Genomic DNA, 113,713 nt, shown 5'->3' on the forward strand with positions numbered 1-113,713 from the left:
GTGGATCGGCACCGCGGGCGGATTGAACCGCATGCGCATCGACGCGCGCGGCAAGGTCAGCTTCCAGCGTTACACCGTTCGCGACGGCATGTCGGACGACGCGGTCGCCGCCATCCTCGAAGACGGCGCAGGCTTCCTGTGGATCAGCACCAATACGGGCATCTCGCGCCTGGAACCGCTGACCGGCAAGTGGCGCAACTACAGCGCCGTCGACGGCACCATCGAGGGCGCCTACTTCGACGGCTCGGCCATGCGCGCCCCTGACGGCACGCTGTACTTCGGCGGCTTCAACGGCGTCACTGCCTTCAATCCGGGCGCGATCAGCGACAACCGCATTCCGCCGCGCGCCGTCGTGACCGGGTTCCAGATATTCAACCAGCCGGTGGAGCTGGCGCGCCCGGGGTTGTTCGCGGGGCCGGTCGAGCGCGCCCGCGCGATCACACTGGCCGCCTCCGATTCGGTATTCTCGCTTGAATTCTCGGGTCTCCACTACGCGGCGCCGCAGCGCAACCGCTTCGCCTACCAGCTCGAAGGCTTCGACCACGACTGGGTCGACACCAGCGCCGGGCGCCGCTTCGCGACCTACACCAACCTCGATCCCGGCACCTACACGTTCCGCGTCAAGGCCGCCAACAAGGACGGCGTCTGGGGCGTACCCGGCGATCCGTTGATCATCACGGTGCTGCCGCCGGTGTGGAAAACCTGGTGGTTCCGCACCATGGCCACCTTGATTCTGCTGGGTTGCGGCTGGCTTGCTTACCGCGCACGCCTGTCCGGCCTGCGCCGCCAGAAGGCGCTGCTCGAGCGCCAGGTCAGCGCGCGCACCGAGGAGATCGAACAGCAGAACCGCCTGCTGGAACAGCAGAAGCGCGAGCTGGAAGCCGAGCGCTTCGAGGCCGAATGCCAGCGCGCCGAGGCCGAGCGCCGCCGCGCCGACGCCGAACGGCAGAAGGAGGAAGTCCAGCGCCAGAAGGAGAACGTGGAGCAGGCGCACCGCGACATCTCGGTGCTGTCCGAGCGCCTCAGCCTGGCCAAGCGCAGGGCCGAGGACGCGACGCGCCAGAAGTCGGAATTCCTGGCCAACATGAGCCATGAGATGCGCACCCCGCTGGCCGGCGTCATCGGCATGCTCGGCTTCGCGCTGCGCGACGCCAGCCTGCTGGCCGCCACCCGCGAACAGGTGGTGCGCGGCCAGGCCAACGCCCGCTCCCTGCTGGCCATCATCAACGACCTGCTCGATTTTTCGAAGATCGAGGCGGGCAAGCTGGCGCTCGAGCACATCGACTTCAGCCTCGAAGACAAGATCGAAAATGTGGCCAGCCTGTTCGAGGAGCAGGCGGATTCGCACAGCGTCAACTTCGCCATCGAGCTGGGCGACGGCCTGCCGCGTTTCGTGGTGGGCGACCCGACCCGCCTGCGCCAGGTGCTGGTGAACCTGGTCGGCAACGCCTTCAAGTTCACCAGGCAGGGCACGGTGACCTTGCGGGTGGAGCGCGCCGCGCCGGACGATGCGACCGACGGTGTCAACATGATCCGCTTCTCGGTGCAGGACACCGGCATCGGCATCGCGCCGGATGCGCTCGCGCGGCTGTTCCAGAAATTCGAACAGGCGGACAGTACGACCACGCGCCGCTACGGCGGCACCGGGCTGGGACTGGCGATCTGCCGCCAGCTGGTGCTGCTGATGGGCGGCACAGTGTCGGCCGAAAGCACCGAAGGCGTCGGCAGCACCTTCAGCTTCGTGCTGCCGCTGGCCGACGGCAACAGGCCGGCACCGGCCCCGCAGGTCCCGCGCGAACCCCATTCGCACCGCCTCACCGTGCTGTGCGCCGAGGACTTCCCGACCAACCAGATCATTATCCGCACGATGCTCGAGGACCTCGGGCATTACGCCGACGTGGTGCCGAACGGCGTGGGCGCCGTGGCGGCCTGCGCGCGCACCGACTACGACCTGGTCCTGATGGATGGCCGCATGCCGGAAATGGACGGGGCCAGCGCCACGCGCCTGATCCGGGCCGGCGGCCCGCCTGCGGCTCCGGTGCGCGATCCCGGCGTGATGATCGTCGCGCTGACCGCCAACGCCAGCGAGGAAGACCGGGTCCGCTACCTGGCCGCCGGCATGGACGATTTCCTGACCAAGCCGATCGACGAGTCGGCGCTGTACGCGCAGCTTGGCAACGCAGTGGTGCGCCAGCTGGCGCGCGGGGTGGCGCTGGCGCCGATGCCGCCGCAGGGGCCGAGCACCAGCGACCTCGATGCGATGTTCGGGGTGGCGACCGGTGCGCCGCAGCTGGCGCCCGCAGGCGACGATGCACCGGACGCGGTCCTGCTGCGCCGCATCCGTGCGGCCTTCGCGGCCGACGTGCCGGCCCGCCGCGCGGAGCTGGAAGCGGCGATCGGGACGCGCGACCACGAGGCGGCGGCGCGCCTGCTGCACGGTATGAAGGGCAGCGCAGGGCACCTGCGCGCTGCCGGGCTGCATGCGCTGTGCGGCAAAATGGAGACGGCGGCCGATGCGCGCGACTGGAACGCGATCGGGCTTGCGCTGCCGCGCCTTTACGCGCTGCTGGGCGATTACGACATGGCGGGCGCCTGAATGGACACCTTGCGAGAGCGGATGAAAGTACTGGTAGTGGACGACGACGTGGTCTCGCGCATGGTGCTGATGCACCTGGTCGACAACTGCGGCAGTTATGACATCGTCGAAGCGGCCGACGGCCTGGATGCATGGGACCAGCTGGAAGCAGGGCTGCGGCCGCAAGTGCTGTTCTGCGACCTGCGCATGCCGCGCCTGTCCGGCATGGACCTGCTGGCGCGCGTGCGCGGCGACGGCGCCTTCGACGCCATGCCGTTCATCCTCGTCACCTCGAGCACCGACACCGCCACGCTCGACCAGGCCGCCGGCCTCGGCGCATCGGGCTTCATCGTCAAGCCCTTCCAGGCCGGGCAGATCAGGGTGCACCTGGCCGCGTTTTCCGATCCGCCGGCCGCCTGGGTGCACCGCGCCGAGCCGCCCGCCGCCACCATGGCGCGGCTGCGCATCGACGCACGCCGCCTGCTGGCCTACCTGGGCGGCTTCCAGGTGCAGCTGACCGCCGCCAGCGGCGACATCGATGCGATGGTCGCGCGCGGCGAAACGGCGGCGGCGCGCGAGCGCGTCGAGCGCCTGCATGCGGGCTGCACCACGCTGGGCCTGGCCGGCGCCGCCGACGCCTTCGACGCGCTCGGCCCGGATAGCCATGAGGGCGACCGCGTGCACCTGGTGCTGGCCGACGCGGTGCGCGCCGTTCTGGCCCAGGCCGGCCTCACACGGGCCATCCCACCTGGGCATTGAGGGAGATCAAATAGGGCTTGCTGACGGTATATTTTAGGTTTAAAGTTCCTGCCACATATCCGACTCAACCTTCACATCGGGGCGACCATGGCAAGCTTGACCGCAGCAGAACTGAGTCCGTCCGGCTATGCCGACAATTTCGCCCGTGAGCACCTGCCGCCCGCCGACCAATGGCCTGAGTTCCTGTTCGACCTGCCCGAACTGTGCTATCCCGAACGCCTGAACTGCGTCGCCGAACTGCTCGACGCCGCCGTCGCGCGCGGCGATGGCGGGCGTACCGCCGTCATCGGCGAACACGAAACCCTGACCTATGCCGAACTGCTGGCGCGCGTCGACAGCTTCGCCCACGTGCTGCGCGAGGACATGGGCCTGGTCACCGGCAACCGCGTGATGCTGCGCGGGGCGAACAACCCGGCGATGGCGGCCGCCGTGCTGGCGGTGCTCAAGGCCGGCTGCATCGCCGTGCCGACCATGCCGCTGCTGCGCGGGCGCGAGCTGGCCACGATCATCGACAAGTCGAGAGCCGACGCGTTACTGTGCGCGGCCTCGCTGCGCACCGAGATCGACGCCGCCCTGGACATCGCCGACGGGGCCAACGTCGGGCGCGGCACGCTATTTTTCAACGACCCTGGCAACGCACGTTCGCTGGAAGCGCTGGCCGCGCGCCATACCACGCCGTTCGCGCCGGCCGACAGCGCCGCCGACGACGTCTGCCTGATCAGCTTCACTTCGGGCACCACCGGCATCCCGAAGGGCACGATGCATTTCCACCGCGACGTGCTGGCGATCTGCGACTGCTTCCCGCGCCACACGCTGGGCTCAAAGCCGGACGACATTTTCATCGGCACGCCGCCGCTGGCCTTTACCTTCGGGCTGGGCGGGCTGCTGCTGTTCCCGATGCGGGTCGGCGCGGCCGGGGTGCTGCTTGAAAAGCTGACGCCGGAGACCCTGTTGGCCAGCATCGAGAAGTACCGGGCGACGATCTGCTTTACCGCGCCTACCTTCTACCGCCAGATGGCGGCGCTGGCCGGCAAATACGACTTGTCCAGCCTGCGCGAAACCGTATCGGCCGGCGAAGCGCTTCCGCTGCCGACGCGCGATGCGTGGAAGGCGGCGACCGGCCTGGCGATGATCGACGGTATCGGCGCGACCGAGATCCTGCATATCTTTATCTCCGCCGCCGGCGAGGATATCCGTCCCGGCGCCACCGGGAAGCCCATACCCGGCTACCAGGCCTGCGTGCTCGATGCGCAGGGCAAGCCGGCAGGGCCCGGGGTGGTGGGGCGGCTGGCGGTCAAGGGCCCGACCGGCTGCCGCTACCTGGCCGACGAACGCCAGTTGAACTATGTGGTCGACGGCTGGAACCTGACCGGCGACGCCTACGAGATGGATGAAGAGGGCTATTTCCATTACCGCTCGCGCACCGACGACATGATCATTTCGGCCGGTTATAACATCGCCGGGGCCGAGGTCGAGGATGTGCTGCTGCGCCATCCGGCGGTGGCCGAATGCGGCGTGGTCGGCCGTCCCGACGAGGAGCGCGGGCAGGTGGTGGAGGCGCATGTGGTGCTCAAGCCGGGCTTCGAAGCTTCGCCCGGGATGGCGCTGGAACTGCAGAATTTCGTCAAGGCGGATATCGCGCCATACAAGTATCCGCGCTCGGTGAAGTTCGCCGACAAGCTGCCGCGCACCGAGACCGGCAAGCTGCAGCGCTTCAAGCTGCGCAACCCTTGAACCGCCACGCCAGGCGAGGACGCGATGCGCGATAAAGAAGAGCAGGACGACGACGGCCATCCCGATCTCGCGAGCCGGCTGACCGACGACCATCACCAGTCGCTCAAGCTGTGGCTGCGCATGCTGTCGTGTACCGTGCGGATCGAGAACGAGATCCGTAGCCGCCTGCGCGCCAGCTTCAACATCACGCTGCCGCGCTTCGACCTGATGGCGCAGCTCGAGCGCCATCCCGACGGCCTGCGCATGGGCGAGCTGTCCAGGCGCATGATGGTCACCGGTGGCAATGTCACCGGCATCACCGACCAGCTCGAGCGCGAGCAACTGGTGGTGCGGGTGCCGCACCGGACCGACCGGCGCGGCTACAGCGTCAAGCTGACCGACGAGGGCCGCCGCGCCTTCGCCGAAATGGCGGTGGTGCATGAGGGCTGGATTGCGTCGATGCTGAAGGATATGCCGACAGCGGAGAAGACGCAGATGATCGGGCTGCTGGCGGAGATGAAGCGGCGGCTTGATGGGCTTGGTAGGGACGCGACTTAAGCGTTTCCAAGTTTGATTTGGCGCAAAGTGCAGGTGGACACCGAAGCGCGGCCCGGGTACTTCCGTAAACTAGATGGTGCCGCAGTGTGCAGCATCGTCAACGGAGCCAATAAAATGAATGCCTCAATGCCCGGGGAACCTCGCAAGCCCGAAGATACTGATGACGTTGCAGCGCCCCCTGTCGCGGAGTACCATGCAAGCATGGACAAACGGCTCTCCATCCTGGAAATGCGTTTCGATACTGTTCTGCCTACCTTGGCAACCAAGGCCGATCTCGCTGAGTTACGCACGGAAATACTGACCGCGCAGGAGCGTTTGCGCAGCGATTTCAACGTGGCGCAGGAGAAACTGCGAAGCGAGATTCTCAATGCCATGCGGGAGATGCAAAGCAGTCTGCTCATGTGGATCGTCAGCACAATGGTGGCCATGTTCCTGGGCATGGTTGGTCTGTTCCTTAGCATCTCTTCAACCATGATGGAAACCACCGAACGCATGGTGCAGACCCATATTCGCGGCATCCAGGATGCACGGGAGGCGCAGCCTGCACCGCCCAGTCCGTCGCCGTCCCCCTGACCAGCCTCAACGTGCGGCGCGTCGCGCGCCCTCCGACCTTCAGCTCGTTGCAAAATACCTGACGCATGCCGTGTTCGCGCACCTCGCCGAAGCCGCCGGTCGCGGCGTCAGCGAAGGCGCTTGAGGAGTTCGGGCAGCCGGTAAGGCTTGGACACGAACGCGAATTCGTCGATATCTCCCTGCTGCTGGCGCAGCGCCGGCATCGGATAGCCCGACGCGAGCAAGATGCGGGCGTCTGGATACTCGCGCCGCACGATGCGCGCCAGCTCGATGCCGGACATCTGCGGCATCATCACGTCGCTGAACACCACATCGACGTCCACGTTGCGCTCCAGGATGGCCAGCGCATCCTTGGCGTTGTTCGCGACCAGCACGTCGTAGCCGAGGCTCTCGAACAGCGTCGCCGCCAGCTGCGCGAGGTCTTCCTCGTCCTCGACCACCAGCACCTTTTCGCGCGCGCTGCTGTCCGCCGCACGCTCGCCTTCCTGCTCGCCGCTGACCGGCAGCAGGATGCGCAGGGTGGTGCCTTTGCCGGGCGTGCTCTCGACGGCGATGTCGCCCCCGGACTGGACGATGAAGCCATGCACCTGGGCCAGGCCGAGGCCGGTACCCTTGCCAACCGGCTTGGTGGTAAAGAAGGGCTCGAAGACGCGCGCGGTGACGTCCGGCGACATGCCCATGCCGGTATCGGCGACGCTCACCTCGATGTATTTGCCCGGCGCCAACGTGCCATGTCCGTCCAGCATGACGGTGCGGGTTTCGAGCAGCAGGCGGCCACCGTCCGGCATCGCGTCGCGTGCATTGACGACCAGGTTCAGGATCGCCGTTTCGAAGCGCGCTTCATCGATGCAGGCATTCGGCAGGCCGCCCGCGAGCGCGACGTGAAAGTCGATCGACGAATCCACTGCGCGGCGCAGCACGCTTTCGAATCCTTCCACCAGCTTGTTGATGTTGTGGATGGCCGGGGCCAGCGGCTGCTGGCGCGCGAATGCCAGCAATTGCTGGGTCAGCGAGGCGCCGCGCTCGATCGCGCGGTTCATGCTGTCGAGAACCCTGCTGTCGATGCCGGCCGACCGCGTCTTGATGATTTCGAGCCCGCTCGCCACCACCGACAGCAGGTTGTTGAAGTCGTGCGCGATGCCGCCGGTCAGCTGGCCGATGGCTTCCATCTTCTGCGACTGGAACAGCGCGGCCCGGGTCTGATCGAGCGACTGGGCGGCCAGGCGCTGTTCGGTCACGTCGCGCGTGATCTTGGCGAAGCCGAGCAGGGTGCCGCTGTCGTCGCGGATCGCATCGACCACCACGTGGGCCCAGAAGCGCGAGCCGTCCTTGCGCACGCGCCAGCCTTCGGACTCGTACTTGCCGACGCGCTCGGCGGTGGCGAGCGCCAGCGCCGGCAGGCCGGACTTACGGTCGGGCTCGGTATAGAAACGGGAGAAGTGCGAACCGACCACTTCGGCGGCCTGGTAGCCCTTGATGCGCTCGGCGCCCGCGTTCCAGTTCGACACCTCGCCGCCCGGCGACAGCATGTAGATCGCGTAGTCGACCACGCCTTGCACCAGCAGGCGGAAGTGCTGTTCGCTGGCGTGCAGCGCATCGCGCGCGGCCTTTTGTTCGGTGATGTCGCGGGTGATCTTGGCAAACCCGATCAGCTCGGCGCCGTCGAACACCGGGTCGATGACGACGCTGGCCCAGAACCGCGAGCCATCCTTGCGCACGCGCCAGCCTTCGCACTCGAACTTGCCTTCGGTGCGGGCGGTCAGCAAGGCGCGGGCCGGCACGCCGCTGGCCTGGTCTTCGGGCGTGTGGAAGCGCGAGAAATGCCGCCCGACGATCTCGTCAGCCTGATAGCCCTTGAAGCGTTCGGCGCCGGCATTCCAGGAACTGACCTTGCCGTCCGGGTCCAGCAGGTAAATCGCGTAGTCCCGGATGCTCGAGATCAGCAATTGCTGGCGCTGCTCATAGCTCAGGTTGTGGATCTGGTTCGTCATTAATTGCTCATGTTCTCGTCATGCGGGGCTGCGCGCGGTAGCAGCGAACCGCTCGGGTTCTGGCTTGAATATGCGCGGCGGCGATCGGACGGCGTTGGCCGATGTGTACAACCGTTTCCGCCAGTAACTATTGGGCAATTATATAAGGAAATGATCAGGAGGCGCGCGGCCCGTCCAGGCCGGCAACGCCACCAGCTGCCGGCTGGCGTGGGCAAGCCCTCTGGTGGCGCAAATTCTACGACCCGCGGCAATGAGGTGATAGCATGACTCACATTATCGACGTGCGTATGCATGGTGAAGCAGACAGTTCACCACTGCAGATGATCAGCTCGACCCGGTTTGCGTACTTGGAGCGGATGGAGGCTTTGGCTAAGCAGCTCGTTGCCACCCGGATTGCGGCCGCGCGGTGCCGACGACCCAACGATGCCCACTGCTACCAGCGCATACCAAATGCTCGTTCCCCACGCTGTCGGAAGTTGTGTGCCAAGGTGTTGATTTAGAAGACCATCCAAAATACGATTAGCCCGATCTCGGTATGTACACCTGCAGCATTCGCAGATCCCTGTGGCTAACCATACGCGCCAGGTCGAGTACCCCGAGCTGCTTGGCCAGCCGTGTGACAACCGCGTGCCGGGTGTCGTGGAACGTCCCGCCTTCGATGCACGTTCGGTCGCGGGCTTTGCGGAAGAGCGCGTCAAGCGATTGAGGTGAAACGCAAACATATGGGTTGGTCCCTCCGACTGGAATCGAACCAGTATCCCACGCTTAGGAGGCATGTGCACTATCCATTGTGCTACGGAGAGGACTCTGTGGTTCGGCGATCGGGCATGCCGGTGTCGTGAACCGAGCGCAATTATAGCCGAGGACGGGCGACAAATAGAATGGCGGCGCCGATCTATCGGTACAATGCGTGTTTCTTTCATTTCCGGCCCTGCTTCCCAGCACGGCCTCGCACCGGTAAATAAGTCATGGCTGTCATCTCCCTCTCGTCGGCGCAACTCGCGTTCGGCCACGTCGCGCTGCTCGATCACGCGGAATTTTCCCTTGAAACCACGGAGCGCGTCGGACTGATCGGGCGCAACGGCACCGGCAAGTCTTCGCTGCTGAAAGTCATTTCGGGCAAGTTCAAGCTCGACGACGGCTTGCTCGTTATGCAACAGGGCATCAAGATCGCCTACGTCGAGCAGGAACCGACCTTCGATCCGGGAATGTCGGTGTTCGACGCGGTCGCCGCCGGCATGGGCGACCAGGCCGCCATGCTGGCAGAGTACGAAACGCTGACCGGCCAGTTCGGCCAGGGCGACGACGACGCCCTGATGGACCGCATGCACGACCTGCAGGTCAAGCTCGATGCGACCGACGGCTGGAGCATGCAGAACAAGGTCGATACCACGCTCGACCGCCTCAACCTGGCCGGCGCGTCGCTGATGGGCACCCTGTCCGGCGGTATGCAGAAGCGCGTGGCGCTGGCCGTCGCGCTGGTGTCCGCACCCGACGTGCTGCTGCTCGACGAGCCGACCAACCACCTCGACTTCAAGTCCATCATGTGGCTCGAAGGCCTGTTGCGCGACTTCAAGGGTTCGGTGCTGTTCATCACCCACGACCGTAGCTTCCTCGACAACGTCGCCACCCGCATCATCGAACTCGACCGCGGCAAGCTGCTGTCGTACCCGGGCAATTTCTCGGCCTACCAGACCCGCAAGGCCGAGCAGCTGGAAATCGAAGAGGTCGAAGCGGCCAAGTTCGACAAGTTCCTGGCGCAGGAAGAAGTGTGGATCCGCAAGGGCGTCAAGGCACGCCGCGTGCGCGACGAAGGCCGCGTGCGCCGCCTGGAAGCGCTGCGCCTGCAGCGCGCCGCGCGCCGCGAACAGCAGGGCCAGGTCACCCTGGCGGTCACCGCCGGCGATCGCTCCGGCAAGATCGTGGCGGAGCTGGAAAACGTCAACAAGAGCTATGGCGACAAGGTCATCGTCAGCGATTTCAGCGGCACCATCCTGCGCGGCGACAAGGTCGGCCTGATCGGCGCCAACGGCGCCGGCAAGACCACCTTGCTGAAGATGATCCTGGGCGAGGAGATGGCAGACAGCGGCAAGGTCAAGCTCGGCACCAAGCTGCAGGTCGCGTACTTCGACCAGATGCGCGCCCAGCTCAACGAAGAAGCCAACCTGATGGAAACCATCGCCCCGGGCAGCGACTGGGTCGAGATCAACGGCGCCAAAAAGCACGTGATGAGCTACCTGAACGACTTCCTGTTCGCGCCCGAGCGTGCGCGCTCGCCGGTCAAGTCGCTGTCGGGCGGCGAACGCAACCGCCTGCTGCTGGCGCGCCTGTTCGCCAAGCCGGCCAACTGCCTGGTGCTGGACGAGCCGACCAACGACCTCGACATCGACACCCTCGAGCTGCTGGAAGAACTGCTGGAAGACTACACCGGCACCGTGTTCCTGGTCAGCCACGACCGTACCTTCCTCGACAACGTGGTCACCCAGGTGATCGTCGCCGAAGGCGAGGGACGCTGGCGCGAATTCGTCGGCGGCTATACCGACTGGGAGCGGGTGAAGGCGCAGGCGCCGGCGCCAACGCCGGCAAAACTGGCGGCCAGGCCGGCTGCGACGGCCACGGCCGCTGAAGCTCCTGTTGCAAAAAAGATAAAGCTGAGCTACAAGGAACAGCGCGAGCTTGAAGAGCTGCCGCTGCTGATCGCCAGCCTCGAGGACGAGCAGAGCCAGATCACCTTGCAGCTGAATGCCCCGGACTTCTACAAGACCAATCCGGCCGACGCGCGCCGCATCAATGCGCGCTTCACCGAAATCGAAGAGAAGCTGCTGGTGGCGCTCGAACGCTGGGAGGAGATCGAGGCGCGCACGAATGGGTAAGTAACCTCAGCGAGAGCCATGCCAGAGCCACACCAGAGACCGTCCGCCGCCAGCAGCGCGGCCGGCGGCACCGCCGCCGAAGACGGACCGATGTTCAGTCGCGCCGCCCTGGCGCGGATCCTGCCTTTTATCACCTACATCTTTTTCATCCCGGTGGCCGAATTGCTCGGCCGCCTGGGATGGAATGCCCACGACTTGAGATGGCTCTACGCCGTCAAAATCAGCGCCGTCATGCTGATGCTGGTCATCTTCCGCCGCCACTACACCGAATTGCGCGGCCCACGCCTGGGAATCGGCGCGGCCATTGTGGCGCTGGTGACGGGCGCGGTGGTGCTGGTGCTATGGGTCAGCCTGAATGCGGACTGGATGATGATCGGTTCGCCCGACGGTTTCAACCCGACCACCGATGGCCGCATCGACTGGCTGATGGTGGCGGTACGCATCTTTGGCGCCGCGCTGGTGGTGCCGGTGATGGAAGAATTGTTCTGGCGCTCTTTCCTGATGCGGTGGATCGACGCGGCGGATTTTGAAAAAGTTGAGCCGGCGAAAGCCAGCCTGAAGGCATTTGTTGTCACTGTTCTGTTGTTCGGCTTTGAGCACAACCTGTGGCTGGCGGGGATCGTCGCCGGCGCCGCGTATGGCGCCTTGTACGTCCGGCACCGGACCTTGTGGTCGCCGATCCTGGCTCATGCTTTAACCAATGGACTGCTGGGCGTATGGATTGTTTATACCGGTAACTGGACTTACTGGTAGCAGGCAAGCCGGGGGTTTCAGCAGCACTATCGATAAAAAGATGGCTGATATGTTGAAACCTTTCCAGACTACCCCGTGCGCCTGCCGTGTCGTGTTGCTGGCCAGCGCCATGTGCGGCATGTCCGCATCGATGGCGGCCCCGGGCGACGAGGGATTCGACCCGCTGGCCGGGCTGGGCTACTTCCACGACGATAACCTGTTCCGCCTGCCTGGCGGGCACCCCGGCTTCGACGGCCAGCGCAGCGATTCGGCGCGCCAGGCCCATGCGGGGCTGCTGTTCAACAAGACCTGGGGCCGCCAGAAAGTTTTCGCCCAGGCCAAAATCACCAGGGTCGCGTTCGATCATTTCGACCAGCTCGACTACGACGGCAAGGATCTGCAGGCGCGCTGGAACTGGCAGCTCGGCAAGCGCTTCGAAGGCCAGCTCGGCACTAACTACGAACAGACCCTGGCGCCTTACACCGATTTTCGCAGCGACCGGCGCAACCTGCGCGAGCACCGCCGCCAGTACGTCGACGGCGCCTGGCGCTTCCACCCGGGCTGGCGCGCGCGCAGCGCCGCCTCGCGCGACAAGTACACCTACGAACTGCCGGCCCAGCGCTGCAACGACCGCACCGAGGACGCGGTCGACATCGGCGCCGACTACCTGCCGCGCAGCGGCAGCACTGTCGGTTTGGTGGCGCGCAGGATCAAGGGCAAGTACCTGAACCGGCGCCTATTTCCTGCCGGACGTGTATGTGTTCGACCTGATGCAGGCGCGCTTCGACAACGTCGGCGGGATGCCGGTGGTGGCGATCTGCGAAAGCCCGTTCATGGGCATCAACAGCATGGTCAAGCGCACCAGCGACATCGTGCTGGGCGCCCTGATCCTGCTGACGGTGCTGCCGCTGATGGCGCTGGTTGCCGTGGCCGTCAGGCTGACTTCGCCGGGACCCGTCATTTTCAGCCAGCGCCGTTATGGCCTGTACGGCGAAGAAATCATCGTCTACAAATTCGGTTCGATGACCGTGACCGACGCCGGCACTGCCATCGAGCAGGCCCGCAAGGACGACCCGCGCATGACGCCGATCGGCGCCTTCCTGCGCCGCAGTTCGCTCGATGAGTTGCCCCAGTTCATCAACGTGCTGCAGGGGCGCATGAGCATCGTCGGACCGCGCCCGCACGCGGTCGCGCACAACGAGCAGTACCGCAAACTGATCAAGGGCTACATGCTGCGCTACAAGGTCAAGCCGGCATTACCGGCTGGGCCCAGGTCAACGGCATGCGCGGCGAAACGGAAGTGCTGGAAAAGACGGAGGCGCGCGTCCAGTACGACCTCGACTACCTGCGCAACTGGTCGCTGTGGCTTGACCTGTGGATCATCCTGAAGACAGTCAAGGTCGTGATCTCGCGTCAGAACGCGTACTAAAAAGTTCCCGCTAACGGATGTTTGTTCAACCCTGCGTAAGCAGTCTAAGCACAATTGGAGGTGCGCTTGAATTTGGAGTTTTCGACGCGTTAGAATGGTCGGACGATTGCAATGTGTTCAACAGGGCCGTATCGCTGTAGCATGTTGAACCACTGTACATACGAGGGTGAGAAAAATAATGAAAACAGCACTGATTACCGGGGTGACCGGACAGGACGGGTCCTACCTGGCCGAGCTGCTGCTCGCCAAGGGCTACGAGGTGCACGGCATCAAGCGCCGCTCGTCGCTGTTCAATACCGGCCGCATCGACCATATCTACCAGGATCCCCATGCGCCCAACCCGAATTTCGTCCTGCATTACGGCGACCTGTCCGACACCTCGAACCTGACCCGCATCCTGCACCAGGTCCAGCCCGACGAGGTGTACAACCTGGGCGCGATGAGCCACGTGGCGGTGTCGTTCGAGTCGCCTGAATACACCGCCGACGTCGATGGCATCGGCACCTTGCGCCTGCTCGAGGCGATCCGCTTCCTGAAAATGGAAAAAACCACGCGCTTCTACCAGGCCTCGACCTCCGAGCTGTACGGGCTGGTGCAGGAAACGCCGCAGCGCGAGAGCACGCCGTTCTACCCGCGCAGCCCGTACGCGGTGGCCAAGCTGTACGCGTACTGGATCACGGTCAATTACCGCGAGGCGTATGGCATGTATGCCTGCAACGGTATCCTGTTCAACCACGAATCGCCGCGCCGCGGTGAAACTTTCGTCACGCGCAAGATCACGCGCGCGCTGGCCAATATCGCGCTGGGGCTGGAGGACAAGCTCTTCCTCGGCAACATGGAGGCGCTGCGCGACTGGGGCCATGCGCGCGATTACGTCGAGATGCAGTGGCTGATGCTGCAGCAGGACAGCCCGGAAGACTTCGTCATCGCCACCGGCCGCCAGTATTCGGTGCGCCACTTCGTCGAGGTGGCCGCGCGCGAGCTGGGCATCGACATTGAATGGAGCGGCCACGGTACTGGCGAGACGGGAACGATTGCCGCCATCCGCGGCGAACGCGCCACAGGGGCGCGCGTCGGGCAATCCATCGTCGCCGTCGACCCGCAATACTTCCGTCCGGCGGAAGTCGAAAGCCTGCTGGGCGACCCGAGCCGGGCCCGCGAAAAGCTGGGCTGGGTGCCGCGCACCACCTTCGAAGACATGGTGCAGGAAATGGTGGCGCACGACCTCGACAAGGCGCGCCGGCATGCACTGCTGACGTCGCATGGATATAACGTAGCAATTTCTCTGGAGTGAGTTTTGAATAACGAGCAACCACGCATTTTCGTCGCCGGCCATAACGGGCTGGTCGGTTCCGCCATCGTCCGCGTCCTCAAAGGGCAGGGGCTGGAGAACATCGTCACGCGCAGCCACGCCGAACTGGAGCTGACCGACCAGGCCCAGGTACGCGAGTTCTTCCGCACCGAAAGGATCGACCAGGTTTATCTGGCGGCGGCCAAGGTCGGCGGCATCCATGCCAACAATACCTATCCCGCCGAATTCATCTACGACAACATGATGGTGCAGGCCAATGTCGTGCACGAAGCGTGGAAGAGCGGGGTGCAGAAACTGCTGTTCCTTGGTTCATCCTGCATCTATCCGCGCCTGGCCGAACAGCCGATCCGCGAGGAATACCTGATGAGCGGGGCGCTGGAGCCGACCAACGAACCGTATGCGATGGCCAAGATCGCCGGCATCAAGCTGTGCGAGAGCTACAACCGCCAGTACGGCACCGATTTCCGCAGCGTCATGCCGACCAACCTGTACGGTCCGGGCGACAACTACCACCCTGAAAACAGCCATGTGATCCCGGCCCTGATCCGGCGCTTCCACGAAGCGAAGGCCGGCGCCGCGCCGGAAGTGGTGATCTGGGGCAGCGGGCGGCCGATGCGCGAGTTCCTGTACGTCGACGATATGGCCGCGGCCAGCGTGTATGTGATGCAGCTCGACCGCGCCACGTATGGCGAACACACCGACCCGATGCATTCGCATATCAACGTCGGCACCGGCCAGGACGTCACGATCGCCGAGCTCGCCAGGCTGGTCGGCAAGGTGGTGGGCTACCACGGCGATATCGTGTTCGACGTTTCCAAGCCGGACGGTACGCCGCGCAAGCTGCTCGACGTATCGAAGCTGCGCACCCTCGGCTGGAGCGCGCGCACCACCCTGGCCGATGGCCTTGGAAGCGCCTATCAGGCGTTCCTGGTTAGCCAGGCGGCGCGCTGATCTTTTGGCGCGGATTTTTGATCAGGCAATCAAACGAGGCCTATCGTGGACAACACGGACATGCCAATCCCGATGAAACACAAGACCACGCGGCGCGCGATGGGCGTTGCCGCGCTGATCCTCGCCATCCTCGCCGCGGCCCTTGCCGCCTGCGGCGACAGGCAGGCCGCCGCCAAAAAGCCGGGCCAGGCGATCGCCAGCGTGAATGGCGAGGAAATCACCACGATGCAGCTGAACGAGGAGCTGCAGCGCGCCAACGTCGCGTCGGCGAGCCAGCAGGCCGCCAGCAGGCAGCTGGTGCGCGTGCTGATCGACCGCCAGCTGCTGCAGCACGAAGCGGAAAAGGAAAAGCTCGACCGCGACCCGAAAGTGATGCAGGCGATCGAACGGGCCAGGGCGCTTATCATCGCCCAGGCCTACATGCAGAAGCACATCGGCACCCAGGCCCGGCCGACCCGCGCCGAAGTCGAGGCCTACTTCAACCAGCATCCCGAATTCTTCAGCAAGCGCAGGGCGTTCGACATGCAACAGCTGGTCATCGCGACGCGCGACTTGACGCCGGAAGTCAAAAAGGCCGCCGAGACCTCAACATCGCTGGAAGGGATGGTGCTCTGGTTCGACGCCAACAAGATCAAGTACGCGCGCAACCGGGTGGCCCGCAGCACGGCCGAGATGCCGGCGGAGCTGTCGGCCAGGCTGCTGTCGATGCGCACCGGCCAGATTTTCGCTGTGCGCGAAGGCGAGCGCAGCCTGCTGGTGGCGATCGCCGAAGTGCGCGAGGCGCCGGTGACGGTCGACGTCGCCGCCCAGCAGATCGAGCAATTCCTGGTGAACAAGAAGAACAAGGATGCCGCCGATGCCTAACTGGCGCGCCTGCGCGCCGCCGCCAGGATCGAGTACCTGAACAAGGACCTGGTGCCGGACGCGCCCGCCCCATCGGCTGCGACGGCGATGCCTGTGGCCGCCAATGCCGCCGCCACCGGCGACGCGCGACCCGTCCAGCGGCGTGCCCGGCCCGCCGGTAGTCGCCGGCGACATCAAACATGTGTGGGAACTGAACCGCCACCTGCACCTGGTTCGGCTGGCCCAGGCGTGGCGGGTCAGCGGCGACGCCGCATGGCTGGAGGTGCTGCGCGCGCAGGTGTCCGGCTGGCTGGAGCAGTGCCCGCCGATGACAGGGCCGAACTGGACCAGCTCACTCGAAATGGGTATCCGCCTGATCAACTGGTCGCTGGTATGGCAGCTGGCAGGCGGCGCCGACGGCCCCTTGTTCGCCGGCGAAGGAGGGCGGGACCTGCGCCGCGCCTGGCTTGACAGCATCTACGCGCACTGCCAGTCGATCGCGCGCCACCTGTCGCGCCATTCGTCCGCCAACAACCACCTGATCGGCGAGCTGGCCGGCCTGTACGTGGCCACGATCGCATGGCCATGCCGGGACCCGTCGGTGCGCTGGCGCGACCAGGCCGCGCGCGAACTCGAACGTGAAGCGCAGGCGCAGTTTTCAAGCGACGGCGTCAACCGCGAACAGGCGTTTGCGTACCACGTGTTCTCCAGCGAATTCCTGATCGTGGCCGCCCTCGCGGGCCAGGCCAGCGGGCGGCCGTTCTCGAGCCGGTACTGGGAAGCGCTGGAACGTGCGCTGCACTTCCTGCGCTCGGTGACGGACGCGGGCGGCCGCGTGCCGATGGTCGGCGACGCCGACGACGGCATGGTGTACCGGCTCGACCCCGAAAACCACGAGCGCGCCGCGCTGCTGCTGTCGCTTGGCGGCGCGCTGGCTGGCGACCGCGCGCCGCAAGGCGTCACCGCGCGCTGGCTGCTGCATGCCTTCCCCGGCCAGCGTCCGCGCGCCATCGAGCCCGCACAAGCGGCTGGCTGGGCCTTCCCGGATGGCGGCTACCTGCTGTTCGGCCGCGATTTTGGCGCCGCCCGCGAGATCAGGGGGCTGCTCGATTGCGGCCCGCTCGGCTACCTCGGCATCGCGGCCCATGGGCACGCCGATGCGCTGTCGCTGACCTTGTCGGTGGCCGGCGAAGAATGCCTGGTCGATCCCGGCACCTATTCGTACTGGCAGGAGAAGGAGTGGCGCGACTACTTCCGCGGCACCTCGGCCCACAACACGGTGCGCGTCGACGGCGTCGACCAGTCGGTCAGCGGCGGGCGCTTCATGTGGCTGCGCAAGGCGCGCAGCCACGTCGAGCGCATGCCGCAGTCGCCTGGCCAGTTCGATTTCCGCGGCGCCCACGATGGCTACATGCGGCTGCCCGACCCGGCGCGCCACATCCGCGAGGTGAAGTTCGACGCTGCTTCGGCTACGCTGGCCGTCACCGACAAGGTCGCGGCAAGGGGCGCGCACAAGGTGGAACAATTCGGGCACTTTGCACCCGGTCTTGCGGTCACACGCAATGACGGTGGCGTCCACGTACGCGGCAAAGCTTTCGAGATGCAGGTGGAAGTGGCCGGGGCGGGGGCCATCATCGAACTGCTGCGAGGGCAGCAAGATCCGCCGCTTGGATGGTATTCGCGCAGCTACGAATCGAAGCAGCCGTGCGACGTAGTAAAAATTACAACAAAATCGAACGGCGCGCCGTTAGAATGCCAGTTTACAATATCATTTTCCTAATGTTTGCCTGAAGGTTAGCTATGCCAACAATTTACCTGGTCGCGGGCGCCCGTCCGAACTTCATGAAGATTGCCCCGATCGTCCGCGCATTCCAGGCGCAGCAGGCGCTGTCCTTCAAGATCATCCATACCGGACAGCACTACGACCGCGACATGAACGACGTGTTCTTCGAAGAGCTGGGCATCCCGCAGCCGGACGTGTTCATGGCGGCCGGCGGCGGCAGCCACGCGCAGCAGACCGCCAAGATCATGGTTGGTTTCGAGGAGCTGTGCATGGCCGAGCGCCCCGACGCCGTGCTGGTGGTCGGCGACGTCAATTCGACGCTGGCCTGCTCGATCGTCGCCAAGAAGCTCAACATCCCGGTGGCGCACGTCGAAGCGGGCCTGCGCAGCGGCGACATGTCGATGCCCGAGGAGATCAACCGCCTCGTTACCGACAGCATCTCGGACTGGTTCTTCGTCACCGAGCCGGCCGCGCTGGAACACCTGAAGCGCGAAGGCAAGCCTGATTCGGCGGTCCACTACGTCGGCCACGTGATGGTCGATAACGTCCTGTTCCAGGCCGATAAGCTGACCCGCGCCGACACCAGCGGTTTCGAGACCGCCGCCTTCAAGGCCGCGCGCATCGAAGCGAAGCAGCGCTACGGCGTGGTCACCTTGCACCGCCCGAGCAATGTCGACGACGCCGAGAACTTTGCCCGCATCGGCGGCGCACTGCGCGAGATTTCGAACGAGCTGCCGCTGATCTTCCCGGTCCACCCGCGCACCCGCGCCAACCTGGACAAGTTCGGCATCGACCTCGGCCCGAATATCACGCTGGCCGGCCCGCAGGCCTACATGGCCTTCCTCAACCTGTGGAAGGACGCGGCGGTCGTGCTGACCGACAGCGGCGGCCTGCAGGAAGAAACCACCGCGCTGGGCGTGCCGTGCGTGACGATCCGCGAAAACACCGAGCGTCCGGTCACGGTCGACGAAGGCTCGAACGTCCTGGCCGGCACCGACCCGGACAAGATCATGGCCGAAGCGCGCAAGGTCCTGCGCGGCGAGGGCAAGACCGGGCGCCGCCCGCACCTGTGGGACGGCAAGGCGGCCGAGCGCATCGTCGAGATTTTGGGAAGATATATTTCATGAACGCGCGCATGACGTTGATGGGGTGCCAGGTCGATAACCTGACGATGGAAGAGACGCTTGGCAAGGTCGAAGGTTTCATCCAGTCAGGACGGCCGCACCAGACTTTTGCCGACGTAACTCACAAGGACACAGCATGAAAATTCTCGTTACAGGCGGCATGGGCTACATCGGTTCCCATACCTTCGTCGAACTGCTCAAGGCCGGCCATGAAGTGGTCGTGTACGACAACCTCTCCAACAGCACCACCGCCGTCGGCGACCGGGTCGCCCGGATCACCGGCAAGAAGATGGCCTTCATCGAAGGCGACATCCGCGACCGCGCGGCGATGGAGGCGGCGTTCGCAGCCAGTCCGATCGACGCGGTGATCCACTTCGCCGGCCTGAAGGCGGTCGGCGAATCGGTGGCGCAGCCGCTGCGCTACTACGACAACAATGTCTACGGCAGCCTGGTGCTGTTCGAGTCGATGGCCAAATTCGGCGTGAAGATGGTGGTGTTCTCGTCGTCGGCCACCGTGTATGGCGACCCTGCCAGCGTGCCGATCGTCGAAGACTTTCCGCTGCACGCCACCAATCCTTACGGCCGCAGCAAGCTGATGATCGAAGAGATGCTGCGCGACCTGGCGCTGTCCGACCCGAGCTGGCGCATCGCGCTGCTGCGCTATTTCAACCCGGTCGGCGCGCATGAAAGCGGGCTGATCGGTGAAGAGCCGAACGGCATCCCGAACAACCTGCTGCCTTACATCGCCCAGGTCGCCGACGGCCGCCGCGAATTCCTGTCGGTCTACGGCGGCGATTATCCGACCCCTGACGGCACCGGCATGCGCGACTACATCCACGTTGTCGATCTGGCCATTGGCCATGTAAAAACGCTCAACAAGCTGGCGACAGGTCCTGGCGTTGTTACGTACAATTTGGGGACTGGACGCGGCAACACCGTGCTGGAAATGGTACGCGCCTTCGAACAGGCTTGCGGCAAGCCGATTCCGTACAAAATCGTTGACCGACGCCCTGGCGACATCGCCAAATGCTATGCCGATCCGGTTCGCGCGCAAACCGAGCTCGGGTGGAAGGCCGAACGCGATGTCGCACAAATGTGCGCCGATGCATGGCGATATCAGTCAACGCCGAAGTAACAACGAGGATGCACCGATGAAAGCGATGATTCTGGCTGCGGGCAAGGGAACACGCGTACGTCCGCTTACTTACGATCTGCCGAAACCTATGATTCCGCTGCTGGGCAAGCCGGTCATGGCTTACCTGGTCGAACACCTCGCCAAGCACGGCGTCACTGAAATCATGGTCAACGTCAGCTACCTGCACGACAAGATCGAGGAATACTTCGGCGAAGGGCACCAGTTCGGCGTCCAAATCGGCTACTCGTTCGAAGGCTATACCAACGATAAAGGCGAAGTCGTGCCGCAGCCGATCGGATCGGCCGGCGGCATGAAGAAGATCCAGGAGTTCGGCGGCTTCTTCGATGAAACCACGATCGTCCTGTGCGGCGACGCGCTGATCGACCTCGACCTCAAGTCGGCGCTGTTCGAACACCGCCGCCAGGGTGCGCTGGCGTCCGTCATCACGCGCGAAGTCCCGCGCGACAAGGTTTCCAGCTACGGCGTGGTGGTCACCGACAAGGAAGGGCGCATCACCCAGTTCCAGGAAAAGCCGTCCAGGGAGCAGGCGCTGTCGAACTTCATCAGCACCGGCATCTACATCTTCGAACCCGAAGTCATCGACCTGATTCCGTCGGGCCGGCCGGTCGACATCGGCTCAGAGCTGTTCCCGCTGATGGCCGAACGCGGCCTGCCGTTCTACGCGCAGAAGCGTCCGTTCAACTGGCTCGACATCGGCAGCGTGACCGATTACTGGGAAGTGCTGCAGGACGTGCTGAAGGGCGAAGTGGCCCACATGGTCGTGCCCGGCATCCAGGTCAAGGATGGCGTCTGGGTAGGGCTGAACACCAGCATCGACTGGAACGGCACCGTGATCAAGGGGCCGGTCTACATCGGCTCGGGCTGCCTGATCGAATCGGGCGTGACCATCATCGGCCCTTCCTGGATCGGGCATGGCAGCCACATCTGCGAAGGCGCGGAAATCGTGCGCAGCGTCTTGTTTGAATATACAAGGGTGTTGCACGATGTAACTCTGCATGAAATGATAGTATTTAAGGATTATAGTGTCGACCGCCAAGGCGAGATGAAGCACAGTACCGAATACTCGTCCGAAGAGTGGGTGAATGCGCGCGACCGGCGCCAGCATCGCCGCACCGAGGGCGACATGATTTACGCAAAATAAGATAAGGAAGCCCATGAAAATTTATCCAGTCATCCTCTCCGGCGGCGCCGGCACCCGTTTGTGGCCGTTGTCGCGCGCAGTGCTGCCAAAGCAGCTGCTGCCACTGGTAACGGACCGCACGATGCTGCAAGAGACAGCACTGCGGGTCGGGGACTGGCCTGAACTGATGGCGCCGCTGGTTGTCTGCGGCAACGACCATCGCTTCATGGTGGCAGAACAGATGCGCGAAATCGGCGTCACGCCGCTTGGGATCCTGCTGGAACCGGCGGGCCGCAACACCGCGCCGGCAGTCGCTGCCGCCGCCAATTACCTGATGGCAATCGATCCCGACGCGGTCATGCTGGTGCTGCCGGCCGACCACGTCATCAAGGACAAGAAAGCCTTCGCCAGCGCGGTTGCCCGCGCCGCCAGCACGGTGCGCGATGGCGCGCTGGCCACCTTCGGCATCGTGCCGACGGCGCCGGAAACCGGCTACGGCTACATTTGCCGCGGCAGCGCCACCGGCGTTGAGGACTGCTACAAGGTCGACCGCTTTGTCGAAAAGCCGGACAGCGCCACCGCCGAAGGCTTCGTCGCCGATGGCGGCTACTACTGGAACAGCGGCATGTTCCTGTTCCGCGCCCAGACCTACCTGCGCGAACTGGAACAGTTCAAGCCGGACATCGCCGCCGCCGCCGAAGCGGCGGTGCGCCTCGGCTACCGCGACCTCGATTTCTGCCGCCTGGACGAAGCCGCGTTTTCCGGCAGCCCGTCCGATTCGATCGACTATGCGGTGATGGAACGCACCTCGCATGCGGTCGTGGTGCCGGCCGATATCGGCTGGAGCGACGTCGGCTCATGGTCCGCGCTGTGGGAAGTCCAGGAAGGCGACGCCGACGGCAACGTGCAGCGCGGCGACGTCTACCTCGACGGCGTGTCCAACTCGCTGGTGCGCGCCGAAAGCCGCATTGTCGCCGTGGTCGGCGTGTCCGACCTGGTCGTGGTCGAGACGCCGGATGCGGTACTGGTCGCGCACAAGAGCCAGGTCCAGCGCGTCAAGCAGATCGTCGAGCACCTGAAGTCGAAGGAACGCACCGAACACCTGCACCACACCAAGGTCTACCGTCCGTGGGGCTATTACGAAGGCATCGACGCGGGCGACCGCTTCCAGGTCAAGCGCATTTGCGTCAAGCCGGGCGAAAAACTGTCGCTGCAGATGCACCACCACCGTGCCGAGCACTGGGTGGTCGTCAGCGGCACCGCGCGCGTTACCTGTGGCGAAAAGGTCAGCCTGCTGGCCGAGAACGAGTCGACCTACATCCCGATCGGCATGAACCACCGCCTGGAAAACCCAGGCAAGGTGCCGCTCCACATCATCGAGGTCCAGTCGGGCAGCTATCTCGGCGAGGACGATATCGTGCGCTTCGAGGACATTTACAAACGCGCATAAGCGGCAACATGGAGGCTCCGGCCTCCTTTTTTTTGCCTGGGAATTTGAGCTGCGCGCAGCGGGTGCGTGAGCGCACAAACCTTCCAGGCCACTGTGTTAGGTTTCAATGATCACGCATCTTTTTAAAAGGATGATGACATGAAGAACCTGAAAATCGCGGCAGCCGCCTTGCTGCCGGCCTGGATCGTGCCCGCGCAGGCCGGCGCGATCCGCGGCGGCAGCGCGCTGCTCGACACCGGCGGCCACGCCCAGCTCGAACGCTGGCTGGGGCAGGGGACCTTCGACCTGTCCAAGGTGTACACGCGCAAGGACGGCGACAGCTCGGTTAATTTTCACGCCGCCGCCGACGGACGCGGTCCGACCTTCACCCTGGCACAGGTGACCAACGACACCGGCCGGAGCTTTCTTGTCGGCGGTTTCAATCCGCAGCACTGGTCGTCCACCGACGGCTGGCACAACACCCCGTTCGATTCGCGCCGCACCGGCTTCATCTTCAACATGACCGAGCCGGCGCTGTACCGGCAGCTGCCGTCAGGCTATGTGCTGCCCAGCCAGGGTGAACACCAGACCTTCAATGGCGCCGGCTTCGGTCCGACTTTCGGCACCGGCCACGACCTGTTCGTGAACACCTCGCTGGGGGTGGCGTTCTCGTGGCAGGTCACCTACGGCAAGCCGCTCGATTCCGGCCTGTCGATCATCGACCGCTCGCTCGGCGGCCAGTTCGTGCAGGTGGATGCCCTGGAAGTGTTCACGCTGTCGCCGATTCCCGAGCCTGCCACCTGGGCAATGCTGCTGGGCGGGCTCGCGCTGCTGGGTGGCGCGGCGCGCCGCGGCAGGTTCATACATTAAGTATGAACAGCACGACCCTGCTGGCACGCCACCTCATGCGGCGCAACCTGCTGTCGCGCCGGCGCGCGGCGGGGTTGCTGGCGCGCGAACGCCTGTCGCCCGACGGCCTTCGCGACCGCCAGCAAGCGCTGCTGCGCGCGACGCTGGACGCCGCGCGGCGCAAGCTTCCGTACTACGCAAGCGCGCCTGAAGCGCCTGCCGGCGTCGACATGCATGCATGGCTGGGCGAACATTTCCGCGTGGTGTCCAAGCCTGACCTGCTGGCGCGCCGCACCGAGCTGTATCCCGCAGGTGGCAGGCGCCGCCCGTGGTGGCCACTTGGCAAAACCAGCGGCACCACTGGCGCCCCGCTTGAAGTGTTCCGCAGCATCGCGTCGGTGGCGTGGGAGGAAGCCTTCAACATGCAGGCGTGGTCCTGGGCGGGTTTCCGCGGCGGCCAGGTGCAGGCCGTGTTGCGCGGCGATGACGTAGCCGCTGTCGCGCAATCGCGGCCGCCGTTCTGGTACTGGGACCGCTTCGGGCGCCAGCTGTTCATGTCGACGCGCCACCTGTTGGCCGCCAACGCCGCGCCGATGCTCGACGCCCTCAAGGCCGCGCGCCCGGCCATGCTGCGCGCCTATCCATCCTCCTGCGCCGAGCTGGCCCGCCTCGCGGACAGCATTGGATACGAGCTCAGGCTGGCGGCGGTAGTGACCGGCTCCGAACCGCTGTATCCGGTGCAACGCGAGCTGGTCGAACGTGTGTTCGGCTGCAAGGTGTTCGATTTCTACGGCATGGCGGAGCGGGTCGCCTACGCGGTCCAGTGCGAGCACGGGCACTACCACATTAATCCGGAATATTCGGTGGTCGAGATTCTCGACGACCGCAGCAAGCCGACCGATGATTTCGGCTGCATCGTGGGCACCACGCTGCACAACCATGCGATGCCGCTGGTGCGCTACCGCATCGCTGACCGCGCGCGCTGGATTCCCGGTCCATGCGCATGCGGGCGCGGCTATCCGCGCATCGAACTGTCGTCGGGGAAGGTAGAAGACCAGCTGTTCGACCGCGAAGGCGCGCCTGTCAGCGCGAGCATCATTACTTTCGCATTCAAGGGACTATCCAACATCCGCAAATCGCAGGTGGCCCAGATCGGGCCGGGCCAGTGGGAAGTGCGGCTGGTACCGGAAGCCGGCTACAGCGAAGCGGACGGCGGAGCGCTGCTGGCCAACTTCAGCAAGTACATCAGCAACAAGCTCGATGTGCGCCTGCGCATCGTCGACGACATCCCGCTGCTGCCAAGCGGGAAATACAAATGGGTGGCGCAGGAATGGCAAGAAGCCTGTTGGAAGAGTGACGCGTGGCCTACCCAGGGCCGCTTCATCGGCGCGCCCCTTTAACCACAACAGGTCGGCGGAAGAATAATGCTGCGACGCCTGTCCCGCGGCTTCACGCTGATCGAACTGCTGGTAAGCCTGGCGATCCTCGGGTTGCTGGCGTCGATGGTCATCCCGGTGACGCAGGTGAGCGTGCAGCGCAAGCAGGAACAGGAGCTGCGGCGCGCGCTGCGCGACATCCGGCAGGGGCTTGACGCCTACAAGAAGGCGTACGACGAGGGCCGCATCGCCAAGACCCTTAACGCGACCGGCTACCCGCGCACGCTGGAGATCCTGGTCGACGGCGTGCCCGACCTGCGCAGCCCGAAGCGCTCGAAAATATTCTTCCTGCGCCGGATTCCGCGCGACCCGTTCAATCCCGGCCCCGACCTGCCCGATGCCGCGACCTGGGGCAAGCGCAGCTACGCCAGCGAAGCCCTTGACCCGCGCGAAGGCGATGACGTGTACGACGTCTATTCCACCTCCGAGCGCGTCGGCCTGAACGACGTCCCTTACCGAAAATGGTAGTCCTTATGATGCGCCGCCTGCGTGCCGGCTTTACCCTGATCGAGCTGCTGGTGGTGCTCGCCATCGTCGCCTTGCTGCTGACGCTGGCGGTGCCGCGCTACCTGCCGCGCATCGACGGCGCCAGGGAGACCATCCTGGCCGATAACCTGCGCAATACGCGCGAGGTGATCGAGCAGTTCTACTCCGACACCGGACGCTATCCGGATTCGCTCGACCAATTGGTCGACAAGAAGTACCTGCGCAATGTGCCGGTCGATCCGATCACCGACAGCAGCGCAACCTGGATCGTGGTGGCGCCGGAAGACGGCGCGAAGGGCGCGGTGTACAGCATCAAGAGCGGGGCGCCGGGCAACGACCGCAGCGGCAAGCCTTACCTCGACTGGTAGCGATGGTCCGGGGCGCGCGCTGCGGCGGCTTTACCTATATCGGCCTGATCGTGCTGCTGGCGATACTCGGGCTGGTCGGCGCGGCCGGCATGAAAACCGGCTCGCTGATGCAGCGCGCGGCGGCCGAGGAAGAGCTGCTGGAAATCGGCGCCGCGTTCAGCGACGCGCTGCGCAGCTACGCGGCGGCGACGCCGCAGGGACAGCCGCAGCAGCCGCCCAATCTCGAAGCGCTTCTGAAGGATCCGCGCTTCCCCGGTGTGCGGCGCCACCTTCGCCGGATCTTCGTCGACCCGCTCACCGGCAAAGCCGAGTGGGGCGTCGTGACCGCGGGCGACAAGGCCTTCGTCACCGGGATGTACAGCCTGTCGCCAGCGAAGCCGCTCAAGGTCGGCAATTTCGACGCGCGCTTCCTCAATTTCGACAACAAGGAACGGATCTCGGACTGGAAGTTTACCGCCGCCGGGCAGGGAGTCGTGATACTCAATGCGACCGGCAGTGCGCCGCCGGTCCCCGCCGGGCCTGGAGCGCCGCCTGCAAGCGGCGCCGAGCCGCCGGAAGCGCCGCCAGCGCCCGAGGTAGCGCCGGCGGCCGACCCAGCGGCGTCGGCTGCCGAGGAAACACCCGCTGTGCGCGAACTGCCGGCTGCCGCGGAACCGGAGCCGGAAGAGGTGGTTACGCCGCCCGAGCCGCCGGCGGTCGAAAAGACCGACGAGGATGTAGAAGACCCGGCAATGCCGAAGCCGGTTGCGAAATAGCCACAGCTCTTTCCTTAAGTTAACGAAAACGCTGCGTGCAGGGTTGGAATGCCGAGTCGCCGTGCTACGATATTGACATGCATTAAACTGCAACAATACAACAATAAAAACAGCCTGAGTAGTTTGGTTGTTTTGCTAAACCCGCCTTATCGGCGGGTTTTTTTTCGCCTGTGCCGGCATATTCCTGCGCGGGCACGGCTGCACGATGTGCCAGGACTTCCTGTTCGGCAAACCGATGCGCCTCGAGGAGTTCGAGGCGCAATTCAAGATGCTTGCTTGTCGCGGCGCTTGAAATCGCCCAGCCGGAAGCCGAGCGCGAACAGCACGGCAAAATAGGCTGCCGCGCTGGCGCCGACGATGCACAGCAGGGCCAGCGCACGCAGCCAAGGCGTGGCCTGCATCGCGGCCCAGTCGAACTGTGCGGCACTGTACCAGCTCAGCGCGCCCATCACCGACACCGCGATCGCCAGCTTGAGGAAGAAGACGACCCAGCCTGCCTGCGGGACATAGATGCCGCGGCTGCGCAGGCCGGCGTACAGGAAACCGGCGTTGACGCAGGCGCCGAGGCCGATCGACAGCGCCAGGCCGGCCACCGCAAAGATCGGCACGAACACCAGGTTCATCAACTGCGTGAAGACCAGCACGCCGACGGCGATGCGCACCGGCGTGCGCACGTCCTGGCGCGCGTAGAACGCCGGCGCCAGCGTCTTGACCAGGATAATCCCGAGCAGCCCGACGCTGTAGGCCACCAGCGGCATCGCCGCATTGGTGATCGATTGCGTGGTGAACTTACCGTAGTGGAACAGGGTGGCGATCATCGGCTCGGCCAGGGTGGCCAGGCCGACTGCCGCGGGCAGGGCCAGCAGGAAAGTCAGGCGCAGGCCCCAGTTCAACAGCGACGAATACTCGGCCGTATCGCCGGTCGAGTTCGCTTTCGACAGGCTAGGCAGCAGCACCGTGCCGAGCGCGACGCCCAGCATCGCGGTCGGGAACTCCATCAGGCGGTCGGCGTAGGTGAGGGCGGACACGCTGCCGGCCGCCAGGCGCGAGGCGATACCGGTATTGATCAGCAGGCTGATCTGCGCGGCCGAGACGGCGAACACGGCCGGGCCCATCTTGCGCAGCATGCGCGATACGCCAGGGTTGCGCAGGGCGGCGATGGGGTTGAAGGAGATGCGCGGCAGCATGCCGATCTTCATCAGGGCCGGTATCTGGATGCCGACCTGCAGCAGGCCGCCCACGCAGACCGCCGCCGCCATCGCGTAGATCGGCTGCGCGAGGTAATCGACCAGCACCAGCGAAGCCAGGATGAAGGAAATATTCAGCAGCACCGGGGTGAAGGCGGGGATCTTGAACTGGCTCCAGGTGTTGAGGATGCCGCCCGCCAGCGCCACGAATGCCATGCAGGCTATATATGGGAACATCCAGCGCGTCATGACGACGGCGGCGTCGAACGCCTGCGGGTCGCCGGCCGACTGGCCCATCACCAGCATGATCAGCCAGGGCGCGGCGATGATGCCGACCAGGCTGGTAATCATGGTGGCCCAGACCAGGCAGGTGGCGACGCTGTCGGCCAGGGTCTTGGTCGCAGCCTCGCCGTGCTGGTTCTTGTACTCGGACAAAATCGGCACGAAGGCCTGAGAGAACGCGCCCTCGGCGAACAGGCGGCGCAGCAGGTTCGGCAGGCGGAAAGCGACAATAAAGGCGTCGGTATAGGCGGAGGCGCCAAAGGCGCGCGCGAACAGGCTTTCGCGCAGTAATCCGGTGACACGGGACAACATCGTCATGCTGGAGACGGCGGCCAGGGTTTTGAGCAAGTTCATGGGGCGAGATTATATCCCGGCAACACTCTGCTCCCACCCTGCACGTACACCGCAGGGAAACTTATTGTTGAATTTGGAATTGCTCTTGAACGATTATGGCGCTATAATCGAAGGCTGTACAAAATTCTGTTTCGCAGACACTAATGTTTGGCAGGCACTGGTTTGACTCACATGGTTCTTCGGCAGTTATGAAACCAGTTTGACAGACGCATATGTCCGCAAACGCAACTTTGACCCCGATTTAGGAAATTCCATGGCAAATACCGCACAGGCACGCAAGCGCGCTCGTCAAGCAGTCAAACAAAACGCTCACAATTCCGCTCAGCGTTCGACCCTGCGTACTGCAATCAAAGCAGTTCGCAAGGCTATCCAGGCTGGCGACAAAGCAGCAGCTACCACGATTTTCCAGACCTCCGTGTCGAAGATCGACAGCATCGCTGACAAGAAAATCATCCACAAGAACAAGGCAGCTCGCCACAAGAGCCGCCTGGCAGCAGCCCTGAAAGCACTGGCAGCTTAATAGCGCTAGTCGGTGGAAGGCCCGCTCGGGCCATTCCGCCAGGCTGTACCAGTTCGCTGGACAAGAGAACCCGCCTGACTTCCGTCACGCGGGTTTTTCGCTTTACCTCACTTCGGCAGGCCGCTGATGGCGCTGCCGGGCTTGACGTTTTTCTGCTTGAACCAGCCCAGGTTCATTTCCAGCGCATATTTCACCGGCCGGGTCGAGCAATGGCTGTCGAGCGTCTGCGGCTGCATGTCTTCGATGTTGACGATCTTGCCATCGGCATCGATGAAGGCGACCGACAGCGGCAGCAGGGTGTTTTTCATCCACATGCATTGCGGGGACGCCTGGTCGAACACGAACACCATGCCGTGGTTGTTCGCCATCTTCTCGCGCTGCATCAACCCCTGCTGGCGCTGCGGATCGGTCTGGGCGACTTCGGCCTGGATCAGGTGCATGCCGGCCGCCAGCTGGACGGTCGGGAAAGGGGCGGCTTGGGCGCCGGCGCCGCAGGCAACCAGCGCAAGCAGGGCGGCCACGGCCACGGGAGCGAAGTTCTTTTTCATATTTCTCGAGTTGGCTAAGGGTGCTTGATTAAGCCACGCCGGTGGTTCGCGCGTCAAGCGCGGACATGGTCAGTTACAGGTGATCCGTCGTTACCGCTTTCGCGGAACGACGCCGGTCAAGTTGATCGGACCGCGCTGGCCGGCACTTCCATCGACTCGCCCGGCATCAGAGGGTGGGTCGACAGCGAAAATGGCCCGATGCTGCTGCGGACCAGGCGCAGCGTCGGCAGCCCGACCGCGGCCGTCATCCTCCTCACCTGGCGGTTCTTGCCTTCCTGTAGCGTGATCGCGATCCAGCTGGTCGGCTTGTCCTGGCGCGCGCGGATCGGCGGATCGCGCGGCCACAGCCAGTCCGGCTCGGCGATGCGCACCGCGTGGCAGGGCTTGGTGATAAAGTCGCCCAGGTCGATCGGCGCCTGCAGCTTCTCCAGCGCGGCCGCGTCGGCCACGCCGTCCACCTGGACCAAATAGATCTTCGCTTCCTTGTGGTCCGGATGGGCGATCTGGTGCTGCAGGCGGCCGTCGTCGGTCAGCAGCATCAGGCCTTCGCTGTCGGCGTCGAGCCGCCCGGCCGGGTAGATGTTGGGCTGCTTCAGGTAGTCGGCCAGCGATTCGCGCCCGGGCTGGGGCGAAAACTGGCACAGCACCTGGAACGGTTTGTTGAATAGGATTAGGGCCATCAGGGGATATAGTTGAAATGTCAGTCCGGTTTCATCGCAGGCCGTGCCTAAAACCGTAGCGCCTAGTAAAATACCGGTGCATAATGTGAAACGCCTCTTAGGTCTTATAGAAGACCTTCGGGCCTGTACCCATAATTGTAACCAGTTTCAGTATCCAGACCTATCCATCGCGGCACCGTTCGCGAATACCGAGGAAATGCGCATGAGCAGTGATCAGACCATCATTTACACCCTGACCGACGAGGCGCCGCTGCTGGCAACCCACGCCTTCCTGCCAGTCGTCAGCACGTTCGCCAAAGCCGCCGGCATCACCGTCGAGAAGAGCGACATCTCGGTCGCGGCCCGCATCCTGGCCGCCTTCCCCGAGCGCCTCAAGCCAGAGCAGCGCGTGCAGGACTCCCTGGCCGAACTCGGCCAGTTGACCCTCACGCCGGAAGCCAACATCATCAAGCTGCCTAACATCAGCGCCTCCGTGTCGCAGCTGGAAACGGCCATCGCGGAACTGCAGGCCAAGGGCTACGACATCCCCGACTATCCGGCCGCCCCGAAGACCGACGAAGAAAAGGACATCAAGGCCAGGTACGGCAAATGCATCGGTTCGGCAGTCAACCCGGTTCTGCGTGAAGGGAACTCCGACCGCCGCGCCCCCCGCGCCGTCAAGGAATACGCCCGCAAGAACCCGCACTCGATGGCCGAATGGTCGGCAGCCTCGCGCACCCACGTCTCGCACATGACCGAAGGCGACTTCTACCACGGCGAAAAGTCGATGACGCTCAAGGGTGCGCGCGACGTCAAGATGGAACTGATCACCAACAGCGGCAAGACCATCGTGCTCAAGCAAAAGGTGGCCCTGCAGGACGGCGAGATCATCGATTCGATGTTCATGAGCCGCAAGGCCCTGCTGGCGTTCTACGCCAAGCAGATCGAAGACGCGAAGAACGCAGGCGTGATGTTCTCGCTGCACGTCAAGGCGACCATGATGAAGGTGTCGCACCCGATCGTGTTCGGCCACTGCGTGCGCATGTTCTACAAGGAAGCGTTTGAGAAGCACGGCGCCCTGTTCGACAGCCTGGGCATCAACGTCAACAACGGCATGGCCGACCTGTACAACAAGATCGCCGACCTGCCGGTGTCGCAGCGCGATGAAATTGTGCGCGACCTCCACGCCTGTCAGGAAAACCGTCCGGCGCTGGCGATGGTCGATTCGGCCAAGGGCATCACCAACTTCCATTCGCCGAACGACGTCATCGTCGACGCCTCGATGCCGGCGATGATTCGCGCCGGGGGCAAGATGTACGGTGCCGACGGCCGCCTGAAGGAAGTCAAGGCCGTGATTCCGGAGAGCACCTTCGCCCGCATTTACCAGGAGATCATCAACTTCTGCAAATGGCACGGCGCGTTCGATCCGAAAACCATGGGCACCGTGCCGAACGTGGGCCTGATGGCCCAGCAGGCCGAAGAGTATGGTTCGCACGACAAGACCTTCGAGATCGAGGAAGACGGCGTGGCCAACATCACCGACCTGGCAACGGGCGAAGTGCTGCTGTCGCAAAACGTCGAACAGGGCGACATCTGGCGCATGTGCCAGGTCAAGGACGCGCCGATCCGCGACTGGGTCAAGCTGGCCGTCGCGCGCGCGCGCAACTCCGGCATGCCGGCGGTGTTCTGGCTCGACCCTTACCGTCCGCATGAAAACGAGCTGATCACGAAAGTCAGGACCTACCTGAAGGACCACGACACGAGCGGCCTGGACATCCAGATCATGTCGCAAGTACGCGCGATGCGTTACACGCTCGAGCGCCTGAAGCGCGGCCTGGACACCATTTCGGTCACCGGCAACATCCTGCGCGATTACCTGACCGACCTGTTCCCGATCCTGGAACTGGGCACCAGCGCCAAGATGCTGTCGATCGTTCCGCTGATGGCCGGTGGCGGCATGTACGAAACCGGTGCGGGCGGTTCGGCGCCGAAGCACGTGCAGCAGCTGGTGGAAGAAAACCACCTGCGCTGGGATTCGCTGGGCGAGTTCCTGGCGCTTGCCGTGTCCTTCGAAGACCTCGGCCTCAAGACCGGCAACGCCAAGGCCAAGCTGTTAGCCAGCACGCTCGACGCCGCCACCGGCAAGTTGCTGGACAACCGCAAGTCGCCGTCGCCGAAAACCGGCGAACTCGACAACCGCGGCAGCCAGTTCTACCTGTCGCTGTACTGGGCGCAGGAACTGGCCGCGCAAACCGACGACACCGAACTGGCCGCGCATTTCGCGCCGTTGGCCAAGTCGTTGGCGGAGAACGAAGCGAAGATCGTGGCCGAGTTGCTGGCCGTGCAGGGCAAGCCGGTCGATGTGGGCGGCTACTACAAGCTGGACGAGGCGAAAGTGTCCGCAGCCATGCGTCCTAGCGCCACCTTCAACGGCGCGCTCGCAACAGTGGCGTAATTTCCGCCCTGGCGCCTTGACGGCCGAACAGAACCCGCCCGGCCAGGATGGCCGCGGCGGGTTTTTTTACGCGCGCTTCAGGTTTTTACTTTTGAGTGATGAGTGGTGCATAATGCAAGACGCAAATCATATGTCTTCTGGAAGAGTGGCCGCGCCACGTCGCAGTCGCGCACGTCGCAGTGGCGCATCAGTCCAATTGGGAGAGCACAATGTACCAACATATCACCGTCCCGGCCGATGGCCAGAAAATCAGCGTCAACGCCGATCTGTCGCTCGCGGTCCCGGATAATCCGATCATTCCCTTCATCGAAGGCGACGGCACCGGCATCGACATCACCCCGGTCATGATCAAGGTGGTCGATGCCGCGGTGGCCAAGGCCTACGGCGGCAAGCGCAAGATCAGCTGGATGGAAGTGTTTGCCGGCGAAAAGTCGACCAGCGTGTACGGCCCGGACGTGTGGCTGCCGGAAGAGACGCTGGACGCGGTCAAGGACTACGTCGTCTCGATCAAGGGCCCGCTGACCACGCCAGTCGGCGGCGGCATCCGTTCGCTCAACGTCGCCCTGCGCCAGCAGCTCGACCTGTACGTCTGCCTGCGTCCGGTGCGCTACTTCGCCGGCGTGCCTTCGCCGCTGAAACAGCCTGAGAAGACCAACATGGTCATCTTCCGCGAGAACTCGGAAGACATCTACGCCGGTATCGAATACCAGCAGGGTTCCGAAGCCGCCAAGAAGCTGATGGACTTCCTGGTCAAGGAAATGGGCGTCACCAAGATCCGCTTCCCTGAGACGTCGGGCCTGGGCATCAAGCCAGTGTCGATCGAAGGCACCGAGCGCCTGGTGCGCAAGGCGATCCAGTACGCGATCGACAACGACAAGCCTTCCGTGACGATCGTCCACAAGGGCAACATCATGAAGTACACCGAAGGCGGCTTCCGTGACTGGGCATACGCGCTGGCACAGAAGGAATTCGGCGCTGAGCTGATCGACGGCGGCCCATGGTGCAAGTTCAAGAATCCAAAGACCGGTCGCGAGATCATCGTCAAGGATTCGATCGCTGACGCGTTCCTGCAGCAGATCCTGCTGCGTCCGGCAGAGTACAGCGTGATCGCGACCTTGAACCTGAACGGCGACTACATCTCGGACGCGCTGGCGGCCCAGGTTGGCGGCATCGGCATCGCGCCAGGCGCAAACATGTCGGATTCGGTTGCCATGTTCGAAGCGACCCACGGCACCGCGCCCAAGTACGCAGGCAAGGACTACGTGAACCCGGGTTCGCTGATCCTGTCGGCTGAAATGATGCTGCGTCACATGGGCTGGCTGGAAGCGGCTGACCTGATCATCGAATCGATGCAGAAATCGATCGCGTCGAAGAAAGTCACCTACGACTTCGCACGCCTGATGGAAGGCGCTACCCAGGTTTCGTGCTCGGGCTTCGGCGACGTGATGATCGAAAACATATAATTGCTCCAGCTACCTGCCGCGGTGCGGCAGGGTGGCCGGCAAAGCCCCGTACCTCGCTTGAGGGCGGGGCTTTCTCGTGGGCGCTTGATTATTGTGCATGCAATAATCGGGCTTCGCGGCGTGGAGGGCTTATGGACGAGAATTCGAAGTTCGGGCAGGTCGGGCGGTTCATATATGAGTTCCAGCGGGTCAGGGCGACGCTGGCGGGGCTGTACCTGATGCTGGGGGATGGCGCGCCGGAAGTCGAGCATCCAGAGATGGCGTTGACGGAACTGGCCAGCCGCACCGCAACCTTGTTTGCGCAGCGGCGGGCAGCGGATGTTGTCGCTGTTTCAGGCTTTAACGCGGTGATCGAAATCGTCCAGAAGTATGGGGCGCGACTTGATGAATTGCTGGGTCGTGTCGACCTGGACAATGTTCCGGACGAGGCGGAAATCCAGGGCCTGCTCAGCTGTCAGCATGAACTGGAGCGTTATCAGCGTTTGCTGGCTTCTACGCCGGATGAACGTACTGGCCCTATGATTTAATGAAGGAGCCAACAGGAACCGGATCGTATCGAGCAGTTGATGAAGGCCGCCTAATCCATTGCATCAGCGGCTCGCCGTCATCGTCGATGACGGTTCCACCGGCCTCAAATCCGAGCGATTGCACCACACGCGCCGAGCCTGCGTTGTCGGGATTTATCTGTGCCAACACCGTAACCACGTCGAGCGAGGCGAACGCAATCCGCACCAGCTCGCTTACCGCCGCGGTCGCAATTCCCCGCTTGCGGCATGACGCAGCAACGCCATAGCCAATCTCAACGCAGCCGTCGGCCGGTTGATCCTTGAAGCCGCAGGCCCCGACAATGCTTGAATCCGCATCGCGCACGATCAGGAAGGTGCCGCACCAGTCCGCGCTCTTTCCCGTATCCAATTGACGCAGCGACCGAGCCGCCACGAACGCAGGCGGCAGCGCGCCATCGGCAAGCTTGCCAGGTAGCGCGGCGGGAATGGCGCCGGCGGCAAGAGCGCGCAGGTCGGCAGGGGAGAGGGAATAGAGGGAAATAGTCATCGCGCGAAAAAAACCCCGCCGGAAAAGCGGGGTTTTTCACACCAAGTTCGCTTTGATTAAGCGGACTGGATGTTGGAAGCTTGCTTGCCTTTAGGGCCTTGCGTGACTTCGAACTGTACTTTTTGACCTTCTTTGAGGGTCTTGAAACCGTTCATGTTGATTGCGGAAAAGTGTGCGAACAGATCCTCGCCGCCGTCATCTGGAGTGATGAAGCCAAAGCCTTTGGAATCATTGAACCACTTAACTGTACCTGTTGCCATAAAAGAACTTTCAAATATAAACAAATCACACGAGCCATAAAAGCAAGAAGCTTCTTGCCCCCTCCTCAGCTGCTCCCATCTTATCAACAAGTACATAAGTACGAGTCAATATCCGCATTGTTCGCGGAATCATTTTTGAAGTCAAGGGCTTTTGTAAGAAATTGTCATTTCTGCCACGTCAGTTCAAAAAGCAACTCTTGATTTCCTGAATCGGGTCGCCATCTGCGCTTAGTCTTAAAACCGCGTAAGATGGGAAAACAAATGAAATTGGCCTGATGTTTACACAGTGCATCATCGTTGAAAACCTTAGAATAAGCGTATGGCAACCAAGCAAGATACCGAACAAGTGCTGGAACGGCAGGTGGTCAAGCCGCCGCCGCTATACCAGGTAGCACTGCTGAATGATGACTATACCCCGATGGAATTCGTCGTCGCCATCATCCAGGAGTACTTCAACAAGGATCGCGAGACGGCGACGCAGATCATGCTTTCCGTTCACCGCCACGGTAAAGGAGTGTGCGGCGTGTTTTCCAAAGATATAGCGTGTACCAAAGTGGAGTTTGTATTAACGCATGCGCGCAAGGCGGGGCATCCCCTGCAGTGCGTGATGGAGGAAGTATGATTGCGCAGGAACTTGAAGTCTCTTTACACATGGCCTTTGTCGAAGCCCGGCAGGCACGGCACGAATTTATTACTGTAGAGCACCTGCTGCTGGCGCTGCTGGACAATCCGTCCGCGGCCGAAGTCCTGCGTGCCTGCGCGGTCAACATTGAAGACCTGCGCAAAACCCTGACCAATTTTATCGGCGATAACACGCCGACCGTTCCAGGTACCGGCGAAGTCGATACCCAGCCTACGCTCGGATTCCAGCGCGTGATCCAGCGCGCGATCATGCACGTCCAGTCGGCCTCGAACGGCAAGAAAGAAGTTACCGGCGCCAATGTGCTGGTCGCCATCTTCGGCGAAAAAGATTCGCACGCGGTCTACTACCTGCACCAGCAGGGAGTCACGCGCCTTGACGTGGTGAACTTCATTTCCCACGGCGTCCGCAAGGACCAGCAGGTCGACAGCCAGAAGGCATCCGAAGGCGTCGAAGAAGCCCAGGTCGAAGGCCAGACCAAGGAAAGCCCGCTCGACCAGTTCACCCAGAACCTGAACAAAGCCGCGTCCGAAGGCAAGATCGATCCGCTGATCGGCCGCGAAGACGAAGTCGACCGCGTCATCCAGATCCTGTGCCGCCGCCGCAAGAACAACCCGCTGCTGGTCGGTGAAGCCGGCGTCGGCAAAACCGCGATCGCCGAAGGCCTGGCCTGGCGCATCACCCAGGGCGAGGTGCCTGATATCCTCGGCAACGCCATCGTCTACTCGCTCGACATGGGCGCGCTGCTGGCCGGCACCAAGTACCGCGGCGACTTCGAGCAGCGCCTGAAGGCCGTGCTCAAGCAGCTCAAGGACGCGCCGAACGGCATCCTGTTCATCGACGAGATCCACACCATCATCGGCGCCGGTTCGGCGTCGGGCGGCACGCTGGACGCGTCCAACCTGCTCAAGCCTGCGCTGTCCAACGGCCAGCTCAAGTGCATCGGTGCGACCACCTATACCGAGTTCCGCGGCGTGTTCGAAAAAGACCACGCGCTGTCGCGCCGCTTCCAGAAGGTCGACGTCAACGAGCCGACCGTCGAGCAGACCGTGCAGATCCTGCGTGGCCTGAAGTCGCGCTTCGAAGAGCACCACGGCGTCAAGTATTCGTCGTCGGCGCTGTCGACCGCGGCTGAACTGGCGGCCCGCTTCATCAACGACCGCCACCTGCCGGACAAGGCCATCGACGTCATCGACGAAGCCGGTGCGGCGCAACGCATCCTGCCGAAGTCGAAGCAGAAGAAAACCATCGGCAAAACCGAGATCGAGGACATCATTGCCAAGATCGCGCGTATTCCGCCGCAGACCGTCAACCAGGACGACCGCAGCAAGCTGCAGACCATCGACCGCGACCTGCGCAACGTCGTGTTCGGCCAGGACCCTGCGATCGATGCGCTGTCGTCGGCGATCAAGATGGCGCGCGCCGGCCTCGGCAAGACCGACAAGCCGATCGGCTCCTTCCTGTTCTCCGGTCCTACCGGCGTCGGCAAGACCGAAGTGGCCAAGCAGCTGGCGTTCATCCTCGGCATCGAGCTGATCCGCTTCGACATGTCCGAGTACATGGAACGGCACGCGGTCAGCCGCCTGATCGGCGCGCCTCCGGGCTACGTCGGCTTCGACCAGGGCGGCCTGCTGACCGAAGCCATCACCAAGAAGCCGCATGCGGTGCTGCTGCTTGACGAGATTGAAAAAGCCCACCCGGACATTTTCAACATCCTGCTGCAGGTGATGGACCATGGCACGCTGACCGACAACAACGGACGCAAGGCCGACTTCCGCAACGTGATCATCATCATGACCACGAATGCCGGCGCGGAAAGCCTGACCAAGCGCTCGATGGGCTTCACCGATTCGAAGGCGGCGGGCGACGAGATGGCCGACATCAAGCGCATGTTCACGCCTGAGTTCCGCAACCGTATCGACGCGATCATCAGCTTCCGTGCTCTGGACGAAGAAATCATCCTGCGCGTGGTCGACAAGTTCCTGATGCAGCTGGAAGAGCAGCTGCACGAGAAGAAAGTCGAAGCCGTGTTCACCGAGAAGCTGCGCAAGTTCCTGGCGAACAAGGGCTTCGATCCGCAGATGGGCGCACGTCCGATGGCGCGCCTGATCCAGGACCTGATCCGCAAGGCGCTGGCCGACGAGCTGCTGTTTGGCCGCCTGGTCAACGGCGGGCGCATCACGGTCGACATGGACGAGAACGACAACGTCGTGCTCGAGTTCCCGGAAGGCGACGCGATGCCGCCGCCAGCAACGGCCGAGACGGTCGAAATCGAGTAAGCGCGCAAGCGCAAACGGAAAGCCCGCTACGACAGCGGGCTTTTTTTCGATTGAAGAGTCGTCCGGGTTCGGCGTCGTTCCCGCGAACGCGTGAATGACGGGCAAACTTAAACTCTAAGCATGCCTTCAACGCACGTCACTGAATACCCACCAACCTCAATTGCGTCCCCGATCGCCAGTCCGATCTGCCCATCCCGTCCCACCGCAGCCCCCTGCGAGGCCTGGAACGCCCCACCAAAGCGTCCCACTTGACCGGTATGCCGGATAAACGCCCCCACGCTCCCCGAGCCGCTGCCGCAAACGGGATCTTCATTAATCCCATGCGCCGGCGCGAACGCCCGGATCTCGATACGCGCCGCGCGCCCATCCACGTGCGGCCCAAAAATCACCACTCCCGTGTGCCGTCCCTCTTTGTCCTGCTCCTTCATGCGCACAAAGTCCGGCCGCGCATCCAGCACCGCTTGCGCGCTGTCGAGCTGCGCGATCACCCAGCGTGCGCCCACATCGACCAGGCACGCAGTGCGATTGCGATCCACGCGCACACCAAGCAGCGCCTCCAGCTCATCAACCTGCGCCGCGTCCAGCGGCGTGATGCCCGGCTCCGGCAGACTGAAGGAAATCGACTGCGCCCCATCCGCTCCGGCTTCCACCTTCAGGCGTATCAGCCCCACGCGGCACTGCTGCACCAGCACGCCATCCTTTGCCTTCACCAGGCCCGCTTCCAGCAGCGCGTGCGCGGTGCCGATGGTCGGATGTCCGGCGAAAGGCAACTCAGCGTGCGGTGTAAAAATGCGCACGTGGTCCTGCCATGCACCCAATGAAAAAACTCGCCGCGGCCCTGTTGGCCACTGGCCTCTTCAGCGCCGTCCACGCCGCCGACAAAATCGCCGTCGACCTCGCGCTCACACAAGCCACCATCATCGACGTCGCCGCCGGCACCCGCGCCAAGGGCCAGTCGGTGCTCCTGAAAGGGGACACCATCGTCGCCGTGATCAAGGACGCCGAACTGAAAAACTACGCGCCGAAGAAGATTATCAAACTGCCCGGAAAATACCTGATGCCCGGCCTGTGGGACACCCACGTCCATTTCGGCGGCGGCGAGGCGCTGATCGAAGAGAACAAGCAGCTGCTGCCGCTCTACCTCGCGCACGGCATCACCGCGGTGCGCGACTGCGCAGGCGACCTGTCCGACACGGTGCTCTCTTGGCGCCAGCAGATCGCGGCAGGGAAAATGGCCGGCCCGACCATCTTCGCCTCCGGCCAGAAGCTCGAAGGCATCAAACCGCTGTGGAAGGGCACGATTGAGGTCGGCACGCCGGCGGACGTGAGCCGCGCGCTCGACCAGCTGCAGTCGCAGAAGGTGGACTTCGTGAAGATCACCGAAAACACCATGACGCCCGAGATTTATCTCGAAGCGCTGCGGCAGGCGAAGGCGCGCGGCATGCGCACCTCGGGCCACCTGCCGGGGCAGATGCCGCTCGCGCGCGCCTTCGACGCGGGCCTCGGCACGGTGGAGCACCTGAGCTACCTGCTGCGCGCCACCACGCCGCGCGAAGCCGAACTGGCGCAGCAGGTCGCCGCCGGCAAGCTCAGCGGCCGCGAAGTCAACCGCCTGAGCATCGAGAGCTACGACGAAGCCACTGCCCGTGCGGCCTTCCGCCACATGGCCGCGCGCGGCACGGCGGTGGTGCCGACGCTGTCGGTATCGCGCATCACGGCCTACCTCGACCAGGAAGACCATAGCCACGACAGCTACCCGCAATACATCGGCAAAGGCCTGCGCGAGACCTATGAATGGCGCGTCAAGCGCGCCGCCCAGGACAGCCCGGACGCGATCGCGCTGCGCCACGCGGTCTATGAAAAATCCGCCGCGCTGCTGCCGATGCTGGCGCAGGAAGGCGTCAGCATCATCGCCGGCACCGATGCGGGATTCCTCAATTCGTTCGACTATCCGGGGCAGGCGCTGCACGACGAGATCGCGCTGTATGTCAAACATGGCCTGACTGCGCAGCAGGCGCTGCAAAGCGCGGTGGTCAACGGACCGCGATTCCTCGGCAAGCTGGATCGCTACGGCAGCGTCGCACCCGGCAAGGCCGCCGACCTGCTGGTGCTCGATGCCGACCCGCTGACCGATATCGGCGTCACGCGGAAGATCCGGATGGTCGTCAGCCGGGGCGAAGTCCACGACCGCCAACGGCTGGACACCATGCTGGCTGACGTAAAACGCTGGGTCGCCAGCCAGCGCTAAGCGCGGGCGTGCCGGATTCGCAACACTTCGGGAAGGTGGTGCAATTTTGTATTTACCTGGTGCTAACGCGGCGCTAGGATAATTGGCTTCCATCCGTCGTTTGTGTTGTCCCTTCGCCCGAGGTGAACACCATGCGCAATTCGTCGAGCTATCTGGCCGCGTCAGCCATCCTGATGTCGTGTGTCGTCAACATCGCAGCAGCGGCGCCGCCGTCCGCCGCGACGCTGGAACGGGGCAGGTACCTGATGAACGGCGTAGTCGCCTGCGCCAACTGCCACATGGCCCGTGGGCCCAAGGGGGAGTACCTGATGGACAAGGGCCTGTCCGGCGGCATGCCGTTCGACGACAGGATGTTCAAAGCCTATGCGCCCAATATCACCCAGGACGGCGAAACCGGCATCGGCAGACTGACCGATGCCCAACTGGCCAAGGCCATCCGCGAAGGCATCCGCCCGGACGGAAGCGTCATCGGCCCCCCGATGCCCATCGAGTTCTACCGGCACATTTCCGACGACGACCTGGCCGCCATCATCGCGGTGTTGAAGGTGGAACCGGCTGTGCGCAGCGCGGTCCCGAAAAGCCGGTTCAACTTCGCGCTGCCTCCGGCCTACGGCCCGCCCGTCATGAGCGTCAAGGCGCCATCGCGTGCCGACAAGGTCAAATATGGTGAGTATCTGGTGGCCATTGGCCACTGCATGGAGTGCCATACGCAGCGCGACCAGAAGGGGATGCTTTTGATGTCCAGCCTTGGCTCGGGCGGGCGCGTATTCCCCGGCCCGTGGGGCGAGAGCGTGTCGCGCAACCTGACGACGCATGAGAGCGGCCTGAAAGGCTGGAGCGATGCGCAGATTTCCAAGGCGGTGCGCGCCGGCGTCAACCGCGATGGCGCGCCGTACAAGCCGCCGATGGCCTTCCAGCATTACCAGAATATCGACGACGCCGACATGGCGGCCATCACCGCCTACCTGCGTACGCTGCCGCCCCGGCCGTTCGGCAAGTAGGCGAGGGCGGCAGGTGCGGCCTAGATCGCGGCGAGCGCGGCGCGCAGGTCGTCGCGCTGGTCCTCCAGGTCCTCGATGCCGACCGACAGGCGGATAAGTCCGTCGCCGATCCCCAGTGCGGCGCGCTGTGCCGGCGGTATGGTCGCATGCGTCATCAGGGCCGGATGCTCGATCAGGCTTTCGACGCCACCCAGGCTTTCGGCCAGTGTGAACACCTCGCAGCGTTCGAGGAAGCGGCGCGCCCCGGCCAGGTCGGTGTCGAGGTCGATCGAGATGATGCCGCCGAAACCGTTCATCTGGCGCCGCGCCAGCGCATGCTGCGGATGCGACTCCAGTCCCGGGTAAAACGCCTTGCGCACCTTAGGCTCGCGTTCCAGCCACTGCGCCAGCGCCAGCGCATTGCTGCAATGCCGCTCGATCCGCAGCGCCAGCGTCTTGATCCCGCGTAGCACCATGAAGCTGTCGAACGGCCCCTGGATCGCCCCCACGGAATTCTGCAGGAAACCCAGTTGCTCCGCCAATTCGCGCTGATGCAGCTCGCTGCCCACCACGGCAACGCCACCGATGATGTCCGAGTGCCCGTTCATGAATTTGGTCGTCGAGTGCAGCACGATGTCGAAACCGAATTCCAGCGGACGCTGCACGATCGGGCTGGCGAAGGTGTTGTCGCACACCGAGATGATGCCGTGCTCGCGGCAGATGTTCGCGATCGCCTCGAGATCGGCCAGCTTGAGCATCGGGTTGGTCGGCGTCTCGACCCACACCATCCGCGTTCCGGGCTTGATCGCCGCCAGCAGGGCGTCGGTCGAGGTCAGGTCGACATAGCTGAAGTCATGCCCTGCGCTGCGCCGCCGCACGCGCTCGAACAGGCGGTAGGTGCCGCCATACATATCGTCGCCCGCGATGATGTGCGATCCGCTGTCGGCCAGTTCCAGCACGGTCGAAATCGCGGCCATGCCCGATGCAAACGCAAACGCCTGCGAGCCGCTTTCAATATCGGCCACGCAGCGCTCCAGCGCCCAGCGGGTCGGGTTGTGCGAGCGGCCGTAGTCGAGCCCCTTGTGGACGCCGGGACTTTGCTGCACGAAGGTCGACGTAGCGTAAATCGGCGGCATCACCGCACCGGTGCTCGGGTCGGGCGACTGGCCGCCGTGGATGACGCGGGTGGCAATGTGCTTCTTGTTCGATTCGTTCACGATAGCGTCCTGCGAAGGTGGTTGAGTAGGTCGAAGCGGGTGATCAGCCCGAAAAAGTGGCCGTCGTCGGTAATCACGGCGGTCAGGCCCAGGTCGATTATCTCCCGAAGCTGCTGCATGCTGGCGCCCGCACGGAGCGTGCGCAATTGCGCCGTCATGGTGCTGCTCACCAGGTCGGAGAATTTGCCGCCTGCCGTGGTCACATGCAGCAGCAGGTCGGATTCGTCGATCAGGCCAACCAGCTTGCCGTTGTCGATCACCGGAAGCTGCGCCAGGTCGGCGCTGCGCATGCGGTTGAACGCGGTGAGCAGGTTGTCCGACGGCGCCACCGTCACCACTTCGCCTTCATCGTAGCGGCGGCCGATCAGGTCGCGCAGGTCGCCGAGGAGAGGGCGCTTGAGCAGGCCCTGGTCGACCATCCAGCCGTCGCTGTACACCTTGGTCAGGTAGCGGGTGCCGGTGTCGCACACGAAACTGGCCACGCGCTTGGGCGTGGTCTGCGCGCGGCAGTAGCGCAGCGCCGCGGCCAGCAGGGTGCCGGTCGACGATCCGCCCAGGATGCCTTCTTCGCGCAGCAGCAGGCGCGCGCTGTGGAAGCTTTCCTCATCGCTGATCGTGTAGGCGCGGCGCACGCGCGACAGGTCGGCGATGCCGGGGATGAAGTCCTCGCCGATGCCCTCGACCGCCCACGATCCCGACACGTCCGACAGCTTGCCGGTTTCGACGTACTCCGCCAGGATCGAGCCCTTCGGGTCGGCCAGCACGAACTCCAGCTCCGGCTGCACCGCGCTGAAGTAGCGCGACAGGCCGGTGAGGGTGCCGCCGGAGCCGACGCCGACGACAATCGCGTCGAGCCGTTCACCGCTCTGCCGCCACAGTTCCGGCCCGGTGGTGGATTCGTGGGCATAGGGGTTGGCCTGGTTGTTGAACTGGTCGGCGAACCACGCGCCGGGAATCTCGCGCGCCAGCCGCGCGGCGTAGTCCTGGTAGTACTCGGGATGGCCCTTGCCGACGTCCGAGCGGGTCAGGTGGATCTCGGCGCCGAGTGCCTTCAGGTGCAGCACCTTTTCGATGGCCATCTTGTCGGGGACGACCAGCACCACGCGGTAGCCCTTGATGCGCGCGACCAGCGCGAGGCCGATGCCGGTGTTGCCGGCCGTGGCTTCGACCACGACCCCGCCGGGCCGCAGGCTGCCGTTCGCCTCGGCCGCTTCGATCATGGCGCGGCCGATGCGGTCCTTGATCGAGCCACCGGGGTTTTGCGATTCAAGCTTCAGGAACAACTGGCACGGACCGGTGTCGATGCGCGTGACTTCCATCAGCGGCGTGTTACCTATTAGTGAGAACAGCGCGGGTTGCGGCGATTGCGGCATTGATTTCTCCATGGCCGCGGCTCGCCTCGTGAGCGGCGCGGCGGTAAAAGGAGCCATTTCCTGGCGTCCTTAATTGTGTAATGGAATGTCTCCTGCAGGTGATCAGGAGGATTTTGCGCCGATTTTGGCGAGTGTGCATTGACGCGCGCGGAAGCGCGCGCGCCCTCCCGGGTGCGGGATTTATGCGGGACAACAGGACGGAACGACGGCGGGGTACGAGTAGTTCAATTTTATTCCTGGTTGGGTGGCGATGACACGGACGTGAGTCTAGTGACTGCCGGAAGCAAATCCAACCAAGAAATTCTGCAATGCTTATCTGCGCTTACGCGGTCTTGCGCAGCTTGCGCCACAAGGTGGTGCGGCTAATGCCGAGGTACTGCGCGGCATCGTCGCGCCGGCCGCCGAAACGGGCCAGCACGTCTTCCACCGTTTCGCCATCCGGCGCCGCGATAACCGGTGCGGCTGGTGCGGGATCGAGCGCCTGCCGCGCGAGTTCGGGCGCGACGGACAGCATGAACGCCGGCGTCAGCGCCTGCAGCGGCTCGTTGGCGAGGAACAGGGCCAGCCGCTCCGCGAGGTTGCGCAGCTCGCGCACATTGCCTGGCCAGTCGTAGCGTTCGAGCAGCGGCGCGCAGGCGGCGATTTCCGCATGCAGGTTCGGATGCGGCCGCGCGCCCAATGCCGCCAGTGCGTTCTTCAGCGACCACTCGGCCAGCACACGGATGTCGGCAGGGCGTTCGCGCAGCGGCGGCAGCGCCATGCGCAGCACGGCAAGGCGGTAGAACAGGTCGGCGCGGAAGCGTCCCTCGCGCACGCGCGCTTCGAGATTGCAGTGGGTCGCGCTGATCACGCGCACATTCACCGCGACAGGCCGCGTGCCGCCCACGCGCACCACTTCGCGTTCCTCCAGCACGCGCAGCAGGCGCGTTTGCAGGGCCAAAGGCATTTCGCCGATCTCGTCGAGGAAGAGGGTGCCTCGGTGCGCGGCTTCGAACAAGCCGGCGTGGCCGCCGCGGCGGGCGCCGGTGAATGCGCCTTCTTCGTGGCCGAATAATTCGGATTCCAGCAGCGACTCCGCAATCGCGCCGCAATTCACGGCGACGAAAGGCCGGTTGGCGCCGAGGCTGCGCGGCCCTTCGCGATGGATCGCCTGCGCCACCAGCTCCTTGCCGGTGCCGGTCTCTCCCTGGATCAGCACGGTCGCCGGCGACCGCGCGTACAGCACAACCGACTGGCGCAGCTTCTCCATCGCAGCCGACTCGCCACGCAGGTCGTTGAGGCCGTGCTTGGCGCGCAGCGTGTCGGCAACCACGGCGCGCGGGCCACGGTTCGATTCGAGGTGGGTCAGGCGCGCCATCTCGAGCGCGTCGTCGAAGGCCTGGCGGATCGACGCGGCCGAGTAGACGAACACGCCGGTCAGGCCGGCTTCCTCGGCCAGGTCGGTAATCAGGCCTGCGCCGACGATGACCTTGATGCCCGCGGCCTTCAGGTCGTTGATCTGGGCGCGCGCATCTTCTTCAGTGACGTAGGTGCGCTGAGCGATCGGTACGCCGAAGGTCGCGCCGAATTCGGCCAGCTCCGGCAGCTGTTCCTGGTAGGTGATCACGCCGATACGGTCCGACACGCGCCGCGCCCGCGCCAGCGCCTGCATCACGTCGAAGCCGCTGGCCTTGGCGATCACCACCGGAACCGATACGCGCCCCTTCAGGTAGGCCGCGTTGGAACCGGCCGCGATCACGACGTCGCAGCGGTCAAGCGCCATGCGCTCGCGGATATGGCGCGCGGCGTCGTCGAAGCCGAGGTTGATCGGCTCGATCGAGGCGAGGTGATCGTATTCCAGCGTGATGTCGCGGAACAGGTCGGACAGGCGCGACACCGATACCGTCCAGATGACCGGCTTGTCGTTTGCTTCGGCGGGAATGCGGGGTTGATAGCTCATGTTTCAATTCTACCTCATTCGTTTCGCCATGTTTCATATGAAACGCTAGTTGAAACATTTGGGTGGTATTGCCATGCGAATAATATTTGCATGATTTTCTTGCAAGGCATTGAATATTCGACGTTTTCCTCAAGAATTCAAACAGGTGACGGTGCCGGTTGCCGGTGGCACGCACCTTGCAATAGAAGGGTATCACCGTTACCGATGCAACATCACAGGGGAGTACACAATGAAGGAATCACCAGGCGCGCTGTTCCGCCGCGCAGTACAGGAAGAATCGCCGCTGCAGGTCGTCGGCGCCATCAACGCAAACCACGCATTGCTGGCCAAGCGCGCCGGCTTCCGCGCGATCTACCTGTCCGGCGGCGGTGTCGCGGCCGGTTCGCTCGGCCTGCCTGACCTGGGCATCTCGAACCTCGACGACGTGCTGACCGACGTGCGCCGCATCACCGACGTGTGCGACCTGCCGCTGCTGGTCGACGTCGACACCGGCTTCGGCGCATCGGCCTTCAACGTCGCGCGCACCGTCAAATCGATGATCAAGTTCGGCGCGGCCGCGATGCACATCGAAGACCAGGTCGGCGCCAAACGCTGCGGCCACCGTCCGGGCAAGGAGATCGTCACCAAGCAGGAGATGGTCGACCGCATCAAGGCCGCGGTTGACGCGCGCACCGACGACAGCTTCGTCATCATGGCGCGCACCGACGCGCTGGCGGTAGAAGGCCTGGAGGCCGCAATCGAGCGCACCATCGCCTGCGTCGAAGCGGGCGCCGACATGGTCTTCCCTGAAGCGATCACCGACCTGGCCATGTATTCGCAGTTCGCGAAAGCGGTCAAGGTGCCGGTCCTCGCCAACATCACCGAGTTCGGCGAGACCCCGCTGTTCACCACCGAAGAACTGAAGGGCGCCGATGTCGGCCTGGTGCTGTATCCGCTGTCCGCCTTCCGCGCCATGAACAAGGCTGCCGAAAACGTGTACGGCGCGATCCGCCGCGACGGCACCCAGAAGAACGTGGTCGACACCATGCAGACCCGCATGGAGCTGTACGAGCGCATCAACTACCACGACTTCGAGCAGAAGCTCGACGCGCTGTTCGCAGCGCAGAAAAAATAATTCGTCCATGACTACTGGAGATTCAAACATGAGTGAGCAAACCGCAGCGCCAGGCTTCAAGCCAAAGAAATCGGTAGCACTGTCCGGCGTCGCCGCCGGAAATACGGCCCTGTGCTCGGTCGGCAAAACCGGCAATGACCTGCACTACCGCGGCTACGACATCCTCGACATCGCCGACAATTCGGAATTCGAAGAAATCGCCTACCTGCTGGTGCATGGCAAGCTGCCGAATTCGGCCGAACTGGCAGGCTACAAGGCCAAGCTGAAATCGCTGCGCGGCCTGCCGCAGGCGGTCAAGGCCGCGCTGGAAGCGCTGCCGGCGTCGAGCCATCCGATGGACGTGATGCGCACCGGCGTATCGACCTTGGGCTGCGTGCTGCCTGAGAAGGACGACCACAACCCGCCAGGCGCGCGCGACATCGCCGACCGCCTGATGGCGTCGTTCGGCTCGATGCTGCTGTACTGGTACCACTTCAGCCACAACGGCAAGCGCATCGACGTCGAGACCGACGACGACTCGATCGGCGGCCACTTCCTGCACATGCTGCACGGCGTGAAGCCGCCGAAGAGCTGGGAAAAGGCGATGCACACTTCGCTGATCCTGTACGCGGAACACGAGTTCAACGCCTCGACCTTCACCTCGCGCGTCATCGCCGGCACCGGTTCGGACATCCACTCGGCCATCACCGGCGCGATCGGCGCGCTGCGCGGACCGAAGCACGGCGGCGCCAACGAAGCCGCGCTCGACATCCAGAAGCGCTACGAGAACCCGGACGAAGCGGAAGCGGACATCCGCAACCGCGTCGCCAACAAGGAAGTCGTGACCGGCTTCGGCCACCCGGTGTACACCGTCTCCGACCCGCGCAACAAGGTCATCAAGGAAGTCGCGCGTTCGCTGTCGCGCGATGCCGGTTCGTTGAAGATGTTCGACATCGCCGAACGCCTTGAGACCGTGATGTGGGAAGTGAAGAAGATGTTCCCGAACCTGGACTGGTTCTCGGCCGTGTCGTACCACATGATGGGCGTGCCGACCGCGATGTTCACGCCGTTGTTCGTCATCTCGCGCACGTCCGGCTGGGCCGCGCACGTCATCGAGCAGCGCATCGACAACAAGATCATCCGTCCGAGCGCAAACTACGTCGGCCCGGAAGACCTGCAATTCGTGCCGATTTCGGCCCGTAAGTAATGTTTCGCCGCCGTTTCCGTACGCGGGAACGGCAGCAGAGGGATTAATCTATGAACACTGGCAACCGCAAACCCCTGCCGGGCACCAAGCTCGATTATTTCGACACGCGCGCCGCGGTCGAAGCCATCCAGCCTGGCGCCTACGACAAGCTGCCGTACACGTCGCGCGTACTCGCCGAGAACCTCGTGCGCCGCTGCGACCCTTTGATGCTCACCGCATCGCTCAAGCAGATTATCGAACGCAAGCGCGACCTCGATTTCCCATGGTTCCCGGCACGCGTGGTCTGCCATGACATCCTCGGCCAGACCGCGCTGGTCGACCTCGCGGGCCTGCGCGACGCCATCGCCCTCGAAGGCGGCGACCCGGCCATGGTCAACCCGGTCGTACCGACCCAGCTGGTGGTCGACCACTCGCTGGCAGTCGAGTGCGGAGGCTTCGATCCTGACGCGTTCGAAAAGAACCGCGCCATCGAAGACCGCCGCAATGAAGACCGCTTCGACTTCATCAACTGGACCAAGAAGGCGTTCAAGAACGTCGACGTGATCCCGCCGGGTAACGGCATCCTCCACCAGATCAACCTCGAGCGCATGTCGCCCGTGATCCAGGTGAAGGATAGCGTCGCCTTCCCGGATACGCTGGTCGGCACCGACTCGCACACCCCGATGGTCGACGCGCTCGGCGTGCTCGCCATCGGCGTCGGCGGCCTCGAAGCCGAAAGCGTGATGCTGGGCCGCGCGTCGTACATGCGCCTGCCCGACATTATTGGCGTTGACCTGACCGGCAAGCCGCAGCCAGGCATCACCGCCACCGACATCGTGCTGGCGCTGACCGAGTTCCTGCGCAATTCGAAGGTCGTCTCGTCCTACCTCGAGTTCTACGGCGAAGGCGCATCGCACCTGACCCTGGGCGACCGCGCCACCATCTCGAACATGGCGCCGGAATTCGGCTCGACCGCGGCGATGTTCTACATCGACGAACAGACCATCAAGTACCTGAAGCTGACCGGCCGCGAGGACGAGCTGGTGAAGCTGGTCGAGACCTACGCGAAGGAAACCGGCCTGTGGGCGGACAGCCTGAAGAACGCCGAGTACGAGCGCGTACTGAGCTTCGACCTGTCGTCCGTGGTGCGCAACATCGCCGGCCCGTCGAACCCGCACAAGCGCGTGCCGACGTCCGAACTGGCGGCGCGCGGCATCAGTGGCGTTGTTGAAAACGAGCCGGGCCTGATGCCTGACGGCGCGGTCATCATCGCCGCCATCACCAGCTGCACCAACACCAACAACCCACGCAACATGATCGCCGCCGGCCTCATCGCGCGTAACGCCAACAAGCTTGGCCTGACGCGCAAGCCGTGGGTAAAGAGCTCGCTGGCGCCAGGCTCCAAGACCGTCGCGCTGTACCTGGAAGAAGCAGGGTTGATGCCGGAGCTGGAAAGCCTGGGCTTCGGCGTCGTGGCGTTTGCCTGCACCACCTGCAACGGCATGAGCGGCGCGCTCGATCCGGTCATCCAGCAAGAGATCATCGACCGCGATTTGTACGCCACCGCTGTCCTTTCGGGTAACCGTAACTTCGACGGCCGCATTCACCCGTACGCCAAGCAGGCCTTCCTGGCTTCGCCGCCGTTGGTCGTGGCCTATGCGATCGCGGGCACGATCCGCTTCGACATCGAGAAGGACATCCTCGGCACCGACGCAAGCGGCAAGCCGATCCGCCTGGCCGATATCTGGCCATCGGACGAAGAGATCGACGCCATCGTCGCATCGAGCGTCAAGCCGGAGCAGTTCCGCAAGGTGTACACGCCGATGTTCGCGATCCAGGCAGACAATGGCGAGAAGGTCAGCCCGCTGTACGACTGGCGCGAGCAGAGCACCTACATCCGCCGTCCGCCGTACTGGGAAGGCGCGCTGGCCGGCGAGCGTTCGCTGACCGCCATGCGTCCGCTCGCCGTCCTTGGCGATAACATCACCACCGACCACCTGTCGCCGTCCAACGCGATCATGCTGAACAGCGCAGCGGGCGAGTACCTTGCCAAGATGGGCCTGCCGGAGGAAGACTTCAATTCGTACGCGACCCACCGTGGCGACCACCTGACGGCGCAGCGTGCGACGTTCGCCAATCCGACCCTGATCAACGAGATGGCGGTTGTGGACGGCAAGGTGAAGGCTGGTTCGCTGGCGCGTGTTGAGCCGGAAGGCACTGTGACGCGCATGTGGGAAGCGATTGAGACCTACATGGAGCGCAAGCAGCCGCTGATCATCATCGCTGGCGCGGATTACGGCCAGGGTTCGTCGCGTGACTGGGCTGCCAAGGGAGTGCGTCTGGCCGGTGTGGAGGCGATTGCCGCTGAAGGGTTCGAGCGTATTCACCGTACCAATCTGGTCGGGATGGGTGTGCTGCCGCTGGAGTTCAAGGCGGGCGTGAACCGTTTGACGCTGGCGCTGGATGGCACCGAGACGTATGACGTGATCGGCGAGCGCACGCCGCGTGCGACGTTGACGCTGGTTGTCAACCGCAAGAATGGCGAGCGGCTTGAGGTGCCGGTGACATGCAGGCTCGATACCGCGGAAGAGGTGTCGATCTACGAAGCGGGTGGGGTGCTGCAGCGATTTGCGCAGGACTTCCTTGCGTCTTCAGTCAAGGCGGCGTAACGCGGCCAAATCGGCGGATAAGGGCGAGGCCCGCATCCGCCGAATACAGGAATTAAGATGACCCACGCACCACAAATCAAAGTCCCTGCCACCTACATGCGTGGCGGCACCAGCAAAGGCGTGTTCTTCCGCCTGCAAGACCTGCCGCAAACCGCGCAGCTGCCCGGCGCAGCGCGCGACGCGCTGCTGCTGCGCGTGATCGGCAGCCCCGACCCTTACGGCAAACAGATCGACGGCATGGGCGGCGCTACCTCAAGCACCAGCAAGGCCGTCATCCTCGCGCGCAGCAGCAAGGAAGGCCACGACGTCGATTACCTGTTCGGCCAGGTCGCCATCGACAAAGCCTTCGTCGACTGGAGCGGCAACTGCGGCAACCTGTCCGCCGCAGTCGGCTCGTTTGCCATCAGCGGCGGCATGGTCGACCCGGAACGCATCCCGGAGAACGGCATCGCCACCGTGCGCATCTGGCAAGCCAACATTGGCAAGACCATCATCGCCCACGTCCCGATCACCAGCGGCGAAGTACAGGAGACCGGCGAATTCGCGCTCGATGGCGTCACCTTCCCCGCCGCTGAAGTCCAGCTTGAATTCATGGACCCGGCGGCGGCGGAGGATGACGGCGAGGGCGGTTCGATGTTCCCGACCGGGCACCTGATCGACGACCTCGACGTACCAGGCATCGGCACCTTCAAGGCGACGATGATCAACGCCGGCATCCCGACCATCTTCCTGAACGCTGCGGACATCGGCTACACCGGCACCGAGCTTCAGGACGCGATCAACAGAGATGCCGCCGCACTGGCCAGGTTTGAAACCATCCGCGCCCACGGCGCCGTGCGCATGGGCCTCATCAAGCATGTGACGGAGGCGGCCAGGCTGCAGCACACGCCGAAAGTGGCGTTCGTCGCGCCGCCTGCGGCCTACGTGTCTTCGAGCGGCAAGGAGGTCTCGTCCACCGACGTCGACCTGCTGGTGCGCGCCATGTCGATGGGTAAGCTGCACCACGCGATGATGGGCACTGCCGCTGTCGCCATCGGCACCGCTGCCGCTATCCCGGGCACGCTGGTGAACCTCGCCGCAGGCGGCGGTTCGCCAAGCGCCGTGCGTTTCGGCCATCCATCGGGCACCTTGCGCGTCGGCGCGCAGGCCACGTTCAGCAACGGCGAATGGAGCGTTTGCAAAGCGATCATGAGCCGCAGCGCGCGCGTGCTGATGGAAGGCTGGGTACGCGTTCCCGGCGACTCCTTCTAAGCAACTGCCAAGGGCCCCAGCCTTGTTGTTTTTCCCGGGCTGCGGGTCTGCCACCCTACGTAATTCTTACAATTTCCTGATTTTGCCGCCGATTGTGGTTTATGATCCAGACTGAAGCTGCCCGCCATAGAGGCAGTACTTATTACAGTGTGGGACATGGATCGAGTACCGGCTAATCCTGATTTTGTCGCGGAATCCCTTCAGTTATTTGGACTGCCCGCGTGCGCATGCAACGCGGCCGGCCAGGTGTTTGCGGTTAACCCCGAGCTGGAGCGCCTGATCGGGCGCGATGCGTCCGGGCTTGAACTTCCCGAGCTGTTCACCGCGCGCACCGCGCCCGCGGCAGCGGGGCGCCTGCAAAGCGCCACCGAGATCGAGCAGGACTGGGCCAGCGCCCTGGTCGCATCGAACGGCAGCGAGATCGCTGTCCAGGTCCACTCCAAGCCGCTCTCCGCCGAGGAGACAGCGCCGGGCGCGATCTTCGTGTTCACCGACCTGCGTCCGTTCGAGCGCGATCAGTCGGCCCTGCGCCAGTCGCTGCTTGAGCAAAAAGCCATCCTCGATAACGCTTCCGTCGGCATCCTGTTCAGCAAGGCCGGCGTGATGTCATCCTGTAATCCACGCTTTGCCGAGATGTTCGGCTACCCGCAGGACGAGATGACAGGCCGGCGCGCGATCGAAGTCTTTCCATCGCCCGAGACGTACGTCAGGTTCGGCAAGGATGCCGGGCCGCTGCTAAGCCAGGGCCTGCCGTTCGAGGCGCCGGAAGCGCAGTTCAAACGGCGCGACGGCAGCTTGTTCTGGTGCCGCGTGCGCGCCAAGGCGGTCGACATCGACCGCAACGAAGAGGGCACGATCTGGATCCTGGAAGACGTCACCGACGCGCGCCTGTCGATGACCGAAGGCCAGGCGATCATGACCAATGCCTCCTTCACCATCCTGTTCACGCGCAACCGCGTCGTGACGCGCTACAACCGCAGCTTCGGCGAGATGTTCGGCTACGACGGCAATGAAGCGCTCGGCATCCCTGGCCGCGCGCTGTATCCGAGCGACGCGGTCTACGACCAGCTTGGCAGGGAAGCCGCCCCGCTGCTGTCCGCCGGCCGGCCATTCCAGACTGAGGTCGCGATGGTGCGCAAGGACGGTACCGAGATGTGGGTGCAGGTGATCGCCTTCGTCGTCAATCCCGAGGACCCGTCGCGCGGCACGATCTGGATCATTGAGGACAGGACCAAACAAAAGCGCGCCGAGGAATCGCTGCGCAACGCGCTGTTGGAAAACCAGGCGATCCTCGACAGCGCGGTGCTGGGCATCGCCGTCGTCGAAGAGGGCTACAACCTGCGCTGCAATACCAAGATGGAAGAGCTGTTCGGCTACGGACCGGGCGAAATCAACGGGCTGTCGGTGCAGTCGCTATATCCGGACAAGGCGAGCTGGGACGAAGCGCGCATCGAGACCTCGCGCAATTTCCATTCGGGCCGCATCAGCATGGGCGAGTACCAGCTGGTGCGCAAGGATGGCAGCATGTTCTGGGCGCGCCTGTCGGGCCGTCCGTTCGACCTGTCGAAAGCGACCGGGCGCTCGGTGTGGGTGGTCGACGACGTCACCGCACGGCGCGAGGCGGCCGACGCCATCCGGCGCGCGCGCGACGAGCTTGAAGTGCGCGTGCTCGAACGCACCGCCGAACTGGCCGGCGCCAATACGCTGCTGCAGGCGGAGATCGTCGAACGCCGCCAGGCCGAGGCGCGCGTGCACCACATGGCTTATCACGACAGCCTCACCGGCTTGCCGAACCGGGCACTGCTGGCGGACCGGCTCGACCGCGCGATGCTGGCCGCACAGCGCTCCGATCGGAAGCTGGCGGTCATGTTCCTCGACCTCGACCGCTTCAAGACCATCAACGACTCGCTCGGCCACCTGACGGGCGACCACTTGCTCAAGGAAGTCGCGAACCGGCTGTGCCGCGCCGTGCGCGCGAGCGACACCGTGGCGCGCCTAGGCGGCGACGAATTCGTGGTGCTGGTGCCGGGCATACGCGAGGCGTCGGAATGCAACCACGTGGCCGAGAAGATCATCGATGCGCTGGCCTCGCCGATTCCGTTCGAGGGCCGCATGCTGCACATCACGCCGTCGATCGGCATCTGCATGTTCCCGAACGACGGCGGCGACGTCGAAACCCTGATGCGCCACGCCGATGCTGCCATGTACCACGCCAAGGCGAGCGGGCGTAACAACTACCAGTTCTTCACCCAGACGATGAACCAGGCCGCGTCGCAGCATTTCGAGCTCGAAAGCAGCTTGCGCGGAGCGATGGCGCGCAAGGAGTTCGAGCTGTTCTACCAGCCGATCATCGACACCGGCACGCGCCGCATCCACACCCTGGAAGTGCTGCTGCGCTGGCGCCGTGGCGGCACTGAACTGGTGCAGCCGGACCAGTTCATTCCGATCATGGAAGAAAACGGGCTGATCGTGCCGGTCGGCGAATGGGTGATGCGGCGCGCCTGCGAGCAGAGCGTCGAATGGCTGCGCCAGGGATTCGATCCGGTGCCGCTGGCGGTCAACCTGTCGCCGCGCCAGTTCATGAACCGCGGGCTGATTCAATCGATCCGCAGCATTCTCGATGAAACCGGGATCGACCCGGCACTGATCGAGTTCGAAATCACCGAGACCGCGCTGATGCAGCACGGCGAGCAGACGCTCGAGATCCTCGGGCAGATCAACCGCATGGGCATCCGCTTGTCGATCGACGATTTCGGAACGGGCTATTCAAGCCTGGCTTACCTGAAGCGCTTCCCGGTCAAGAAGGTAAAGATCGACCGTGCGTTCGTCAAGGACCTGGAAGGCAGTGCGGAAGACCGCGCGATCGTGGCGGCGATTATCGCGCTGTCGAACAGCCTTCAGTTGTCGGTGGTGGCCGAAGGTGTCGAGAGCGAAGGGCAGTACAAGCTGCTGCGGGAGAACGGATGCCAGTACGCGCAGGGGTTCCTGTTTTCGCAGCCGGTCGCAGCGCACGAGGTGATGGCGCTGGTGCGGTAAGCGGCGACAGGCCCGGTTATCCCAGTGTCGCAATTACCGGCGCGTGATCCGACGGCTGCGTCCATTTGCGCGGAACCCGATCGATGGCGCATGCGACGCAGCGCTTCGCAAGCGACTCCGACAGCAAAATGTGATCGATGCGCAGGCCCTTGTTCTTCTGGTACCCCAGCTGGCGATAGTCCCACCAGCTGAACGACTTCTCCGGCTGCTCGAACATGCGGAACGAATCCGTCAGGCCAAGCCCGATCAGGTGCGACAGCGCCTCGCGCTCCTTCGGCGAGCACAGTACCTCGTCGCCCCATCCCACCGGGTCGTACACGTCACGGTCTTCCGGCGCGATGTTGTAGTCGCCCAGGATAGCCAGGCCCTGCTCGCCGTGCGTGCGCATTTCCTCCGCCAGCCACTCGCGCAAGGACGCCAGCCACGCCAGCTTGTACACGTACTTGTCCGAATCGACCGCCTGCCCGTTCGGTACATACGCGCTGATGAAGCGCATCCCCTCGATCGTCGCGGCGAGGATGCGCTGCTGCGGATCTTCGAAGCGGGGATTGTTGCGCACCACGTCGGTAATCGGATGCTTCGACAGGATCGCGACGCCGTTGTAGGTTTTCTGGCCGCTGAACGCCACCTGGTAGCCGGCCGCATTAATGTCAGCGAGCGGGAACTTGGCATCCTCAAGTTTGGTTTCTTGAAGGCACAGTACGTCAACCGGGTTTGCTTCCAGCCACTGGAGCAGGTGCGGCAGGCGGACTTTGAGGGAGTTGACGTTCCAGGTTGCTATTTTCATTTGTCGGTGCAAAGGGTAGGGCGGCGAAGACCGAAGTATCAACGCTCCTCGCTTGAAGTGCAAGGTTGAACAGGTGCAAATTTTGCCGAAATTGGTATTGTTCCCGGACTAAATATTGCCTACAAATGTAGCAAAATGTAACAATACATACACATGAGCCCGGGAATGTCCTATTGTTACTCAAGAGGAATTAAAAATTGCATTTTTATAACTGCTGGCGTAGTATCTGTCAGTGGCTTGCGAGAATGTGCAGCTACGCCACATTTCGGGTCGTGGCACGCCAAAAAAGTGAATTTTTCGCAGTGCCGTCCCAATAGGTGGTACTATTTTGAAAAGTTGCATTTTCAACATTTGTCGAAATGCGGTAACAGCATTTGTAAAGGAAGATAATGCGTAGTGCATTTGAAGCGTGGGCGCAACGGGACGGTCACATCGTCCGCCGCCGTGAAGACAAACCAGACGAGTATCTGGTATTCGAAACGCAACGCCGCTGGGTAATCTGGCAAGCGGCCCTTGCACATGGGAAGACCGCTGCCGCGACCGCCAAGTTCGCCGCGCAGAAGGTTCCGGCGCGAGAGCAGGCAGCCGAGCCGGCCGACAAGGCCGCAACGATGGCGCCGGACGAAGCGTCGGTACGCAACAAGGTGCTTAACGAAGTCCTCGACGCCTTCAGCGACCTGGATGAATCGGACGGCATCGAAGGCGTGCTGAAGGTAATCCAGGGCCTGAAGAAAAAGCAGAAAGTACTCGCGGAAGACAAAGCGGGTTGATGCAGAAATTCAGGCATTACAAGGGCGGACTGTACGAGCTGGTATGCATCGCCACGCTCGAATCGGACCTGTCCGAGATGATTGTCTACCGGGCCGCCAATGGCTCGATCTGGACGAGACCCAAGGATGTTTTCTTCGAGCTGGTCGACGTCGACGGCCAGAAGGTGCCGCGCTTCGCGCCGGTCGAGTAGCACAGCCCCTGCGGCACCCGGTAGTGCCGGTTCCGGCCAATTTACCGATCCCCCTCAAATAAGTCTTCAGGAATCCCCGCGGCCTGCCGTAAACAGGTCATGACAACCGCGGTGGATAACATGGCAATCTTCAAACGACTAGTCGCAGTCCTCGCGCTCGCCGCGCTTGGCGGCTGTGCGACGCTCAGCGAACCTGACCAGCAGGTGGTGCTGGTGCAGACGATCCAGGACAACCGCGAAGTGGCCGGAATCGGCTGCGTGCTGACCAATGACGCAGGGCGCTGGTTCGTGACCACGCCGGGACGCGTATCGGTGCGCAAGAGCGCGGGCAAGCTGTGGGTCGACTGCAAGCGCAGCGGCGCAGGGGTAGGGCAGGATGTGGTTGATTCGCGGGCCAATGCCGGCGCGTTGATGGGGAACGTGGTGCTGACCGCGGGGCTGGGTTATCTGGTCGATAAGCGCACCGGGGCGGGGTTTGAATATCCGGATACGCTGACGGTGCTGATGCGGCGTCCCGGCGGGTATGTTGAGGATCCGGTCGATGAGGTGGCGTCTAACGCGTTGTATTAAAAAGCCACGAACGTAGGGCGGAGGCGCTTACGCTTGTCCGCCCTACGGTTTGTGGCAGTGCAGATTAAATTCGCGCCGCTTACGTGCGGTTGATCAGGAACGTCGCCAGCAGCGGCACCGGACGGCCGGTCGCGCCTTTTGCCGCGCCAGTCTTCCATGCCGTACCAGCGATATCCAAGTGCGCCCAGGTGTACTTGCGCGTGAAGTTCTCGAGGAAGCACGCAGCCGTCACACTTGCACCGCCCGGCGTGCCAATGTTCGCCAGGTCCGCGAAGTTCGACTTCAGCTGCTCGTTATAGATCTCTTCAATCGGCAGGCGCCATGCGGTGTCGCTGGACTGCTTGCCGGCTGCCAGCAGTTCCGCCGCCAGCGCTTCGTGCTTGTCGTCGCTACGCGTGAACAGGCCCGAATTGTGGTGGCCCAGAGCCACGATGCACGCGCCAGTCAGCGTGGCGATATCCACTACCACCGCAGGATTGAAACGCTCGGCATAGGTCAGCGCGTCGCACAGGATCAGGCGGCCTTCGGCGTCGGTGTTCAGGACTTCGATGGTCAAACCGTTCATCGAGGTGACGATGTCGCCCGGCTTGGTCGCGCGGCCAGATGGCATGTTTTCGCATGCGGCCACGATGCCGATCACGTTCAGCTTCAGGCCCATCTCGCCAATCGCGCGGAAGGTGCCGAGCACGGAGCCGGCGCCGCACATGTCGTACTTCATCTCGTCCATGCCAGGACCGGCCTTGATCGAGATGCCGCCGGTGTCGAAGGTGATGCCTTTGCCGACCAGCACCACTGGCGCGTCCTTGGCCTTGCCGCCCATGTGCTTGAGGACGATGAACTTTGGCGGCTGCTCGCTGCCGTTGGTCACGGACAGGAAGCTGCCCATCTTCAGCGCTTCGAGCTGCTTGCGCTCGAGGACTTCGACGCCGAACTTGAATTCAGCGGCCAGTTTCCTGGCCGTGTTGGCCAGGTAGGTCGGGGTGCAGACGTTCGGCGACAGGTTGCCCAGTTCCTTGGTCAGGTTCATGCCGTTGGCGATCGCGATCGATTGCGCCAGCGTGGCCTTGACCTGCGCGTTCGCGTCGGTCGCCAGCGTGATCTTGCGAACGCCGGTCGGAGCCGGGTCTTTCTTGCTCTTTTGCGCGTCGGTGCGGAACTCGCCCTCGTTGGCGGCGATGACGACGCAGCGCACCGCCCAGCTCACGTCGCGGTCTTTCACATCGGTCATCGGTAATGCGATAATGGCGTCCGTGGCGCCAATCGAGGCGAACGTCTTGAGGGTTGCGGTGACGGCGGACGTGAAGCTCTTTTCGCTGACGGTCTGATCGTTACCCATACCTACGAGCAGGACGCGCGCGGCAGCCGCGCCCGATACGCCGCGCAGCATCAGCGTCGAACCAGGCTTGCCGGTGATGTCGCCGGACTTGAGCGCAGCAGTGATTTCACCACCCTGATCGAGGGCCTTGGCCGCCTGCGACATTTTTTTGTTTTCGAATACCGCAACTGCGACACAGCCTGTTTTTGCCGACGTGATGGTGTTCTTTGTATCGAATGCTTTTATGCTAAAGTCCATTTGGATCTCCATATCATGTTTGTGACGCGCACTGCTTAACCTGCGATTATAACTTTCCAATGATCTTTCAACGCGCCCTGCGACGTGAACTGGCGAGTGCTGCCGGCGCCACCTTTACGATTCTTTTCTCAGTCCTGGCCACCTGGACCCTGATCTCCATCCTCGGCAAGGCTGCGGGCGGCAAGGTCGACTCGGGCGACGTCGTCGCGTTGATCGGTTTTGCAATCCTGAATTATCTGCCAACTATCCTGATTCTCACCAGTTTTATTTCAGTTTTGGTGGCCATCACGCGCAGCTACCGCGACTCCGAGATGGTGGTGTGGTTCGCTTCGGGCATGTCGCTGCTGCGCTGGATCCCGCCGGTACTGACGTTCGGCCTGCCGCTGGTCGTATTGACCGGCGCCTTGAGCATGGTGGCGACGCCGTGGGCCAAGCTGAAAAGCGAGGAGTTCGTCCAGCGCTTCGAAAAACGCGAGGACCTGAAGAAGGTCTCGCCGGGCCAGTTCAAGGAGTCCACGTCGAGCAATCGCGTGTTCTTCGTCGAAGGCGTGTCGGGCGAATCGACGGTGGTGCAGAACGTGTTCGTCAATACGGTGGAAAAAGACGGGAACACCGTGGTGGTCGCAAAGGAAGGCGTCATCGAGCGCCAGCCGGACGGCAGCAACTTCCTGGTGCTGAAGAACGGTCGCCGCTATCAAGGCGTGCCTGGGCAGGCCGATTTCCAGTCGATGGAGTTCGACCGTTACAGCATGCGCGTTTCGACCAAGGTGCCGGCGCTCGGCGCCGACCTGCCGGTCGATACCTTGTCGACGCCGGCGCTGCTGGCGGCGCCCAACCGCTACACGATGTCCGAACTGTTGAAGCGCGTGGCAGCCCCGGTCAGTTGCCTGATCCTGATGCTGCTGGCGATCCCGCTCGGTTTCGTCAATCCGCGCGCCGGCAGCGCGGCCAACCTGATCCTCGCCTTGCTGATCTTCTTCACCTATAAAAACCTGGAGAAGATGGCGGAAGCCGCGATCAGGCAGGGCAAGATGGACTTTTCCGCCGCTTCATGGCCGCTGCACGTCGTCGCCGCCCTGTGCGTGGTGCTGCTGTTCGCATGGCGCGTCAACCCGAATCACCGCTACCACCCGCTGGTACTGTGGGGCGCTTTCAAGCGATCCCGCACCGCGCGCAAAGGAGCGCCTGCCTGATGAAAGTCCTTCAACGCTATTTCGCGGTCTCGATCCTGCAGGCCGTCGCGTTCGTGCTGGTCGCCTTCCTGGCGCTGATCTCCTTCATGGACCTGACCAGCGAGCTGCCGGACGTCGGCAAGGACGGCTACGAGATCCAGCACGCCTTCCTGTACGTGCTGATGCTGGTGCCGGGCCACGTGTATGAAGTGATGCCGGTCGCCGCGCTGATCGGCACCATCTACACGATGGCGCAGTTTGCCAGTTCGTCCGAATTCACCATCATGCGCGCCTCGAGCATGTCGACCCAGATGGCCGCCGCGATGCTCTTCAGGATCGGCGCCGTGCTGGTGCTGGTGACCTTCGTGTTCGGTGAACTGATCACCCCGCGCACCGCGCCGTGGGCGGAGAAGCTCAAGCTCAGCGCGCAGGGCGCGTCGGTGTCGCAGCAGTTCAAGTCGGGCATGTGGACCAAGGACGTGGTGCGCAACGACGGCGTGAAGGGCGAGATCACCGGCTCGCGCTTCTTCAACGTCAGCGAGTTCCGTCCGGATGGCCGCCTGGCCGGCATCAAGCTGTACGAGTTCGATAACGACTTCCGCATGCGCTCCCTGATTACCGCGAAGTCCGGCGTCTTCGAAGGGAACAACAAGTGGCGCCTGGAAGACGTGACGGAAACCGTGTTCTCCAATTCGGCGGCAGTGGCCGCGCAGAAGCAGGGTACGTTCGGCCAGGAGACCAGCGCGGTCACAACCCGCAAGCTGGAGAGCATGACGCTGGCGTCCGAAGTCACGCCGAAGATCCTGTCGGTGTCGTCGGCCGACCCTGAGCGCATGTCGGCCAATGAGCTGGCCGTCTACACGCGCCACCTGGCCGAGAACCGCCAGGAGACCGACCGCTTCAAGATCGCGTTCTGGAAGAAGCTGATCGATCCGTTCGCGATCTTCGTCCTGATGGCGCTGGCGCTGCCGTTCGCCTACCTGCACACGCGCAGCGGCGGCGTGAGCCTGAAGATCTTCATCGGCATCATGATCGGGGTGAGCTTCATCCTGATGAACACGCTGTTCTCGCACCTTGGCCTGCTCAGCACCTGGCCGGCGTTCATCACGGCGGTGGCGCCCAGTTTGCTGTTCCTGCTGCTGGCGCTGGGCGCCTTGTGGTGGGTGGAGCGGCACTGATGGCCGGCCGCGCGCTGATCCTGTTCGCGCACGGCGCCCGCGCCGAATCGTGGAAGGCGCCGTTCGAGCGCCTGCGCGGCATGACGCAGGCGCGCATGCCGGACGTGCCGGTATCGCTGGCCTTCCTCGAGCTGATGGAGCCGCGCCTGCCGGCGCAGGTGGCTGCGCTTGCGGCCGAAGGCGTCTCCGGCATCACCGTCGTCCCGGTTTTCCTGGGGCAGGGCGGCCATGTGCTGCGCGACCTGCCGCTGATGATCGACGCACTGCGCGTCGCGCACCCCGGTGTGGCGATCACGGTCGTGGGTGCGGTCGGCGAAGATCCCGATGTGCTGAAGGCCATGACCGACTTTTGTGTCGCGGCGGCAAGACCCTAAGCAATCGCATCCTTTTTACTGTTGTTGAATCCGGTTGCGCACTTTCTGCGTACACAGATAGCCAGGAGCGGCATCCGCTCCGCCAAGGCGATCCCATCAACAGCTGATAATAAGGAGTGTCATCGTGAAACCAAGTTTTCGTTCGGCATTAATCATCGTGGCTGCTGTCAGCGCCGTCTCCGTATCGCACGCAGCAGACAGCAAATCCCGGCGCGGCGGCAACGCCTGCGCCAGCGGCATGGAGGCGCAGAAGGGTGACCGCCACCAGCCGCTGATGGCAGTCGGCCTCACTGCCGACCAGCGCCTGATCTGTTTCAGCGAGAACCGTCCGGGCGACGCGCGCGCGCTCGGCATGGTAAGCGGCCTGATGTCAGGTGACATGCTCGTCGGCATCGACTTCCGCGTGCAGGACGGCATGCTGTACGGCGTCAGCAAGGCCGGCGGCATTTACCAGATCGATACCGCCACCGCCGTTGCGACAAAAGTCAGCCAGCTGACCGTTGCCCTTGAGGGAACCCAGTTTGGCGTCGATTTCAACCCGGCGGCGGACCGCCTGCGCGTCGTCAGCGATACCGGACAAAACCTGCGTCACAACATCGGCAGCGGGGGTGTCACGATCGTCGACGGCGTCCTCAACTATACGGCGGGAACGGCCGCGACCGGCGTCACCGGCTCGGCATATACGAACAACGACCTGAACGCCGCGACCGCCACCACGCTGTTCGCGCTCGACAGCATGCTCGACCAGGTTGCGCTGCAGTCGCCGCCTAACGCCGGCACCCTCGCGGCAACCGGAAAGCTGGGCATGGATGTTGCGGCCGTGGCAGGTTTCGACATCTATAACCGCGTGCGCGACGGCGCCAGTGTCGGCGCGGAAGCGCTCGCCGTGCTCGGCATGGCCGGCGCGGACGGGGCGCTGTACTCGGTCGACCTGTTGACCGGAAAAGCCAGCGCACGGGGAAGTTTCGCGCGCGGCGCCCAGGTCAGCGATATCGCGATACCGCTGAACCAGGACTAGGCGCTTAGCGGGCGACGCCGAACACGCGGTCCAGCAAGGTCACATTTTGCCTTGCCGGGATCGCCTGTTCGACCATGCCCGCCCATTGCTCCGACAACTGCTGGCAGGTGGCGCGCAATACCGGCGCCAGGTCGCCATGCCCGGCAAGCGCCTTCAGGTGCCGTTCGATGACGGACGCCAGCTTGAGGCAGGTGCCCGCGTCGTCGCCGCGGGTGCTGTAGTGCGACATCAGGTGCCGCGCGGCCGACACCAGCAGCTCGGGCTGGGAGGACAGGGTGCCAGGCTCTTCAATTGCCCTGGTCGATTGTTCGATAGCCATGCAACGCTCCTTGGATAGATGAAGTGATTGGCTGGCTACCGCGGCGGCGGCTGCGGATGGCTGGCTGGGTGAATTCAGGCGGTCAGGATCAGCTTGCCCAGGCGGGTGACGCGAAGCTCGTACACCTTGCCTTCGTGTTCGATGTGCACGGATTTACCGTGGCCGAACAGGTGCCGGCTGTCGAAGCGCGGGACTTGCTGGCTGTTGCACTCAAGCTGCGTTGGTTTAGGCAGGTCGGATTCCGGAGAAATTTTCGTCGTCGGCATGCTCATTAAATGAGAACTATTCTCATTTGGATTATGTCCGATCTGTGCAGCGATTGCAAGCCGTGTAAACACCTTTGGCGATGGAAACCTCAGTTCGTCGCAGCTTGAGCTGCGTCAGTTGCAACCGGGCCCGCACGTTTGACGCGATTTTTAAAGCGGCACACACTCGACTGAACACCCTGGCGTTGTCCGGGGCCCGGAATGAGCTTGCGATGCTGACACTTGCCTGGAAAATCCTCGTTTGCGAAGTGCTGGCTGCCTTGACCCGCGCAAGGGGGCACGGGCATGCTTTGATGACCATGATGCCGCCTGTCGTCAGGCGCATGCGCTGCGCACGCCGGATGGAGTCGCTGGCGGTGCGGCTCGCGTCGATGCGCCGCAAGATCAATGCGTTTGAAGCGAGCCTTGCCGCCGGGGCGTTCCGGGAAGCGGTCGATGCGGACTTTACGATCCGCGAAATGCTGAAGGGGCTGAAGGAAGATATCCGCCACATCCGCTGTGAGATGGCGGCGGTGCCGTTGGTCTCGCACTCCGGCTTTGGCGGGCAGCGCTTGGGCGCGGCGATTGCGCATCTGCATGCGGTGGCTGAGGAAACCTATGTGGCGGCGGACCGGTTGCTGTGGGAGATCGGCGAGCACGACCTCAAGTATATTTCTTAGGCGCTTAGTCGCCGCTCGCACTCCGTAGCGTCGGAATCAGGCGCCTGGTGCGCGCGCTGGTGCATCGCATCGCCCAGCATTACAAGAACGGGTCCGTGCGCGGCGCCGAGGCCGCGCGCCAGCGTCTCGATCGTCAGGCGGAAGATACGCTGGTCCGGACGGCTGCAGTTCTCGATGACGACCACTGGCGTTTCAGCGCGTCGTCCCTGATCCAGCAGGCGCTGCGCGGTGGCGATCGCCTCGCGGCCGCCCATGTACTGCACCAGCGTGTCGGTGTCCGGAATCGCAGTGTGTCCATCGTGATCGGGCGCGGTGCTGGACGTGAAGAAGGCCACGCTGCGCGCGACGCCACGTTTGGTCAGCGGCTGTTTAGTAGCCGATGCCGCAGCCAGCGCAGTCGTGATACCCGGGACGACTTCAACCGCAATGCCGGCTTCTTCAAGCGCGCGCAGTTCTTCGTCGGCGCGGCCGAACAGCATCGGGTCGCCGCCTTTCAGCCGCACCACCAGCGGGAACTTGTGCGCGTTGTCGACCAGCTGCTTGTTGATGAAAGCCTGCGCCGTCGACAGCTGGCCGCAGCGTTTGCCGACCGGGATCTTGAGCGCTTGCGGGCATAGTTCGAGCATCTCGGGTGTCACCAGCGCGTCGTGCAGCACGACGTCGGCTTGCGCCAGCAGGCGCGCACCGCGCAGGGTGATCAGGTCCTGGGCGCCGGGGCCAGCGCCGATCAGGAAAACTTTTCCGAGTGCTGCCATGCTGCTCTCCTGTTAGGCCGTGAGGCGGATCATGCCCGCAGCGACGGTCTGGTGGGTGACTTCATCGATCAGGATAAACGCACCGGTGGCGCGGATATCATCATAGGCGTCGGCGGCCAAAGGCTGCTGCACGGTCAGCGCGATGCGCGCGATGTCGTTCAGTTTAAGGCCTTCCGCGCTGTGGCGCTGCTGGGTGTTGATGTCCAACAGCGAGTCGATCGCCGTCACCTTGGCCGCGGTCTGCTTGGTGCCATGCTTGATCCAGTATTTGCGGCGCAGGTCGAGCGGTTCATCGGACATCCAGCATACGTCCGCTGCCAGGTTCTTGAGCAGCGTGGCTGGCTGCGCGCTCCCTGCCAGCAGGTCGCCGCGCGAGATGTCGAGGTATTCGTTCAGCAGCAGCGTGACCGACTGGCCGACGGCCGCGCTCTGGTGCGAACCTTCGAAGGTGAGGATGTCCTTGACGGTCGCGGCCTGGCCCGATGGCTGCACCACCAGCTTGTCGCCGACACTGACCTTGCCCGCCTCGATGCGGCCCATGTAGCCGCGGAAGTCGTTGGCTTCGTGGCCGTTGTGGCGCGCCACCAGCTGTACCGGGAAGCGGAAGGGCGCATCGTGCGATTCGTCGTACACCGACAGCGACTCAAGCAGTTCGATCAGCGGCGGGCCGTCGTACCAGGCCATCTTGCCGCTGCGCTCGACGACGTTGTCGCCGGTGAGGGCGGACAGCGGAATAGGCGTGATGTCCTTCAGGCCGAGCGTCGCGGCGAATTCGCCGTACGCCTTGACGATACGGTCGTACACCGACTGGTCGTAGTTCACCAGGTCCATCTTGTTGACCGCGACGATCACGTGCTCGATCTGCAGCAGGTGGGCGATGGTCGAATGGCGCTTGGTCTGGATCAGCAGGTCGACGCCGCCGTCTTCGCGCAGCTTGACCTTCGATACGTCGACCAGGATGATCACAGCATCGGCGGTCGATGCGCCCGTCACCATGTTGCGGGTGTACTGCTCATGGCCCGGCGTGTCGGCGATGATGAACTTGCGGCGCGGCGTGGCGAAGTAGCGGTAGGCTACGTCGATGGTGATGCCCTGTTCGCGCTCGGCTTCCAGGCCGTCGGTCAGCAGCGACAGGTCGACCGCGTCGCCCACGGTGCGCTTGTGCTTGGAGCGCGACATCGCGTCGAGCTGGTCGGCGAAGATGCCTTTGCTGTCGAACAGCAGGCGGCCGATCAGCGTGCTCTTGCCGTCGTCGACGGAGCCCGCGGTAATGAAGCGAAGCAGTCCCCGCTCGCCAGATCGCTGGCCGGTCAAGTTTTCGTTCATGGCGTTCATCAGAAGTATCCTGCTTTCTTGCGTTTTTCCATTGAGGCTTCGGAGGTCTGGTCGTCCATCCGGGTGGCGCCGCGCTCGGTGATCTGGGTGATGGCGGTTTCGGCGATGATCGCTTCGACCGTCGATGCGTCCGAGCTCACAGGGCAAGTGCACGAGATGTCGCCCACGGTGCGGAAGCGCACCACCTGCGTTTCGACCGTTTCGCCTTCGCGCGCTGGCGTCAGTGGCGTCAGAGGCACAAGAAGGCCGTTGCGCGGAATAACCTGGCGCTCGTGCGCGAAGTAGATCGGCGGCAGTTCCAGCTTTTCGCGCTGGATGTACAGCCAGACGTCGAGCTCAGTCCAGTTCGAGATCGGGAACACGCGCATGTTCTCGCCCGGGTGCACGCGGGTGTTGTACAGGTCCCAGAGTTCCGGGCGCTGCGCCTTCGGGTCCCACTGGCCGAATTCGTCGCGGAAGGAGAAGATGCGTTCCTTGGCGCGGGCTTTCTCTTCGTCGCGGCGGGCGCCGCCGATGCAGGCGTCGAAGCCGTGTTCGGCGATCGTTTCGAGCAGCGTGACGGCTTGCGCGGCGTTGCGCGAATCGGTCGCCGGATTACGCAGGCGTACCGTGCCGCGCTTGATCGAGTCTTCTACGCTGCCCACGATCAGGCGTTCGCCCAGTTCGGCCACGCGCTTGTCGCGGAAGGTGATCACTTCATCGAAGTTATGGCCGGTGTCGATGTGCACCAGCGGGAACGGGAATTTACCCGGGCGGAAGGCCTTCTCGGCCAGGCGCAGCAGCACCACCGAGTCTTTACCGCCCGAGAACAGCAGGGCAGGGTTGGCGCATTCGGCCGCTACCTCGCGCATGATGTGGATCGCTTCCGATTCCAGCGCGTCGAGGTGGCGCGCGTTGACGTCGGCGAGCAAGTGCGTCTTGTCGGTGATTGTGTTCATGGTGGCTGTACCTGTTGTCTGGTGGCGGCGCTTACGCGGCCACTGGTTTAATGCGAATCAGTTTGCCGTCGACGATGTGCAGTCCGCACTCCTTCGACTCGGGGTTCTCCCACCACCAGCGGCCGGCGCGGACGTCTTCGCCCGGTTGCACGGCGCGCGTGCAGGGTGCGCAGCCGATCGACGGGAAGCCCTGGTCGTGCAGCGCGTTGTAGGGCACATCGTTGGCGCGGATGTAGTTCCAGACGTCGTCCTCCGACCAGTCGGCCAGCGGATTGAACTTGACCATGCCGTGCGCTGGATCGTCTTCCTGGATCGACAGGTCCGAGCGCGTCGCCGACTGTGCGCGGCGCTGGCCGGTCACCCATGCCTTGTTGCCGGCGAGGGCGCGGCCGAGCGGTTCGACTTTGCGGATGCGGCAGCACTCGCGGCGCATCTCGATGCTGTTGTAGAAGGCGTCGCGGCCGTTCTGGGCGACGTAGGCGTCCACCGCCTCCGGCTGCGGGCGGTACAGCTGCACGTCGTAGCCGTACTTCGCCTTGACCGCATCCAGCACGGCCAGCGTCTCGGGATGCAGGCGGCCGGTTTCGAGCGAGAAGATCGCGATCGGCAGCTGCGCCTTCAAAATCAGGTCCGTCAGCACCATGTCCTCGGCCGCCAGGCTCGATGCGAAAACGGCGGGCGAGAACTCGCCGGCGATGCGTTCAAGCGTCGCGCGGGTGGATGCTATGAGGTCGTTGTCTGCCATGGCGGTCGCCTCAGATGCCGAAGCCGATATCGTTGCCGTCCACGCGAACTTCGCGGTGGTGGCGGCGGAACAGCGGGACGTTCACGTCCACCGAAGCCTGGTACACCTCGGAGAAAACGGTCAGTCCCTTGACTGCGTCATGGATGCTGCGGTCCTGGCGGGTAGCGTAGGCGTCGAAGCCGACACGGTGCATCGCAAACAGCTGATCGCGCAGCACGTCGCCGATGGCGCGCAGTTCGCCCATGTAGCCAAGGCGCATGCGCAGGTTGTAGGCGATCGAATAGCCGCGGCCATCGGTGAACTTAGGGAAGTCGATTGCAACGACCGCAAATTTATCGAGGTCGCCCTTGAGCAGCTCCGGCTGTTCGGCCGGGGCGATCCAGACGCCGACCTGCGGTCGTGCCGACAGCGACTCGCGCTGCGCCAGCCACACCGTCAGCGGCACGATGACCTTGCCTTCGCGGACCGCCACCGTTTCAGCGGCTTCGCCTTCGTCGAGGCGCAGCACGGCCCAGTCGTCGTCGGCCACTTGGTGCCCTTTGATGATCTGTGGATGGATAACTTCAAGCATAGTCGTCTTCCCCTACCAGTAATCCGGCCGCAATCGGCGTGGCATATACATGTTCCTTGAATGGCGCGACGCCCAGGCGCAGCACGGTGTCGAGGAAGCGTTCCTCTGCGGTGCGCTCGCGGACGTACACCTGCAGCAGGCGGTCGATCACTTCGGGCATCTGGTGCGCCGAGAACGATGGCCCGATGATCTTGCCGATGGCCGAGTTGTTACCCTGCGCGCCGCCGATCGAAACCTGGTACCACTCGCTGCCGTCCTTGTCGACGCCGAGGATGCCGATGGTGCCGACGTGGTGATGGCCGCAGGCGTTGATGCAGCCCGACATATTCAGTTCGATCTCGCCGATGTCATGCTGGAAGTCGATGTTCTCGAAGCGGTGCGCGATGGCGGCCGCAATCGGGATCGACTTGGCATTGGCCAGCGAGCAGAAGTCGCCGCCAGGGCAGCAGATCATGTCGGTCAGCAGGCCGATGTTCGGCGTCGCCAGTCCCTGCGCCTTCACTTGCTGCCACACGGTGAACAGGTCCGACTGCCTGACGTCGGCCAGCACCAGGTTCTGCTCGTGCGTCACGCGCAGTTCGCCGAAGCTGTAGCGGTCGGCCATGTCGGCCACGAAGTCGATCTGCGATGCGGTCGCGTCGCCCGGCGGCACGCCTGGCTTTTTCAGCGACAGCACGACGGAGCTGTAACCCGGCACCTTGTGCGGCTTGACGTTACGCAGCAGCCAGTTGGCGAAAGCCTTGTTGTCTTCATGGCCGGTGCGCGGATCGACGGCCGCCAGCGTTTCGTAGGCCGGCAGCGGGAAGTAGGCCGAGATGCGGTTCATTTCCTCGTCGGTCAGCGTCGACGGGCTGTCTTTCAGGTCCGTCCATTCTTCTTCAACCTGGCGGGTGAATTCTTCAAGCCCGACTGCCTTGACCAGAATCTTGATGCGCGCCTTGTACTTGTTGTCGCGGCGGCCGTGCAGGTTATACACGCGCATGATCGCTTCGATGTAGGTCAGCATGTGCTGCCACGGCAGGAATTCGCGGACGACGCTGCCCAGGATCGGGGTGCGCCCCATGCCGCCGCCGACCATCACCTTGAAGCCGATTTCGCCCGCTTCGTTGCGCAGCACTGTCAGGCCGATGTCATGCACGGCGATCGCGGCCCGGTCTTCCACCGAGCCGTTGATCGCGACCTTGAACTTGCGCGGCAGGGCGGCGAACTCGGGGTGGAAGGTGCTCCACTGGCGCAGCACTTCGCAGAACGGGCGCGGATCGATATGTTCGTCGGCGGCGACGCCGGCGAATTCGTCGGTGGTGATGTTGCGGATGCAGTTGCCGGAGGTCTGGATCGCGTGCATTTCAACCGACGCCAGGTCGGTCAGGATGTCGGGGGTCTGCTCAAGCTCGATCCAGTTGAACTGGATGTTCTGGCGCGTGGTGAAGTGGCCGTAGCCGCGGTCATACTTGCGCGCGATATGGCCGAACATGCGCATCTGCGCCGACGACAGCAGGCCGTAAGGGACCGCGATGCGCAACATGTAGGCGTGGCGCTGCATGTACAGGCCGTTTTGCAGGCGCAGCGGCAGGAACTCTTCTTCCGTCAGCTCGTCGTCGAGGCGGCGCTGCACCTGGTCGCGGTACTGGGCGATGCGCTCACGCACGATCAGATGGTCATATTGGTCATAGCGATACATGTTCAGGATCCCGTTGTGGCTCTGTTTTCTGGGCGGAAGGTCTAAGACTTCCCCCAAACTAGCCTCAATACTAAGGAATTCGGCTTTTATTCCAAACGACTGAGAATTTATTTGCTTATATGCGTATGGGGCATATAGCAATTCTTATAAAATACAAATATCGCGAGTTTTACTGAGAAAAAGGGCAATGAACCTCCATCAATTACGCTTCGTCCGCGAAGCAGTGCGACAGAATTACAACCTGACCGACGCCGCCAAGGCCCTGTTCACTTCGCAGCCCGGGGTGTCGAAGGCGATCATCGAGCTCGAGGAAGAGCTGGGCGTCGACATCTTCACCCGCCACGGCAAGCGCATCCGCGGCCTGACCGAGCCCGGGCGGCTGGTGCTGCAGTCGGTCGAAGTTGTCATGCAGGAAATTGATAGCCTGAAACGGATCGGCAAGGAATTCGCCGCCCAGGACAGCGGCAGCTTCACGATTGCCTGCACGCACACCCAGGCGCGCTACACCTTGCCGAAAGTGGTGCAGGCATTCATGCTGAAGTATCCGAAGGTGCGCCTTTCGCTGCTGCAGGGGAACCCTCGCCAGATCGCGGACATGGTCCAGCGCGACCAGGCCGACCTGGCCATCGCCACCGAGTCGATCGCCAGCGTCGACGGCCTGATCAGTTTGCCGTGCTACCAGTGGGAGCATGTGGTCGTGGTGCCGCCCGACCATCCGCTGCTGAAGTCGAAGGCGGTGTCGCTGGAGGAAATTGCCAACTATCCACTGATTACCTACGACAGCGCATTTGCCGGGCGTAGCAAGATCGACCACGCGTTCTCGCTGCGTGGGCTGAAACCGGATGTGCTGCTGGAAGCCATCGATGCCGACGTCATCAAGACTTATGTGGAACTCGGCATGGGCATCGGCATCATCGCGGGCATGGCCTTCGACGCCGAGCGCGACAAGAACCTGCGCGCGATTTCCGTCGGCCAGTTGTTTGGCATGAACACCTCGCGGGTCGCGATCAAGCAGGGCTCCTACCTGCGCAGCTACGTGTACACCTTCATCGAACTGCTGGCCCCAACCCTGAACCGCAAACTGGTCGAATCGGCCATGAGCGGCACCAAAGACACTTACGAGCTTTAAAGAAGAACATGATTACCGAACGATCCGCAGAATTTTACGCAAAGAGCGCCTCCAGCCACGACCGCGTGTACGACAAACCTGAACGCCAGGAAGACCTTGCCGCCATGCGCGAACTGGTGGCCGACACCCTGCGCGGGCATGTGGTGCTGGAACTGGCATGCGGTACCGGCTACTGGACCCGGCTCATCGCCGAAACGGCGGACTCGGTGCTGGCCACCGACGTCAACCCGGAAATGCTCGAGATGGCGAAGCTGCGCGCGCTGCCAGCCGACAAGGTGCAGCTGCGCGTCGCCGACGCCTATGACCTGCCGGCCGACCTCGGCAGCTTCACGGCGATCTTCATCGGCTTCTGGTGGTCGCACGTGCAACGCGCGGAGCAGGAACGCTTCCTCGCCAAGTTGAGCAAGAAGATCGGCAAGGATGTGATGCTGGTGCTGCTCGACGATTGCTACGTTGAAGGCAGCAGCGACACGGTCGCGCGCACCGACCTGGAAGGCAACACGTTCCAGATCCGCACGGCGGTCGACGGCGAACGTTACGAGATCCCGAAGAACTACCCGTCCGACAGCGGCCTACGCAAGAAGCTGGGCTCGTCGGTACGCGAGATCAGGATCACACGGCTGGAATACTACTGGCTGCTGACCTGCCGCCTCAAATAGTAAAAAAGCCCGGACATGTCCGGGCTTTCTGCTTCCTGCCGGGTGTTGCTTAGAACGAGTGGCGCATGCCGATCGCGATTGCGGTCGGGTCAGCACCTGGTGCGGTCGCTGGCGGGGTGACGTTCACGCCCGAAGCGTTGATGCCGAACACGCCGGTCGAGTTGTTGCGCATCGATGCCAGCGTGGTGTACACGTTGGTGCGCTTCGACAGCGAGTGGCTGTAGGCGAGGGCGATCAGGTTGCCTTTTGCCGAAGCCTGCTCGTTGCGCTGCACGTTGACGTAGACCTTGCCTGCGGCGCCGACGGCCACTGCCGCGCCGATGTTGGCCTGCTCGAACTTGTTGTTCACACCTGCACGGTCGGCAACCAAGTAGTTACCCTTGACTTCGACGATGCCGAATTTGTAGCCGGCGCCGAAGGTGTATTCCTTGTCATCTTCGGTGGCCAGGCGCTCGACCCGGTGGTAGCCGGCGCCGAGGAACAGCGGGCCGTTTGCGTATTCCAGCGCGACGCCTGCGGTGTCGAGCGAAGGACCGGTGGCGGTCTCGCCCAGGCCGTAAGCAGCCAGCAGCTTGAAGCCGCTCAGCGAGCTGCTCTTGTAGTTGACCGAGTTGCTCAGGCGGCGGGTCAGGCGGTTGGTGTTGAATGCCGACAGGTTGGTGCCGTAGAAGCCCTGGCCCAGGATGTCCGACTGCGCGGCAACCGATGCGATTGGGGTGTATTCGCGACCGATGGTGACCAGGCCGAACGAACCTTCCAGGCCGACCACTGCGCGGCGGCCGAACAGGACGGAATCGGCAGCGCCGGTGTCGAGTGCAACGCCTGCTTCCAGGTTGAACATCGCTTTCAGGCCGTTGCCCAGGTCTTCGGTACCGCGGAAGCCGATACGGCTGCTCGACTGGTTGCCGGAGTTGACGACGGTCCGGCTGCCATCGACCGTGTCGGTATCTTCACGTGCGATGGACGCATCGGCGATACCGTAGATGGTGACGCTCGACTGTGCTGCAGCGACGAGGGGAAGGGACGCGAACAAGGCAGCTGCCAAGAGTTTTCGTTGCATGAAGATCTCCATTAAGTTTCAACAAGATTGTTACAGTGACTGCCAGGAATCGAATGACATGCTATCTGGCCGATATTTCAACTTCGTGACATCGGCAGCTGAGTTGCAGATTCACAACACATGCTTTCATTCGGGAAGGGGTAAGACAATTTCGATGCGGGTGCCGGGCGGTTCCTCGGCGCTGACGGTAATTTCGCCGTTCATCGCCCAAACGCGCTCGCGCATGCCGATAAGTCCCAGCGACTCGGCTTTTTCCATGTCGTCCGGCGTGATGCCGCGGCCGTTGTCGCGGATTGTGACCAGCAGCTGGTGATCGGTGCGAAACAGGTTCAGGGTGACGTGGCTGGCGTCGGCATGGCGGGCGATGTTGGTCAGCGCTTCCTGCACGATGCGGAACACGGCGGTACTGGCGGTATCGTCCAGGCGCAGCTCGTTCTCGTCGGCGTACAGGTCGCAGGGAATGCCGTAGCGGTCGACCCAGTCATCGCGCAGGCCCTGCAGCGCAAAGAACAGGCCGCCTTCATCGAGCGCGCGCGGGCGCAGGTTGGTGGCGATGCGGCGCAGCGAGGTGATCGCCGTCAGCAGGTTGTCCTCCATGCCCTTCATCAGGCGCAGCGCGTCGGCGCTGGCGCCCGGCTGCTGTTGCAGCAGGGTCAGGTCCATGCGCAGCGAGGCCAGCAGCTGGCCGAGGTCGTCATGCAGTTCGCGTGCGATGTGGGTGCGCTCCTCCTCGCGGATGGTTTGCAGCGCGGCCGACAGCTGGCGCAGCTGGGCGTGCGAGCGCGACAGCTTATCCTGCACCTGCTGGCGCTCGGTGACGTCGCGCAGGATGATGGTGTAGAGCGACTCGCCGCTTTCGGTGCTGCTCGATACCGATCCTTCGAGCGGGAAGCTTTCGCCGCTGGCGCGCACGCCGGTGACGGCGTAATCGGTGGCGCGGCGGCCGCTGCGGCCGGCGCTGAACCATGTCGACACGTTCGGGGCGGCGCCGCCGGCCAGCAGGATCGGGTCGGGACTGATGAAGCGGGCCAGCAGGCTGCCCTGCATGTCGGCGACCGTGGTCGAAAACATCGCCGCGGCCGATGGGTTGGCCAGCACGATATGCTGCGTTTCATCGGTGGAAATGATCGCGTCGCTGGCGTTTTCAATGATGCCGGGGCTGCGGTTACGCAGCAGGCGCGGAGCGCGGCCGGTCCGGGCCAGGCGCGCGATCACCGCGCCGCCGGCAAGGCCGATCAGGAATACAGCTGCTTGCAATCCTTTGCCGGATAGTCGCATCAGGGACATAAGCTTGCCTGCCGGTGATGGGCGCGCGAAGGCGAGCCCTCCGCGTACGATAAGTTGCGGAAGAGTTTTTACCTTGAGGTAAGGCAAGCTTTGCGTTGGAGAAATAATTGGCATGCGGCCAGTCTACTGTCAGGGCTTGTCAATCCGAACAAATAAAAATTGCCATGCTTATCGATGGGTTCGCTATTGCGAACACGCCTGCGACGCCATTCCTCCGCGGGGAAGAACGGCGGGACGCCTACATCTGTTTGAACAGATGCAGGAAGCTGCGGCTGACTTCGAGCTTGTCGGGGCGGCCTTTGATCAGCACCAGGTGGCGTCCACGGATGTCGCGCGTCACGCCTTCGATCGCGTTCACGTTCACCAGCGTTGCGCGGTGGATCTGCCAGAACAGCGAAGGATCGAGCTCCTCGGCCAGGTCGCGCACCGGCTTGCGGATCAGCGCCTCGAACTTTTCGGTCTGCACGCAGGTGTATTTTTCATCGGAGCGGAAGAACAGGATTTCCTCCACCGGGATCATGCGAAGGTCCTGGCCGATGCTGGCCTGGATCCATTGCAGGTAGCTCGGCTTCGGCTTCGACATTTTCTCGGCCAGCTCGGACAGCATCGCCGTCACGTTTTCCGCCACCGCCTCCTTCGGCTTGGACAGGCGCGCCTTGAGCCGGTCGACGGTGATCTGCAGCCGCTCCTGCTCAGGCGGCTTGAGCACGTAGTCGACCGCGCCGCGCTCGAACGCTTCGACCGCATACTGGTCGTACGCCGTCACAAACACCACGTTGCTCTGGGCGCCGATGTCGCGCGCCGCTTCCATGCCGGTCTTGCCCGGCATGCGGATGTCGAGGAAGGTCAGGTCGGGCTTGAGTTCCCGGACCAGGTCGACTGCCTCTTCGCCATTCTTGGCCTCGCCGACGATCTCCAGTTCGGGCCAGACCTGGCCCAGTCGCAAGCGCAGCTGGTCGCGCATCAGTCTTTCGTCGTCGGCAATGATTGCGGTAGGCATGAGTCGATCTGCTTTAAAGTGAGAGTGACAATTATTCAACGAAACCGGGCGTAAATCAATCGCTTACTTCGACACCTGATAGGGAACTTCAATGGTGGCGATGACGCCGCTCGGCGTGTTGGCGGCGATGGTCAGCTTGCCCTGGTCGCCATGCAGCAGCTTGAGGCGTTCGCGGATCGTCGGCAAGCCAAGGCCGGTGCCGTCGCTCGGGTGCACGCCGAAGCCGACGCCGTCATCCGAGACGATCACGCGCAGCTTGGCGCCCGCCACTTCGGCGACGACCTTCAGGGTGCCGCCTTCGGGCTTGCATTCGAGGCCGTGCTTGATCGCGTTCTCGACCATCGACTGCAGCATCATCGGCGGGAAGGCCGCGCTGCGCAGTTCGTCGGGAATCTGCATGTCCACCGTCAGGCGTTCCTCCATGCGCATCTTGAGCAGGTTCAGGTAAGCCTTGACCATGTCCGCTTCACGGCCGAGGTTGGTAACGACGGCGTTGTCGCGCATCTGCGGCAGCACGGCGCGCAGGTACTGGATCAGGCTGCGCTGCATCTTTGAGGCGCGCGGCGGGTTGGTTTCGATCAGGTATTCCACCGAGGCCAGCGTATTGAACAGGAAGTGCGGCTCGACTTGCGCCTGCATCATCTGCATGCGCGCCTCGGACAGCTGGCGCTGCATCGATTCGCGTTCGGCCGCGGCGTTGGCGCTTTGGGTTTCCGCTTCGGCGCGCTTCTTGCCGCCCATCAGGGCCTTGGTGGCGAACAAGGCCAGCAGCAGCAGCGAGATGAAGCTCTTGAACCAGGTCGAGGCCTGGTTGTGATAGCGCGTCACTTTCTGCTCGGCCATGTCGTCGACCGCTTCCTCGATCGCGTTCGACAATTCTTCGCCGATCTGCGGCGGCAGTTCGATGTGGACCGAGCCGTCGCTGGCGTCGGTCGACGCCGTGGCCGGCGGCGCCGGCGGCACCGGCAGTTCACCGGCCTCGGGCGGCGCCGGCGGTTCGGGCGGCACCGGCAGCTTGCCCTTGCGCGGATTGAAATGGATGCCGGTGTCGTCGATCACGATGTGCGGGTCGGCGGCGTCGCGCTTGCCGGGCTTGTTGTCGGTACGCGCCACCATCGGCGCGCCGCTGCCGGAGAACAGTTCCTCTTGCACGATCGAGGCGGCGATCAGGGACAGCGCGGCGAACAGGAAAAATTTCCACCACGAGAGCTGGGTGACCCAGGTCGCGGTCGCGTCAAAACCCTTGTGCACCCAGGCGAGGCTGTTGGCGAAAGATTGCTGGAGAGGAGGGCGAGCTTGCATGTGATTCGGTTTCCGTGGGCGTGATGGGCTTTTTTGTCACGCAGTGTAAGCCTGCGCAGCCGGAAACGCCATTTTGCCGCGTTAAATACTGTTGGGATGGTGCAACTGTAGGCCGCGCGCGGCCGCGCGGCCATTCGTTTGCGACAGGCTGCACAATCGGGGTAATGGAATGCGCGCGCGAATCCAATCTCGCCGGCCACGCCGGCCTGGCGTGTCGAGGCGGCGCATCAGGTCCGAAAGCTGATCCTCAGATGGCCGCGCTGGCGGTCAGCATTCCCTGCAGCGCGGATTCGGACAAGGGTTCGGAAAACAGGCGGCCCTGCATCTCGTCACAGGCGTTCGCGCGCAGGAAATCCATCTGCGTGCGCGTCTCGACCCCCTTCGCAATCACTTTCACGCCAAGGTCGTGTCCGATGTCGATCAGGGCCTTGACCACCGCGCCGCTGCGCGCGTCTTCGGTAATGCGGTTGATGGCCGAGCGCGCCACCTTGATATGCGTGAGCGGCAGTTTCTGCACGTAATTCAAGTCGGACATGCCTTCGCCGAAGGCATCGAGCGAACGCCGCACGCCGAGGTCGCGCAGCTGCGACATGATGTCCAGCCCGAGCTGGTGGTTGTTGTTGAGCCCGTCCTCGCGCAGTTCCACTTCCAGCATCTCGGGACGCAGCCCGTGGCGCTCGATGACGGCGGCGATGTTGTCGACATAGCCCGGTTGGCTGAATTCGCGCGACGAGGAATTGAGCGCGACCGGCAGCGGCGGCATGCCAGCGCGTTGGCGCCGCGCCAGGAAATCGCAGGCTTGCTCAAGCACCTCGCGCCCGATCGGGACGATCATGCCGTTCTGTTCGGCATCGGACAGGAACGCCGCCGGCAGCAGCACGCCATGCTCCGGATGGCGCCAGCGCACCAGCGCTTCGAGCGCGTTGATATGCCCCGCATGCAAGTCGATGCGGGGCTGGAACATCAGGAACAGCTCGCGCCGGTCGATCGCGTTGCGCATCGAATCCTCGCGCTTTTGCCGCGCCTCGCCGGTCGATTTCATGTCCGATGAAAAGAAGCAGGCCTCATCCTTTTGCGAGGCCTTGGCGTGGTACATCGCGACATCGGCGGCGCGCACCAGTTCGACCGTGCCGGTGCCGTCGTGCGGATAGACGCTGACGCCAATGCTGGCGCCAGTGCCGATTTCGGTACGTTCGAACACGGCCGGGCGCGAGAGCGCGTCGCGCAGGCGCTCGACCATGCGCAGCGTATAGCGCAGCGAGGGCTGGTTGACCAGCACCAGTACGAATTCATCGCCCGACAGGCGCGCCACCGTATCGCTGTCGCGCACCGCCGCCTGCAGGCGCTTGGCCACGACCTTCAACACCTCGTCGCCGGCTTCGTGGCCAAAGCTGTCGTTGATCTGCTTGAAGCCGTTCAGGTCGATCAGCACCACCGCGACCAGCGATTTATTCCGTTGCGCCATGTGGATAGCCTGTTCCAGCCGGTCCCAGAGCAGCGTCCGGTTGGCCAGTCCGGTCAGCGGATCGTGGTTGACTTCGTGTTCGAGCAGGGCGGTGCGGTGCTTCAGGGCCGTGACATCATTAATGACGCCGATGAAGTGGGTCACTTTGCCGGTGCCATCGGCCACCGGGGTGATCGTGAGATCGTTCCAGAACACCTCGCCGTTCTTGCGCAGGTTGCGCAACACCACATTCACCTGCCGGCGTGCGCTGACCGCCTTGCGCAGGCGGTCGCGTTCGTCGTCGTCGAGGCCGGGCGAGGCCATGAAGCGGGAATCCCGTCCGATGACTTCGCTTGCCGAGTAACCTGAGATGCGCTCGAATGCCGGGTTGACATATTCGATCGGGTTGTCGCCGTCGGCGCAGCGCGCAATGACCAGGCCGTTGCTGGTGGCATGCAGGGCGCGCTCGCGGATGCGCAGCACTTCTTCCTGGGCGCGGCGGTCGGAGATGTCGATGCCCATGCCGCACAGGTAGCGGCGGCTGCGGCATTCGATGCGCGCGCCGCACAGCAGGTAGGGCGTGGCGTTGCCGTATTTGTCGAGGTAGTTGGCCTCGACGAAGACCTGGGCGTCGTGTTCGAACACCTCCTTGATCCTGGCGGCGATGATGCGCTTGTCGGTGATGTCGTACATGTCGAGCGCATGGGCGACTTTCAGTTCCTCCGGCGTCATGGCGGTGACGCGCTCGAGGGTCTTGTTCCAGAGCGCGAAGGTGCCGTCCTCGCGGATGACGTAGAAAGTGCCGGGCAGCACGTCGATCACGCTGCTCAGCGGCATGCGACCGACCAGCGACAGTTCCTTTCCGCTGGGGTCGGCGACGAAGAAGGCGACGAAGCCGGTCAGCGCGCCATCGACGTCGTATTGGGACAGCAGGGTCAGTTCGACGCTGCGGCAGCTGCCGTCGGGCAGTGGAATGCCCAGTTCCAGCGCGTCGCACTGCTTGTGGATGCCGGACCACCGTTCGAGCAGCATCTCGCGCCCGGGCATGTCCAGCAGGCTGGCCAGGGTGTTGCCCAGCGCCACTGGCGCAGGAATGCCGAACAGGGTCTCGCACCGGTCGCTCCAGCTGACGACTTTGCCAGCCGCATCGGTAAGCAGTGCAGCAATGTCGGTGTCTTCGCTGACAAGCATGTGGTCCCCTTGAGCACGACAGGTTGGACACATCCGCCACCAGGAGGTTCCATTTTGGTGCGATGTTTGCAGGACAGTTTAGCACCTGGGAAATGGCGCACGGAATAAAAAAGCCCGCGGCGAACGCGGGCTTAGTCGGCGGGGCAAACCGCTCAGGCGACGGCGCTGTCCTGCTTTTCAGGCAGCGCAAGCTGGTTGCCGACGCTGAACTGGTAATCCCTGAACACGTGCTCGGCCGACAGGATCTGGTAAGTGCCGTCGGCCAGCTGGTGGGTGGTGTCCTTCAGGCGGTAGGTATAGTGCCCGCAGGTCCAGCAGTTGAAGTTGCGCATGTGCGTGCACAGGCAGGTCTTGTCCATCACCACGACTTGCCTGGCGTCCGGATTGGCCATCACTTCGCGGTTGTACGAATTGATGTAGGAGCAGTTGCCGGTGGCGTCGAGCAGGTAGCCGTAGGACTCGCAGCCCGGACGGATGCCCGAGCCGATCGCCGGGGTGTTCTTCAGCATGCGCATCGGATAGCCGGTCGGCGACACGCCGTTGACGATGATGTCCTGTTCCGAGGCCTTGTAGTACTCCTGCTTGACGTTGTCGGGCAGGCCGCACTCGTGGGTCACGGTGAAACGGGTCGCCACCTGCACGCCGCCGGCGCCTTTTTCGAGGAAGCTGACGGCGTCGCTGCCGGTGAAGATGCCGCCGGCCGCGATCAGCGGGATGTCGAGGTTTTCCGCCCGCATGAAGGCGTGGATCTCGTCCATGATCGTGTGCAGGTCGTAGTCGGCCCAGTCGAGCCCGAAACCGAGGTGGCCGCCGGCCAGCGGGCCTTCGACGATGATGTAGTCAGGCAAGCGGTTCAGCTTGGACACCTTGCGCAGGAACAGTTGCAGCGCGCGTACCGACGACACGATGATGCCCAGGTAGGCTTCGCGGAAGCGCGGATGGTCTTCGATCAGCGCGAACGAGCCCAGGTGCAGGCCGGCCGACATGGTGATGCCGTCGATGCCGGCGTCGAGCGCGGCCGACAGGCGGGTGCGCAGGGTTTCCTTCGGCGAATTCATGGTCAGCTTCTCCATGCAGTTCACGAAGATCAGGCCGTCGCCTTTTTTGGCCGCCATGGTGGAACCGACGTGCAGGCGGGTCGCCTCGGCCAGGCGCTCGAGGTCGAACTGCACGACCGCCTTGTCCATGTTGTTGATGTTGAACTTGTAAGTCTTGGTCTTGTCTTTGACGAAGGTGGTATCGAACTTGCGGTCCGACACATCTTGCACCATCGCATCGGAAATATGGCCGATGCCGCCCAGGCGCGCAGCCTCCAGCGCCAGCTCGGAGGTCGAAATATCGACACCCATTCCGCCAATCATGATGGGAACATATTCCTTGTTGCCCAGACGCAGGCGGAAATCATCAACACGTTTCATTGCTATCCTTAGACTACCGAGTTTCCAGGGTGCATAGCGCGGCATTTGGCGCGCTCCGCACCCTCCATTCTACTCCATGGGCAAGAATGCCCAAAAGCCCGGCTTGCGGGCTGCTTGCGGGGCGCTGCTTAATCGCGGAAATTGTTAAATTCCAGCGGCATGTCCGGCACATCCTTGCGCAGCATCTGCATGGCGGCCTGCAGGTCGTCGCGCTTGGCGCCGGTGACGCGCACCGATTCGCCCTGGATGCTGGCCTGGACCTTCATCTTGCTGTCCTTGATGACCTTGACGATCTTCTTGGCGTCCTCGGTCTCGATACCGTTCTTGACCTTGATGACCTGCTTGACCTTGTCGCCGCCGATCTTCTCGATCTTGCCTTCGTCGAGGAAGCGCACGTCGACCTTACGCTTGGACATCTTGTTGATCAGCACATCGCGTACCTGCGACAGCTGGAAGTCCGAATCGGCGTAGGCGGTCAGTTCCGCTTCCTTCTGTTCGACCTTGGCCGAACTGCCCTTGAAGTCGAAACGGGTGGTGATTTCCTTGTTGGATTGCTCGACCGCGTTTTTCACTTCGATCATGTCTGCTTCTGAGACGACGTCAAACGATGGCATAGTAGGGTTCCTCTCTTGTTTTACTTGCTAATTGTAGAATGCCGATATTTTAACGGACAACCGGCCGCCGTCCCGCTCCCGATGCCGGAAAATATGGCTGGTATCCTATAATCGAGCAAAAAATACGGTATCCCATGCACGCACACCTCGCCATCGAACACGATTTCCCGCTCAAATCGCTGAACACCTTCGGCATCGACGCCAGGGCGCGCCGCTACCTGCGCGTGCGCGGCCCGGAAGACCTGGCCGCCGTGATCGGCGACCCGGCGCTGGCCGCGCTGCCGCGCCTGCTGCTGGGCGGTGGCAGCAACGTGCTGCTCACGCGCGACTTCGACGGCCTGGTGCTGCACATGACGGGCGCCGGCAAGGCCCTCGCCGGCGAAACCGATAGCCACGTGCTGGTGCGCGGCGCGGCCGGCGAGAACTGGCACGGCTTCGTCCAGTACACGCTGGCGCAGGGCCTGGGCGGGCTGGAGAACATGTCGCTCATTCCCGGCACCCTGGGCGCGGCGCCGATCCAGAACATCGGCGCGTACGGGGCCGAGATCAAGGATGTATTCCATTCGCTGACCGTGTTCGACATGGCCAGCGGCGAGCTGCGCACGATGGATGCCGCGGCGTGCCGCTTCGGCTACCGCGACAGCGTGTTCAAGCGCGCCGAAGGGCAGGGGCTGGCGATCGTCGACGTCACCTTCGCGCTGCCGCGCGACTGGCAGCCCAACCTGCGCTACGCCGAACTGGCGCAGGCGCTCAGCGAGGCCGGCGTCAAACAGCCAACGCCGCAGCAGGTCAGCGACACGGTGGTGGCGCTCCGCCGCCGCAAGCTGCCCGACCCGGCCGTCATCGGCAACGCCGGCAGCTTCTTCAAGAACCCGCTGGTCACGGGCGCCGCATGCGCGCGCCTGCTGGCGCAGTTTCCGGCGCTGGTGCACCATGCGCAGCCGGATGGCAGCGAGAAGCTGGCGGCCGGCTGGCTGATCGACCAGTGCGGATGGAAGGGCAGGAAGCTCGGCGCCGCGGGCGTCTACCCGAAACAGGCGCTGGTGCTGGTGAATAATGGCGGCGCCAGCGGCGCCGATGTGCTGGCGCTGGCGCGCGCGATCCAGGCCGACGTCTCGGCGCGCTACGGCGTGCTGCTCGAACCGGAGCCGGTGTTGGTTTGAACGCTTAGTCCGGCGCGAGGAAAATCTTGTTACGTCCGCCCGACTTGGCCGCGTACAGCGCGCGGTCGGCGCGCGCGACCAGCTCTTCCATCGAGTTCTCCGCGCTCGGCAGCACGGTCGCCACACCCACCGACATCGTCACCACGTCGCCCGACGCCGAACCGCTGTTATCGATGGCCAGCGCTTCCAGATGGCTGCGGCAGGCTTCGGCGATGTGCATCGCCCCTTTCGCACCGGTATCGGGAAGCACCAGCGCGAACTCTTCCCCGCCGTAGCGCGCCGCGAGGTCGGCTGGCCGCTTCAGGTGCCCGGTCAGGATCGCCGCGGTCTTTTTCAGGCACATGTCGCCGGCCTGGTGGCCGAAGGTATCGTTGTGGTGCTTGAAGCAGTCGATATCGCACATCACCAGCGACAGCGGCGTTTTCTCGCGCCGGCCGCGCTGCCATTCCAGGTCCAGCACTTCGTTGAAGCGGCGGCGGTTGGCGATGCCGGTCAGGCCGTCGAGGGCGGCCAGCTTCTGCAGTTCGATGTTCGCATCGGCCAGCCGCTGCTGGCTCTCGCGCAGGAACTGGAAGGCCTCGTCGCGCTGCAGCCGGCTGATATGGCCGGACGAGTGGTAGCGCACGCGCGCCAGCAGCTCGATCCGGTCCGGCAGCTTGACCACGTAATCATTGGCGCCGACCGCGAAGCTGTGCGCCTTGAGCTTGGGGTCTTCCCTGGCCGACAGGACAATCACCGGCACCGACGCCAGCGCTTCCTGCTCGCGGTAGGCCTGGATCAGCGCGAAGCCGTCGACATCGGGCATGACCAGGTCCTGCAAGATCACGGTCGGCTTCATCATGACCGCCGTCTCCAGCGCGGCGGCGCCATTGCTCACGTAATGGAATTCGATATCGGGCTGGCCGTCCAGCATGCGACGGACCGCTTCGACAATGATGAGCTGGTCGTCTACCAGCAGGACACGAACTTTGAGATGCGTGACGGGCGACTCCCGGGCGGTACTGACCTGGCTGATTTCTGACATGCTTCCCTTTGCGACAGCGCCGCGGATGCGGGCCCGTCTTTATAATTTGACGCCAATTCTACTGCGTAAGGCGCGTGCGATGCCATCGAGGGGCAGAATATTCTGGGCCGCCCCAAGGTCGGCCGCCGCGCGCGGCATGCCATACACGGCGCTCGATGCCTCGTCCTGGCTGATGGTGGCATTGCCCGCTTCGCGCATGGCGAGCAGTCCGGCGGCGCCGTCGCGGCCCATCCCGGTCAGCAGCACGCCGGTGGCCGCGCCGTTCCAGTGCTGCGCAACGCAGCGAAAAAACACGTCCACCGACGGCCGGTAAGCGTATTCGCGCGGGTTGGGATCGTAACGCAGGCGTCCGCCCGCGCCAAGCAGCAGGTGGTCGTTGGTCATCGCCACCTGCACCGTGCCGGGCGCCAGCAGGTCGCCGTCGGCGATCACCTGGACCGGCATCGCCAGCTGCTCGCCCAGCCACCTGGCGAACTGCGGTGCGAAGTGGGCGTCGATGTGCTGGACGATGACGACCGCCGTTCCGGCCGGCGGCTGCCAGTTGGCCAGGATGGCGGCGATGGCCACCGGGCCGCCGGTCGAGGCGCCGATTGCCAGCAGGTGGGTGACGGCGCTGCTGTCGCCCGCGGCCGGCGGCGTGCGCGCCGGCTGGTCGGCGCGGCTCACCCGCAGCAGCTTGCCGATCGTCTTGATCTTGGCCAGCAGCTCGGCGTCGCCGGCGCTGCCACGCAGGACCGGCGTCGCCGTCACGTCGAGCGCGCCGGCGCCCATCGCGCGGAACACCTGGCCCACGCTCTCCTGCGGCTGGCCGGTGACGATCAGGATCGCGCACGGCGACTTCTGCATGATCTGGCGGGTCGCTTCGACGCCGTCCAGCTCCGGCATGTTCAGGTCCATCAGCACCAGGTCGGGACGGTTATCGGCGCACATGCGCACCGCTTCGGCGCCGGTGCGGGCGATCCACAGCAGCTGGTGTTCGCTGGTGCTGGCGACGACCCGCCGCAGCGCCTCGGCGGCCATCGCGACGTCGTTGGCGATTCCGATTTTCAAATGAGCGGGTCTCCGATCAGGTCGAACACAGCGTCGAGCAGCGTCTCGTCGTGGAAGCTGCCTTTGGTCAGGTAGTAGTCGGCGCCCGCCGCCATGCCGCGCGCCCGGTCTTCCGGCCGGTCCTTGTACGAGACGATCATCACTGGCAGCTTGTGCAGGTCGATGTCCTTGCGGATCAGCGCGACCAGGTCGATGCCGTCCATGCGCGGCATGTCGACGTCGGTCACGACCAGGTCGTAGTCGCCGCTGCGCACCGCGTTCCAGCCGTCGATGCCGTCGATCGCGACATCGACCTGGTAGCCGCGCCCGAGCAGCAGCTTGCGCTCCATCTCGCGTACCGTGAGCGAATCGTCCACCACCAGCACGCGCCGGCTGCGGCGGCGCTCGGTCGCGTTGGCGCCAGCCAGCTTGTGCAGGCCGCCTTCATGCAGCAGCTTGTCGATCGACAGCAGCAGGTCGGCGACGTCGAGGATCAGCACCGGTGCGCCGTCGTCGAGCAGCGCGGCCGAACTGATGTCGCGCATCTTGCCGAAGATAGGATCGAGCGCCTGCACCGCAAGGCTATGCTCGCCGCGGATCGCGTCCACCACCAGCGCGTAGCGGCGCTGGCCGCTGCCGATCACCAGCACCGCCAGTTCGTCGCCGGCCGCTTCGATCTGGCCAAGCTCCAGCACCTGCGCCGCCGGCACCAGCCCGAGATGCTCGCCGCCGAAATCGAAGAACTGCTTGTTTTCGAGGGTGCTGATGCCTGACTGGGGAATCTTCAACACGCGTTCGACCTTGACGATCGGGATCGCGTACGCTTCGCCCTGCACATCGAACACCAGCGCGCGCACGATCGACTGTGTCAGCGGCAGCGTGATTGAAGTGCGGAAGCCGAGGCCCGGCTGCGACTCGATGCGTACCGTGCCGTTCTGTTCGCGGATCACCTGCTGCACGATGTCGAGGCCGACACCGCGCCCGGAGATCACGCTGGTGGTCTCCTTCAGGCTGAACGCCGGCAGGAACAGGAATTCGAGCAGCTCGGCGGATGACATTGCCGCCGCCATCGCATCGCTGGCCATCCCGCGCGCGAGGACGTTGGCGCGGATGCGTTCGAGGTCGACGCCGCGTCCGTCGTCGCCGATTTCGATATTCAGCATGCCGGCGCGGTGGCGCGCCTCCAGCCGGATGGTGCCGGCTGGAGGCTTGCCGGCGGCGGCGCGCTCGGCGGGCGTTTCCATGCCATGGTCGACCGCGTTGCGCAGCATGTGATTAAGCGGGCTTTCGATCCTGGCCAGGATGTCGCGGTCGACCAGCGTGTCCTCGCCCTCGATCAGCAGCTGCGCTTCCTTGCCCAGGCTGCGCGCCAGGTCGCGCACCATGCGCGGGAAGGCGTGCACGCCGTCGCCGAAAGGACGCATGCGCAGTGCCAGCACTTCGTCGACCAGCGCCGCCGACACGCCCAGCACCTTGCGCTCGTAGTTTTCGATCTCCGCGATGTGGCCGATGACGAATTGCTTGAGCGGCGCCGCCTTGTGCAGCAGCTGCGACGCGCGTTCGGCCAGCGCCGCATCGCCGCTGCGCAGCACGGCCTCGTGCAACTGCTCGATCGCCTGCAGGACGGTGGCCTGGTTGCGCTTGTGGCGCTGCAGCGATTCCACCAGGGGGCGCATCTGGTGCGCGTTGATGCGCGATTCGCTGGCCAGCGCCAGCAGCTTGTCGTAGTTCTGGCTGACGCGCGGCGGCAGCGGGGCCGGCGCCGTTTCGGCCGGCACAGGGGAGGGCGCCGCTTGCGGAAGCGCGGGCGCCGACTGCAGCGAAGCGATTGCTCCGATCGCCGCGATTGCCGCCGTGATGGCAGCGGCATTCTGCGCCATCCACGCATCGACGCTGTCTTCGGTCAGCGCCGCGAACTGGACGATCAGGTCGACCCCGGACAGCAGCACGTCGATGCGCGCCGGGGTCAGGTCCAGCCGCCCGTTCTGCGCCGCGACGAACGCATCTTCCATCGCATGCGCCACCTGCACCGCGACATCGAGGTTGACGATGGCGGCCGCACCCTTGATCGAATGCGCGGCCCGCATCAGCACGTCGATCGCATCGGCGCTGGCGCCGCCGCGCTCCATCGCCAGCAGGCCGTCGGTCAGCGTGCGCGCCTGCCCCTCCGCCTCCATGCGGAACAGGTCGAGCATCGAAAACTGGCTCAGGTCGCCGAACTGGTCCTGGCTCATCGCACTAGCCTCATCATCTGGTGTCCGATCAGTGAAGCGTCCAGCACGCCGATATGCATGTCATCGATGGCGGCCACGCCGAGCAGGTAACGCTGCATGCCGCGGTTGATGGTGGCGGCCGGCGGCGTCAGGCCCTTCGAAGCGTAACGCACGATGCCGCACAGGTCCGCGACCGGCAGCGCGAACGGCTGGCCTTCCCAGTTCACCACCAGCAGGCGCGCGAAGGTATGGCGGCCGCTGCGGACCGGCGCGTCGCGTTCGTCGATGCCGAGCAGCGCGGCGAGCGAGATGGCGGGCGCCAGCTTGCCGCCGACATTGACGATGCCGGCCAGCCCGTTGCCGCCGCGATGCGGCAGCCGGTGCGCGGGCGCTTGCGGCGCCACCTGCGACACCATCGCCGTCGGCAGCGCCAGCCACTCGCGCCCGATCCGGAACGCCAGCGCCGAGGTGTCGCTGCTGTCGCTTGCTGCGACGGGCTGACGCAATTGCGCTGCCCATTCGCTGCGGTAGGTGTCGCTGACGGGGCGCTGCAGGCTGCGCTGGGCGGCGCCCGCGTAGACGTCGCAATTACGGCAATGAACCAGCGGGGCCAGTTTGGCGCAGCTCTTGTCGCCGGCCACGCCGATCAGGTTCCAGCAGCCGCTTTCGCTCATGACCTTCCTTTCGGTGCGCCGTCATTGGCGCGCTGGTAGACGCGCGCGGCGCGCTGGCGCAAAGCGTCCGACTGGGCCGCGTCGCCGCGCTCGCCGGCCAGCAGCGCCAGGTGGCACAAGGCTTCGTAATGGTCGGGTTTCAGGTATACGCAGCGGCGCCAGTATCCTTCGGCGGCCGCCAGGTTGCGCCCGCACTCGCTGGTCAGGCCGAGGATGAAATAGGCGTCGGCGTTGTCGGGCGCCGTGTCCAGCACCCGTTTGCACGCCGCGGCGGCAGCGGCATGGTCGCCCTGGTCGGCCTGCTTGCGCGCCTGCGCAAGCACTGCGCCCACATCCGGCGGGCCAGGGGCGGGCGCTGGCTGGCGCGGCGGCTTCGGCTTTAACTGCGGGGCTGCAGGGCGCGGCGTCACGCGCGCTGCGCGGGGTGGAGCAACCGGCGCGCGGACGGCGGGCGTCGCCGGCGCGGCCGCCGTGGCCTTTTGCAATGCAAATGCATTGGCCGCGCGCACGGTGGCAAAACCGTTGCGGCAGTAGGTCGGCACCTCGGCATAGCCGGCGAACAGCAGGCCGTCGTCGGCCAGCAGCGCATGCAGCCTGGCGATCGCCGCAGCCGCGCTCGGCTCGTCAAAATAGATCAGCAGGTTGCGGCAAAAGACCACGTCATAACGGCCGCCGGACGCCAGGTCGGTGGCCAGCAGGTTGCCCTGGCTGAAGCGCACCTGCGCGCGCAGCTCGTCGTGGATCTGGTACTCGTTACCGGTGCGGGTGAAATAGCGCGCGCGGAATTCCAGGTCGCCGCCTCTGAATGCGTTAAGGGTGTAGCGGCCGCGCCGCGCCCGTTGCAGCGCCACTTCCGACAGGTCGATCGCGTCGATACTGCAGGCAGCCGGGGCCACGCCGGCGTCGCGCAGCGCCATCGCCATCGAATACGGTTCCTCGCCGCCCGCGCAGGGCACCGACAGGATGCGTACCACCCGGTTCGGCGCCGCGGCAAGGCGGCGCTGGACAAACGCCGCGGCGGCGGCAAAGGCTTCGGCGTCGCGGAACATCCAGGACTCGGGCACCACCAGCAGTTCGACCAGCGCGCGCAGCTCGCCGGGCGCGATGTCGGCGGCGTAGGCGGCAGCATCGGCGACGCCCGATTCGGCAATGCGCCGGCCGACGGCGCGGTCGATCACAGCCTCGCTCAGGTCGAGGCCCGTTTGCTCGCGCACCAGGTCGCGGATGTTCATGTCGGCACCGCCTGCGGCTGGAACAGCAGGGCGCGCACCTCTGGCGTCAGCAGTCCTTCGGGTTCGACCAGCTGCAGCATCCCGGTTTCGCCGCCGGCGACCTGTCCCAGGAAGGGTGCGCCGGTGACGCCGCTGTCGGCGAAGGTGTTCTGCTCCACCGTCTCGATGCCGGCCACCTGCTCGGCCAGCAGCCCAAGCGCGCGGGTGCCGCCGGCGGCCGGATAATCGACCAGGATGATGCGGGTGTCGAACCACAACTGCCGCGCCGGGGCGCCGGCCAGCTGCGACAGGTCGATCACGGGAACCGGCTCGCCGTGCAGGTCGAGCAGGCCGGCCACGTATGCGGGCGCCAGCGGCAGCAGCTTCAGGCTTGCCGCCGGCAGCACGCGCGCGACGGCGCCGAGCCGCAGCCCGTAGCGGTCCAGACCGATGTGGAAGACCAGGACCTTCATCGCTGCTTAATGATTGACCGCGAACGTGGACACCGACGATTGCAGGTCGCTGGCCGCGTACTGGAGCTGGTGCACGGCTTCGCTGGTGGCTTTCAGCGACTCCACCGTCTGCTGGGTCGCGTCGCTCAGCTGCATCATGGTTTCCGAGATCTGGCTGGCGCCGACGGCCTGCGACTGCATCCCCTGCAGCACCAGGTCGAACTGCGGCGCGAGCTTCTGCACCTGGTCCATCACGGACGACAGCTGCAAGCCCACCTGGCTTACTTCGCCCACGCTGCGGCGGATCTCTTCCGAAAATTTATCCATGCCCATGACGCTTGCCGACACCGCCGACTGCATCTCCTTGAGCATCTGCTCGATGTCCCAGGTCGACACCGAGGTCTGGTCGGCGAGGCGGCGGATCTCGGTCGCCACCACCGAGAAGCCCCGTCCGGCCTCGCCGGCCTTTTCGGCTTCGATCGCCGCGTTCAGCGACAGGATGTTGGTCTGGTCGGCGACCTTGGTGATGGTGGTCAGCACGCTGTTGATGTTGCTGGCCTTTTCCGACAGGGCCGCCAGCTTGGCGTTGATCGAATCGGTCGCGGCGACCATGTTCTGCATGGTCTGGTCCATGCGGCGCAGGTTGTTCTGCGCGTCGGCGGTGGCGCTGGTGGTGTAGTCGGCCACCTCGGTGGCTTCTTCCATCGTCCTGAGCAGTTGCGACGTATTGGCCGACATTTCCTTGGTGGTCGCCAGGATTTCGACGCTGGTCTGCGCCTGTTCGACGCCGGTCGCTTCCTGCTGCTTGGCCGAGGCGGCGATTTCGGTGGCCGAGGTGGTGACCTGGATGCCGGCCTTCTGGACGTTGTTGATCAGCTTGCGCAGGTTCTCCACCATGGTCTTCAGTCCATCGCCCATGCGGCCGGCAGCGTCATCGCCGCTGACGGTGACGCTGCCGGTCAGGTCGCCGCTGGCCGCCTTCGACACCACATCGAGCAGGGCGTCGACCTTGGCGCGCAGTTCCTTGGCGACGGCCAGTTCCTTGGCCTGGCCGTCTTCGATGGCCTGGGCCATGCGGTTGAATTCCGCGGTCACGTTGCCCAGTTCATCACGCGCCAGCACCCGCGCCCGCGCCGACTGGTCGCCGCGGGCGATCCGGCCAACCACTTCGGTCAGGTTGTTGATGGGAGTGAGCAAGGCCCGGCCCAGCATCATGGCGATGATCGATGCAAGCACGATGCAGATCGCGCCGCCGGCGACCAGCACCATCGACATCGATTTCTGCAGCTCGGCCGCTTCGGCAGAACGTTGCGCCAGCAAGCGGTTTTCTTCGGCCGCGATCTCGCCCAGCATCTTGCGTATTTCAGCGACCGTGGCGAAGCCGGTCGCCAGTTCAGGCGCGCGCGCGGCCTGTTCGGCGGCGCCGGGCGCCTGGCCGAGGGCGCGCCGCTTGTCAATCAGCGGATGGTTGACGTTCTGGAGCCACGAATCGATTGCGGCGTCAACCTTGCGTAAGCGCTCGTGCTGCGCCGGACTGTCGGCAGTGAGGCTGACCGCGTGATTGATGTTCATCTGCACCAGGGCTTCTTCGTCCACTTCCGGCGTCAGGAAGCGTTCCTCGCCGGTCAGCAGGTAGCCGCGTACCTGGTTCTGGATGTCGAGGACGTTGGCCCCGATCTGGTCGGTTTCGAGCATTACTTCGAGCGTATGCCGGTCGAGCCGGGTCGCTTCAGAAACCTTGGAGAAATTGTTGTAGGCAAGCACCAGCAAAATCAGCAGGATCGCGACAATCGCGCCGAAACCGGCGTACAGTTTTTGCTTGATGCTAAGGTTCTGCAGCATAGATTCTCCTGATACCAAAATTTGTGCTCCAAATGTAACATTTCAGCGGCCCTGTCGGGGGCATTTTCACTCGCGGACCGACCAGAAGCTACATATTCGCACGCGAAAAAAAGCCGCCCCGGAAGGCGGCTTCGTACGGCAAAGGACGTTTACTGACCGCGCTTCTCGCGCGCCTTCGCCGCGATCCGCATGCGCAGCGCGTTCAGTTTGATGAAGCCGCCGGCGTCGGCCTGGTTGTAGGCGCCGCCGTCTTCGTCGAAGGTCGCGATGTTCATGTCGAACAGCGAATCGGTCTTCGAGTCGCGCGACACCACGATCACATTGCCCTTGTACAGCTTGATGCGCACCCAGCCGTTGACGGTGGCCTGGGTGTGGTCGATCAGGGTCTGGATCGCGACGCGTTCCGGCGCCCACCAGTAGCCGTTGTAGATCATCGACGCGTAGCGCGGCATCAGGTCGTCCTTCAGGTGGGCCACTTCGCGGTCCAGCGTGATCGATTCGATCGCGCGGTGCGCGCGCAGCATGATGGTGCCGCCCGGGGTTTCGTAGCAGCCGCGCGACTTCATGCCGACGTAGCGGTTCTCGACCAGGTCGAGGCGGCCGATGCCATGCTTGCCGCCGAGGCGATTCAGCTCGGCCAGTACCGTGGCCGGGGTCATGCGCACGCCGTTCAGCGCGACGATGTCGCCCTTTTCGTATTCGACGTCGAGGTATTCCGGGGTGTCCGGCGCCGCTTCTGGGCTGACCGTCCAGCGCCACATCGATTCTTCGGCTTCCGCGCTTGGATTTTCCAGGTGGCGGCCTTCGAACGAGATGTGCAGCAGGTTCGCGTCCATCGAGTACGGCGCGCCGCCGTTCTTGTGCTTCATGTCGACCGCGATGCCCGCGTCTTCCGCGTACTTCAGCAGTTTTTCGCGCGACAGCAGGTCCCACTCGCGCCATGGCGCGATGATCTTGACATCAGGTTTCAGCGCATACGCGCCCAGTTCGAAGCGGACCTGGTCGTTGCCCTTGCCGGTGGCGCCGTGCGAGATCGCGTCGGCGCCGGTTTCGCGCGCGATTTCGATCAGGCGCTTGGCGATCAGCGGACGCGCGATCGAGGTGCCCAGCAGGTATTCGCCTTCGTACACGGTGTTCGCGCGGAACATCGGGAACACGAAGTCGCGCACGAATTCTTCGCGCACGTCGTCGATGTAGATGTTTTCAGGCTTGATGCCGAACTTGATCGCCTTGGCGCGCGCAGGTTCGAGCTCTTCGCCCTGGCCCAGGTCGGCGGTAAAGGTGACGATTTCGCAGCCGTAGTTATCCTGAAGCCATTTCAGGATGACGGAGGTATCGAGGCCGCCGGAGTAGGCGAGAACTACTTTTTTGATGTCGCTCATGGGAGTTCCAGTGTAAGACGTGGGGTGAGGGTGGATTGGTCAGCTGGCCCTTGGGTAAGTCGCTCCCGCGACGGGCCAACGATAGTGCATGGTGGTGGATAGTTTATTTATTGTCGATACGTCCGAGCAGCAGGTATTCGATCAGCGCCTTTTGCACGTGCAGGCGGTTCTCGGCTTCGTCCCAGACCACCGACTGCGGGCCGTCGATGACGTCGGCCGAGACTTCCTCGCCGCGGTGCGCAGGCAGGCAGTGCATGAACAGCGCGTCCTTGTCGGCGCGCGCCATCTTGGCCGAGTCCACGATGAAACCGTCGAAGGCTGCCAGGCGTTCGGCGTTTTCCTTCTCGTAGCCCATGCTGGTCCAGACGTCGGTGTTGACCAGGTGCGCTCCCTCGCAGGCGTCGGACGGGTTGGCGAAGAAGGTGTAGCGTTCGGTCGACACCAGCGACGGGTCGATGTCGTAGCCCTGCGGCGTCGACACGTTCAGGTGGAAGCCGAATACTTCGGCCGCCTGCAGCCACGAATACAGCATGTTGTTGGCGTCGCCGATCCACGCCACCGTCTTGCCGGTGATGGAGCCGCGGTGTTCGACGAAGGTGAAGATGTCGGCCAGGACCTGGCACGGATGGTGTTCGTTGGTCAGGCCGTTAATCACCGGCACGCGCGAATTGGCGGCGAAACGCTCGATGATCTCCTGGCCGAAGGTGCGCACCATGATGATGTCGCACATGCGGCTCATGACCTGGCCCGCGTCTTCCACCGGCTCGCCGCGTCCCAGCTGGCTGTCGCGCGTGTTCAGGTAGATCGCCGCGCCGCCCAGCTGGTGCATGCCGGCTTCGAACGACAGGCGGGTGCGGGTCGAGTTTTTCTCGAACACCATCACCAGCGTGCGGTCGATCAGCGGGTGGTAGATCTCGTAGTTCTTGAACTTCTGCTTGATCACGCTGGCGCGCTCGATCACATACTCGAATTCGTCGCGGGTGAAGTCGGAGAGCTGCAGGAAGTGCTTGATCGGGTTCGTAGGCATGATGACAACTTGGACACGTGTATCCATACAATTATAAGGGTTTTGCCAAGGCGTCGTTGGATCCTCGCACCACCCGCCCATCCGCCCATCCGCTAGTCTCGACAAGTGGGCAGCTGCGCCGGAACATGCAGGGGCGCGTAACGACACAGCTCAGTTAAATCGACGCTTCGCTCGGCGGAAGATTCGCAAGGAATATATCTAAGCTTTCATTAAATCTCCTTAAGCCAGGTCACATGTTGTTGCTCTCTTCCAGTATCTTCGCGGCTGAGCCAGCTTTGCCGCATGCGCAATGAATTCTTGAGGTATATTTATGGTGCGAAGGCCAAATGTCGACCGACTGCGTTGGCGACATGTCCCCGGTTCCCCAATCCACGGAATCTCTGAGCACGCTTTGTGTTTGCCTTCCACCAATACCCACATCTCTGCTGCATAAGCCAAGTTACCTATAGTTGACCATCGACCTCGTGTTGACGGGCACCGCTATGGAAGATGACTTATGACTTATGACGCAATGCCTATTTGCGCAATCCCGTTCAAATCACGCAAGTGCCGCAAGGGGCCGCACCGACAAATTTCAAATCACGCTGGAAAGTGTAGTCAATGAGAAATTCTAATCGGGAAAGGCATCGAATGGCATTTCGCGCTCCTTTGAGTCGATGGGATAAATTCATGGACAGATTGTTGCTGCTAAAGCGCGATGCGCGCCCCTTATTGTCCAGCAGTTCCTTCGCTTCATCGCTCACCTTGATTATTGGCGGCGGCCTTTCGCTGCTGATGTTTTCATTGGTCTCGAACCAGATCGTTGACGACGCCCAGCTCCGCTTTGAGCGCAAGGCCAGTGACGTCCAGCACGTGATCACAGCACGCATTTCGTCGTACGTCGATGTCATTCGCGGGGTAAAGGCACTGTTTCACACGACTAGCATGGTGTCGCGCGTTCAATTTCACCGTTATGTGACAGGCCTGAAGCTGGCCGAAAGCTATCCCGGCTTTCAAAACCTGAACTTCGCGCAGTTTGTCAGCGAGGAAAATAAGGCGGCCTTTGAATCCGCGGTCCGCCAGGATGGCAGTCTGGACTTGCGCGGTTATCCCGATTTCTCCATCAAGCCCGCAGGACAAAGGTCTAGCTATGCAGTGCTGCTGTATCAGGAACCGATGGAAAACAACGCCAGCACGTTCGGCAAAGACCTGGCCTTTAATCCGCGCGTGCAAGCGGCTCTGGCAACAAGCCGCGACACTGGGGAACTGATCTCTTCCGGCGCCTTAATCCAAGTCAAGGGAGCGGATCAGCACATCGGCCTGGCCATGCGCATGCCGGTGTACCGCAACGACATGCCGCTAGCCACGCTGGAACAGCGGCGCGCGGCCTATATCGGTTCGGTAGGCGCCGGCTTCAATGTAATCAAACTGATGCAAGGCGTGGCCGACGATGAGGCCTTGCGGCGCATGCGCTTTCGGCTCTACGATCGGAGACCGGCCGGCGGCGAAGCGGCCGCCCAGCCCGACAGCAAGGAGAATTTAGTATTCGATAGCAATCAGTTGCTGGACGCATCCAGGGGCGCCGCCGATGTCCTTGTGTCCGGCGAGCGGTTGGTGACGTCGTTGCCGATTGAAATAGGCGGTCGTAGCTGGGAGCTGGTGTTCAGCGCCAGGCCGCAGTCCACTATGAACCGGCTCGATGCGGCGCTACCCTGGCTTGCGCTGTTGGGCGGCCTGCTGTGCAGCATCCTGTTGTCATGGGCTTTTTACGCGATGACTAGCGCCCGCAGCAGTGCGGTGAGAATCGCCAAGGCGATGACCAGGCATCTGCGGGAAAACCAGGCCAGGCTGGCCGAAGCGCAGCGTACCGCCCATCTGGGCAGCCTGTCGCTTGACCCGGCAGATCAAAGCATGCATTGGTCGGCCGAGACTTATCGAATCCTGGGCATGGCGGTCGGCGAGATCCGCCCGGATCTCGGTCAGTTCCTCAGCCGTATCTGCGACAACGACCTGGCACAGGTAAAAGCGGCACTGGCGAACGCCGTCCTGAGCGGGGATCGGATGAGCGGGGAGTATCGCATATCCCATCCGCATGGCGCCATCCGCTGGACGCAAATTATCTTCCAGGCTTCGCATAAGGCCGCCGATGCTAGGCTCAACGGCACGATTATGGATATCACTGAACGCAAGCAGGCGACGCTGCTGGCAGAAGTGGAGCACCGCGTTACTCAGCTGGTAGCCTCCGGCGCGAATCCGCAGCAGCTTATGCCCGAAGTGCTGGAAGCCCTGGTCGGGGGGCTGGACTGCGTATGCGCCGTGTTCCGCATTGTCGACGTACCGGGAGCGCGACTCATTTACAGCGACGCATGGTGCGCCGATGGCATGGATCTTGCGCCATTCATCGCCGCGCAAAGGGAAGAGCAGATTCCGTTGGACCTGGGTCTGGCCGGCCGCTGCTGGATGCGGCAGGCTCCCATCCTCAGGCCGGACTTCGACGCCATTGCGGAAAACGGGCAGCGCGCCGCCATGCCGTCGAACGTCTCCAGCTTGTTCGCCTGCCCGGTTGTCTCAGGCGAAGAAATATTTGGCGTGATTGAGTGTTTCGGTCGCTCTCAATACAAGCCGTACGAAGGATTGCAGAAAATGCTGCAATCCATCAGCAGCCAGATTAGCTTGTACCTGCAACGCAAGGCGGCAGAAAAGAATCTGCACCATGTCGCATGGCACGATGCGCTGACGGACCTGCCGAACCGCAGCATGTTCAATCAAACCTTGCAATACGCCCTGAACCGACACGCCCGTTATCAAGAGGGCCTGGCGGTGCTGTTTATCGACGTCGACCGTTTCAAGGTGATCAACGATACGCTGGGACATGGCGCCGGGGATTTGCTGTTGATCGAATTTTCACGCCGACTGACAGCGTGCCTGCGTGAAAGCGACAGCGTGGCGCGGCTCGGCGGCGACGAATTCGCCGTCATGATAGAGCGGTTTCCGGGGGTAGAGGACGTGATTGCCGTCGTCAATAAAATGCTGGGAAGCGCGGCGCAGCCGTTCCACATCAACGGCAAGGAATTCCGGACGACTGCCAGTATCGGTATCGCCGTTGCGCCGGATCACGGCAGCGATGTCGAAGCGCTGCTGAGAAATGCGGACGTGGCAATGTACCGCGCCAAGGTCAACGGCAACAGCTATCAGTTCTATTCCCCCCTGATGAACAAAGACTCGCTGAGACGTTTCACGCTGGAGGCGAGCTTGCGGCATGCGGTGGCCCGCGACCAGATGTTCTTGCATTATCAACCCAAGCTCGACTTGCGCACCGGCAAAATCAGCGGCGTTGAAGCGCTGTTGCGCTGGCGGCACCCGCAATTGGGCATGATTTCTCCCGTAGAGTTTATTCCGCTGGCAGAAGAATCCGGCCTCATCATCGAGATCGGGAAATGGGTGTTGAAAACGGCTTGCCTGCAGAACGTCGAATGGCAAAGGCAAGGGCTTGCGCCGATACGGGTGGCGGTCAACCTGTCGGCCCGGCAGTTCCGGGATGAAAAATTATTGCAGGATGTCTCGGACATCCTGGATCAAACCGGACTGGCATCTGACTGGCTGGAGATTGAAGTCACCGAGAGCATGGTGATGCATGACGCCGAATCTGCAATCAGGTTCTTGCAGCAACTTAAGCTGCTTGGTGTCCGCCTGTCGATCGACGATTTTGGCACGGGCTATTCGTCGCTGGCCTACCTGCGCCATCTGCCGGTCGATTGCGTGAAGATCGACAGGTCGTTTATCAAGGATATTCCCAACGAAGTCGATGACATGGCCATCACTGCCGGCATCATCGGGCTCGCGCATTGCCTCCGGCTGGAAGTGGTCGCCGAGGGCATTGAAACTGCAGATCAGCTTGAATTTCTGAAAGAAAACAGATGCGATGAAATACAAGGGTTTTTCTTCAGTAAGCCGCTACCGGGAGCAGAAGTGAGCAGCTTGTTAGAACGTAAGCTGCGTATTCCACGGCAAAGTGACCACCAATTCCAAGCCAAAGCGGCCACCGATTCCACGGCAATCTGGCCACCATTTTGGGGCCGGCCGGAAGGAGCTGAACTAGGGAGCCGCTGATCAATTCGCTCTCTTAGTCAAGAGTCGGTAACGGCGCGAACGAACGCCGACGGTGCTGGTAGATTTCTGCGATGCCAACCAAAGCGCGAATGGCCTGGCTGTCGTAGATCGCGTCCTCGATGCCTTCGTCAGACAAACCAAAGCATTGCTGGGCCACGTACATGCGCAGCATGCGCGCAAGGCCAATCGGCGGACGACCCGCTCCGTCGACCTTCGGATAAAACGGTTCGATCAGTTTGTGCAGCTTTCCCCACGGCGTAACGCTATCGATCTCAGCGAGGAAGCGGTCGCGCCGCGTGAGCTTTTTCTTGGCGGAGTATTCAAGGTCGGAGAAGCTTTTTTGCATGACCGATGACAGGCGGTGAGCGTCGCGTCATTGTCTCAGGTCGCGGCACCGACGGGAACGGGCGCGGCCGAATAAATCAGCGTTTCCTTAGTATAAGGTTTGTGCTGACTCATGTAATAATTGTTTGTACAGCGCGTGGCGGAACGGGGCGATTTTGCCCGCGCCGACAGCCTCCAGCACCGCGCATTGCGGCTCGATCAGGTGGCGGCAGTTGTAGAACTTGCAGCCGCCCAGGTAGGGCTTGAACTCGACGAAGGCGCGCTCGATCATGCCCTCGGTCAAGTGGTACAGGCCGAACTCCTGGAAACCCGGCGAATCGATGATCTGGCTATCGCCCGGCATTTTGTACAGGCGCGTGAAGGTGGTCGTGTGCTTGCCGGTGTCGAGGGCGGCCGAGATTTCGCGCACCGCGATGTCGGCGTCCGGCACCAGCAGGTTGATCAGCGACGACTTGCCCATGCCGGACTGGCCGATGAAAATCGACGACTGGCCTTCGAGCAGCGGCATCAGGGTCGCGACCGCGTGTTCGGGATTGGCGCGCGCCGACACTTCATGCACCGGGTAGCCGAGCGACGAATACATCACCAGGCGCTCGCGCGCCTTGGGCAGCAGCTCGGCGACGTCGGTCTTGTTGAGGATCAGGTGCGCTTCGATGCCGGCCGCTTCTGCCGCCACCAGCGAGCGCGAGATCAGGTCGTCGGCGAAGCCGGGTTCGGTGGCGACGACGATGAACAGGCGCGTCAGGTTGGCGGCCAGCAGCTTGGACTTGTACTGGTCCGAGCGGTACAGCAGCGTCTTGCGCTCGGTGATCGCTTCGATGACGGCCTGGTTGTCCGAGGTCTTGGCCAGCTTGACGATGTCGCCGACGGCCACGTTGGTTTTTTTGCCGCGCGTGACGCACTGGAGCATCTCGCCTTCGGCGTCGGCCAGGTAGTGGCGCCCGTGGGCGGCGATGATGGTGCCGAGCAGCCCGCTCATGCGCCGGCCCGCTGCGCGTACAGCGCGTCGGCCTTGGCGGCGCAGATGAAATCGTTGTTGGTCAGCTTGTTCCCCGCCGAGTGAGTGATGTAGCTGGCGGTGCAGCTGTTGTAGGTCACCGTGAGATCCGGGTGGTGGTCCTGGCGGTGCGTCATCCAGGCCAGCGCGTTCACGAACTCCATGGCCTCGTGATAGTCGCGCAGCTTGAAGCGGCGCTGCAGTTGGCCGTCGATGACCGTCCAGCCGTCAAGCTGCGCAAGCAGCTGTGCAACGGCGTCGTCGTCGAGCGCGGCCGGCGCGTGCGTGCAGTTCATCTCGGTCAGGTTCATTGTGCGGCCGCCAGGTTCAGTTGACGGATGCGGACCGATGCCGGCGGGTGTGAATCGTAGAACGCCGAGTGCAGCGGATCCGGGGTCAGGGTCGACGCGTTATCCTCGTACATCTTGACCAGCGCCGATACCAGGTCGCCCGCTTCGGTATGCCTGGCGGCGAAAGCGTCCGCCTCGAACTCGTGCTTGCGCGAGCTGATCGAGGTCAGCGGCGACAGCACGAAGGTGAACACCGGCAGCACCAGCATGAACAGGATCAGCGCGATGGCGTCGTTGCCGGCGCCGAGCAGCGGCTCCACGCCGAGGCCCGTGTAGAACCACGGCTGCTCCTTGAGGTAGCCGAGCAGGGCGAGGAAGCCGAGCGACACCGCGAACATCACCGCGATGCGCTTGGCGATGTGCTTCAGCTTGAAGTGGCCAAGTTCGTGCGCGAGTACCGCTTCGATCTCCTGCGGCGCGAGGCGCGACAGCAGCGTGTCGAAGAACACGATGCGCTTGTTGGCGCCAAAGCCGGAGAAGTAGGCGTTGCCGTGCGCGCTGCGCTTGGAGCCGTCCATCACGAACAGGCCTTTGGAGGCGAAGCCGACGCGCTGCATCAGTCCTTCGATGCGCGCCTTCAGGCTCTCGTCGGCCAGCGGGGTGAATTTGTTGAACATCGGCGCGATCACGGTCGGGAACAGCACCATCATCAGGAGCTGGAAGCCGCTCCACACCAGCCAGGCATAGAACCACCACAGCGGGCCGGTCTTGTCCATCAAGGTCAGCACGATCCAGACCAGCGGCAGGCCAAGCGCCGCGCCAAGCAGCACGCCCTTGACCATGTCGGCGAACCACAGCTTGACCGTCATCTTGTTAAAGCCGAAGCGCTCTTCGAGCACGAACTGGCGGTAGAGATCGAAGGGCAGGTCGAGCAGGCCGGAGACCACCGCGAAGGCGGCGATCAGGCCAAGCTGGAAGGCCATGCCCGGGCCGGTCGCGTCAAGCACCGCCAGCGACAGCGCCTGCAGACCGCCCAGCAGGGTGAGGGCGATCAGCAAGAATGCGCCGAACAGGGTGGCGACCATGCCGAACCTGGTCTTGGCGACGGTGTAGTCGGCGGCCTTCTGGTGGGCGTCGAGCGGGATCCGGGAGGCGAATTCCGCCGGGACCCGCGCGCGGTTGGCGAGCACGTGGCGCACCTGGCGTCCGGCCAGCCAGAACCGCAGCGACAGCGAGAGAACAAAGAAACTGACGAACAAAATCGAAAACACGAGTGAATACATTCTGTGCCTGTGAGAAAATGCAGGATTGTTTAGGCCGAAGAGAGAATTATGTCACATGCCACCGATTTAGCAGCACCGGCCGCGCCGCAGCGCCCGAATGAGTTCAACCTGGTCTGGGTTGACATGGAAATGACCGGACTGGACCCGGATACCGACCGCATCATCGAAGTGGCCGTCGTGGTTACCGACATGCACCTGAACGTGCTGGCCGAAGGCCCGGTATTTGCCATCCACCAGTCGGACGAAACGCTGGACAAGATGGATGCATGGAACAAGGGCACCCACGGCCGTTCCGGCCTGATCGAGCGCGTGAAAGCCTCGACCGTGACAGAAGCCGATGCGGAAGCTGCCCTGATCACCTTCCTGAAGAACTTCGTGCCGTCGAACAAGTCGCCGATGTGCGGCAACACGATTTGCCAGGACCGCCGCTTCATGGCGCGCGGGATGCCGAAGCTGGAAGCGTTCTTCCACTATCGCAACCTCGATGTGTCGACCCTGAAGGAACTGTGCCGCCGCTGGAAGCCCGAGATTGTTGGCGGGTTCAAGAAGCACCAGAAGCACACGGCGCTGGCTGACATTATCGAGTCGGTGGAAGAGCTGAAGTACTACCGCGAGCATTTCATCAAGCTGTAACGCGGGACCCCATAACCCGTCGCTTCGGTGCGCGTACGCGGGAAGTCGGTTGCGCGGCTGGTGGACGCGGATGCCATTCCAATTCCCTATGGCAAAGGCGCGCCATATTTGGGCCAGCGCAATCCCTCATCAGATGAGCCTGCCTCGGCGTTGCGCCGATGAGCGCCGCCTTCCCGCCTCACGGCAAAGCACGCTATATTTTAAGTATTACAATGCGATGCGGCGGCGGCGACCATGCTTACATTCGTGCGCGCAAGCGGCGAGCGCCTGCGGGAAACCGGCTCGATCCTGTGGCGCTGCTTCTACAGCGTGACCCTGACCATCCTGTGCTCGATCGGCCTGGCGTTCATCCCGCAAGGCATCGAGTCGCTTCGGCTCGTCTCCCAGCCCGGCTGGAATTTCCCGGTGTTTGCGGTATCCGTGGCGAGCTGGTCGCTCGCTGCCTGGTACAGCGCGCGCCTGACTCTCGGCCGCATCTTCGCCGGCAATGCGATCGTCGACTGCGCCGATACGCCGTATGTCCAGTGGCTGCGCGCCTGGCTGCCGCGCCTGCTTGGGGTGCTGCCGCCGACCTTGCTGACGGTGCGCTACCAGCTGCTCGGCGAGCCCGTGCTGGCGCTGGCCTTCGCCGGCGCGGCGCTGGCGCTGGCGATCGGCGCTTTCGTGCTCGCGCCGCACCGCTGGTTCGGCTCGCCGCTGAGCCGGCTGCCGGGCAGCGAGGCGTCGCTGCGCTTCGTCGAACTCCAGAAACGCACCGTGATCACGGTGGTGACGGCGATCCTGCTGTCGTTCGCGCTGCCGCTGGCGATCTGGTGGAAGCCGGTCGAGGTCACCAGCGTCGTCACGGCGCCGGCGTTGCTGTGTTTTGCGTTTGGCAGCTGGATCCTGTTCGGCGACCTGGTGCTGACCTATTACTTCCGCCATTTCAAGCTGCCGTCGATGGCGGCGCTGCCGCTGCTGCTGTTCGTGCTGTTCAGTTCGTGGAATGACAATCTTGACATCCTCCCCTTCGTAAACGGAAGGGGATTCCCACTGCTGGCGTCTGATGCCCCAGACGGAAGCCGGACTGAAAGTAGCCCAGCTTCTTATTCAATCCGCAGGATATCTCTCGACCTCGCCTAAGGCGACTGCGGATCGGAAAAAAACGGTGCAGGTGAATCATGCCCCAGCGCGTAATCGCATACTGAAGCACTTATGGAGTTTGACCATGCCCCAACAACCAAGTTCAAAACATTTTTTCACCTGGACGGCTGCGGGCGCTACGCGTCCGGCTCCTTTCACTCCCTGCCCTGAAGGACAGGGTATCTCGGAGCAATTCTGATGAAGGGGCACAGCTAAGTGAAGCGCCGGGGCCATCGGCACGTCCGATCGGACCGGCGCGTTTCCACGCCTGGCTGGACGACCGGCTTCACAGCGGGGCGCTCAAGCAGGGCCAGTCGTTTCCGGTGTTCCTGGTGGCGGCCGAAGGCGGCGGGCTGCGCGGCGCCTACTGGACCGCCATGGTGCTCGCGAAATTACAGGATGACAGCGAACGGCGCTTTGCCGGCAATCTCTTCGCAGTGAGCGGGGTGTCTGGCGGCAGCCTTGGCGGCGCGGTGTTTGCGTCACTGGTGGCCGATCATCACAACGGCGCGCTTGGTCGCGCGCCTTGCGCCAGGCATCCCGAGGTCGCTTTCCAGGCCTGCGCCACTGCGCCACTGCGGTACTGCGGTACTGCGGCGCGACTTCCTCTCGCCGATCCTTGGCTACCTGTTGTATCCGGACATGGTCCAGCGCTTCCTGCCAGTACCGGTGCCTGCGGCCGACCGCGCGCGCGATGGAGCTGGCGTGGCAGGCCGGCTGGGCGGACTCGGTCGGCAGCGACCGCCTCGCACAGCGTTTCGACCGCTTGTGGGAAGGGCCGGCCGGGCTGAAGGTGCCATCCCTGCTGCTCAACGCGACCGTCGTCGACGGCGGCAACCGCATCATCGCCAGCAACATCGCGATCGACGGCAGCTTCCCCGACGCCTTCGACGCGTACCACGAACTGATCGACCTGCGCCGAGCGCGAGCCATGGGGCAGGGTGATCGACGGCGGCTATTTTGAAAACTCCGGCGTCGAAACCCTGAGCGACCTGCTGTTTGCGATGCGGGCAGTGCTGCGCGAATGGCGCAGGGAAGGCTACGTCATCGAACCGGTCGTCATCGTCATCAGTAACGCGCCCGGGGCGATTGCGCCTTCGGGCAAGCTGGACCCGAATTCGGCGCGGCCGGACGCCACCTTCTTGTCCGAACTGCTGGCGCCGCCGCTGGGCTTGTTCAACACACGTGCCGCGCGCGCCACCTTCGCCGTCACGGCCGAACGGCGCGACATGAGCGTGCTGCCGCCGCCCGACGCCGAGCGCTTCCTGTGGTTCGGCATCACCACCAGCAACGATACCCCGCTTGCATGGGCGCTGGCCGACCGCACCTTCAACGGCATCGACGGGCTGATGAAAACACCACAAAGCGCCCGCTTACCGTTCGACAAAGTGCTAAAACGTATCCCTGCGCCACAAAATTTCGTGCGCGCGGTTCCACCATAGCGCCAACTCTGTAGAATGCCTCGTTTCCGCTATCAAAGTTAATCGACAATTCACCGTGCAAATAACCACTGACCGCGCAGCAGAAGAAGCGACCCTGACCATTGCGAGGGGCATCGCTACGGACCACCTACACCGGCGCGCGGACCTGTGTGGCATCTTCATGGACGCGCTGACATCCGTCCCTCCGACCATCTTCCATCACGATAATCCGGCCCAAGGCGTGTTCACGCGCAAGTCGGGCCACATCACGATCGACTGGAAGCGCGTATTCGAGCGCGCCAGCATGGTGTCGCTGAACCTGGTGTCGGACGACTCGCTGGCACTGGCGGACACGGCGTTGACCTTATGCGCGCGCCATTTGAGCGGCCCGCTGCTGTCGGTCGGCGCGGACGAGGCCACGGTGCTATGCGCAATCTGGAGCTATCGCAACGTCGACGGCCGTATCGACGTCCAGTCGGCGCACCAGGTCGCGACCCAGAATTTCGCGCTGCGCGACATGGGGGTGCTGGAAGAAAAGCAATTCGAAACGATCCTGTTTGCGCTGGGCCGGATGCGGATCCTCGGATTCACTGAGGAAATTATCACCATGCCTGACACGGTCGAGCTCACGTATTCATAAGCTGCAATGTTGCCTGGCGCACGGTGAAGCGCTCCAGTCCGCCGTAAGGTAAGGGCTGACCACAACAGGAGGCAACTATGAGCAAGCACAACCAGGACAAGAGCGAACAACTGCAACGCGAAGAGCAGCAGGTTCAGCAGGAAGCCAACGAAAACCGCCAGAACGCCGAGACTGAAGAAGTCGCTGGCCGCCATAAAAATGACGGCCAGAAAAGCCATGAAGGCGCCGACAAGGGGCCACGCGGCCAATAATTTTTTTTTGCATTTCAAATCGGGGTCCGTCCCCGGGGTCTGTCCCCGGGGACGGACCCCGATTTGCTTTGATGCGATTTACTGCTGGCTGATTATTGCTTTTATTCCTTGGCGCCTGCTTCAGCGCCGCAGCATTTCTTGTACTTCTTGCCGCTGCCGCATGGGCAGTCGTCGTTGCGGCCGACCTTCGGTTCTTCGCGCTTGATCGTCTGCACAGCCGCTTTGCGCAGCGGTACCCAGAACTTGTGGATCGCCGGCAGGTTCGCTTCGATCTGCTGCGCCAGCTTGTGGGCCTTGGCCGGGTCGTCGACTTCTTTCAGTTCCGCTTCTTCGATTTCGTCGGCGCCGAGCAGGTAGATCGGACGCATCAACGGCGCGAGGTCGGATTCCCAGATCGGTTGCCACGAACCCGGGCGCAGTTCCATGCCTTCCCAGAAGCCCCAGCACCATGCTTCGGCGTCGAGGATGGCGTCGCCGTTGTGCTCGTGCTCGCAGAACAGCGGCTCAAATTCCTTCGGCGCGACTTCGAACGTGACCAGCACTTCGTTCATGAAGCGCATGATCAGGTTGACGATTTTTTCTTCTTCCTTGGCGCTCTTCCACTTCGGCGTGGCGCTCGCGTCCTCGCCCCAGACCTTGACCAGCCACTCGGCCGGCATGATGGTCTCCGGGCCGATCGCAATCGCGGTCAGGTAGCCGTGCAGGGTGTCCATCGTCATCGCGTCGTCGGAGCTGCGCTCGGACAGGAGGAACTGGTCGAGTTCGTCGAATTCTTTTTCGGTAAGGGGCTGGTCGAGTTGCATGGTGTGCTTCATGGTGAGGTTGAAGACGCTAGTTTAACCGCTGCGGGCCAGCGGGCGTGCGAAACTTGTACGCGGCCATGCCCGCCACCTTACAATTGAGGGATGACGAACCAGCCACCCCTCCATCCCTTCGCCGGCCTCGGCCCCGACCGCGTCCTCGATGCACTCGACAGCGTCGGCCTGCGCGGCGATGGCCGCCTCATCGCGCTTAACAGTTATGAGAACCGCGTGTACCAGGTCGGCATGGAGGAGGGGCCGCCGGTGGTGGTCAAGTTCTACCGCCCGCAGCGCTGGAGCGATGCCGCCATCCTCGAGGAGCATGCCTTCGTCGAGGAGCTGGCCGAGCGCGAGATCCCGGCGGTGCCGGCGATGGTCATCAACGGCCGCAGCCTGCACGAGTTCGAGGGCTTCCGCCTGGCCGTGTTCGAGCGCAGGGGCGGGCGCGCGCCCGAACTTGGCGATCCCGCGACGCTGGAGTGGATCGGCCGCTTCATCGGACGCATTCATGCAGTGGGGGCGCTCAAGCCATACACCGGGCGCCCGTCCCTCACCATCGAGACCTTCGGGACCGAGCCGCGCAACTACCTGCTCGAGAACGACTGGATTCCGCCCGAGCTGCTGGCGGCGTACACCAGCGTGGTGGATCAGGCGCTGGCCGGCGTCGCCCATTGCTACGACCGGGCCGGCGCGACGGCGGTGCTGCGCCTGCATGGCGACTGCCACGCGGGCAACGTGCTGTGGACCGACGCGGGTCCGCACTTCGTCGACTTCGACGACAGCCGCATGGGACCAGCGGTGCAGGACCTGTGGATGCTGCTGTCGGGCGAGCGCGGCGAGATGGTGCGCCAGCTGGGCGACGTGCTGGCCGGTTACGAGGACTTCTGCGACTTCGATCCGCGCCAGCTGTACCTGGTCGAGGCGCTGCGCACTTTACGCCTGCTGCATTATTCGGCGTGGATCGCGCGCCGCTGGGACGACCCGGCTTTCCCGGCCGCTTTCCCGTGGTTTAACACGCAACGCTACTGGCAGGACCGTATCCTCGAACTGCGCGAGCAGGTCGCGCTGATGGACGAGCCACCCCTGTGGCCAGTGTAATTCCGCTAACACTGCACCCGTAAAGCGGCAATATGCGCCGCTTTTCCCTGCCTTCTCGGTCCTCGGCCGTCGCCCCGCGTGACCGATAATCATCGCAAGGCCACCTGTCCGGGTGGCAGTACCGAGCGAGAAGACATGGATACCGTACCAGCACTGCACGACGACGCCAACCTGACGATTAACCTGCCACAGGCCGAAGCCGCGCCGCAGGAGGATTCGCCAACCCGCGCCAAGTCCGAAATGCGCGCCATCCATGAAGCCATCGCCCGCGTCGAAGCCGAAGCGAAGGCGTCGTGCGCCGCCGAGAGCCGTGCCCACGCCGAGTCGCGCGCCCGCGCACTTGCCGAGGAACGCGCCGCGCTGGACGCCGCCGCCGCCGCCGCCGCGCTGCAGAACGCGCAGGCATCCGAACAAGCCATCGAAGCCCACCGCGACCGCCTTGAGACCCTGCGCGCCGCCGCCATCGCCAGCACCGAACGCCTCGAAGCGGTGCGCCAGGAGACCGCCGAACTGCGCGCCCGCGTCGAAGCCGATACCCAGATCAAGCTGGCCGCCGAAGCGCGCGCCAAGACCGAGGACGAGGCGCGCCGACGCGCCGCGGAACTGGTCGAATCCGACGCCAGGCTGGCGCAGCAGGCCGCACACGCGGCCGACCAGCTGATGGTCGAAACCGAACAAGCCCGCCTGCAGGCGGTCGAACGTGTCGCGGCAGTGCACGCGGCCCGTGAGGAAGTGGCCTACATCGCCAGCGCCGACGCACGCCTGGCCACGCTGGCGCGCGAACGCGAACGCCACGCCAAGGGTGCGCGCCAGACCGCTGAAATGCTGGCCGAAGCCGAGGCCGAAGCGCTGCAGCTGACCGTGCAGCGCGAGAAGGCCGACCAGATCGCGCTGGCGTCGGCATTTGCACGCGCCGTCGCCGAAGCACGCGCACTCGAGGAAGCGCGCGCGCTGGCCCACCTGGAGCAGGAGCGCGAAGCGATCGCGCTGGCGCAGGCCGAGTCCGAGCGCGTGGCCGCCGAATCGATCCACCTGCGCCTGCAGACCGAAAAAGAACTGCGCGACGCAGCGGTGCACCGCGAGCGCGTCGAGCAGATGGCGGCAGCCGGCGCCCAGGCGCGCCGCGAAGCCGAAGTGCGTATCCTGGCCGCCACCGAGCAGCGTATCGCCGTCGACCGCCAGCTGCGCGAAGTGGCGCTGGCGCGCACCCGCGCCGAGGAAGACGCGGCCGAAAAGGTCAGCGCACGCGTGGAAGCGGAAGCCGAGGCGCTGGAACACAGCAAGCTGCGTAGCGTGGCCGAGGAGCTGGCCGCCGCGGCCGCGCTGCAGGAAGTCCAGGCACAGCAGCGCGCCCGCGCGCTGGCCGAAGAACGCGCCGCGCTGGCGCAGGCCGCCAGCGATGCCGCGGCAGCGGAGAACGGCGCCGAGCAGGCGGCCGTCGCGTCGATCGCGCAACAGGTCGAGCTGCAGCGCCATGCCGCAGCCGCCGCAACGCTCAAGGCCGAACAGGCAGCGCTGCTGGCCGACGCCGAGCGCGAACGCGCCGTGGCCGAACAAGCGGCGCTGGTGCGCCTGCAGGAAAAGCTGGAAGCGGAGCAGGAAGCCGCCAGCGCCGCCCAGGCGCGCGCCGCTGCGGAACTGGTCCTGGCCGGCCAGCTGCGCCAGCAGGCCGAAGCAGAACGCCGCATCGAACAGGCGCAGCTGGCCGAGATCGAAGCCACCCGCGCGCTGGTCGAACAGCTTGAAACCGAAGCCGCACAAAAGGCCGCCGCAGCCAGTGCCGTCGCCGCCCAGCTGGAAGCGGCCGCCGAACTGGCGCGCTTGCAGGCCGAACGCGCGCAGGCCGAACAGGCGAAACTGGCGCTGACCGAAGAACTGCGGGCCGCCGAACGCGCAGCCGCAACCGCTGAAAGCGAATCGGCGGCGATGCTGGAACAGCAGCTGGTCGCGCAGCGCCACAAGGCGGCCGCCGAAGAACGCGCCAGCCAGGCGCTGGCCGCCCGCCTCGAATCGGAACAGGCGGCCTGCCTGGCTGCCCAGGTCCGCGCCGACGCCGAGCAGGAAAAAGCGGACATGGCGCGCCAGCTGGAAGTGGCCGCCGAAGTCGCGGCGCAAGCCGCGGTCGACAAGCGCAATGCGCAGCGCCAGCTGCTGGAAAGCGCGCAGGCCCACGCCGGCCTGCAGCGCAAGGCCGCAATCACCACCCGCGCGATGGCTGACGCCAGGCAGAAGCTGGCCGAACTGGAAGCGTGCCGCCTCGAGACCGACACCCAGTCGCTCGCTGCGACGCAGGAATCGATCGCCGTCGAACGGGCCGAAGTCGCGGCCGGCGCTGCACAGCGCACGACATCGGCAAGCATCACCCGCGAAGTTATCGGCCGCCTGACCCAGCCGGCCAAGCTGTAAAGGCTGGACGGAGATATTTAGTATTGATGTGGCCGCGTTCGCGGTAGTATTATCAATTTACTACCTAATTCTTTTCGTGAATTCATGCTCAGGACTTTTTCCTTCCTGCTCGCGCTTGCCGCGTTGCCCGCGCGGGCAGCCGACATCACCTTCCTGGTCGATACGGGAACCGAGATGCCGATGGCGCGCTTCCAGGGCTGGCAGCTGGTCGGAGGCATCCAGTACGATCTGGGCCTGGCCCTTGCCAAGGCGATGGGGCGTGACGCGAAGTTCGAGATCCTGCCGCGCCAGCGCATGTTGAACGCGCTCGAAAAGGGTACGGCCGATGTCATTTGCAACTACATGCCGCAATGGCTTAGCGGTCCGTTCGGCTGGAGCCAGCCATTCCTGCCAACGGTGGAAGTGTTGCTGACCAGCATAGAGGCCGAGCGTCCGCGCAAGCTGTCGGATGTGACGGGCCAGCCGATTGGCACGGTGCTGGGATACAAGTACCCCGAGCTCGAAAAAGCCCTCGGTGACGGCTTCATCCGCGACAACGGGCCGACCACGGACGCCAGCCTGCGCAAGCTGGCGGTGGGCCGGATGCGCCATGTCGTTACCAGCGAATACATCTATCACTATCGCCTGAAGCAGGGCGACATGCCAATGGCGGTGCACGAGCCGCTCGTAATCAAACGCCATGTTACGCAGTGCGCGGTGTCGCCGAACGGGCGTGTGAAAGTCGCCGAAGTCAATGCGGGGATTGCGCAGATGCAGCGCAGCGGGGCGGTAGCGGAAATCGTTGCCAGGTACCGATAGCGCCGGTTCAAAATTCGGCGGCCGTCATCCGCCGTATGCTGCCTGCGACGCCTACTGCGTCACCTGTACTTTCGCCACGAAATACTCGGTCTCCCCAAAACACGAACTCGGCACGCCGCGGTGCTGCGAATAACTCAGCAGTACGCGCTTGCCGGTGGCGGCAGCCAGCTGGCGCGCCGTTGCATCGTCCCGCACCGAAAACGCGAAGCGTTCCGGGATCGCACCAGGCATGCTCGAGAGCAGGATTTCGCCTTCCCACGTTTTGCATAGCCACCCCTTGCGCGAGAATTTCTGCAGGAAACCGGCGCGTTCGCCTTCCGAATAAGACCAGCTTAGCGTTATCCAGGTGTACAGCGAAAATGCCGCCGCGGCGGCGGCAAGCATGGCGAGGAAGATCAGGCTCAGGCGTTTTTGTGTGGGCATAGGGTCGGCGTTGTCGTTATTCGAGGCCCGTGAAGGCGTGTGCATTGTGCCATGCCTGAGGCAGGACGGACAGGTCAGGGAACCAGCTCCCCCGCGTGGCGGCGCCGGTGGCGCAGCGACGACCAGATCGACACCACAATGAAGGCGACCCCGGACAGGCCGGTGAACCATTCAGGAATGTGGTACCTGACGCTGGCGAACATGATCAACGCGAGGATGCCGATGGCGTAATGCGCGCCGTGCTCGAGGTAGACGAATTCCTGGAGGGTGCCCTGGTCGACGAGGTAGACCGTCATCGAGCGCACGAACATGGCGCCGATGGCCAGCCCCAGCATGATGATGACGACGTCGTTGGTGATCGCGAAGGCGCCGATCACGCCGTCGAAGCTGAACGAGGCGTCGAGCACCTCCAGGTACATGAAGCCGCCGAAGCTGCCGCGCGAGATCATTTTGCCGATGGTCGGGTCTTCTTCCTCCTCTTCGAGCAGGCCGCTGATCCAGTTGACCCCGACATAGATGGCGACGCCCAGCACGCCCGACGCCAGCACGCTGAGCTTGCGGCCCTCCGGGACCAGCGACATGCTGGCAAACACCGCCAGCAGTGTAAGCAGGACCGCCAGTCCCTCGGTACCGTGCTTGCCTACCTTTTCTTCGACCCATCCCAGCCAGTGGAGTTCCTTGTCGTCGTCGAACAGGAAGTTCAGGAAAACCAGCAGCAGGAAGGCGCCGCCGAAGGAGGCGACTTCGGCATGGTTTTCGGTCAGGTGGCGCGAGTATTCGTCCGGCGTATTGATGGCCATGGTCCAGACCTCGCCCAGGCCGAGCCCGGTGGCGACGGACACGATCAGCAGGGGAAATACCAGCCGCATGCCGAACACCGCCACAAGGATACCGACGGTGAGGAAGAGCTTGCGCCAGAAGTCATTCCAGTGCCGCAATACGGATGCGTTCACCACGGCGTTGTCGAACGACAGCGACACTTCCAGCACGCCAAGCACGGCCGAGATCCATAAGGCGGCCAGCATCCCCTGCACGCCGCCGCGCGAATAGCCCCACCAGCCGGCAACGCCCATCAGCACAACAGTTACCGCGATCGAAAACCGGAAGTGCTTCATTCATTTCCCCTGGTTTGGGCTGGTCATGCAAAAAATACCACAGATGCACATATTAACCGCTGTCCGATGGCGAATGGCGCAGGGAAGATGGCCGTTGCGTTACTTGTTCTGCGATAATTCTGCATAGCATTTTTTTATGGAAGAACCGATGGAATTTATTTACTTAATGACGCCGATCCTGACCTGGCTGGCGGTCGGTCCGATCAAGTTCCTGATTAATAGCGCGCGCCATCGCCGCTGGGCGTTCGACCTGGTCGGAAACGGTGGTTTTCCGAGCAATCACAGCGCGGTCGTGACCAGCATGGCGACCCTGATCGCCTTGCGTGAAGGCATGGCGCATCCGGCCTTTGGCGTCGCCGTGACGCTCGCCCTTATCGTGATGATTGACGCCAACAGCCTGCGTCAGCACGTCGGCCGCCACGCTTCCGCGATCAATCTGCTGCGCACTGGCGCTGACGCAAAAATCCTGCGCGAACGGATGGGCCACACACTGGTCGAAATTGCCGGGGGCATTGCGACCGGCATCGCGATCGCATTCGCGATCCATTCCCAGTTTTCGGCGCTGTAAATACGCGCAAGGGCACTTATTTCCGCATTTCAAGTGCCCTTAAATGCATTTCAGTCGTCCAAAACCGCACTTCGTCTATCGAAAACAGCAGTATGAAAGATCGTCAATTGACGGCGCGAGAGCCCTCTAGGATACTTCGGCGTTAGCGGTTTCATTCTAGTTTCGCAATATCAGTAATCATAATTCCCGGAGATATCACAATGCTGCGCAAAACCATTCTTGTCCTTGCCGTCGCAACGACGCTCGTCGCCTGTAGCAAGGAAGCCAAGGAGCCTGCCAAGGCAGGCGCCGGCTCCGCCCAGGCGGCCGCCAACAAGGACGCCAAGCCGGCGGTCAAGTTGCTGATTTCCCCGGAAGACTTGCTGACGGTGCAAAGCAACTCGGTAAGCTCGGGCCCGGTCATTACCGGCTCGGTGCAGCCTGAGCGCAAGGCCGACCTGCGTGCCGAAGTGTCGGCAGTGGTGCTGCAAGTGCTGAAAGAAAACGGCGACGTGGTCAAGCGCGGCGATGTGCTGGTCAAACTCGACGAAACCTCGATTCGCGACAGCCTGAATTCGGCGGAAGCCGCGTCGCGCTCCTCCAAGCAGGCGCTCGACCAGGCCGAGCGCCAGGTCGAGCGCATGAAGACCCTGCGTACCTCGGGCATGACCTCGGCGCAGGCGATGGATGATGCTGAAGTTCGCCGCAACAACGCATCGAGCGACCTGGCCGCCGCCCGCACCCGCGCCGTCCAGGCGCGCCAGCAGCTGCAGCGCACGCTGGTGCGCGCGCCGTTCGACGGCGTGGTCAGCGAGCGCAAGGTTTCGGCCGGCGACACCGCATCGGTCGGCAAGGAGCTGCTGAAAGTCATCGACCCGACCAGCATGCGCTTCGAAGGCCGCGTGTCGGCCGACCGCATCGCGATGGTCAAGCCGGGCCAGGCGGTCAGCTTCCGCATCAATGGCTACGCCGGCCAGGAATTCCGCGGCGTGGTCAAGCGCGTCGATCCGGCCGCAGACGAGATCACCCGCCAGGTGGAAGTGCTGGTTGGCTTCGCGCCAGGCGCAGCGCAGCCGCGCGTGTCCGGCCTGTACGGTGAAGGCCGTATCGAGTCCGAGGCGACCGCGGCACTGATGCTGCCTGAAGGCGCGCTGGTCAAGGCCGGCGATTCGGCCTTCGCGTGGCGCCTCAAGGACCGCACGCTGAACAAGGTCGGCGTCAAGCTTGGCCCGCGCGACATTCGCAGCGGCCAGTACGAAGTGCGCAGCGGCCTGGCCGCCGGCGACACCGTAATGCGTACCGCAAGCTCGACCTTCACGGACGGCCAGCAGGTCCAGATGGCCGCCGCTGCCAAGGTCGCCAGCGCCACCGCAGGCCAGCCAGCCGCACAAGGAAAATAAGCCATGTTCTTATCCGATTTCAGCATTAAGCGGCCAATTGCGACGATTGTCCTGATCGTCGCGATGATGTGCCTGGGCCTGCTGGCCCTGAAGAAACTGCGCGTCAACCAGAATCCGGACGTCGAAATTCCGGCACTGATGATCTCGATTCCCTACCCAGGCGCTTCGCCTGAGACGGTCGAGCGCGAAGTGGTCAACCGCATCGAGAAATCGCTGCAGAGCATTTCCGGCGTGACCGAAGTGAACGTCGATGCGCGCGAAGGCAGCGCCCAGTTCTGGCTGCAGTTCGGCTTCGACAAGAACCTGATCGAGGCCTCCGACGAGGTGCGCAATGCGATCGCGGCGGTGCGCTACAAGCTGCCGCTCGAGATGCGCGAGCCGATCCTGCAACGCTTCGATCCGTCCACCCAGCCGATCGTCAACCTGGCGCTGTCGTCGACCTCGCAGAGCCACGCGGAAATCTCGCGCCTGGCCGAGGACGTGCTGGCCGACCGCTTCCGCGGTATCGATGGCGTGGCCACCGTC

General features: G+C 63.7%; 102 protein-coding genes, 1 tRNA gene and 2 pseudogenes (2 of these 105 only partly in view). 60 read left to right on the forward strand and 45 right to left on the reverse strand.

Features of this window, described 5'->3' with window-relative positions; all coding sequences use genetic code 11:
* The 5 genes from HHL21_RS13615 to HHL21_RS13635 form a co-directional block, all read left to right on the forward strand.
* Positions 1-2,596: the 3' portion of a hybrid sensor histidine kinase/response regulator gene (locus tag HHL21_RS13615; RefSeq protein WP_169466735.1), read on the forward strand. Its footprint begins 1,706 nt before the window's first position; 2,596 of the gene's 4,302 nt are visible here — the last part of the coding sequence; the start codon falls outside the window, past its left edge; its stop codon occupies positions 2,594-2,596.
* A 21-nt stretch (positions 2,597-2,617) separates the two neighbouring features.
* Complete coding sequence (locus tag HHL21_RS13620) at positions 2,618-3,334, forward strand: response regulator (protein ID WP_169466737.1); 717 nt, start codon at positions 2,618-2,620, stop codon at positions 3,332-3,334.
* An 87-nt stretch (positions 3,335-3,421) separates the two neighbouring features.
* A complete protein-coding gene (locus tag HHL21_RS13625) occupies positions 3,422-5,068 on the forward strand; it encodes an AMP-binding protein (RefSeq protein WP_229496402.1) in 1,647 nt (548 codons plus the stop codon).
* 24 nt (positions 5,069-5,092) lie between these two features.
* Positions 5,093-5,605 (forward strand): MarR family winged helix-turn-helix transcriptional regulator, encoded by a 513-nt coding sequence (locus HHL21_RS13630; protein WP_169466739.1) that lies wholly within the window; start codon positions 5,093-5,095, stop codon positions 5,603-5,605.
* Positions 5,606-5,806: 201 nt separating this feature from the next.
* Positions 5,807-6,178 (forward strand): hypothetical protein, encoded by a 372-nt coding sequence (locus tag HHL21_RS13635; protein ID WP_206085779.1) that lies wholly within the window; start codon positions 5,807-5,809, stop codon positions 6,176-6,178.
* 107 nt (positions 6,179-6,285) lie between these two features.
* Here HHL21_RS13635 and HHL21_RS13640 read toward each other — a convergent pair whose 3' ends face one another.
* Positions 6,286-8,169, reverse strand: coding sequence for a hybrid sensor histidine kinase/response regulator (locus HHL21_RS13640; RefSeq protein WP_169466743.1), 1,884 nt, complete (start codon positions 8,167-8,169; stop codon positions 6,286-6,288).
* A gap of 564 nt (positions 8,170-8,733) precedes the next feature.
* Between HHL21_RS13640 and HHL21_RS13645 the strand changes: the two genes are divergently transcribed.
* Positions 8,734-8,880, forward strand: coding sequence for a hypothetical protein (locus HHL21_RS13645; RefSeq protein ID WP_169466745.1), 147 nt, complete (start codon positions 8,734-8,736; stop codon positions 8,878-8,880).
* Positions 8,881-8,897: 17 nt separating this feature from the next.
* On the opposite strand, the gene HHL21_RS13650 is transcribed toward HHL21_RS13645, so the two are convergent.
* Positions 8,898-8,972 (reverse strand) — tRNA-Arg (locus tag HHL21_RS13650).
* A 165-nt stretch (positions 8,973-9,137) separates the two neighbouring features.
* Between HHL21_RS13650 and HHL21_RS13655 the strand changes: the two genes are divergently transcribed.
* The 17 genes and pseudogenes from HHL21_RS13655 to HHL21_RS13730 all read left to right on the forward strand — a co-directional run bounded on the left by HHL21_RS13655 (position 9,138) and on the right by HHL21_RS13730 (position 26,815).
* Entirely contained in the window at positions 9,138-11,042 is a 1,905-nt protein-coding gene (locus tag HHL21_RS13655; RefSeq protein ID WP_169466747.1) for an ATP-binding cassette domain-containing protein, read from the forward strand.
* Positions 11,043-11,060: 18 nt separating this feature from the next.
* A complete protein-coding gene (locus tag HHL21_RS13660) occupies positions 11,061-11,795 on the forward strand; it encodes a CAAX prenyl protease-related protein (protein ID WP_229496404.1) in 735 nt (244 codons plus the stop codon).
* Positions 11,796-12,511: 716 nt separating this feature from the next.
* A pseudogene (locus HHL21_RS13665) lies at positions 12,512-13,203 on the forward strand (exopolysaccharide biosynthesis polyprenyl glycosylphosphotransferase); the annotation flags it as partial.
* A gap of 178 nt (positions 13,204-13,381) precedes the next feature.
* Positions 13,382-14,497 carry a GDP-mannose 4,6-dehydratase gene (gene gmd, locus HHL21_RS13670; protein WP_206085780.1) on the forward strand — a complete coding sequence of 372 codons (1,116 nt, stop codon included), beginning with the start codon at positions 13,382-13,384 and terminating at the stop codon, positions 14,495-14,497.
* A 3-nt stretch (positions 14,498-14,500) separates the two neighbouring features.
* Entirely contained in the window at positions 14,501-15,466 is a 966-nt protein-coding gene (gene fcl, locus HHL21_RS13675) for a GDP-L-fucose synthase (protein ID WP_169466749.1), read from the forward strand.
* Positions 15,467-15,511: 45 nt separating this feature from the next.
* Positions 15,512-16,330, forward strand: a complete 819-nt coding sequence (locus HHL21_RS21715; RefSeq protein ID WP_370659726.1) for an EpsD family peptidyl-prolyl cis-trans isomerase — start codon at positions 15,512-15,514, stop codon at positions 16,328-16,330.
* A 103-nt stretch (positions 16,331-16,433) separates the two neighbouring features.
* Positions 16,434-18,089, forward strand: a complete 1,656-nt coding sequence (locus HHL21_RS21720; protein WP_229496406.1) for a heparinase II/III family protein — start codon at positions 16,434-16,436, stop codon at positions 18,087-18,089.
* Positions 18,090-18,109: 20 nt separating this feature from the next.
* Complete coding sequence (wecB, locus tag HHL21_RS13685; protein ID WP_169466751.1) at positions 18,110-19,219, forward strand: non-hydrolyzing UDP-N-acetylglucosamine 2-epimerase; 1,110 nt, start codon at positions 18,110-18,112, stop codon at positions 19,217-19,219.
* A gap of 8 nt (positions 19,220-19,227) precedes the next feature.
* Entirely contained in the window at positions 19,228-19,356 is a 129-nt protein-coding gene (locus tag HHL21_RS21940; RefSeq protein ID WP_267874079.1) for a hypothetical protein, read from the forward strand.
* A complete protein-coding gene (gene galE / locus HHL21_RS13695) occupies positions 19,353-20,351 on the forward strand; it encodes a UDP-glucose 4-epimerase GalE (protein ID WP_169466753.1) in 999 nt (332 codons plus the stop codon). Before HHL21_RS21940 ends, galE begins: the two co-directional genes overlap by 4 nt.
* 16 nt (positions 20,352-20,367) lie before the next feature.
* On the forward strand, positions 20,368-21,513 hold the full coding sequence (locus HHL21_RS13700) for a nucleotidyltransferase family protein (protein WP_169466755.1): 1,146 nt from the start codon (positions 20,368-20,370) through the stop codon (positions 21,511-21,513).
* Positions 21,514-21,526: 13 nt separating this feature from the next.
* Positions 21,527-22,942, forward strand: a complete 1,416-nt coding sequence (locus HHL21_RS13705; protein WP_169466756.1) for a mannose-1-phosphate guanylyltransferase/mannose-6-phosphate isomerase — start codon at positions 21,527-21,529, stop codon at positions 22,940-22,942.
* Positions 22,943-23,080: 138 nt separating this feature from the next.
* Complete coding sequence (locus HHL21_RS13710; protein ID WP_169466758.1) at positions 23,081-23,791, forward strand: PEP_CTERM-anchored TLD domain-containing protein; 711 nt, start codon at positions 23,081-23,083, stop codon at positions 23,789-23,791.
* Positions 23,792-23,793: 2 nt separating this feature from the next.
* Positions 23,794-25,170 (forward strand): phenylacetate--CoA ligase family protein, encoded by a 1,377-nt coding sequence (locus tag HHL21_RS13715; protein ID WP_169466760.1) that lies wholly within the window; start codon positions 23,794-23,796, stop codon positions 25,168-25,170.
* Positions 25,171-25,194: 24 nt separating this feature from the next.
* Entirely contained in the window at positions 25,195-25,674 is a 480-nt protein-coding gene (locus HHL21_RS13720) for a type II secretion system protein (RefSeq protein ID WP_169466762.1), read from the forward strand.
* Positions 25,675-25,679: 5 nt separating this feature from the next.
* The gene (locus tag HHL21_RS13725; RefSeq protein WP_229496408.1) at positions 25,680-26,060 is read left to right on the forward strand and encodes a type II secretion system protein; all 381 of its coding nucleotides are present in this window, start codon (positions 25,680-25,682) and stop codon (positions 26,058-26,060) included.
* 2 nt (positions 26,061-26,062) lie between these two features.
* Complete coding sequence (locus HHL21_RS13730) at positions 26,063-26,815, forward strand: type II secretion system protein (protein WP_169466766.1); 753 nt, start codon at positions 26,063-26,065, stop codon at positions 26,813-26,815.
* A gap of 82 nt (positions 26,816-26,897) precedes the next feature.
* On the opposite strand, the gene HHL21_RS13735 is transcribed toward HHL21_RS13730, so the two are convergent.
* Both HHL21_RS13735 and murJ read right to left on the reverse strand, forming a co-directional pair.
* Entirely contained in the window at positions 26,898-27,077 is a 180-nt protein-coding gene (locus tag HHL21_RS13735) for a hypothetical protein (protein WP_169466769.1), read from the reverse strand.
* A 1-nt stretch (position 27,078) separates the two neighbouring features.
* On the reverse strand, positions 27,079-28,638 hold the full coding sequence (gene murJ, locus HHL21_RS13740) for a murein biosynthesis integral membrane protein MurJ (protein ID WP_169466771.1): 1,560 nt from the start codon (positions 28,636-28,638) through the stop codon (positions 27,079-27,081).
* Between the two features lie 253 nt (positions 28,639-28,891).
* Between murJ and rpsT the strand changes: the two genes are divergently transcribed.
* Positions 28,892-29,158 carry a 30S ribosomal protein S20 gene (gene rpsT / locus HHL21_RS13745; RefSeq protein WP_131422548.1) on the forward strand — a complete coding sequence of 89 codons (267 nt, stop codon included), beginning with the start codon at positions 28,892-28,894 and terminating at the stop codon, positions 29,156-29,158.
* 107 nt (positions 29,159-29,265) lie between these two features.
* Here the strand turns inward: rpsT and HHL21_RS13750 are convergent, their stop codons facing one another.
* A complete protein-coding gene (locus tag HHL21_RS13750; RefSeq protein ID WP_169466773.1) occupies positions 29,266-29,706 on the reverse strand; it encodes a DUF192 domain-containing protein in 441 nt (146 codons plus the stop codon).
* A 116-nt stretch (positions 29,707-29,822) separates the two neighbouring features.
* Positions 29,823-30,386: a pseudouridine synthase gene (locus HHL21_RS13755; RefSeq protein WP_169466775.1), complete on the reverse strand. Its 564-nt coding sequence runs from the start codon at positions 30,384-30,386 to the stop codon at positions 29,823-29,825.
* Positions 30,387-30,588: 202 nt separating this feature from the next.
* On the opposite strand from HHL21_RS13755, the gene HHL21_RS13760 reads away from it, so the two are divergent.
* The 3 genes from HHL21_RS13760 to HHL21_RS13770 all read left to right on the forward strand — a co-directional run bounded on the left by HHL21_RS13760 (position 30,589) and on the right by HHL21_RS13770 (position 34,810).
* Positions 30,589-32,820, forward strand: coding sequence for an NADP-dependent isocitrate dehydrogenase (locus tag HHL21_RS13760; protein WP_169466776.1), 2,232 nt, complete (start codon positions 30,589-30,591; stop codon positions 32,818-32,820).
* Positions 32,821-33,029: 209 nt separating this feature from the next.
* On the forward strand, positions 33,030-34,283 hold the full coding sequence (icd, locus tag HHL21_RS13765; protein WP_169466778.1) for an NADP-dependent isocitrate dehydrogenase: 1,254 nt from the start codon (positions 33,030-33,032) through the stop codon (positions 34,281-34,283).
* Between the two features lie 131 nt (positions 34,284-34,414).
* Positions 34,415-34,810, forward strand: coding sequence for a hypothetical protein (locus tag HHL21_RS13770; protein ID WP_169466780.1), 396 nt, complete (start codon positions 34,415-34,417; stop codon positions 34,808-34,810).
* On the opposite strand, the gene HHL21_RS13775 is transcribed toward HHL21_RS13770, so the two are convergent.
* Both HHL21_RS13775 and cspE read right to left on the reverse strand, forming a co-directional pair.
* A complete protein-coding gene (locus HHL21_RS13775) occupies positions 34,800-35,336 on the reverse strand; it encodes a GNAT family N-acetyltransferase (RefSeq protein ID WP_169466782.1) in 537 nt (178 codons plus the stop codon). The two genes, HHL21_RS13770 and HHL21_RS13775, sit on opposite strands and share 11 nt — an antisense overlap.
* A gap of 56 nt (positions 35,337-35,392) precedes the next feature.
* A complete protein-coding gene (cspE, locus tag HHL21_RS13780; RefSeq protein WP_008446468.1) occupies positions 35,393-35,596 on the reverse strand; it encodes a transcription antiterminator/RNA stability regulator CspE in 204 nt (67 codons plus the stop codon).
* 319 nt (positions 35,597-35,915) lie between these two features.
* On the opposite strand from cspE, the gene clpS reads away from it, so the two are divergent.
* Positions 35,916-36,218 carry an ATP-dependent Clp protease adapter ClpS gene (clpS, locus tag HHL21_RS13785; protein WP_119811538.1) on the forward strand — a complete coding sequence of 101 codons (303 nt, stop codon included), beginning with the start codon at positions 35,916-35,918 and terminating at the stop codon, positions 36,216-36,218.
* Entirely contained in the window at positions 36,215-38,515 is a 2,301-nt protein-coding gene (gene clpA / locus HHL21_RS13790; protein ID WP_169466784.1) for an ATP-dependent Clp protease ATP-binding subunit ClpA, read from the forward strand. Before clpS ends, clpA begins: the two co-directional genes overlap by 4 nt.
* A 107-nt stretch (positions 38,516-38,622) precedes the next feature.
* Here the strand turns inward: clpA and HHL21_RS13795 are convergent, their stop codons facing one another.
* Complete coding sequence (locus HHL21_RS13795) at positions 38,623-39,312, reverse strand: PhzF family phenazine biosynthesis protein (protein ID WP_370659727.1); 690 nt, start codon at positions 39,310-39,312, stop codon at positions 38,623-38,625.
* Positions 39,313-39,332: 20 nt separating this feature from the next.
* On the opposite strand from HHL21_RS13795, the gene HHL21_RS13800 reads away from it, so the two are divergent.
* Together HHL21_RS13800 and HHL21_RS13805 are read left to right on the forward strand one after the other, a co-directional pair.
* Positions 39,333-40,763 (forward strand): amidohydrolase family protein, encoded by a 1,431-nt coding sequence (locus tag HHL21_RS13800; RefSeq protein WP_229496409.1) that lies wholly within the window; start codon positions 39,333-39,335, stop codon positions 40,761-40,763.
* Between the two features lie 131 nt (positions 40,764-40,894).
* Positions 40,895-41,764, forward strand: a complete 870-nt coding sequence (locus tag HHL21_RS13805) for a c-type cytochrome (protein ID WP_169466790.1) — start codon at positions 40,895-40,897, stop codon at positions 41,762-41,764.
* Between the two features lie 20 nt (positions 41,765-41,784).
* On the opposite strand, the gene HHL21_RS13810 is transcribed toward HHL21_RS13805, so the two are convergent.
* The 3 genes from HHL21_RS13810 to prpR all read right to left on the reverse strand — a co-directional run bounded on the left by HHL21_RS13810 (position 41,785) and on the right by prpR (position 46,272).
* Positions 41,785-42,960 carry a trans-sulfuration enzyme family protein gene (locus HHL21_RS13810; RefSeq protein WP_169466792.1) on the reverse strand — a complete coding sequence of 392 codons (1,176 nt, stop codon included), beginning with the start codon at positions 42,958-42,960 and terminating at the stop codon, positions 41,785-41,787.
* Entirely contained in the window at positions 42,957-44,333 is a 1,377-nt protein-coding gene (locus HHL21_RS13815; protein ID WP_169466794.1) for a pyridoxal-phosphate dependent enzyme, read from the reverse strand. The genes HHL21_RS13810 and HHL21_RS13815 overlap by 4 nt, the downstream gene beginning before the upstream one ends.
* A gap of 322 nt (positions 44,334-44,655) precedes the next feature.
* Positions 44,656-46,272 (reverse strand): propionate catabolism operon regulatory protein PrpR, encoded by a 1,617-nt coding sequence (gene prpR, locus HHL21_RS13820; RefSeq protein WP_169466796.1) that lies wholly within the window; start codon positions 46,270-46,272, stop codon positions 44,656-44,658.
* Between the two features lie 229 nt (positions 46,273-46,501).
* Here prpR and prpB point away from each other — a divergent pair, with 229 nt between their 5' ends.
* From prpB to HHL21_RS13845, 5 genes are all read left to right on the forward strand, one after another.
* Positions 46,502-47,386 (forward strand): methylisocitrate lyase, encoded by an 885-nt coding sequence (gene prpB, locus HHL21_RS13825; RefSeq protein ID WP_169466798.1) that lies wholly within the window; start codon positions 46,502-46,504, stop codon positions 47,384-47,386.
* A gap of 28 nt (positions 47,387-47,414) precedes the next feature.
* Complete coding sequence (gene prpC, locus HHL21_RS13830; RefSeq protein WP_169466800.1) at positions 47,415-48,572, forward strand: bifunctional 2-methylcitrate synthase/citrate synthase; 1,158 nt, start codon at positions 47,415-47,417, stop codon at positions 48,570-48,572.
* Between the two features lie 50 nt (positions 48,573-48,622).
* Entirely contained in the window at positions 48,623-51,220 is a 2,598-nt protein-coding gene (gene acnD, locus HHL21_RS13835) for a Fe/S-dependent 2-methylisocitrate dehydratase AcnD (protein WP_169466802.1), read from the forward strand.
* 57 nt (positions 51,221-51,277) lie between these two features.
* Positions 51,278-52,471, forward strand: a complete 1,194-nt coding sequence (prpF, locus tag HHL21_RS13840; RefSeq protein WP_169466804.1) for a 2-methylaconitate cis-trans isomerase PrpF — start codon at positions 51,278-51,280, stop codon at positions 52,469-52,471.
* A 246-nt stretch (positions 52,472-52,717) separates the two neighbouring features.
* Positions 52,718-55,507, forward strand: coding sequence for a sensor domain-containing protein (locus tag HHL21_RS13845; protein ID WP_370659728.1), 2,790 nt, complete (start codon positions 52,718-52,720; stop codon positions 55,505-55,507).
* 16 nt (positions 55,508-55,523) lie between these two features.
* Here HHL21_RS13845 and xth read toward each other — a convergent pair whose 3' ends face one another.
* Positions 55,524-56,294, reverse strand: coding sequence for an exodeoxyribonuclease III (gene xth, locus HHL21_RS13850; protein WP_169466808.1), 771 nt, complete (start codon positions 56,292-56,294; stop codon positions 55,524-55,526).
* Positions 56,295-56,683: 389 nt separating this feature from the next.
* Here xth and HHL21_RS13855 point away from each other — a divergent pair, with 389 nt between their 5' ends.
* From HHL21_RS13855 to HHL21_RS13865, 3 genes are all read left to right on the forward strand, one after another.
* Positions 56,684-57,064: a phiTE_015 family protein gene (locus HHL21_RS13855; protein ID WP_169466810.1), complete on the forward strand. Its 381-nt coding sequence runs from the start codon at positions 56,684-56,686 to the stop codon at positions 57,062-57,064.
* On the forward strand, positions 57,064-57,255 hold the full coding sequence (locus tag HHL21_RS13860; RefSeq protein WP_169466812.1) for a DUF1653 domain-containing protein: 192 nt from the start codon (positions 57,064-57,066) through the stop codon (positions 57,253-57,255). The genes HHL21_RS13855 and HHL21_RS13860 overlap by 1 nt, the downstream gene beginning before the upstream one ends.
* Positions 57,256-57,375: 120 nt before the next feature.
* Positions 57,376-57,825 carry a hypothetical protein gene (locus HHL21_RS13865; protein WP_169467112.1) on the forward strand — a complete coding sequence of 150 codons (450 nt, stop codon included), beginning with the start codon at positions 57,376-57,378 and terminating at the stop codon, positions 57,823-57,825.
* A gap of 79 nt (positions 57,826-57,904) precedes the next feature.
* Here the strand turns inward: HHL21_RS13865 and HHL21_RS13870 are convergent, their stop codons facing one another.
* Entirely contained in the window at positions 57,905-59,398 is a 1,494-nt protein-coding gene (locus HHL21_RS13870; RefSeq protein WP_169466814.1) for a leucyl aminopeptidase, read from the reverse strand.
* Positions 59,399-59,457: 59 nt separating this feature from the next.
* Here HHL21_RS13870 and lptF point away from each other — a divergent pair, with 59 nt between their 5' ends.
* From lptF to HHL21_RS13890, 4 genes are all read left to right on the forward strand, one after another.
* Complete coding sequence (gene lptF / locus HHL21_RS13875) at positions 59,458-60,591, forward strand: LPS export ABC transporter permease LptF (protein ID WP_169466816.1); 1,134 nt, start codon at positions 59,458-59,460, stop codon at positions 60,589-60,591.
* A complete protein-coding gene (gene lptG / locus HHL21_RS13880) occupies positions 60,591-61,748 on the forward strand; it encodes an LPS export ABC transporter permease LptG (RefSeq protein ID WP_169466818.1) in 1,158 nt (385 codons plus the stop codon). Before lptF ends, lptG begins: the two co-directional genes overlap by 1 nt.
* Positions 61,748-62,122 (forward strand): sirohydrochlorin chelatase, encoded by a 375-nt coding sequence (locus tag HHL21_RS13885; protein WP_169467114.1) that lies wholly within the window; start codon positions 61,748-61,750, stop codon positions 62,120-62,122. The genes lptG and HHL21_RS13885 overlap by 1 nt, the downstream gene beginning before the upstream one ends.
* A gap of 124 nt (positions 62,123-62,246) precedes the next feature.
* Positions 62,247-63,140: a DUF4394 domain-containing protein gene (locus HHL21_RS13890; RefSeq protein WP_206085782.1), complete on the forward strand. Its 894-nt coding sequence runs from the start codon at positions 62,247-62,249 to the stop codon at positions 63,138-63,140.
* 4 nt (positions 63,141-63,144) lie between these two features.
* On the opposite strand, the gene HHL21_RS13895 is transcribed toward HHL21_RS13890, so the two are convergent.
* A complete protein-coding gene (locus HHL21_RS13895) occupies positions 63,145-63,459 on the reverse strand; it encodes a hypothetical protein (RefSeq protein ID WP_169466820.1) in 315 nt (104 codons plus the stop codon).
* 74 nt (positions 63,460-63,533) lie between these two features.
* A complete protein-coding gene (gene hemP, locus HHL21_RS13900; protein WP_169466822.1) occupies positions 63,534-63,725 on the reverse strand; it encodes a hemin uptake protein HemP in 192 nt (63 codons plus the stop codon).
* Between the two features lie 212 nt (positions 63,726-63,937).
* Here hemP and HHL21_RS13905 point away from each other — a divergent pair, with 212 nt between their 5' ends.
* Positions 63,938-64,384, forward strand: coding sequence for a hypothetical protein (locus tag HHL21_RS13905; RefSeq protein WP_169466824.1), 447 nt, complete (start codon positions 63,938-63,940; stop codon positions 64,382-64,384).
* Here HHL21_RS13905 and cobA read toward each other — a convergent pair.
* From cobA to HHL21_RS13935, 6 genes are read right to left on the reverse strand one after another with little or no spacing between them, the layout of a single operon-like run.
* Positions 64,381-65,139 carry a uroporphyrinogen-III C-methyltransferase gene (gene cobA, locus HHL21_RS13910; RefSeq protein WP_169466826.1) on the reverse strand — a complete coding sequence of 253 codons (759 nt, stop codon included), beginning with the start codon at positions 65,137-65,139 and terminating at the stop codon, positions 64,381-64,383. The two genes, HHL21_RS13905 and cobA, sit on opposite strands and share 4 nt — an antisense overlap.
* 12 nt (positions 65,140-65,151) lie before the next feature.
* Positions 65,152-66,474, reverse strand: a complete 1,323-nt coding sequence (locus HHL21_RS13915; RefSeq protein ID WP_169466828.1) for a sulfate adenylyltransferase subunit 1 — start codon at positions 66,472-66,474, stop codon at positions 65,152-65,154.
* A complete protein-coding gene (gene cysD, locus HHL21_RS13920) occupies positions 66,474-67,412 on the reverse strand; it encodes a sulfate adenylyltransferase subunit CysD (protein WP_169466829.1) in 939 nt (312 codons plus the stop codon). The genes HHL21_RS13915 and cysD overlap by 1 nt, the downstream gene beginning before the upstream one ends.
* Positions 67,413-67,443: 31 nt before the next feature.
* Positions 67,444-68,157: a phosphoadenylyl-sulfate reductase gene (locus HHL21_RS13925; protein WP_169466831.1), complete on the reverse strand. Its 714-nt coding sequence runs from the start codon at positions 68,155-68,157 to the stop codon at positions 67,444-67,446.
* Positions 68,158-68,167: 10 nt separating this feature from the next.
* A complete protein-coding gene (locus HHL21_RS13930; RefSeq protein ID WP_169466833.1) occupies positions 68,168-68,728 on the reverse strand; it encodes a DUF934 domain-containing protein in 561 nt (186 codons plus the stop codon).
* Positions 68,721-70,409, reverse strand: coding sequence for a nitrite/sulfite reductase (locus HHL21_RS13935; RefSeq protein ID WP_169466835.1), 1,689 nt, complete (start codon positions 70,407-70,409; stop codon positions 68,721-68,723). The genes HHL21_RS13930 and HHL21_RS13935 overlap by 8 nt, the downstream gene beginning before the upstream one ends.
* 187 nt (positions 70,410-70,596) lie before the next feature.
* Between HHL21_RS13935 and HHL21_RS13940 the strand changes: the two genes are divergently transcribed.
* Both HHL21_RS13940 and HHL21_RS13945 read left to right on the forward strand, forming a co-directional pair.
* On the forward strand, positions 70,597-71,538 hold the full coding sequence (locus tag HHL21_RS13940; RefSeq protein WP_169466837.1) for a CysB family HTH-type transcriptional regulator: 942 nt from the start codon (positions 70,597-70,599) through the stop codon (positions 71,536-71,538).
* An 8-nt stretch (positions 71,539-71,546) separates the two neighbouring features.
* Entirely contained in the window at positions 71,547-72,197 is a 651-nt protein-coding gene (locus HHL21_RS13945) for a class I SAM-dependent methyltransferase (RefSeq protein WP_169466839.1), read from the forward strand.
* Between the two features lie 49 nt (positions 72,198-72,246).
* On the opposite strand, the gene HHL21_RS13950 is transcribed toward HHL21_RS13945, so the two are convergent.
* From HHL21_RS13950 to HHL21_RS13980, 7 genes are all read right to left on the reverse strand, one after another.
* Entirely contained in the window at positions 72,247-73,257 is a 1,011-nt protein-coding gene (locus tag HHL21_RS13950) for a porin (protein WP_169466841.1), read from the reverse strand.
* Positions 73,258-73,383: 126 nt separating this feature from the next.
* The gene (locus HHL21_RS13955) at positions 73,384-74,544 is read right to left on the reverse strand and encodes a PAS domain-containing sensor histidine kinase (RefSeq protein ID WP_229496411.1); all 1,161 of its coding nucleotides are present in this window, start codon (positions 74,542-74,544) and stop codon (positions 73,384-73,386) included.
* A 238-nt stretch (positions 74,545-74,782) separates the two neighbouring features.
* Positions 74,783-75,544 (reverse strand): LytR/AlgR family response regulator transcription factor, encoded by a 762-nt coding sequence (locus HHL21_RS13960; protein ID WP_169466843.1) that lies wholly within the window; start codon positions 75,542-75,544, stop codon positions 74,783-74,785.
* A 63-nt stretch (positions 75,545-75,607) separates the two neighbouring features.
* A complete protein-coding gene (locus HHL21_RS13965) occupies positions 75,608-76,846 on the reverse strand; it encodes a sensor histidine kinase (protein WP_169466845.1) in 1,239 nt (412 codons plus the stop codon).
* 247 nt (positions 76,847-77,093) lie between these two features.
* Complete coding sequence (locus tag HHL21_RS13970) at positions 77,094-79,481, reverse strand: sensor domain-containing protein (protein ID WP_169466847.1); 2,388 nt, start codon at positions 79,479-79,481, stop codon at positions 77,094-77,096.
* A 152-nt stretch (positions 79,482-79,633) separates the two neighbouring features.
* Positions 79,634-80,899 carry a nitronate monooxygenase gene (locus tag HHL21_RS13975; protein ID WP_169466849.1) on the reverse strand — a complete coding sequence of 422 codons (1,266 nt, stop codon included), beginning with the start codon at positions 80,897-80,899 and terminating at the stop codon, positions 79,634-79,636.
* Positions 80,900-81,027: 128 nt separating this feature from the next.
* Positions 81,028-81,513 carry a YajQ family cyclic di-GMP-binding protein gene (locus HHL21_RS13980; protein WP_169466851.1) on the reverse strand — a complete coding sequence of 162 codons (486 nt, stop codon included), beginning with the start codon at positions 81,511-81,513 and terminating at the stop codon, positions 81,028-81,030.
* A 134-nt stretch (positions 81,514-81,647) separates the two neighbouring features.
* Between HHL21_RS13980 and murB the strand changes: the two genes are divergently transcribed.
* Positions 81,648-82,676: a UDP-N-acetylmuramate dehydrogenase gene (murB, locus tag HHL21_RS13985; protein WP_169466853.1), complete on the forward strand. Its 1,029-nt coding sequence runs from the start codon at positions 81,648-81,650 to the stop codon at positions 82,674-82,676.
* Between the two features lie 4 nt (positions 82,677-82,680).
* Here murB and HHL21_RS13990 read toward each other — a convergent pair whose 3' ends face one another.
* The 9 genes from HHL21_RS13990 to argF all read right to left on the reverse strand — a co-directional run bounded on the left by HHL21_RS13990 (position 82,681) and on the right by argF (position 93,530).
* The gene (locus HHL21_RS13990; protein WP_169466855.1) at positions 82,681-83,700 is read right to left on the reverse strand and encodes a diguanylate cyclase; all 1,020 of its coding nucleotides are present in this window, start codon (positions 83,698-83,700) and stop codon (positions 82,681-82,683) included.
* Between the two features lie 39 nt (positions 83,701-83,739).
* A complete protein-coding gene (gene cheB / locus HHL21_RS13995) occupies positions 83,740-84,750 on the reverse strand; it encodes a chemotaxis-specific protein-glutamate methyltransferase CheB (RefSeq protein ID WP_169466857.1) in 1,011 nt (336 codons plus the stop codon).
* On the reverse strand, positions 84,747-86,963 hold the full coding sequence (locus HHL21_RS14000; RefSeq protein ID WP_169466859.1) for a hybrid sensor histidine kinase/response regulator: 2,217 nt from the start codon (positions 86,961-86,963) through the stop codon (positions 84,747-84,749). Before HHL21_RS14000 ends, cheB begins: the two co-directional genes overlap by 4 nt.
* Complete coding sequence (locus tag HHL21_RS14005) at positions 86,960-87,616, reverse strand: chemotaxis protein CheW (RefSeq protein WP_169466861.1); 657 nt, start codon at positions 87,614-87,616, stop codon at positions 86,960-86,962. Before HHL21_RS14005 ends, HHL21_RS14000 begins: the two co-directional genes overlap by 4 nt.
* On the reverse strand, positions 87,613-88,848 hold the full coding sequence (locus HHL21_RS14010) for a CheR family methyltransferase (protein WP_169466863.1): 1,236 nt from the start codon (positions 88,846-88,848) through the stop codon (positions 87,613-87,615). Before HHL21_RS14010 ends, HHL21_RS14005 begins: the two co-directional genes overlap by 4 nt.
* Positions 88,845-89,300 (reverse strand): chemotaxis protein CheW, encoded by a 456-nt coding sequence (locus tag HHL21_RS14015; RefSeq protein ID WP_169466864.1) that lies wholly within the window; start codon positions 89,298-89,300, stop codon positions 88,845-88,847. The genes HHL21_RS14010 and HHL21_RS14015 overlap by 4 nt, the downstream gene beginning before the upstream one ends.
* Positions 89,301-89,306: 6 nt before the next feature.
* Entirely contained in the window at positions 89,307-91,121 is a 1,815-nt protein-coding gene (locus HHL21_RS14020; protein WP_169466865.1) for a methyl-accepting chemotaxis protein, read from the reverse strand.
* 149 nt (positions 91,122-91,270) lie between these two features.
* Positions 91,271-92,503 (reverse strand): argininosuccinate synthase, encoded by a 1,233-nt coding sequence (locus HHL21_RS14025; RefSeq protein ID WP_169466866.1) that lies wholly within the window; start codon positions 92,501-92,503, stop codon positions 91,271-91,273.
* A gap of 103 nt (positions 92,504-92,606) precedes the next feature.
* On the reverse strand, positions 92,607-93,530 hold the full coding sequence (argF, locus tag HHL21_RS14030; RefSeq protein ID WP_169466867.1) for an ornithine carbamoyltransferase: 924 nt from the start codon (positions 93,528-93,530) through the stop codon (positions 92,607-92,609).
* Positions 93,531-94,199: 669 nt separating this feature from the next.
* Here argF and HHL21_RS14035 point away from each other — a divergent pair.
* Positions 94,200-97,619 carry an EAL domain-containing protein gene (locus HHL21_RS14035; protein WP_169466868.1) on the forward strand — a complete coding sequence of 1,140 codons (3,420 nt, stop codon included), beginning with the start codon at positions 94,200-94,202 and terminating at the stop codon, positions 97,617-97,619.
* A gap of 70 nt (positions 97,620-97,689) precedes the next feature.
* On the opposite strand, the pseudogene HHL21_RS14040 reads toward HHL21_RS14035, so the two are convergent.
* The 4 genes and pseudogenes from HHL21_RS14040 to HHL21_RS14055 form a co-directional block, all read right to left on the reverse strand.
* Positions 97,690-97,965 (reverse strand): annotated as a pseudogene (locus HHL21_RS14040) (transposase); the annotation flags it as partial.
* An 87-nt stretch (positions 97,966-98,052) separates the two neighbouring features.
* Complete coding sequence (rsgA, locus tag HHL21_RS14045) at positions 98,053-98,943, reverse strand: ribosome small subunit-dependent GTPase A (RefSeq protein WP_169466869.1); 891 nt, start codon at positions 98,941-98,943, stop codon at positions 98,053-98,055.
* Positions 98,940-99,272, reverse strand: a complete 333-nt coding sequence (locus HHL21_RS14050; protein ID WP_169466870.1) for a 4a-hydroxytetrahydrobiopterin dehydratase — start codon at positions 99,270-99,272, stop codon at positions 98,940-98,942. The genes rsgA and HHL21_RS14050 overlap by 4 nt, the downstream gene beginning before the upstream one ends.
* On the reverse strand, positions 99,269-100,534 hold the full coding sequence (locus HHL21_RS14055; RefSeq protein ID WP_169466871.1) for a M48 family metallopeptidase: 1,266 nt from the start codon (positions 100,532-100,534) through the stop codon (positions 99,269-99,271). The genes HHL21_RS14050 and HHL21_RS14055 overlap by 4 nt, the downstream gene beginning before the upstream one ends.
* 48 nt (positions 100,535-100,582) lie before the next feature.
* On the opposite strand from HHL21_RS14055, the gene orn reads away from it, so the two are divergent.
* The 6 genes from orn (at position 100,583) to HHL21_RS14085 (ending at position 104,601) form a co-directional block, all read left to right on the forward strand.
* A complete protein-coding gene (gene orn / locus HHL21_RS14060) occupies positions 100,583-101,167 on the forward strand; it encodes an oligoribonuclease (protein ID WP_169466872.1) in 585 nt (194 codons plus the stop codon).
* Positions 101,168-101,401: 234 nt separating this feature from the next.
* Positions 101,402-102,289, forward strand: coding sequence for a hypothetical protein (locus tag HHL21_RS14065; protein WP_169466873.1), 888 nt, complete (start codon positions 101,402-101,404; stop codon positions 102,287-102,289).
* Between the two features lie 619 nt (positions 102,290-102,908).
* Positions 102,909-103,253, forward strand: coding sequence for a hypothetical protein (locus tag HHL21_RS14070; RefSeq protein ID WP_169466875.1), 345 nt, complete (start codon positions 102,909-102,911; stop codon positions 103,251-103,253).
* Positions 103,231-103,731, forward strand: a complete 501-nt coding sequence (locus HHL21_RS14075; protein WP_169466877.1) for a hypothetical protein — start codon at positions 103,231-103,233, stop codon at positions 103,729-103,731. The genes HHL21_RS14070 and HHL21_RS14075 overlap by 23 nt, the downstream gene beginning before the upstream one ends.
* Before the next feature lie 55 nt (positions 103,732-103,786).
* A complete protein-coding gene (locus tag HHL21_RS14080) occupies positions 103,787-104,350 on the forward strand; it encodes a hypothetical protein (protein ID WP_169466879.1) in 564 nt (187 codons plus the stop codon).
* A gap of 77 nt (positions 104,351-104,427) precedes the next feature.
* Positions 104,428-104,601, forward strand: a complete 174-nt coding sequence (locus HHL21_RS14085) for a hypothetical protein (protein WP_169466882.1) — start codon at positions 104,428-104,430, stop codon at positions 104,599-104,601.
* Between the two features lie 101 nt (positions 104,602-104,702).
* Here the strand turns inward: HHL21_RS14085 and HHL21_RS14090 are convergent, their stop codons facing one another.
* Positions 104,703-105,404: a UPF0149 family protein gene (locus HHL21_RS14090; RefSeq protein WP_169466884.1), complete on the reverse strand. Its 702-nt coding sequence runs from the start codon at positions 105,402-105,404 to the stop codon at positions 104,703-104,705.
* Positions 105,405-105,506: 102 nt separating this feature from the next.
* On the opposite strand from HHL21_RS14090, the gene HHL21_RS14095 reads away from it, so the two are divergent.
* The 3 genes from HHL21_RS14095 to HHL21_RS14105 all read left to right on the forward strand — a co-directional run bounded on the left by HHL21_RS14095 (position 105,507) and on the right by HHL21_RS14105 (position 109,703).
* Entirely contained in the window at positions 105,507-106,499 is a 993-nt protein-coding gene (locus HHL21_RS14095; protein ID WP_169466887.1) for a serine/threonine protein kinase, read from the forward strand.
* A gap of 135 nt (positions 106,500-106,634) precedes the next feature.
* Positions 106,635-108,905 carry a coiled-coil domain-containing protein gene (locus HHL21_RS14100; RefSeq protein WP_169466889.1) on the forward strand — a complete coding sequence of 757 codons (2,271 nt, stop codon included), beginning with the start codon at positions 106,635-106,637 and terminating at the stop codon, positions 108,903-108,905.
* Positions 108,906-108,989: 84 nt separating this feature from the next.
* The gene (locus tag HHL21_RS14105; protein ID WP_169466891.1) at positions 108,990-109,703 is read left to right on the forward strand and encodes a substrate-binding periplasmic protein; all 714 of its coding nucleotides are present in this window, start codon (positions 108,990-108,992) and stop codon (positions 109,701-109,703) included.
* A 51-nt stretch (positions 109,704-109,754) separates the two neighbouring features.
* On the opposite strand, the gene HHL21_RS14110 is transcribed toward HHL21_RS14105, so the two are convergent.
* Positions 109,755-110,126, reverse strand: coding sequence for a DUF8785 domain-containing protein (locus HHL21_RS14110; protein WP_169466893.1), 372 nt, complete (start codon positions 110,124-110,126; stop codon positions 109,755-109,757).
* A gap of 74 nt (positions 110,127-110,200) precedes the next feature.
* The gene (locus HHL21_RS14115; RefSeq protein ID WP_169466895.1) at positions 110,201-111,241 is read right to left on the reverse strand and encodes a DUF475 domain-containing protein; all 1,041 of its coding nucleotides are present in this window, start codon (positions 111,239-111,241) and stop codon (positions 110,201-110,203) included.
* Positions 111,242-111,389: 148 nt separating this feature from the next.
* Between HHL21_RS14115 and HHL21_RS14120 the strand changes: the two genes are divergently transcribed.
* The 3 genes from HHL21_RS14120 to HHL21_RS14130 all read left to right on the forward strand — a co-directional run.
* The gene (locus HHL21_RS14120) at positions 111,390-111,809 is read left to right on the forward strand and encodes a divergent PAP2 family protein (protein WP_169466897.1); all 420 of its coding nucleotides are present in this window, start codon (positions 111,390-111,392) and stop codon (positions 111,807-111,809) included.
* 200 nt (positions 111,810-112,009) lie between these two features.
* Positions 112,010-113,188, forward strand: a complete 1,179-nt coding sequence (locus tag HHL21_RS14125; RefSeq protein ID WP_169466899.1) for an efflux RND transporter periplasmic adaptor subunit — start codon at positions 112,010-112,012, stop codon at positions 113,186-113,188.
* Between the two features lie 3 nt (positions 113,189-113,191).
* Positions 113,192-113,713, forward strand: the 5' end (the start) of a protein-coding gene (locus tag HHL21_RS14130) for an efflux RND transporter permease subunit (RefSeq protein ID WP_169466901.1). Its footprint extends 2,691 nt past the window's final position; the window shows 522 of its 3,213 coding nt (coding positions 1-522); its start codon is at positions 113,192-113,194; the stop codon falls past the right edge of the window.

The sequence above is a fragment of the Massilia polaris genome (genome assembly GCF_012927275.1).
Taxonomy (GTDB): domain Bacteria; phylum Pseudomonadota; class Gammaproteobacteria; order Burkholderiales; family Burkholderiaceae_D; genus Telluria_A; species Telluria_A polaris.

What these genes read in the sequence shown, in the direction of transcription:
- HHL21_RS14005 (WP_169466861.1), bottom strand. Translation starts at nt 87,616, where the DNA reads ATGAGCGAAAGCGGCTGCTGGAACCTGATCGGCGTGGCCGGCGACAAG.
- HHL21_RS14055 (WP_169466871.1), bottom strand. Translation starts at nt 100,534, where the DNA reads ATGTATTCACTCGTGTTTTCGATTTTGTTCGTCAGTTTCTTTGTTCTC.
- HHL21_RS13720 (WP_169466762.1), top strand. Translation starts at nt 25,195, where the DNA reads ATGCTGCGACGCCTGTCCCGCGGCTTCACGCTGATCGAACTGCTGGTA.
- HHL21_RS13950 (WP_169466841.1), bottom strand. Translation starts at nt 73,257, where the DNA reads ATGCAACGAAAACTCTTGGCAGCTGCCTTGTTCGCGTCCCTTCCCCTC.
- HHL21_RS13960 (WP_169466843.1), bottom strand. Translation starts at nt 75,544, where the DNA reads ATGCCTACCGCAATCATTGCCGACGACGAAAGACTGATGCGCGACCAG.
- HHL21_RS14000 (WP_169466859.1), bottom strand. Translation starts at nt 86,963, where the DNA reads ATGAGCCAGGACCAGTTCGGCGACCTGAGCCAGTTTTCGATGCTCGAC.
- HHL21_RS13750 (WP_169466773.1), bottom strand. Translation starts at nt 29,706, where the DNA reads ATGAAAAAGAACTTCGCTCCCGTGGCCGTGGCCGCCCTGCTTGCGCTG.
- HHL21_RS14115 (WP_169466895.1), bottom strand. Translation starts at nt 111,241, where the DNA reads ATGAAGCACTTCCGGTTTTCGATCGCGGTAACTGTTGTGCTGATGGGC.
- HHL21_RS13990 (WP_169466855.1), bottom strand. Translation starts at nt 83,700, where the DNA reads ATGTCAGAAATCAGCCAGGTCAGTACCGCCCGGGAGTCGCCCGTCACG.
- hemP (WP_169466822.1), bottom strand. Translation starts at nt 63,725, where the DNA reads ATGCCGACGACGAAAATTTCTCCGGAATCCGACCTGCCTAAACCAACG.
- prpC (WP_169466800.1), top strand. Translation starts at nt 47,415, where the DNA reads ATGAGTGAGCAAACCGCAGCGCCAGGCTTCAAGCCAAAGAAATCGGTA.
- lptF (WP_169466816.1), top strand. Translation starts at nt 59,458, where the DNA reads ATGATCTTTCAACGCGCCCTGCGACGTGAACTGGCGAGTGCTGCCGGC.
- HHL21_RS14105 (WP_169466891.1), top strand. Translation starts at nt 108,990, where the DNA reads ATGCTCAGGACTTTTTCCTTCCTGCTCGCGCTTGCCGCGTTGCCCGCG.
- HHL21_RS13935 (WP_169466835.1), bottom strand. Translation starts at nt 70,409, where the DNA reads ATGTATCGCTATGACCAATATGACCATCTGATCGTGCGTGAGCGCATC.
- HHL21_RS21940 (WP_267874079.1), top strand. Translation starts at nt 19,228, where the DNA reads ATGACGTTGATGGGGTGCCAGGTCGATAACCTGACGATGGAAGAGACG.
- HHL21_RS13815 (WP_169466794.1), bottom strand. Translation starts at nt 44,333, where the DNA reads ATGCCGCAATCGCCGCAACCCGCGCTGTTCTCACTAATAGGTAACACG.
- HHL21_RS14110 (WP_169466893.1), bottom strand. Translation starts at nt 110,126, where the DNA reads ATGCCCACACAAAAACGCCTGAGCCTGATCTTCCTCGCCATGCTTGCC.
- gmd (WP_206085780.1), top strand. Translation starts at nt 13,382, where the DNA reads ATGAAAACAGCACTGATTACCGGGGTGACCGGACAGGACGGGTCCTAC.
- HHL21_RS13640 (WP_169466743.1), bottom strand. Translation starts at nt 8,169, where the DNA reads ATGACGAACCAGATCCACAACCTGAGCTATGAGCAGCGCCAGCAATTG.
- HHL21_RS13975 (WP_169466849.1), bottom strand. Translation starts at nt 80,899, where the DNA reads ATGAAACGTGTTGATGATTTCCGCCTGCGTCTGGGCAACAAGGAATAT.
- HHL21_RS13955 (WP_229496411.1), bottom strand. Translation starts at nt 74,544, where the DNA reads ATGTCCCTGATGCGACTATCCGGCAAAGGATTGCAAGCAGCTGTATTC.
- HHL21_RS13895 (WP_169466820.1), bottom strand. Translation starts at nt 63,459, where the DNA reads ATGGCTATCGAACAATCGACCAGGGCAATTGAAGAGCCTGGCACCCTG.
- argF (WP_169466867.1), bottom strand. Translation starts at nt 93,530, where the DNA reads ATGCCTACGAACCCGATCAAGCACTTCCTGCAGCTCTCCGACTTCACC.
- clpS (WP_119811538.1), top strand. Translation starts at nt 35,916, where the DNA reads ATGGCAACCAAGCAAGATACCGAACAAGTGCTGGAACGGCAGGTGGTC.
- HHL21_RS14015 (WP_169466864.1), bottom strand. Translation starts at nt 89,300, where the DNA reads ATGAAGGTCCTGGTCTTCCACATCGGTCTGGACCGCTACGGGCTGCGG.
- HHL21_RS14050 (WP_169466870.1), bottom strand. Translation starts at nt 99,272, where the DNA reads ATGAACCTGACCGAGATGAACTGCACGCACGCGCCGGCCGCGCTCGAC.
- HHL21_RS14090 (WP_169466884.1), bottom strand. Translation starts at nt 105,404, where the DNA reads ATGCAACTCGACCAGCCCCTTACCGAAAAAGAATTCGACGAACTCGAC.
- HHL21_RS21720 (WP_229496406.1), top strand. Translation starts at nt 16,434, where the DNA reads ATGCCGCCGCCACCGGCGACGCGCGACCCGTCCAGCGGCGTGCCCGGC.
- HHL21_RS13945 (WP_169466839.1), top strand. Translation starts at nt 71,547, where the DNA reads ATGATTACCGAACGATCCGCAGAATTTTACGCAAAGAGCGCCTCCAGC.
- rsgA (WP_169466869.1), bottom strand. Translation starts at nt 98,943, where the DNA reads ATGAGCGGGCTGCTCGGCACCATCATCGCCGCCCACGGGCGCCACTAC.
- HHL21_RS13905 (WP_169466824.1), top strand. Translation starts at nt 63,938, where the DNA reads ATGCTGACACTTGCCTGGAAAATCCTCGTTTGCGAAGTGCTGGCTGCC.
- prpB (WP_169466798.1), top strand. Translation starts at nt 46,502, where the DNA reads ATGAAGGAATCACCAGGCGCGCTGTTCCGCCGCGCAGTACAGGAAGAA.
- HHL21_RS14035 (WP_169466868.1), top strand. Translation starts at nt 94,200, where the DNA reads ATGGACAGATTGTTGCTGCTAAAGCGCGATGCGCGCCCCTTATTGTCC.
- HHL21_RS13700 (WP_169466755.1), top strand. Translation starts at nt 20,368, where the DNA reads ATGAAAGCGATGATTCTGGCTGCGGGCAAGGGAACACGCGTACGTCCG.
- HHL21_RS13855 (WP_169466810.1), top strand. Translation starts at nt 56,684, where the DNA reads ATGCGTAGTGCATTTGAAGCGTGGGCGCAACGGGACGGTCACATCGTC.
- xth (WP_169466808.1), bottom strand. Translation starts at nt 56,294, where the DNA reads ATGAAAATAGCAACCTGGAACGTCAACTCCCTCAAAGTCCGCCTGCCG.
- HHL21_RS13915 (WP_169466828.1), bottom strand. Translation starts at nt 66,474, where the DNA reads ATGAACGCCATGAACGAAAACTTGACCGGCCAGCGATCTGGCGAGCGG.
- HHL21_RS14025 (WP_169466866.1), bottom strand. Translation starts at nt 92,503, where the DNA reads ATGAGCGACATCAAAAAAGTAGTTCTCGCCTACTCCGGCGGCCTCGAT.
- HHL21_RS13775 (WP_169466782.1), bottom strand. Translation starts at nt 35,336, where the DNA reads ATGACTATTTCCCTCTATTCCCTCTCCCCTGCCGACCTGCGCGCTCTT.
- HHL21_RS13970 (WP_169466847.1), bottom strand. Translation starts at nt 79,481, where the DNA reads ATGCTTGTCAGCGAAGACACCGACATTGCTGCACTGCTTACCGATGCG.
- cobA (WP_169466826.1), bottom strand. Translation starts at nt 65,139, where the DNA reads ATGGCAGCACTCGGAAAAGTTTTCCTGATCGGCGCTGGCCCCGGCGCC.
- HHL21_RS14100 (WP_169466889.1), top strand. Translation starts at nt 106,635, where the DNA reads ATGGATACCGTACCAGCACTGCACGACGACGCCAACCTGACGATTAAC.
- murB (WP_169466853.1), top strand. Translation starts at nt 81,648, where the DNA reads ATGCACGCACACCTCGCCATCGAACACGATTTCCCGCTCAAATCGCTG.
- HHL21_RS13770 (WP_169466780.1), top strand. Translation starts at nt 34,415, where the DNA reads ATGGACGAGAATTCGAAGTTCGGGCAGGTCGGGCGGTTCATATATGAG.
- rpsT (WP_131422548.1), top strand. Translation starts at nt 28,892, where the DNA reads ATGGCAAATACCGCACAGGCACGCAAGCGCGCTCGTCAAGCAGTCAAA.
- HHL21_RS13980 (WP_169466851.1), bottom strand. Translation starts at nt 81,513, where the DNA reads ATGCCATCGTTTGACGTCGTCTCAGAAGCAGACATGATCGAAGTGAAA.
- HHL21_RS14065 (WP_169466873.1), top strand. Translation starts at nt 101,402, where the DNA reads ATGCTTACATTCGTGCGCGCAAGCGGCGAGCGCCTGCGGGAAACCGGC.
- clpA (WP_169466784.1), top strand. Translation starts at nt 36,215, where the DNA reads ATGATTGCGCAGGAACTTGAAGTCTCTTTACACATGGCCTTTGTCGAA.
- HHL21_RS13630 (WP_169466739.1), top strand. Translation starts at nt 5,093, where the DNA reads ATGCGCGATAAAGAAGAGCAGGACGACGACGGCCATCCCGATCTCGCG.
- cysD (WP_169466829.1), bottom strand. Translation starts at nt 67,412, where the DNA reads ATGAACACAATCACCGACAAGACGCACTTGCTCGCCGACGTCAACGCG.
- HHL21_RS13805 (WP_169466790.1), top strand. Translation starts at nt 40,895, where the DNA reads ATGCGCAATTCGTCGAGCTATCTGGCCGCGTCAGCCATCCTGATGTCG.
- HHL21_RS13930 (WP_169466833.1), bottom strand. Translation starts at nt 68,728, where the DNA reads ATGCTTGAAGTTATCCATCCACAGATCATCAAAGGGCACCAAGTGGCC.
- wecB (WP_169466751.1), top strand. Translation starts at nt 18,110, where the DNA reads ATGCCAACAATTTACCTGGTCGCGGGCGCCCGTCCGAACTTCATGAAG.
- HHL21_RS13620 (WP_169466737.1), top strand. Translation starts at nt 2,618, where the DNA reads ATGAAAGTACTGGTAGTGGACGACGACGTGGTCTCGCGCATGGTGCTG.
- HHL21_RS14095 (WP_169466887.1), top strand. Translation starts at nt 105,507, where the DNA reads ATGACGAACCAGCCACCCCTCCATCCCTTCGCCGGCCTCGGCCCCGAC.
- HHL21_RS13925 (WP_169466831.1), bottom strand. Translation starts at nt 68,157, where the DNA reads ATGGCAGACAACGACCTCATAGCATCCACCCGCGCGACGCTTGAACGC.
- HHL21_RS13800 (WP_229496409.1), top strand. Translation starts at nt 39,333, where the DNA reads ATGAAAAAACTCGCCGCGGCCCTGTTGGCCACTGGCCTCTTCAGCGCC.
- galE (WP_169466753.1), top strand. Translation starts at nt 19,353, where the DNA reads ATGAAAATTCTCGTTACAGGCGGCATGGGCTACATCGGTTCCCATACC.
- HHL21_RS13705 (WP_169466756.1), top strand. Translation starts at nt 21,527, where the DNA reads ATGAAAATTTATCCAGTCATCCTCTCCGGCGGCGCCGGCACCCGTTTG.
- prpF (WP_169466804.1), top strand. Translation starts at nt 51,278, where the DNA reads ATGACCCACGCACCACAAATCAAAGTCCCTGCCACCTACATGCGTGGC.
- HHL21_RS14120 (WP_169466897.1), top strand. Translation starts at nt 111,390, where the DNA reads ATGGAATTTATTTACTTAATGACGCCGATCCTGACCTGGCTGGCGGTC.
- orn (WP_169466872.1), top strand. Translation starts at nt 100,583, where the DNA reads ATGTCACATGCCACCGATTTAGCAGCACCGGCCGCGCCGCAGCGCCCG.
- HHL21_RS13660 (WP_229496404.1), top strand. Translation starts at nt 11,061, where the DNA reads ATGCCAGAGCCACACCAGAGACCGTCCGCCGCCAGCAGCGCGGCCGGC.
- HHL21_RS13865 (WP_169467112.1), top strand. Translation starts at nt 57,376, where the DNA reads ATGGCAATCTTCAAACGACTAGTCGCAGTCCTCGCGCTCGCCGCGCTT.
- HHL21_RS13870 (WP_169466814.1), bottom strand. Translation starts at nt 59,398, where the DNA reads ATGGACTTTAGCATAAAAGCATTCGATACAAAGAACACCATCACGTCG.
- HHL21_RS14020 (WP_169466865.1), bottom strand. Translation starts at nt 91,121, where the DNA reads ATGCTGCAGAACCTTAGCATCAAGCAAAAACTGTACGCCGGTTTCGGC.
- HHL21_RS13760 (WP_169466776.1), top strand. Translation starts at nt 30,589, where the DNA reads ATGAGCAGTGATCAGACCATCATTTACACCCTGACCGACGAGGCGCCG.
- HHL21_RS14010 (WP_169466863.1), bottom strand. Translation starts at nt 88,848, where the DNA reads ATGAACATCCGCGACCTGGTGCGCGAGCAAACGGGCCTCGACCTGAGC.
- cspE (WP_008446468.1), bottom strand. Translation starts at nt 35,596, where the DNA reads ATGGCAACAGGTACAGTTAAGTGGTTCAATGATTCCAAAGGCTTTGGC.
- HHL21_RS13710 (WP_169466758.1), top strand. Translation starts at nt 23,081, where the DNA reads ATGAAGAACCTGAAAATCGCGGCAGCCGCCTTGCTGCCGGCCTGGATC.
- icd (WP_169466778.1), top strand. Translation starts at nt 33,030, where the DNA reads ATGTACCAACATATCACCGTCCCGGCCGATGGCCAGAAAATCAGCGTC.
- acnD (WP_169466802.1), top strand. Translation starts at nt 48,623, where the DNA reads ATGAACACTGGCAACCGCAAACCCCTGCCGGGCACCAAGCTCGATTAT.
- HHL21_RS13885 (WP_169467114.1), top strand. Translation starts at nt 61,748, where the DNA reads ATGGCCGGCCGCGCGCTGATCCTGTTCGCGCACGGCGCCCGCGCCGAA.
- HHL21_RS13625 (WP_229496402.1), top strand. Translation starts at nt 3,422, where the DNA reads ATGGCAAGCTTGACCGCAGCAGAACTGAGTCCGTCCGGCTATGCCGAC.
- lptG (WP_169466818.1), top strand. Translation starts at nt 60,591, where the DNA reads ATGAAAGTCCTTCAACGCTATTTCGCGGTCTCGATCCTGCAGGCCGTC.
- HHL21_RS13730 (WP_169466766.1), top strand. Translation starts at nt 26,063, where the DNA reads ATGGTCCGGGGCGCGCGCTGCGGCGGCTTTACCTATATCGGCCTGATC.
- HHL21_RS14085 (WP_169466882.1), top strand. Translation starts at nt 104,428, where the DNA reads ATGAGCAAGCACAACCAGGACAAGAGCGAACAACTGCAACGCGAAGAG.
- HHL21_RS13965 (WP_169466845.1), bottom strand. Translation starts at nt 76,846, where the DNA reads ATGCAAGCTCGCCCTCCTCTCCAGCAATCTTTCGCCAACAGCCTCGCC.
- HHL21_RS13655 (WP_169466747.1), top strand. Translation starts at nt 9,138, where the DNA reads ATGGCTGTCATCTCCCTCTCGTCGGCGCAACTCGCGTTCGGCCACGTC.
- HHL21_RS13755 (WP_169466775.1), bottom strand. Translation starts at nt 30,386, where the DNA reads ATGGCCCTAATCCTATTCAACAAACCGTTCCAGGTGCTGTGCCAGTTT.
- HHL21_RS13635 (WP_206085779.1), top strand. Translation starts at nt 5,807, where the DNA reads ATGGACAAACGGCTCTCCATCCTGGAAATGCGTTTCGATACTGTTCTG.
- murJ (WP_169466771.1), bottom strand. Translation starts at nt 28,638, where the DNA reads ATGAACTTGCTCAAAACCCTGGCCGCCGTCTCCAGCATGACGATGTTG.
- HHL21_RS13725 (WP_229496408.1), top strand. Translation starts at nt 25,680, where the DNA reads ATGATGCGCCGCCTGCGTGCCGGCTTTACCCTGATCGAGCTGCTGGTG.
- prpR (WP_169466796.1), bottom strand. Translation starts at nt 46,272, where the DNA reads ATGAGCTATCAACCCCGCATTCCCGCCGAAGCAAACGACAAGCCGGTC.
- HHL21_RS14125 (WP_169466899.1), top strand. Translation starts at nt 112,010, where the DNA reads ATGCTGCGCAAAACCATTCTTGTCCTTGCCGTCGCAACGACGCTCGTC.
- HHL21_RS13715 (WP_169466760.1), top strand. Translation starts at nt 23,794, where the DNA reads ATGAACAGCACGACCCTGCTGGCACGCCACCTCATGCGGCGCAACCTG.
- HHL21_RS13940 (WP_169466837.1), top strand. Translation starts at nt 70,597, where the DNA reads ATGAACCTCCATCAATTACGCTTCGTCCGCGAAGCAGTGCGACAGAAT.
- HHL21_RS13860 (WP_169466812.1), top strand. Translation starts at nt 57,064, where the DNA reads ATGCAGAAATTCAGGCATTACAAGGGCGGACTGTACGAGCTGGTATGC.